Genomic DNA, 91,825 nt, shown 5'->3' on the forward strand with positions numbered 1-91,825 from the left:
ACCAACAAAGTTGAACAGTTGGCCTTTTTGCAATTCAAATAACTTCATAACTTTTTTTGTTTTTGTTTACTCTACAAATATAAAACTATAGTTTGATATTTCAAAATATTTATAAAATTATATTTAGATATTTTTAATAATTTGTAAAACTATAGTTTTATATCTACTTTTGTTTATATGGAATTAAGGATTAAAGAGGTCGCAAAACTTCAAGGAATGGATTTGCAGACACTATCTAAACGTCTTGGGATAACTTACCAGGCTCTTAATGCTAGAATGGTCGGAAACCCATCTATTAAGGTGTTACAGGAGATTGCGGACGTATTAGGAGTAAGTGTGTTTGAAATTATTGCCGCTGATGACAATACATATCACTCTTACGACGAAAACAAAAACTGGAAGGGCATAGTAAAAAAATAAAAAGCCTGATCACTTGGGAGGTGTCAGGCCTTAAACTAACCAATTATAAACCTAAATTATGAAAAGTGCTAAAAAAGTGCCCGTCTTTCCGGGCTGTCAATGTCAAATACAAAAATAATTAGATGCAATAACTAACTCCCAAATTTACCAATATAATTAGTATTTAAAAAGTTTTTAGCTATTTATCTTAGCTTGATTTTAAATCCTCATTCAACTTGGATATAACAGCATTTTGTACTTCATCTATTATGGACCAGTCCGGAGCAATATAGATATCCGTTGTACTTGTATCTCGATCGGTGTGATTTAAGGCTATAGACACGTCCTCCTTATGCTTTTTGCAATCATTCCTGGCTATGGTGGCGAAGCTATGACGCGCATAATAGGTACTGATACCTTCATCGATACCGATATTTTTAGCTATACTCTTTAGCCCTTTATTTATTGCCAAAATTAGGTTTTTTGAGTTTGACCAATTGTCTTTAATCGACAGATACCAATCAACATACGGCTTCGCTTCTTTGGGTATAGCCACGCTGATAAATCCTCTGTCCTTACGTCGGCTCTCGACTTTGGATCTATTATAGTTAAGTCTTCCATCGGACTGGTATAAATTATTCTTCAGATCAACAGCATTTATACCACACATCATAAATATTATCATAAACATGTTCTTACCTATCATTTCGGACCTGTTTAGTGGCTGATAATCCCTTATCTTTCGGATATCCTCTATTTTCAACGATCGCTTTGCCGTGGCTTCCATTTTAGGCACTGGGACTTTGGCAAAAGGATTTTGAGGTACCCGGATAATACCAAGGTCATCATCATTATACTTTTCCTTGAACATGTCAAATATCTTCTTGAATCGGAAGTAAACAGTATAGAGGGAATTACCAGATACAACATTTGAAGTCTTCTCTGTTCTGTTCGTTTTTTCGGGACCGGTGTACCTCACAATCTTATGGGGAGTCTTGACGTATTCTATGAAAGCTTTGATATACTTCGATGTAATCTCATTTGACATCAACGGCCGGCCACTCTGATAATCTTTAAGATGATTTATTGTACTTCTGTATGTACTTACGGTATTCGGCTTTTTCGTCTTTTGTATCTCCGCAAAGCATTCATCCAGGAACTGCATAAAATCGATTTCTTTACCGTCGGCTGTCAATATATCTTTTAGCTGCGATGCCGTGTACGTCTCCGCCTTAAGGCCCAATAGGCTGATTTTCCTTTGAAGGTCATTTATATCCTCTGAAAGGTAGGTTATGACGAATTTCTGCTTAATAGTCCTATCTTTGTTTAGCTGGGCTTCAGTGATAAGATGCGAGGTTTTTATATACACAGATTTGCGCTTATGCGTTAGTCTGAAAACAACAAGCCATCTTCCATCTTTCCGGCTATTGTTCTGTTGAATTATAGGTGTTATAGTTGCCATGATTAGAACGAAACATTAACAAAACATTTGATAACAAACTTACACATTTTACATTTAAGTTTGATAAAAATATTAGTAAAAAAGTTGATTATATGAGTTTAAATGCAATAACTAAAGATTTTAGCAGGTATGCGGCAATCTTTGACATGGACGGTGTAATAAGCCATACAAACCCCTTTCATGCAGAAGCTTTCAAAGCTTTTTTTAAAAACCATAACGTACAACAAGCTACAGAGGAAGAATTTGAGCAACACATGTACGGAAAACATAATAGCTATATCATGCAGCATTTTTTTAAACGGCCGATATCACCAGAGGAACTGCGGACACTTGAGTTTGAAAAAGAGCAGCTTTTTAGGGTTATTTACGAAGAACATGTTGCCCCTATTGCAGGTTTAATAGAGTTTCTGAAGGAATTAAAAGAACATAATTTTAAACTTGCAGTGGCGACTTCCGCTCCCAAAGAAAATATGGATCTTATCTTGGATGAATTAAATATCCGCCATCTTTTTTCTTCAACATTAAGCAGTGAAGATGTTAAATTGCATAAACCCCACCCTGAAGTATATCTCAAGTCAGCAGAAAATTTACAAACACCAATTGAACAATGCATTGTATTTGAGGATTCTTTCTCGGGAATTACTGCTGCAAAGAATGCATCAATGAAGGTCATTGCGGTACTTTCATCCCATAAAAAAGAAGAACTCCCCAAAAGTAATGCTTACATAAATAATTATACTGAAATTTCTGTAGCCAAGGTAAAATCCATCCTTCAGACACAGGATTCATAAAGTATATATTAAAGGCTCCTTTTTCAAGGAGCCTTTAATATATACTTTACATTTAATCTCGTTTTAAACCAAATTTTTCGATCTTACTGTACAGGTGGCTACGCTGTATATCAAGATCATCTGCGGTCTTGGAAACATTCCAATTGTTCTTTTCCAGTTTATACTTAATAAATTCTTTTTCTGCGTGATCTTTGTAATCTTGAAATGAATCGAAGGAGTCCATATCTAAGCCATAAGCGACTGTACCTCTTTCATGTGCAATCCCAGTCATAGGCTCACGGGAAGGATTGGCAAATGCAATCACATCTTTATCAGTAATTGACTTATCACTCAGAATGATTAACCGTTCAATCATATTGCGCAGTTCGCGAATATTACCTGTCCAAGGAAGGTGACTAAGTTCCTTCATTGCCGCATTGGTAATTTCTTTAACAGGAATACCATATTCCATACATATTTCCTCACAAAAATTTGTGGAAAGCAACGGAATATCATCCACTCGATCTATTAAAGCTGGAACATGGATCAAGATTACTGACAACCTATGATACAAATCCATCCTGAAATTTCCTTCTTCAATTTCTTTCAATAGATCTTTATTGGTTGCCGCAACAACACGTACATTGACATCAATCTCTTTGTCTCCACCTACACGTGTAATTTTATGTTCTTGCAACGCTCGTAGTACCTTTGCTTGGGCAGACAGGCTCATGTCACCGATTTCATCTAAAAATAATGTTCCACCATTGGCCTGTTCGAATTTACCAATACGTTGTTTAATTGCAGAAGTAAAGGAGCCTTTTTCATGCCCAAAAAGCTCTGACTCAATTAACTCAGATGGTATTGCAGCACAGTTTACCTCAATCAACGGTCCTTGGGCACGATTTGATTTTTCATGCAGCCAACGAGCAACAAGTTCTTTTCCTGAACCATTGGCTCCTGTAATCAATACTCGGGCCTCCGTTGGTGCAACACGGTCTATTGTTTCTTTGATACGTTTAATGGCTCCAGATTCTCCCAGAATATCCTTGGTTTTTGAACTACTAACCTTACGTTTTAAAACTTTAGTTTCAGTGACCAGAGAACTTCTGTCCAGAGCATTCCGAACCGTGATAAGCAATCTATTGAGATCTAATGGTTTTTCCAAGAAGTCAAAAGCACCTTTTTTGGCAGCTTCAACCGCTGTCTCTATTGTGCCATGTCCCGAAATCATAATAAAAGGGATATCAGGACTGTTCTGATGTGCTTCCGACAGAACTTCCATGCCATCCATATTATTCATCTTGATATCACAAAGAACAAGATCAACCTTTTCCTTTTTTAAAATATCCAGTCCATCCCGACCATTGTCAACATCTAAAATCGTATAATCTTCATATTCTAAGATATCACGCAAAGAGCTTCTGATGGCGCGTTCATCGTCAATGATTAAAATTGTACTCATAAATCTAGAGTTATGCTATTTTCAATTATGGGAATCAATATAAGGTTTTTTTAGCAATTAGCGAAAAAGAAGCAAACCTTGTAAGCCGGGTTCTGTAGACCACCGAAGTGGAATTTCTATCATTTATCTAGGCCTGCCATCACTGACAAACTCAATCAACCTACCCATTACGAATTCCAATAAATTGAAAGAAGACGAGCAGCCTTCAAATTTCGTAACCTATTTGGTCTTTCAACACACGAGGTTTACCGTAATATATGTCACCATACAAGACCGTAAGCTCTTACCTTACGTTTTCACCCTTACTCCGAAAAGCGGTATATTTTCTGTGGCACTTTCTGTCTGTTATTTTCATAACAGCCTTCCCGTTAGGAAGCGTGTTGCTCTATGTTGCCCGGACTTTCCTCTCCTCTCAAAAGAGCAGCGATAGAACCAGTTTGCTTCTGCGCAAAAATAGTCATTTTAATCGTATAAACACTACTTTCTTTATAATTTCAGTCACTCACAAACACGAGGCATAGCTTGATCAAAAATTGCGCTTTTCATCCGCATGAATCGCTTAAATTTTGCATGTAAAGATCAAAATATAAATATGGCAATCATGAATGCGTTATCTAACGGCAGACAATTATTTTCACTTAAGGGATACCAACAAAGGAACACGTTATAAAAAGGTTTCCATAATAATTTCAAAATTAAAGATCCTGTGCAATCACATATCCACTTGCCCAAGCCCATTGAAAATTATATCCACCAAGCCAACCCGTAACATCAACGGTCTCCCCACCAAAATAAAGGCCAGGTATTTTTTTTGATTCTAGTGTCTTGTTGTTAAGCTCCGCAGTCGAAACGCCACCGCGCATCACCTCAGCTTTGTCATAGCCTTTGTCACCTGCAGGTTTCACCTTAAAACAATGGACCATATCTACAATTAGCTTAGCGTCTGCTTTGCTTAATGATGCAATTTTAATATCTAAAGCTAGAAATTTACCAAGAGCATCAACCAATTTGCGGCTAAAATAATCATGTAGTAATTGTGAAACAAGTCTCTTACCACCAGATTGTCTTTCCTGCTTAATTAAATTATCCAAGTCAAATTTAGGCAGCAGGTCGATCGTTATTTCCTGCCCTGGTTTCCAATAACTTGATATTTGAAGAATAGCCGGACCACTCAGTCCCCAATGTGTGAATAATATGTTCTCTTCAAATGATATATCGGTTATGGATACTTTCGAGAATACGGAATTTCCAGCCAAAGACATATACCAGTCAGCATCTTTTCCAGTTATTGTCAATGGCACAAGCGCGGGTGCAGCCTTCACCACTTCTAACCCAAATTGTTTCGCAATACGCAATCCAAAGTCTGAAGCCCCTAACTTTTGAACAGGCAGCCCTCCTGAGGCGATAACTACTTTCTGAGTATGATACTCATATTCTCCTTTTAAGCTCTCTACTTTTATAATAAATCCATCCGCATCTTTTACAATTGATTTTACAAGTGTGCTCAATGCAATATCCTGGCCTGTTTCATAGAGAATCCTAGAAAATACAGCCACAATGTCCTTAGCCTTATTTGTTTCTGGAAAAAGCTGTCCTAGCGTCTTTTCTTTCCCCTTAATACCATATGATTCAAAAAAATCTATGGTATCCTCAACTGTCCATTGCTTAAATACACTATGTAAAAAATGAGGGTTTTCAGAAATAAAGTTTGAGACGCTAGTTCCAATATTTGTATAATTACATCTCCCACCCCCAGAAATCAGAATCTTTGCTCCAATCTTATCATTGCGTTCCAATAATAGCACTTTCTTCCCTAACAGCCCTGCGTGCGCGGCACACATTAATCCACATGCACCGCCCCCAATGATAATAGCATCGTAAGTACCCACCATCATATTTTAATAAGCAATCAATTGACCATCGACAGGTATAACTCTTCTTTCCAATTGACTTTGATACCCAAGCTCAATGATCTGAATCACATCTCTTGCCTGTTCGGGTGAAGCAATCAATGCTGCTTTTCCTAAAATCACATCTGCAACATTTTGATAAAAATCAGGATAGGCCCCTTTTTCCGAAGGAACAATTTCCTCTACATCCCTACCATTTTCTATTATATTGAGTTTACCATAAATACTTGGGTCCTCTTCCCCCCAATTCGAATCTTCATCGGGGAATTTTCCATCCCGCAACAATGCTTCCTGTGGATCGACCCCATTTTTTACAAAGTTTCCATTCATACCAAAGACGCGGTAACGTGGAGTCGGTTCTTTTGCCAGCATCGATCCTTTTAGTGAAACTCGGAGATTATCATAATACAGTAAACAGTCAAAATTGTCAATTGTCCGAGCATGGTCACGTTGAATTGACAGATCTGCAAATACAGCATTAGGTTTTCCAAACAATTGAAGTGCCTGATCAATGAGATGTGGGCCTAGATCGTAAAATATACCAGATCCTGGCAAGTTTTCCTCACGCCATGCATTTGGTCTCAAGTAATTACGGAAACGGTCAAATCTAGATTCCAAATTTACAATTCGTCCCAATCGCCCACTTTTGACGACCTTCTCCACAGTACGATAATCCGAATTGAACCTTAAATTATGGTAAGGCGCCAGGATCAGGTGCTTTTCCTTAGCCAATGCGATAAGCTCATCTGCTTGCGCAACAGTATTAGTAAATGGTTTTTCAACAACAACATGTTTCCCCGATTCCAGGGCACGCTTTGCAAAAGGATAGTGCATGTCATTAGAAGTAGCTACCACGACCAAATCTATTGTTTCATCCCTGAAAATTTCATCGGCAGACAATGCAATTTCAGCCTGGGGATAGCGTTCCTTGAGTAGTAGCTGCTGCTCAGCCTTACGGGCCGTTACTTTCACAAGTTCCAGCTGCCCAACAGAACGCATAACTGGAGCATGAAAGACCTGCCCTGAAATTCCCAAACCAATAAGCCCAACTCGAATCTTCTTTAGCATACTACATTCTTTCAGGTACACGTATTCCTAATAAACTCATTCCTTTTGCTATGATCTTAGCCGCTGCAGCCGAAAGATGAAGCCTAAAGTTCTTTACAATATTATCTTCGGCTTTCAATATACTCTCTTCGTGATAAAATTTATTATAGAGTTTGGCGACTTCATAGATATAATTTGCCAGTTGTGCCGGACTGAATTCCTGTGCGGAGGCTTCAAGAGATTCAGGAAATGCGCCAAGTTGCTGAATGAGATCTCGCTCATAAGATGAGATCGACTCAGGTATTGAAACTGCACGCTCAACATCAAACTCAGCCTTACTTAAGACAGATTTGATACGGGCATGTGTATATTGAATAAATGGTCCTGTATGTCCTTGAAAATCGACCGATTCATTTGGATCAAACAATAAACGTTTTTTAGGATCTACTTTCAATAAAAAGTATTTCAGGGCCCCCATTCCTATGGTATCATAAAGCTCTGCTTTTGCTTCTTCAGCCAATCCCCCTGTCTTACCAAGCTCCTCAGTACGTTCTTGTGCTGTTTTGAGCATTTCTGCCATCAAATCATCTGCGTCGACAACCGTTCCCTCACGCGATTTCATTTTACCGGAAGGAAGGTCAACCATACCATAGGATAAATGAAATAAACCCTTTGCCCACGATTTACCTAATTTTTGCAAAATCAAAAACAGCACTTTAAAATGATAATCCTGCTCATTGCCAACCACATAAATAGATTCATCCATATTGAACTCATCATATTTCAATTGTGCTGTACCCAAATCTTGCGTAATATATACCGATGTACCGTCACCCCGGAGAACCAATTTCTGATCCAATCCTTCCGCAGTCAGATCAATCCATACGGAGTTATCTTCTTTCCGAAAGAAAACACCTTTGTCCAGACCTTCTTGGATAATATCTTTCCCAAGCAAATAAGTGTTTGATTCGTAGTAATATTTATCAAAATCAACCCCTAATTGCTTATAGGTTTTCTCAAATCCCGAATACACCCAACTATTCATGGTCTTCCAAAGTGAGATGATCTCTTCATCACCTGCTTCCCATTTTTGCAACATAGATTGGGCTTCTTTCATCAAAGGCGCATTTTTCTTGGCCTCATCTTCGGATTGACCTTCAGCTCTTAATATATCGATCTCTTTTTTGTATTCCTTATCAAATACAACATAATATTTCCCAACCAGATGATCCCCCTTCATGCCAGTTGACTCAGGCGTCTCTCCAGCACCAAATTTCTGCCAAGCAAGCATTGACTTACAGATATGTATACCACGGTCATTAACCAAATTGGACTTGATAACCTCATATCCATAAGCTTTAAGAATTTCAGCTACAGAGTACCCTAATAAATTATTACGAATATGTCCCAGGTGTAAAGGCTTATTTGTATTTGGTGATGAATACTCAACCATCAATTTTTTTCCATTGGCAGGGAAAACGCCGAAATCGGGGGACACTATAGTCTGATTTAACAAAGAGATCCAATAAACATCAGAAAGTACTATATTCAAAAAGCCTTTAATTATATTGAAGCCTGAAATTTCAGCAATATTCAGCTGCAAATAATCACCAATTTCTTTACCAGTCTGTTCGGGAGATTTCTTCGAAAAACGTGTTATTGGAAAAGTTACGATCGTAACCTGTCCCTCAAACTCCTTGCGAGTGGCCTGTAAAGCAATTTGATTTTCTAAAATATCTGCATTGTATAGCTCTTTAACAGCCTTTACGGTGACTTCAATAAGTCGCCTTTGAATAGAATTTGCCATTTAATGATTTTGTAAATTTTACAACTTCCTGATAGTGAACTGGAAATAAATAACATTCCTTATTTAGGTATTCACCATTAAAGTATATCTTTGCAAAAATAATAAAAAATGCAGAGCTATCAGGAATTTCTTGACTTAAGTGTTGGTTTTCCGCAAGACGGATTCGAAATCATCGACGACGAATTGTATTTCCACGATTTGAACTTAATGGAAATGATAGAAACGTACGGCACCCCGTTACGTTTTACTTATTTACCTATCGTCAGCAAAAAAATTCAGCAAGCGAAAATCCTTTTTCAGACCGCTATTCTGAAACATAATTATCGTGGATCATATAAATATTGTTATTGTACCAAATCTTCTCATTTCAAACATATTGTAGAAGAAGCTTTAAAAAATGACATCCACTTAGAAACGTCATCTGCATTTGATATGCCGATGATCGATTCATTGGAAAGGCAAGGTACTGTCACTAAAGATATTACTGTAATCTGTAATGGGTTTAAAACCTATCAATACAAACAGTATATTATTGACATGATCCATGATGGTTATAAAAACATCATACCAGTACTTGACAATAAGGAAGAGTTCAACCTTTATGACGATGAAATCGAGCTGGATGAACCTTGTGCATTAGGTATCCGTGTAGCCTCTGAAGAGCAACCCGATTCCCAATTCTATACTTCACGATTAGGTATTCGCCAAGAAGACGTTATAGACTTCTATAACAACAAGATTGTTGACAACCCTAATTTCAAGGTAAAATTACTTCACTTTTTCATTAATTCTGGGATATCAGACACCCCATATTATTGGAATGAGCTGGAAAAATACGTCACGCTGTATTGCAAGTTCAAAAAAGTAAATCCCGATTTGGACACGTTGGATATTGGTGGCGGGATGCCTTTTAAGGATTCATTGGTACACGATTTTGACTATGAATACATGGTCAATGAAATCGTCAACAGGATCAAACAGATCTGTGCGCATCATGAAGTGATGGAACCAGATATCATTACGGAATTCGGTAAATATACTGTTGCAGAAGCTTCGGGTATTCTTTATAAAGTTTTAGGTCGCAAACAACAGAATGATCGCGAACGTTGGTTTATGATTGACGGCTCCTTTATCACTAATTTACCGGACGTGTGGGCATTAAATCAAAAATACATATTGCTGCCCATAAACAACTGGGATTCAGAATATGAACGGGTTAATTTGGGGGGTATTACCTGCGACGGTCAAGATTACTACAATCAGGAAGCCCATATGAACTCTGTATTTATGCCTAAAACCCGTAAGGTGCAATATTTAGGTTTTTTCCATACCGGAGCTTATCAAGACGTATTAAGTGGTTATGGTGGAATTCACCATTGTCTCTTACCGTCGCCCAAGCATGTTTTAGTACGCCGAAATAGGGATGAGACCTTCAACTATGAGGTATTCGGAGAAGAGCAAAACTCCAAACAAGTCATGAAATTATTAGGATATCAATAGCTAGCTATCCCATTCAAATAATATCTTACAAAAAATCCCTGTCGATGGATCGACAGGGATTTTTTATTTTGCCACCCAAGTATTGAAAAACTTCAAAACTTTCTCTTCATCATACCCTTTTCCTTTCTCCAAACTACCACTTTCCTGAACATGTAGGGTTTTTCCATTTCTATCAAGCACAATAAAGAAAGGGTACCCTAACTTATTTCCTTCTGGAGCATATTTTTGAAAAATAGCCTCATTCTTATTTTCTTTCGAATAATTCAGATGATAATAAAGAAAATGACGTTTCAGTAAATCATCAATACTAGCCGTTTCATGAATATATTCATTAAATCTCAAACACCAGACACACCAATTCCCCCCAGCCTGAATTATTATATTCTTATTTTCCTTCTTCGCTAGCTGCAATAACCCATCAATATCTTTTTGCGCATCCGCTTCCGGATTGTAAGGTTTCAATAGATCTTCCTGGGACTTTGAAATTTCTTGCCCATATGCATTCGTTTGTAAGAATTGAGTACCCAAGAATACAACCATCCCAAGGAATAATAACTTAATTTTTCTCATCATTCAACAAATTAAAATTGAGCTAAAAATACGAAATCATTTCCCCAAACCAAAAACATAAACCTATTATAATGGTTAAACATTATATCCCTATTATTTGAAATAGAACATGATCATATTTTTAAAAATAGGCCGAAAATCAATTCAGCCCCATTAACCATCAAATAGAAACGCAAAATAATCTGCTAAAAACACGGACAATTGCACTAAAAAAATAACAATTTCAAAACAAAACAAAACAAAAACAAACATCTTTTTAACGATTATTTTTTAACCAAAATTCTTTAAAATATCGTAAATATACTATAACTTAGTATCAATGGATCCGTAAAGCTTGAATAAAACAATGCCTCAAGATCAAAAAACGAAACAAAATGAAACACAAAGAATTCAAAAGATCAACATTAATAGAGAAAATAAAGGAAACAGACGCATGGGATGTGATTGTAATAGGTGGCGGAGCAAGTGGGCTGGGTGTTGCATTAGACGCATTGAGCAGAGGATTTAAAACCATCTTACTCGAACAGGTTGATTTCGCTAAAGGCACCTCCAGCAAAGCTACAAAATTAGTCCACGGTGGGGTACGTTATTTGGCTCAAGGCGATATTTCCTTAGTTAAGGAGGCTTTGCATGAGCGTGGATTGCTTCAACAAAATGCTCCGCACCTAGTCAAAAACCAATCCTTTATTATCCCAAACTACAATTGGTTTGACGGTCCATTTTATACCATTGGGATGAAAATATACGATTTCCTTGCAGGCAAGCTGAGCTTAGGAAAATCTACACATATCGACAAAGACGAAACACTTAAAAGAATCAGTACTATAAAATCAAAGGGGCTTCATGGTGGAGTGGTATACCAGGATGGGCAATTTGATGACTCCAGGCTCGCAATCAATGTTGCTCAAACTTGTATCCAAATGGGAGGCGTGGCACTGAATTATATCCGGGTAACCAGCCTTACCAAAGACAATAACGAACGAATAAATGGTGTCATTGCCCATGATATTGAAAGTGGTGAAGCTTTTACGATCCAAGGTAAGGCCATCATCAATGCAACAGGAATTTTTGTGGACGATATTCTCAAAATGGATACACCTGAAGCAAAGCAGCTGGTCCGGCCTAGCCAGGGAGTACACCTTGTCTTCGACAAGTCATTTCTTCCAGGAGATGATGCTATTATGATTCCAAAAACAGATGATGGCAGGGTGCTTTTCCTTGTTCCATGGCACAATCGTGTCATTGTAGGTACTACAGATACACCAATTGATGAACATAGTCTCGAGCCCGTAGCACTCGAGCAGGAAATAGAATTTATCTTAAAAACCGCAGGCCGGTATTTAACAAAACAACCAACGCGTCAAGATGCTCTTGCAGTATTTGCAGGCTTACGGCCTCTAGCTGCCCCAACTGGCAATTCAAATAAAACCAAAGAAATTTCAAGAAGCCATAAAGTCATTGTCAGCAGCTCCAATTTACTCACACTAACCGGTGGAAAATGGACAACATTCCGCCGAATGGGCCAAGATACAGTTGACAAAGCCATAAAAATTGGTTGTCTACCACAACGGGAGAGCAGCTCCTCAGCTAAAATGATATACAGCGCCATCCCTACCACAGACAGAAGCAATCATATGTATATTTATGGATCAGACCAAGAAGCAATATATGCACTCACCAAAGAAAACCCTTTATGGAATGAAAAATTGGTAGAACACCTGGAATTCCGAAAAGCTGAAGTTGTTTGGGCTGTCCGAAACGAAATGGCAAGAACGGTAGAAGATGTATTATCACGTCGTGTACGCCTTCTATTTCTTGATGCAAAGGCTGCAATTCATGCTGCCCCCGAAGTTGCGAAAATACTCGCTCAAGAATTAGGCAAAGATGAGAACTGGCAAAAATCTCAGGTAGAAAATTTCCAAAAAGTTGCAAAAAATTATATCTTAAACACAAAGTAACATCAATAACCCACAATAAATCAATTATGGAACAACAGTATATCTTGGCAATGGATCAAGGCACAACAAGCTCCAGGGCCATTATTTTTGATAAGAACAGAAATATTGTCTCAATTGCTCAGAAAGAGTTTACGCAAATATTCCCCAAACCTGGGTGGGTAGAACATGATCCACACGAAATATGGTCTACCCAAGCAGGTGTCACAGCTGAAGCAACCACCAAAGCAGGTCTAAATGGCAAAAATATCGCGGCCATCGGTATCACCAATCAACGTGAAACCATTGTCGTTTGGGAAAAGAAAAATGGCAAACCAGTCTATAATGCCATTGTTTGGCAGGATAAGCGTACAGCTGACTACTGTGACGAATTGCGTCAATCAGGAAAACATGAACTAATACAGCAAAAAACAGGGCTAATATTAGATCCTTATTTTTCAGCAACAAAAATAAAATGGATCCTTGACAACGTGGAGGGAGCGAGAGAAAAGGCTCAAAATGGCGAACTCATCTGTGGTACAATTGACACTTGGCTTGTATGGAATCTTACACGTGGAGATGTACACATTACAGATGTTACCAATGCATCACGTACCCTCCTGTTTAATATCCATACCATGGACTGGGACAAAGAATTACTTGATTTGTTTAACATCCCCGCCTCATTGCTTCCTCAGGTTAAAGAAAGCAGTGAAATATATGGCGAATCCAGGACCACTATTTTCGCGCACAAAGTCAAAATTGCCGGCATCGCTGGCGACCAACAAGCAGCCTTATTTGGTCAGCAGTGCATAGAAAAGGGAATGGTAAAAAACACCTATGGTACCGGCTGTTTTATGCTGATGAATATTGGGTCCAAACCGATCATGTCGAAAAACAATCTATTGACCACCGTGGCATGGAAGATCAATGGCAAAACTGAATATGCCTTGGAAGGAAGTATTTTTATTGGTGGTGCATTGGTACAATGGTTACGCGACAACCTTAACATCATTTATAAATCCGCTGACATAGAGCAACTCGCTCTCACTGAAAAAGATAATGGTGGGGTAACTTTTATTCCAACTTTCGCTGGGTTAGGAGCGCCATATTGGAACGCTAGAGCACAAGGGACGCTATTCGGCCTTACCCGTGCAACAACCAATGGGCACATTGCCCGAGCCTCACTGGAGGCCATTTCTCTGCAAACCCGTGACGTGCTTCAAGCCATGGAAGCGGATAGTGGCATTCCGATCAAGGAACTTCGTGTAGACGGTGGAGCTACAGCAAATAATCTGTTAATGCAAATCCAAGCAAATGTACTGAACAGCAACGTCGTTAGGCCCAAAATAACAGAAACAACAGCCTTAGGAGCAGCCTATCTGGCGGGGTTAGCCGTTGGTTTTTGGAAAAATGGAGATGAACTTGCAAAATTCTGGGCCCAGGACCGCCAATTTAAACCTGAACAAGAACAGGAAAAACAAACCGAGCTAATCATCAAACAATGGATGAAGGGCATTAAAGCATTACAATTCTGGACTGAAAATTAATCAATAACTAACCAATAAATATGAATCATTATTTAGCAGAGTTCATTGGCACTACACTCCTCCTACTTCTGGGTAACGGGGTTGTCGCAAATGTAATATTAAAGGGAACAAAAGGAGAAAATGGCGGATGGATCGTTGTCACCACTGCATGGGCATTAGCAGTATATGTTGGTGTTGTATTTGCCGGCCCCTATACCGGCGCCCACCTCAATCCTGCAGTGACCATTGCCATGGCACTGAATCATGCGTTACCTTGGACAGAAGTTCCCGGATATATTCTTGCTCAGATTGCAGGAGGATTCTGTGGGGCTTTATTAACCTATATTATACATAAAGATCATTTTGATGCCACAGCCGATCCCACAACTAAATTAGGTGTTTTTGCCACGATCCCGAACATCCGCAATACTTCTACAAATCTTGCAAGTGAAATCATCGGCACCTTCGTGCTAATTTTTGTTATTTTTTTTATTACCGGACAAGATATCACAATTGATGGAAAAACAGAACTCATTGGAATGGGATCTTTAGGCGCCATTCCTGTTGCATTTTTAGTATGGGCCATTGGATTGTCCCTTGGAGGGACAACCGGATATGCCATCAATCCCGCAAGGGATTTAGGTCCACGCCTATTTCATGCCTTATGGCCAATTAAAGATAAGGGTAGTTCCGATTGGTCATATGCGTGGATACCAATACTGGGACCAATTATTGGAGCAGTACTGGCATTTGTCATTTATATTCTCATAAAGTAAAGAGGGGATTCTATAGAATCCCCTCTTTACTTTACCCTCTTTTAGGTTTCCGGTGACCATATTCACGGTCCCTTTCAAAGGTATTCATATGTCTTTCCTTTTTGACAGGGTATACATCCTCAATGACGATCAGAATTCCCTTTTCTTCAACAGTCCCAAATTCGTCATTTCTTGCGGTTCCAAAAGATTTCATCGTTGGCGATAAATTCATATAGGTATTAATCAACGGGGGGATATTTTCACCCCAAGCCCGCACGCGACTATTTAAAACTTTGTACCCTTCTTTATAATCCAGACCATCAAAAACTCCTACAAACCGCTCATAGTCATTTTTAATTTCTAATTCCGGAAGCGGTACAACTAATTTATCCTGGTCAGGGAAATAATAATCCATAAAATACAGCAACATATCTCTGGCATCTTTATTATAATGCGGATACATTGTTACTTTACCAAAAAGATATTTTATTTCGGGGTTAAGCATGACCAGTGCACCCAGGCCATCCCACAAATTATCCAGTGAAAAAATACCTTTCCTATTATCAATTGCCGGTTGATACCTTGGCTGCACAAATGACCTACCCAACTCAATTGTATAGGGTAGATAATCCTTAGTAAACTGATCTGAAAATTGGAAATAATGAGCTGTTGACAGATTTGGAACACCATCGACTTCTCCTGCTTCCGCACATTTAATAACACGATACCCCGCTACGACCTCCTCGTCCTCCGGATTCCAGGCAATCAATTGATCATAACAATCTTCGCATGTATCATTTTCATCAATATCGATCGAGAGCCCTGTACCTCCTCCTGCACCACGGAAAGTCAACTCTCGTAATCGCCCTATTTCACGCATGACATTCGGCGAATTATGATAATTGATTAAATATATCTCGTTATTTCCATTGTTGGTATATCGTAAGAAAACCTCTTTATTCAATTCGGCTTTCAATAGTTTTCTATCAACTGGAGGTATAATTTCTTGCATAAATTTTATTTTTCTTGAGCCAATCCATAAACCCTTCTTTTCACTTCTTCAGCCCAAGTCTTTTCGTTTTTTGATTGATCAAATGCTGTATAAGGGATTTTCTGTCCTATTATAATATTGACGGTATGCCCGCGTTGGGCAAACATTTCATCAGGTAAATATAACATTTCAATGTTTACCTTGAGACCTATTTTTTGTCTCAGCCTTGCAAAATTATAAAAAAACTTAGAGTTTTTGCCGTCAATCAACACAGGAACGATATCTTTTTTATATTTTTTCGCTTTACTGATAAAGCTTTTTTTCCATTCCAAATCCTCTATACGACCATCGTTTTGTTTTCTGGAAACCAAACCTGCTGGAAATACAAGCAATGCATCATCAGCTCCATAAGCTTCTTCAATTGCAGAAATAGCTTGTTTACCCTGTCCTCCCAGTTTATTCACGCCAACAAATAAAGGCCTTAAATTACCAATGTTTAACAAGATATCATTTACCAAAAATTTCACATCCCGTCTATGCTTACCTATAGCATGCATAAATGCAATCCCGTCCAAGCCACCCAAAGGATGATTGGAAGCAAAAATTATTGGACCTGAAGTTGGAATATTTTCCGTACCAAACAAATTGACGGTTACATCCAAATCCTTGATTAAAGCATCCACAAAGTCTAACCCTTGAAGATCCGCAAAACGTGTCATGATATCATTTATCTCATCCTCATGAATAGTCTTTTTTAGGTAATTAAGCAAAAAAGACGGAATCCATTTTGCAAGCTTTGCATTTTTTTTGTGAATAACTTCCCGTATATCAATAAATTTTTTATTCTCACCTGTAATCATCAATCTTATTTTTCTGACTAAAATACTTACGATTCCCTACTAAGCTTTGTTAAGGCTTATCACGATTCGCTGACAAAAATACTAACAGAATAGTAATAAAAGTACAATTTTAAACATTAAAATTGCAGTTATTTGCAATAATGTAATTACTTAAATATTATTTTAGGTCAGTATTTTCCAAAACCATTAGATAACATGAGGAAATCTTCCGCAAAAATTTCTTTTTCGCATCATTTTTTTTATTAAGTTTGGGTATGTTAATAGGTCAATTCCTTTCAAATGCAGATTATAGTATCCAAAGAACAGATACTATACAGCAAGCACTAGAAAAGCTACAGGACATGCTTTGTAAAGAATTGGTGGTCTTAAATGGCGATGAATATATCGGATTTGTCAATGAGTCTATTTTATTGGATGCGGAAAATGAAGAAGCTGCGATTTCATCTATTAAAATCATCACCGCACCGATACAGCTCAAATTTAACCAACACCCTTATGATGCTTTGGTCATGGCAACAGTATATAACTGCTCCATAATCCCTGTTTTAGACCAAGAGAATAAATATATAGGTGCATCTACACAACTGGATATCCTAAAAGCTATCAGTTTGATACAGTCTCAAAATGAATCGGGAGCTATTATTGTACTGGCAACCGGACTGCATGACTTTTCATTGTCCCAAATTGCTCATTTAGTGGAAAGTGATAACTGTAGAATTCTCAATTGTGCCACAAAAGTGAATTTAGAAAACGATGCGATTGAGGTTACATTAAAGGTCGACAAATCCAATATTAATGCACTCTTAAATTCTTTTTTAAGACATAATTACGTGATTATGGAAACTCATAATACCATTGCTACATTTGATGATACGGCCGAACGTTATCAGCAACTGATGAATTACATCAATATTTAGATAAAATTACTTTTTTTCTCATCTTTGCCCAATAAATTCAGAACAATATGAGAATTGCGATATATGGACGGGAATTTCAGCCCTCTGTTATAACACATGTTAAACATTTATTTGAATATCTCGTCAACAAAAACGTTGAAATTTGGGTTTATGATCCTTTCTATAAATTCTTGACAACGCAATTCGAATGTGATTTCAGTCTTCCAACATATCATTCTTACGAAGAAATTAAAAATGATATTGACATTATGCTTAGTCTGGGCGGTGATGGAACAATGCTTTCAGCTGTGTCTCTTATCCGTGATTCAGGCATTCCAATCGCCGGAATCAATTTCGGACGTTTAGGCTTTTTAGCCTCTATCAATAAATATGACTTTGAGCATGCTGTCAATGATATATTGAACCATCGTTACGACATACAAAAACGTGTCCTCCTCTCTGTAGAGTCCCAGCAGATGAACCTATTCCAAGGAAATCATTATGCCTTAAATGATATTACGGTGTTTCGTTATGACAGCTCAGCCATGATCACCATCAATGCACGGATCAATGGTGAACTTCTCAACTCCTATTGGGCAGATGGGCTCATAATTGCGACCCCCACTGGATCTACAGCTTATTCACTGAGTTGTGGGGGGCCTATTATTATGCCCGAAAGTGGTAATTTTGTAATTACCCCGATATCACCGCACAACCTTAATGTAAGGCCAATAGTCATCTCTAATCAGTTTACGCTTGAACTGGAAATCGAAAGCAGAAGTAGCCAGTATATACTCAGCTGTGACTCCAAAAATGAATCGGTGAATACCTCCGTTCAATTAACAATTAAACAGGCTCCATTTACAATCAACCTCATTCGTCTTCCCCAAGAAAGCTTTTTCAGTACATTGCGGGAGAAGTTACTTTGGGGCATTGATGTCAGAAACTATTAATGAAAACTTTAGACGAACACAAATCATTATACTTTACTCTGATACATACCGCTCAACACGAGTTTATTTTAGTCTAATAGAGAGGAGTACTAAATATCTTTGTAATATTGTACTTCTGAATTTCCAATTAAAAATCGATATTTGGGAGAATATATAAAACAAAAGATCAAGTGACATGAATAAATGGGCAAGATTTTGCTTGATTTTGACGTTCTAGAACCAACACCAGGTTTGATACACCATTAGATAGCATATTGGCTACTGGTGTTAATTTTATTGAAAACATAATAATGAGCTTTTTAGATCAAATAGATACCATTAAATTACCACAGCATATTGCCATCATCATGGATGGAAATGGTCGCTGGGCAAAACAAAAAGGAAAACTCCGGGTATTCGGACATCAAAACGGAGTAAAAGCAGTGCGGGAGGCTTTAGAAGGATGCGTTCAGGCGAATATTAAATTTTTAACACTGTATGCTTTTTCTGCTGAAAATTGGAATCGCCCCAAATTAGAGGTTATTGCACTCATGGAATTATTGGTTTCTTCCTTAAAAAAAGAGATTAAGACTTTTCAAGAAAATGGAGTCCGATTAAATGCCATCGGAGATATTAGTAAGCTTCCGTTAAATGCACAAAAAAAACTACAAGAAACTATAGAAGCGACTAGGGCCAATACACATTGTACACTTACATTAGCCCTCAGCTACAGCTCACGTCATGAAATTGTAGAAGCTGCCCGAAATTTAGCCATAAAAGTAAAAGAGGGCACATTGGCTCCCCAAGATATCAATGATGATGTTTTCTCTTCTAACCTATATACCCAAAACTTACCAGATCCGGACCTATTGATCCGGACCAGCGGCGAGCTTAGAATAAGTAATTTCCTTCTCTGGCAGATTGCATATTCTGAATTATGTTTTTTGGATAAAATGTGGCCAGAGTTTACAAAAGAAGATTTATTTAAGTCAATTGTCGATTATCAACAACGCGAAAGAAGGTTTGGAAAAACAAGTGAACAGTTATAAATGATTTTATTAAATTTGTCAACTGATTTGAAAAAAACAAGCTGGTTAAATTTTCTTAATTAACAAAAATTAACAAACGATTGGTGTACTTTAGCGCCAATAATTATAGATAAATGAAGCGTATACTACCCGTAATACTATTTTTTGGTCTCTCATCAATGCAACTTGTCTATGGACAGGAGAATGGTGCGTTCAATTTAAATGACCCAGAAAAAATCAGTTATCTCAACCCTAAAAACTATGTGATTAGTGCTGTTGATGTAACTGGAACGCAATTTTTGGATAAAAATGTATTGATTACCATCTCGAAGTTGTCTGTAGGCCAATATTTGGAAGTACCCAGTGAGGCTACGGCAAAAGTAGTAAAAGATATGATGGCACAAGGTCTCTTCGATAATGTCGAATTATGGGCCGACAAAATTGAAGGTGAAAACATCTTTTTGACCATCCGTGTAGTAGAGCGTCCTCGTTTAACACGTATTGATATTAATGGGTTGAGTAAAAGTCAAACCGAAGAAGTTCGTAAACGCTTAAATAGCAATACGGGGAAAATTGTCAATGAAAATTTGATGAATACTACCCGCGCAACAATTCAGCGTTTTTTAAAAGAAAAAGCTTATCTATATCCTGAAATCAATCTAAAAACTGTTAAAGATTCTGCACAAGCAAATAATCAAATTTTGATTGCCGATGTAGATAAAAAACATAAAGTGAGAGTCAAAAAAATGACCTTCACCGGTAATGAGCATTTTTCGCAGAAAGATCTGCGAAAAATGGCAAAACCAATTAAACAAAAAATGTGGTATCGCATTTTTGGCCCAGGTAAATTCAAAGAAGAGAAATACAAGGAAGGAAAAGAAAACCTGATCAAAAAAATGGCCGCTAAAGGTTATCGTGATGCCGAAATCATCAAAGATACAGTCATTCGGGAGGGTGAGAAAAACGTATTGGTCAATTTTGATATTTACGAAGGTCCTAAATATTATGTCGGTAATATCGTTTGGACAGGAAATGCTAAATATTCGGACACTTTATTAAATAAGATTTTAGGGATTAAACGAGGGGATGTTTTTTCTGAGGAAAAATTAACGGCTAAGTTGATGGGCCCCACTAAAAATAGTGATGATATTTCTTCCATCTACATGAATGACGGTTATTTAACTTTTTCAGTTGACCCTGAGCAAACTCGTGTATATAATGATACCATTGATTTAAACTTACGCGTTTATGAAGGTGCACAATATACCATCAATAATGTAATCGTAAAAGGTAACGATGTTACCAATGACCGGGTGGTATTACGTTCTATTTATACCAAACCAGGGCAAAAGTTCTCAAAAGAACAAATCATGCGAAGTGTTCGTGAAATTGCCCAATTAGGAAATTTCGATGAACAAAAAACAAATCCTGTTCCAACCAACTTAAATTATGCCGAAGGAACAGTGGATATTGTTTATAATGTGACCGAAAAACCTTCCGATCAAGTTGAGCTCTCAGGGGGTTATGGTGCAGGACAAATTATCGGTACCCTCGGGTTGACATTCAACAACTTCTCTACCAGTAATTTCTTTGATAAAAGTTCTTGGAAGCCTTTACCTCGTGGAGATGGACAAAAATTAAGTGTACGTGGGCAGACGTCCGGTAAGCGCTATCAATCCTATAGTTTCTCTTTTTCTGAACCTTGGTTAGGTGGTAAAAAACCGATTTATTTCGGTCTGAGTGCCTATACTTCAAGTTCATCATATGGTGGTTTTAATTATTATACTGGTGAACAGATGGTAAAAGATTCTGAATTGAATCGTATTTGGATGACTGGTGTTACGGCAACATTAGGTAAACGCCTGCAATGGCCAGACAACTGGTTTCAGGCCAATACCTCATTATCCTTCCAACGCTACAAATTGCAGAATTATGGCAACTATTTCTTGTTTGATAACGGTACAGCCTATAATATCAACCTGACCCAAGAAATCAGCCGTAACTCAATTGATGCTCCTATTTATCCTACTTCAGGATCAAATATTAAATTCTCGGTACAATTGACACCTCCTTATTCATTGTTCAATAACATTGATTATCAGAATGGATCCCCACAAGAACGTTACCGCTGGACAGAATACCACAAGTGGAAATTTGATTCACAATGGTATGCAAAAATTGTTGGAAAGCTGGTTTTCAAAGCCCAAGCGCAGTTTGGTTTCTTAGGTAAATACTCCAATAAAACCGAAACATCAACCTTTGAACGATTTAAGGTAGGTGGTGACGGTATGCAAGGTTTCGATTATTTACAAGGTTCAGAAATTGTTGCTTTACGTGGTTATGCCAATGGTGTAATCATTCCGGAAGGAACTCAGAATGTTAATGTAGCAAGAAACTCAGGTAGCCCAATCTATACCAAATATCAAATGGAGTTACGCCATCCAGTTATGCTGAATGATCAGGCTACAGTCTATGTCCTGGCATTTGCAGAAGCTGCGAACACATGGAACAAATTCTCCGAGTATAATCCATTTAAAGTGCGCCGCTCCGCTGGTGTTGGTGCCCGCATCTTCTTACCTATCTTTGGTATGTTAGGTATCGATTATGGTCATGCATTTGATCCTATCCCGGGGCTTCCTAGCAGTACTTGGAAACAAAACTTTACATTTAGTATTATGCAAAATATGGGTGGATTTTAATTTACTTCCATTCCACCGACAAAAATGTCAACAGCGTTAAAAAAGCAGCTAAAATTCAGTTTTGGCTGCTTTTTTAATGCCCCTACTGAAGATTAACATGAAAGACGGGTTTCACAGAACAGCGAGCTATTCTTGAGCAGGTAACAATGAACAAGAAAGTTTTCATAAAAGGTTAACCACACTTTCACCCAATACATGACAAAAGGTATACTATCATAAAACTGATCATTTACAACTATCTATAAATGATAGAAACAAGGAATAGTCAAAGTTAAATAGTGTTAAACCCGAGAAATATCTAATAGATTGCTTCTTTTTTCTTATTTTTGAGCGTTAAATTTATGGGGAGATCATTTTTCCAAATTAAACTTTTGGATCGATCTGTTGTCATAAAGTAAATTAGTGTTAAATAATAAAATAGTATTCTATAAAACTTACAGGAAATATGAAAAAAATATTGTTAGTAATAGCTTTTGTAGTCGTAAGTGCTACAGCGACATTTGCACAACAGCTGGCATATGTTGATTCAGAATATATCCTAAAACATGTTCCCGAATACACTACTGCACAGAAGCAATTAGATGATCTGTCGAAGCAATGGCAAGAAGAAGTCGATCAGAAATATGCTGAAATAGAAAAATTATATCAAGCCTATCAGAAAGATCAAAGTTTACTGAACGAAGATATGCGTCGCCGCCGTGAGGATGAGATTGTCACCAGAGAAAAAGAGGTGAAAGATTATCAAAAACAAAAATTTGGGTTCGAAGGTGAACTCTTTAAAAGACGAATCCAATTGGTAAAACCTATTCAGGACCGGGTTTCAAAAGCAATCCAAGATGTTGCTTCTGCTCAAGGTCTTGACTTTATAATGGACAAAGGCAATGAATCCAACTTCTTATATGCAAATCCCAAACTAAACAAAAGTAATGAAGTCATTACGAAATTAGGCTATAAACCTAATCCTAGTCTTGCAAACTAAGTTGAAGTTTATTATCATTGTGAACAACAAATAGTATTATAAATAGTAATTAATTAGAACACTAAAAGATTGCCATTTGAGATGGCGTATTAGATTAAAATGGAAAGCATGAAAAACTTATTAAAAGGTGCGGTTGCTATAGTGGCAGTATTTTTCTCAACTCAATTTGCAAATGCCCAGCAAAAAATTGGTCATATCAATTTTGCGGAAATCATTCAGTCTACCCCAGAATTCAAAACTGCTGAAGGTCAATTGAAAACATTGAGTGATGGTAAAACAAAGGAAATTCAAGATATGGTTGCCATTTATCAAACAAAACAAAAAGATGCTAATGATAAATTGCGTAACAGAAGTGAAGCCAATAAAGAGACTGTTGACCCTGAAATCAATAAAATAGGTCAAGAATTACAAGATATCCAAACTCGTATTCAAACTGCACAACAAGCTGCGCAGGAAGAACTAAACAAAAAAGAAGAAGAGTTGATCGCTCCTGTTCACAGAAAAGTAGCTGAAGCAGTCAATGCAGTATCAAAAGAAAAAGGTATGGCATATGTATTTGATATCTCAAGCACAAATATTCCTTATTTTCAAGGTGGCGAAGACTTAACTGCAGCTGTTAAAACAAAATTAGGGATTTCTGCTACGGCAACTCCTGCTGCAACTCCAGCAAAAACAACTACACCTGCAAGAAAATAATAACATATTTTACTGCAATAAAAAAGGGATGGTTCACATAGACCATCCCTTTTTTATTGCAGTAACTCGTTTACAGTTTATCCTGTTAACCACGCTCTCCATACCTTGAATAGTGAAGTTTTAATGATTAGGTAGCTCTTTTTATACCATTTTGATATCAATCAGATAAATCATAAAATCAGCGATATGATTTTTTTTGTTTTTACCAGCTAAAATTTAGATATTGCTCCTGAAAACAAACATATCTACCTTACTGTAAAACTTCATGAACTCACGTTTGTTTACTTAACGAGCAGATTTGAACTATTCATGAATGCTTCGTTGCAAAATGATTTTATTCGCATGAAAAAGAAAATAACTGAGGATAACCAAAAAAAAGAACGTAAAGTAACCTCCGGTCCTATCCGGGATAAAGAACGTACTAAGGCCAGGATGATTGCCGCCGTCGGAAAGGTGATTCAGAAGAAAGGCTATCACGCACTAAATGGACCAAACATTGCATTGGAATGCGGTTTGAATAAAGCCCTTATTTGGAATTATTTCGGAGGTCTTGACAAACTGGTAGAAGCCTACCTAACACAAAAGGATTTTTGGCAAATTGGTGATAAAGGAGTTTTGGAACAAATGATATCAAACCCCAATGATATCAGTGTCGATCTAATAAATGAATTACTAAAATCTCAGCTTAATACATTTTTAAAGGATAAAACCAAACAAAAAATCATACACTGGGGCTTAGGAGAAAAAACAAAAGCGCTGAAGAATATTTCGGACAGAAGAGAAATGTTGGGCGAAGAATTATTCAAATATATAGATCCTAAATTTAAAGACTCTGATGATGATCCAAGGGCAGTATTAGCGCTCCTCGTCAGTGGAATCTATTATATGAGTTTACAGGCAAAAGCTACAGGTAGTACCTTCTGCGGCATAGATATCAATACCGAAGAAGGAAAAGCACGGATCGAGCGATCAATACAAAGGATTCTTGAACAGACCTTTAAGGAACAATTGAAATAATAAAAAATAAGCACCAACTTCCAAGAATAAACATACTTTCTTGGAAGTTCTCTGTTTCTCTTACTGCATAGCCTATTGACGACCTTATAACAAAAAATGCGCATTTAGCTGTTTTTTTATTTCTTTTTATTATGTTAGCATAACAAAAATATTATAGTATATTTGTTAATAACCAATATTCAGGCATATGATCGGTCAACTTATATTTGCATTGTGTTTTGCAGGGTCATTATTCTTTTTCAGCAAAAATGCAAAACAGATTTATAGAAATATTCGACTGGGCAGAGCGGTAGACCGCTTCGACAAACCTTCCGAACGCTGGAGAACGATGTTATTAATTGCTTTTGGACAAAAGAAAATGTTCAAACGGATTACTCCAGCTTTATTACATTTATTTGTTTATCTCGGTTTTGTGATCATCAATATTGAAATGCTGGAAATTGTTATTGATGGATTGTTCGGAACCCATCGGATATTTTCATTCTTGGGAGGTTTTTATGACTTTTTGATCGGATCATTTGAGTGGTTGGCCCTGGCTGTGCTCCTATCTTGTTTGGTTTTCCTCATCCGCAGAAACATCGTTAAAGTAAATCGTCTGCAGAGTAAAGAACTTGATCATTGGCCCAAGACAGATGCCAATCTCATTTTAGTCACAGAGATCTTACTCATGTCGGCATTTTTGATGATGAATGCCGCTGATCTTAAACTACAGCTTTATGGATTTGAACATTTTAAGTCCGTTGGATCGTTTCCGGTCAGTCAATATTTGCTGCCCTATCTTCCAACTTCGACCAGTACGTTATATATGATCGAAAGATCCTGTTGGTGGTTCCATATAATGGGGGTTTTAGCGTTTTTAAACTATCTCCCCTATTCAAAACATTTGCATATTATACTCGCTTTTCCAAACACATACTTTTCGAATTTGGATCCTAAGGGGAAATTATCCAACATGACTACTGTAACCAATGAAGTAAAAGCAATGCTCGACCCAAGCTTTACGCCCCCCCCGTCAGATGCAATCATCCGTTTTGGTGCCAAAGACGTTCAGGATTTAACATGGAAGAATCTTCTTGATGCCTATACCTGTACCGAATGCGGCCGGTGTACTGCTTCCTGCCCTGCTAATATCACAGGAAAACTGCTATCGCCCCGAAAAATAATGATGGATACTCGGGATAGAGCCACTGAAGTAGGTCATAACATTAAGAAAAATGGAGGCTTTGTCGAAGATAGCAAATCTCTTATCGATAATTATATCAGTAGAGAAGAACTCTGGGCCTGTACGAGTTGTAATGCTTGCGTCGAGCAGTGTCCTGTCAATATTAATCCATTGGACATTATCATCGAGCTTCGCCGCTTTGCGGTCATGGAAGAATCTCAGGCTCCCACTAGTATAAATAATATGTTTGGAAATATTGAGAATAATGGTGCTCCATGGAAATATGCACAAATGGATCGTGCCAATTGGACTCAACAACAATAGTTTAAAAGATGGAAAATGAAATAAAAGTTCCTACAGCCGCTGAGCTGTTGGCTAAGGGAGAAACTCCCGATATATTATTTTGGGTAGGATGTGCGGGCAGCTTTGATGAACGTGCACAAAGGATCACACGTGATATATGTCGGATACTTCAGCATGTTGGAATCAACTATGCTATTCTTGGTACAGAGGAAAGCTGTACAGGAGACCCCGCAAAAAGAAGTGGAAATGAATTTTTATTTCAAATGCAGGCAATGATGAATATTGAAACTTTAAATGGTTATGAGATAAAAAAAATTGTCACTGCCTGTCCCCACTGCTTTAATACACTTAAAAATGAGTATCCTGCTTTGGGGGGCAATTATGAGGTCATTCATCATACGCAATTGATCCAGGACCTGATAAATGAAGGTAAATTAAAACCGGCCGATGACCATGTTTTTAAGGGGAAGAAAATAACCTATCATGACCCATGTTACCTCGGAAGGGCAAATGAAGTCTATGAAGCACCTCGAAAAGTGCTCGAAAGCCTTGATGCTCAACTTGTAGAATTAAAACGCTGTAAAAGTAATGGGCTCTGTTGTGGCGCTGGTGGTGGCCAGATGTTCAAAGAACCAGAAAAGGGTAAAAAAGATATTAATATCGAACGCATTGAAGAGGTCATTGAAATAAAACCGCAGATTGTGGCTGCAGCCTGTCCTTTCTGTATGACAATGTTAAAAGACGGTGTTAAAATAAAGGAGAAAGAGACCGAGATTGAAGTATTGGACATTGCTGAAATTACAGTAAAAGCCAATAATTTATCCAAATAAAAAAGCGCCCCTTGCCGATTAAATTAGGGGCGCCTATGCGATTAGTTAATGTTACGGAATGAATCTGCCTATCACCCTCGTTAACATTCAAATTAATCTATTCAAAGATATAACCTTATTTCAATATAAAGTTGTCAATTTGATGCTATTTGTTGTTAAAACGATGACTTTCGTCATTAAATCTCATTTTTCTCAATCCATTTTGGCACTTGAGGTGCTTCATACTGTTCCATTTTTACAAGCATCTCTTCAATTGTATCTGCAACCAGTAACATTTCATAGTTTTCACGTTTCAATAATCCCTCGGTTACCATATGAGCCATAAAATAGATCAAATGATCATAAAAGCCATTCATATTTACTATTCCTACTGGTTTCCTATGTAGGCCGAGCTGTGCCCAGGTAATCATTTCAAAAAGTTCCTCAAGCGTACCGAACCCGCCAGGCAATGCAATTGCGCCGTCAGCATAATCATTCATGATTTTTTTTCGGTCATGCATCGAATCTACTGTGATCAACTGGCTTACCCCAGTATGTTCTCTTTCCTTCGAATTCAAAAAATGTGGAATGACACCAACTACTTTTCCGCCTTTGGCCAATGCTCCATTTGCAATAGTCCCCATGAGCCCAACCCTCCCACCGCCATACACCAAACGGATGCCATGCTCAGCGATAACATGGCCCACATGGGTTGCCTGTTCCTCATATAGTTGTGAATTCCCTAAACTGGATGCACAAAAAACAACAATACTTTTGACTTTTTTCATACACAAGTATAATTAAAAAATAAGCTATTTCAACGGATATCCTCATCCGTAAATTTTCAGCAGCGCCAAAATTTAGTCTTTCCTTCGTAATTCATAATGGTTGAATAACTTCACCTTTTTCTTGTCCTATGTAAAGCTTTAAAAAACAAAATTAGATTATAATTGTAAAAATAAAGTGACATCATTTTTAATTATTTTTTAAATCTAATAAACAACTATGCACCCCATTATGAACATGATAGCGATGGCCGGCTTAAGCGCAGTAGTCCTATCCTCCACTCCTACAGATCACAAGGCTGTAAACTATACTGAATACAGCAGTTCGATCACGACAGAATCACAGGCAGTGTTAACTGAACAGGTAAATACCGATTCGCTTTTACAATATTTTGATCAAACCACTACGGAGCTCGAAAAGCAGGTGAAGGGCTTGAGTGAGGCTCAATTACAATTTAAACCTGCAGCTGACAAATGGTCAATCAGCCAGTGCCTAGAACATATTATACTGTCTGAACGTATGATATTTGATATGGCAAAGGCAGCTTTGGCAAAAGCACCACAACCAGACAGAAAAGCTGAAGTAAAAATGACTGATGAAAATTTGAAGACCACACTTACAGACCGCAGCCATAAATTCCAGGCACCAAAAGAGCTGCAACCAAGCGGCATATACAAAAATGCGGAAACAGCCTTAACAGATTTCCGTGCCGCGCGTCAGCCAGTTCTGGATTACATCAAAAAAGCAGATGCAGAAGATCTTCGTAACCATATCAATGATTACCCAACAGGTGTTGTCGACGGTTATCAAGGATTGATGTTTATTGCTGCACATTGTGCAAGACACACCAAACAGATTGAAGAAGTAAAATCTAATCCTAACTTTCCAAAACAATAGAAAGATGAAAAAATTAACGTATCAGATTACCATCACCGCGCCTGTCGAACAAGTATTTAAAGCAATGCTCACGAAAGAATCGTACAAGCAATGGACAGCAGCTTTTAATCCTACCTCTGATTTTGAAGGAAGCTGGGGAAAGGGTGAAAAAATTTATTTTGTCGGTACAAACGAAAAGGGAGAAAAAGAAGGAATGGTATCCGAAATTGCAGATTATATTCCCAACAAATATGTATCCATTCGTCATTTTGGTATTTTGGATAAGGGTAAAGAGGTAACCGAGGGGCCAGCTGTAGAAGGTTGGGCCGGAGCGCTGGAAAATTACTCTTTTACTGATCTGAATGGTCAGACCCAGCTCAATGTAGAGGTGGATACCAATGAAGAATATATAGATTATTTTGATGATGCTTGGCCAAAGGCCTTGCAAAAACTGAAAGAAATCTGTGAAAGATCTTGATGGTATTCCTTACAGTTTAAATTTAGTTACAGCATACGCCATGGTGACATATCCTTATCATAGCACATGCTGTCAAATCGTACTTTGACGGCAATAACTAGCTAAAACTTAAAAAGGAGACGAGTACGTCTCCTTTTTATAACTGTTTTAAGTGCCGGTCAGCATACTTTTTTCACATGATTTAGAGCAAGATTTGAAGAATTTATTGCAGGCATTCAGTTGAAAATATTGATGAAATAGCGATTTAATCAACTTGATTCGTTTATATAATCCAAGTCTTTATCATACCAATATCAAGGTTATATTATTAGATTTTATTTAAGGGTAAATATTAACTTTTTTCACAAACTTTCCGTTACTTTCTATTCTATTAAACTTGAGATTTTGTTTTGCTTCTTGAAAATCTTTTATTGAGTTTTGGAAAGAAGCAAAAACAATACTTTGAGAGGATCCATTCCTACTCAACTCTTTCAAAAAAGTATGAAAGTCAATATTGAAGCTGATTGCTGTTGTGGCTCATCAAAAATTAAAAACCTAGGATGATCCCCCCTAGTGGCTGGGATGTTTCCAATAAAGCGATATAATATGCTCACATAAATCGGATGTGAGCACTGCCTGAACTGTCAAATCTTATATCTTTATATTACTAATCTCCTGACGAGTTTCACTCAATCTAATGTTACCCACACAACTATAAGTATCAATTTTTAAGCTATACAGTTTAGCGAAGCTCATCTGATACATAAGAAAAAACTTGCTTGATTTCCAAAGCTCCACAATTATCAGTCAGTAATGTTGTTATTTATGAGATAATTTCTTCATTTGTTCTCAGACTTTATTGTATAACTTTTAACAATATATTTATAAAAACTTTATGTTCGGGCTTCATAATCTTATCTGGCCAGACAAAGAAAAATAATTATTCAGCATTGTGATGGTTACCCATTTCTAAAATCGTACTTTAGCATAAAAAAGAAATGACGGATTTTCCAATTATAAATATGAACCATTTTCTGAACGAAAAATCGGCAAGTAAAAACGGTTTTTTATTTTCGGAATTGCATGGCCCACATGTTATTAACAAACCGCATCAGCACTTTTTTTCTTGTTGGTATTGTTTGAAAACGGAGGTGGTACACATTCTATCGATTTTAAAAGCTATCCTATTACCAATTTTCAAATGCACATTTTGTTTCCTAATCAGATACACAGTTGGAAAGTGAAAGCGAGGAGCAAAGCCTATCAATTGATGATTGACAAAGCGTATTTTGAGAAACTTTCATTACATTTCAGACATTCTTTTGCGTATTACTGGCAACATCCCGCCATTTTGCTTTCGCCCAAAATATTTGCCAATTTACTGTACGAATTTAAAGCCATTCAAGAAGAGTTGACCTCAGAAAACGGTCTTGTCGATTTGATACGAGCTCGTACTTTTGTCATTGCTTCTATCCTAAGTAAAGAAGTAGAGAAAAACATTTTGGACGATACCAAAAACCCGTATAGTTCGCGATTGATACAGTTTCAAGAGTTGATAGATGTTTATTTTCGGGAAGAAAAAAGCATCGAATTTTATGCCGAAAAACTGCATATTTCTGCCAGCCAGTTGTCTAAAATCTGTCGTAAATATTTACAGGCATCTCCCGCACAACTCATTCATCAACGTTGTGTTTTAGAAGCAAAACGTTTGTTGAAATCCACCGATTTATCTATCAAAGAAATTGCTTATCAATTAGGCTTTGCCGATGCACCCTATTTCACTAACTTTTTCAAGAAAAACACGGGAATGAACCCAAGTGGTTTTAAAACAGAATGACGGATTTTACAAGTCAATGCGTTAATGCTTCAATCTTCAAGCGCTTCTTTTACTCTAAATTTGCAACATAATTTAAGAATAGAAAATGAAGTCTAATTTAACAATCGACAATACAACAACAATACAACCATCTGTTGAAACATCCTCAAAACCAACGCTAACACGCGGTTTACTTTGGCTAATGACCATTACTACGGGTATCGTAGTGGGTAATAATTATTACAACCAACCGCTTTTGGGGTTAATGGCAAAAGATTTTCAGGTTTCCGAAGCGCAAATCTCTATGATTGCTATGCTAACGCAAATTGGTTTTGCTTTAGGATTGCTATTTATCGTGCCGTTGGGCGATATGATCCGTCGTAAAAAATTGATCCTTTGCGTTTTTGTCGCTATGATTATTTCCCTTTTCGGAATGGTTGCTGCACCCAATTTGCCTTTGCTTTATGTTGCCAGTTTTATGATTGGTTTTAGCTCGGTAGTGCCGCAAATGTTTGTGCCTTTAACCGCCGAATTAGCTACGGACGACAAACGAAGCGCTGCTATTGGAATGGTAATGAGTGGTTTGCTGTTGGGGATTTTGCTATCTCGTGTTATCGCAGGTTTCATTGGCGAAATATGGGGTTGGAAAATGGTATATTACTTGGCAATTGTTTCAATGTTTATTTTGATGTTATTAATGGGAATTAAATTACCTGATGTAAAACCCAATTTCAAAGGAAGTTACGGACAATTAATGAAATCTTTAGCGCATTTGGTACGCACACAACCTGTGTTAAGATTGGCAGCTTTTCGTGGAGCAATGGCGTTTGCAGGTTTCAGCGGATTGTGAATTGCCTTGGTTTTCCATTTAGAAAAAGAACCTTTCAATGCCGGTGCATCTGTTGCCGGAGCCTTTGGTGTAGTAGGTGCTGCGGGTGCTTTAGCCGCATCTATGGTAAGTAGAGTGCAGAAAAGAATTCCGCTTCAAAAAGTAATCTCATATTCTATTTATATGATGATTATCAGTTGGATTATTTTCCTTTTTGTTGGTTACACCTATATTGGGTTGATCGTTGGTGTGATCTTGTTAGACTTAGGTTTACAAGCTTCGCACATTAGTAACCAATCTACGTTTTTTGCCCTAAACATTGGCGCTACCAACCGATTGAACACCGTTTATATGTTCAGTTATTTTGTGGGTGGTTCTTTGGGAACTTTCTTGGCATCGCAAGCCTGGAAATATTTTCAATGGGAAGGCGTAGTAGGTTTAGGACTTATTTGTAGCTTTTTAGTACTTATTGCGCACCTTCGATACGCAAAAAAAGATTAAATTCAACCATTTATAGAAAAGAAACATATTCCATTTAAAAAGATAAAACAATGACAACTTCAAATAAAATATTTGTTCAGAACGAATTTGCTCCATTAAAGAAAGTGGTTTTGGCAGCGTCTGAATTTGGTTATCCAGTAGAAGTAAGACCCGAAGATCTTCGTTTTTTAGACGAAGCAGCAATTGAAGATTCTGCAATCAACAAAGGAAAAGATTATAGCGAAGCGCATCCCGAAATTCAGGCACAATGGGAATTAGAACGTGTCAATTTAAAAAAAATGCTCGAAAAACACGGTGTAGAAGTGGTAGAAGCCCGCAAACTAACCGATGCCGAAAAGCAATTTAATCCAAAAGATGGGTATGCCAATTTCTTTACCCGCGATCCGTTTTTTGTAGTAGGAAATTATGTGGTAGAAGCAGCAATGCGTTTTTTACACCGTCGCCACGAAGTTTGGCCTTTGCGAGATTTGTTATGGAAAGCCGTAGAAAAAGCAGATTGTACCTACGTATCGGCTCCTTTTCCGCAAGTAGCGCCAGCGGATGATTTAACTTTAGGCAACGGTTCGTTTATTGAAGGAGGCGATGTTTTGGTGTTGGATAAACACGTGTTGGTAGGTAACTCTGGTTTGGCGTCTAACGATCGTGGTTTTCAGTGGTTATCAAAACTGCTTTCGCCATTGGGCTATACGGTAGAACAAGTGCGTTTTCATCCTGATATTTTGCATTTAGATTGTGCTTTGGGCTTGATAAAACCAGGTTTGATGGTGGTTTGCAATGATGCTTTCTTAGACGGTATTCCAGCCGTTGTAAAAGATTGGACGCCAATTCATGTTACCTTAGAAGAAGCCAGCAATTTAGCAACCAACGGTTTGCCGCTTTCGCAAGAAGTGTATGTTACCGATCCTGTTTTTAAACACATTGGCGATCAAATCGAACAACATGGCGTAACGGTAGAATATGTAGATTTTAAAATCACGCGTAGCTTTGGCGGATCTTTCCGTTGCAGCACACAGCCGCTGTTGCGTTGTGAGTAGTTTTTAGAAATTACATCTTACCATTGCATATCTAAATAAATAGTTTTCGTAAATTCAAACCGTGAAAATAATTTATGTAAACCCATTCCTTACAACAACGTCTTTAAGTTTTGGGCAGACAGCGCTTTATAAATTTATAAAATTCCTATTGAATAAGATTTAGATTGTGAACCTGGTTTAATTTCTTCAATCTAAATTTTTCCTGATCAGCAATTATTCTTTGAAAAGAATATTGCTCCGACCTGATTATCATTTTCCAGATTATAATGGCAATTTTTCTAGCTGTTGCTGTAACAGCTAAGACACTATCCTCTTTTAACACTATTCTTTAAAGGATAACAGGTCGTGGTTTTTCTGATTACCAATAGTATTTGCAACATACCTTTAATGTGTAGCAATGGTATTCTTATCTTTTCTAACTCTACTGCTCGATAACAACCCCTAGCCATGATGCAAAGCTGTTTGCTGTCGGAAATTTATATATCAGGGCTAAAATCTTGTTTAGAAACAGGCCAAATTTCATCAGCATCCTTTTTTAACTCGACTGATGTCGGTTCCCAACCTTGTTCCTGCATCCAGTTCCCCTGTCATCGCTAATAAAATACGCTCCAAACATACAGTTTATATTTAACTACCGTTATCCCATTTCCATATAAATCTGCACAATGAAAATATTTACTTCCTGTGGTCGTTTCTATTGGCTAAAAGATAGTTACATGATTTAATCGAACATGTTCATACAGTCCATAACAATCATCCGTATAAATTACAAACACTGGCGGCCCTCCTATATGTTTACCAACCAGTGTTCGCGGCGCCTCTGTTTTCGCTTCAAAAAACCAAATTCCGTTATTATGATCTCCATTAAATTTGATATACAACAAACGGAGACTATATTAAAACTCCATTAATGTCCTCCCAATGCCGCTGCCGTCGGAGAAATAACGGAAAGATGCCGTGAAGAATAGAGCCCAAAAAACGCAATCACGATATAACAACATGTTGGCAACAAAAATGAGGACTGTACTCCTACGCTATCTGCGATATATCCCTGCAAGACCGGAATCAAAGCACCTCCCAGTATTGCCATCACCACCAATGAAGAACCTTGGCTTGTATATTTCCCTAAGCCTGAAATAGATAATGTATAAATATTTGAGAACATAATCGAATTAAAAATTCCTATTCCTAATATACTATACATCGCAATAGATCCCTTATTTAAAACCGCCGACAGTATTAAAAAAATATTTACCGATGCAAATATCATTAATGTACGTGCAGGCAATGACTGGCCAATAAAAAAGGTCGAAAAGTTTAACGCTACAAACAATAAGAAAAAACTTATCTGTGAAAAATTTAAGTCGACTACCGCATATATTACCCCAAATACCGCTATGGCCGTAATGAACATATATACAAATCGTCTATTCGTTGGAATTTTAGTATTGAGTGAGATCGATCCTAAAAACCGCCCCATCATCGCACCACCCCAATAAAGGGCTAGATAATTTTTGGCAACTGCTTCCGATAAGCCCACAATGGAAGGCAATTCCAAAAAGCTAATCATGAAGCTGCCTACTGCAACTTCGCCCCCCACATAACAAAACATTGTCAGCATGCCATAGCGTAAGTTAGGAAACTTTAACGCTGCAAGGCCACGAACGGGCTCAGCATCAGATCCGGTATGGAAAGAAGGGAGCTTAACCCTTGAAATAAATATAGCCACAAGAATCAGCACTACTCCAAAGGCCACATAGGGTATACGTGTGGATAATGCGCTAAAAGAACCATCCCCTGCTGAAAAAAGTTCGAAGATAAGATGTCCGCCTAGGATAGGTGCTATTGTAGTACCAAAAGCATTAAATGCCTGTGTCATATTCAGCCTGCTAGAAGCTGACTCCTGACTACCCAATAACGAGACATAGGCATTTGCCGTAATCTGTAAGACAGTGAACCCCAAACCAAGGGTAAATAGCGCTGATAAAAATAAAGGATAAGAAGATATGGTCGCAGCCGGATAGAATAAAAAACAGCCCAGTGCAGCAATCATAATGCCTGCAATAATTCCTTTTTTGTAGCCTATTAGATGAATAGGATCCCCCATTGTTGCTGAATAAATAAAATAAAGCAGAGAACCGATAAAATAGGCCCCGAAGAAACAAAACTGCACCAGCATAGCTTCGAAGAATTTCAGTTTAAAGAGCTGTTTCAAATAGGGAATTAAAATATCGTTCATGCAGGTTATAAACCCCCACATAAAAAATAGGACGGTAATAGTGATGAGGGAAAATGTATAATTGGGTTTAGGTTGATTTTTCATAAAATTGATATTGCTAATAGACTGGGTTAATAAGACTTCTTTTTTCATTTTAAAAAGAAGCCTTATTAACCCAGTTGATGGTCTCTATTTCTCGATTGGAATAATCGAAATGGCATATCCTCCAGCTGCCGCACAGAATTGCGCTAAGCTATCTTTGTGGGTTACCTTAATTTTTTTTACCGTATAGGCTTGTGGTTTTGTTTTAAAGTTTGCGTCCGGTGCATCCGCATAAATAGTAGCCAAATAGGTCTTCCCCGCATCAAGAAAATCAAATTTTATCTTCGATGTCCTGCTGTCATTTCCATTGACACTTCCCACAAACCATTTGTCTGTATTTTTTTCTTTGCGTGCCACTGTGATATATTGCCCCGGTTCCGCCTCCAAATATTTGCTGTCATCCCAATCGATCCCAACATCTTTAATAAATTGAAAAGCATCCGGAAAACGATCATAGTTCTCTGGAAAATCTGCCGCCATCTGCAATGGGCTATACATCGTTACATACAAAGCTAATTGATTTGCCAAGGTGCTGTTTACATGGGCACCATTCGGTAGATTCATTTCAAAAATACCTGGTGTATAATCCATCGGGCCACCGATTAACCTCGTGAAAGGCAGGATAGTGACATGGTTGAGCGCATTGCCGCCAAAGGCTTGATATTCTGTTCCACGAGCGGACTCGTTACCGATCATATTTGGCCAAGTACGGGCAATACCGGTGGGACGAACCGCCTCGTGTGCATTGACCATAATGTGGTACCCCGCAGCTTTTTCAATCACAAATTGGTAATGATTGTTTGTCCATTGACTATAATGATGCTCACCTAATGGTAATATCTGACCAACATACCCACTTTTAACCGCATTATAGCCATATTGTTTCATCAGTTTGAACGCCGTATCGATGTGACGCTCATAATTGCGCACCGACCCGGATGTTTCGTGATGCATGATAAGTTTTACCCCTTTTGAATGTGCATATTCATTCAAATCTTTCAGATTAAAATCCGGATAAGGCGTCACAAAGTCAAACACATATTCCTTACCGTGGCCAAACCAGTCCTCCCAACCCACGTTCCAGCCTTCGACCAGTACGCCGTCAAATCCATGTTTCGCGGCAAAATCGATATATTTTTTGACATTATTTGTTGTCGCACCATGTGTACCATTAGGCTTTGATTTTGTAAAATCAGTCTTTCCTAGCTGTACGGAAGGAAAATCATTGGTATATGACCAGCTTTTTTTACCTGTAATCATCTCCCACCAGACACCAACATATTTGGTGGGTCTGATCCAAGATGTATTTTCAATCTTGTTAGGTTCGTTCAGATTGTAAGTCATTTTTGAAGCCAATATATCACGTGCATCGTCACTAACGATAATTGTTCTCCAGGGCGACGTACAAGGTGCCTGCAAACGTCCTTTGCCACCGTGTGCATCTGGTGTTAACCACGATTCAAAAGTGAAATTTTTGGCATCCAAATTTAAATGCATGGTGGGATAATCTATACAGGCCGCTTCGTGAAGGTTGATATAGAGTCCTTCTTTGCTTTTTAACATCAACGAGGTCTGAACTCCTGTCGGCGAAAATAACGTTTGGGAAACGTTGCCCTCTTCGTATGCACTTTTCATCAAACCTTTTATCTCCGAAAGTTTTGATGTTGTATAATTATACTCCTGTGTATCGTAATCGCCTGGAATCCAAAAGGCCGTATGATCTCCTGTCATTGCAAATTGGGAATACTCCTCCTGAATGGTAAAATAAATCAGATTTTTCTGTTGTGGAAATTCGTAGCGAAAACCTAAACCATCATCAAAAAGGCGAAAGCGGATCTTCATGTTCCGATCTGTTGCTTTTTGAATTAATGTAATCTCCAACTCATTATAATGATTTCTGACCAATTTAGTTTCGCCCCATACAGGCTGCCAAGTCTCATCGAAAGTAGTTCTTGCCGTTCCTGCCACTTCAAAACCGCTGAATAAAGACTCATAGTGTTTTTTCTTTATTACGCTATCTGGTCCATTAAATGTGGTGGCCGTGTTCATGTCAGTTTTTAACGCAAGTCCCAATCGGCTGGGATTAATCACACTTTTACCTTTGTATCGCAGTTCATAGCTCGGTTCACCTTTTGGGGTCAACACAAAATCCATTATAAAATTACCATTTGGAGAACGTAGCTGCTGGGCATTTACTTGAAAACCCAAACAACCTAGAAAAACAAAGAATAGAAAATTTACTTTTTTCATTAGCTGTATGTTTGTACTATTTAAAATGCATCAATTGCTGAAACCAGTTGAATGATTGAAGCAAGATAAAATGGGATATCCATTCCAGCCGTTTGGCGCAGCATCTCCTACCACCAAAGTACGATGCATACGCCAAAGACTAGACTACTTGCATATCTTGTTATCACTGCTCGATATTCTCAACTAATTGGTCATTCTTGAACATTTCCAAATCTAGAGAAACATTCATATCAGGAAAAGACTACTAAGACAAAATATAAACAGGCAATACACATAAAACTCTATAAAACAAAAAGTTAAATCCAAATCCAACATTGAAAAATATAAATACATTTCATGGATTTGTTAGAAAAAATGAATCATTCAGAAGCTAATTGCTCCAGAAAATCTGCAACCCCGCTATGATAAAATCGGCCAATAGGCAATTGTTTATCACGGACATGTATAAGCTTGTTACCAAAACTTGTAATTTTATTTATAGCTACTAAGAATGAACGATGGATCCTAAGGAATGTGCCCTCAGGCAAACGTTCTTGCATGTCAGTAATAGACTGATAAATTTTATAAGAGCCATTTAATGTATAGATTATAACATAGTTACCCTGAGATTCTAGGTAGTCTATTTCATCTAAAAAAAATTTCATCATTTTCCGTTCACATTTTACAAAAATAAAAGCACGATCTTCCACATTCTTAACTGGAGCCGTTATGGTGGAGTTTATTTGCTTAGTCTTAATGTACTTATTCACTGCTTTTGTAAAGCGTTCTAAAGAAATCGGTTTTAAAATATAATCGATGGCATCCAGTTCAAATCCTTCAACGGCATAATTAGGGTAGGCCGTTGTGAAAATAATGGATATTTCTTTAGAAAGACTTTTGGCAAATTCAATCCCTGACTTCCCTGGTAGATTTATATCTAAAAAGAGAAGATCTATTTGCTCGGTAGCCAATAGCTGTTGTAATCCGACAATGTGCGTGTACTTACCTTTTAAATCCAAGAAATCGAACTTGGAAATATGAAGTTCAAGTAAATCCGAAGCTGGCAATTCGTCTTCAACAATGGCACACTTAATTTTTATCATCTTTGATTTTCAATTTTAGTGAGACAAAAAAACTCGAGTCATCCCGTTTAATCTGCAGCATGTGTCGATGCGGATAAAGTAATTCCAATCTACGCTTTACATTTGCCAAACCAATTCCTTCTGCATTCTTTATTTTAGAAGAAGTGTTGTCGGAAAGACTATTTTCAATCTTTACAACTAACCATTCTTCATTGACTGTAATTGCAATGGTGATCCAACCTTTATTGATCTCATTTAGGCAATGTTTATAACTATTCTCTATAAATGGTAAAATCAAAAACGGTTCGATAACAGCATCGCTATTTTCGCCATACACACTAAAGCTGATCTGCAAATCGTGACCAAAACGCAGTCGCTGTAACGCGATATAATTAGTAAGGTGGTCAATTTCGCTTGAAAGAGGAATATTTTTGCGATCTGCCTCGTACAAAGAAAAACGAAGCAGATCCGATATTTTTAGAACGATCTCAGCCGAATCATTAGATTGATTCAATATCTTACTATATAATCCATTTAATACATTAAATAAGAAATGCGGGTGAAATTGATTGCGAAGAGCAGACAATTCAGCTTGTAATTTCTCAGACATGATTGCCTGCACTTTATTTTTTTCTTCCGCTAAATAATAAAAAAGCCGACATGCTACGGGGATACTGACCACAAATTGTAATTTACTGATATTGTACAAATATACTGGAATTGAAAAGAGGGATTCGGCCTTCCAAAAAGTTAGATAATAACGTATGATGATATAATTATCGATAATCCGCTGCACAAAAGCAAAAAACAAAATCATTCCAACGTAAGCAAAAGCAAAGGTGACATATTTTTTTTTGAATAATAATCGAGGCATCATCAACTCCACAACAATCGTCACAAATATAATTTTAGGGAGAAGGCTATAGCACTCGTTGCGCAATACGGTAATAAAATCGCCAGTAGGTATACTCTGGATAACGCTAAATAGTAAAATATAGCCCAGCCAATATAAGCTGTACATTTTTATCAGTAGTAATTTATTTTGCTTATTGGAATTTCTTATGTGCATATCGTATTTCTAGGTTCATAAAAATAAAGCTATTCTTTCAAACGCAAGTTGTTGTTTATAATATAAATGATGTCGTCTGCATAAGTTGTTTTTAAAGCATTACTGGGAAGGGTATATTCGATCTTACGATCAATTAAACATCAATTCACATGAGAAAAACAATCTTATTGTATGTTGCTTTACTTTGCAGCATATGTATCGTCAATGCCCAAAATATTGACATTTACCCAACCAACTGGTGGGTCAACATGAAAACGAATAAAGTGCAACTTCTAATTCGAAGCACAGGGGAATCATTTTCATCCGATAGTATACAAATAAACTATACTGGTGTTACATTAATAAAAGCACACCGGTTTTCCAATAAAAGATATCTCGCTGCTGATATCTCAATTGCGTCAAATGCCCAGGCCGGTAATGTCATCATCGAGGTCTTTCAAAATGGAAAGAAAAGGCAAATCAACTGGCCGCTAAATCACCGTAGGTCAGGAAATGGCACCACCTACGCACAAGGAGTGAATGCTTCCGATTTTATCGATTTAATAATGGTCGACCGATTTAGTAACGGTGATCCCAATAACGACCGAGTCAAAGGAATGAAAGACCAGTCCCTGGACAGAAAGGATATGTATGCACGCCATGGCGGAGATTTCCAAGGTATTATCAATAACCTGGATTATTTGCAAGGACTGGGTATTACTGCCCTATGGTTTACGCCGGTAATGGAAAATGATATGCCCAACAGAACTGAACATGGTTACGCGATTACCAACCATTATAAAATTGATAAGAGATATGGTGGTGATGAGCTGTACAAAAAGTTAAGTGATGAACTCCACAAAAGAGGAATGAAACTGATATTTGATGCCGTGTATAACCATTTTGGTTTATTCCATTTTTTAGAACAGGATCCCCCAGAAAACGACTGGGTACATCGCTGGTCGGAATATACTCAGACCTCTTTTCGGGAACAGCCGCTATTTGATCCGTACGCTTCAAAATCGGACCGGAAGAAAATGAGTGACGGTTGGTTTGATAAAACAATGCCTGATATCAATCAGGATAATCCCTACATGGCTAATTTCATAATTCAGAACTGCATCTGGCATATCGAGACATTTGGTATTGACGGTGTCCGTTTGGATACATATACTTACAACGATTTAGACTTCGCCAATCGGTGCAACCAGGCTATTTTAAACGAGTTTCCCAAAATTACTGCATTTGGAGAAATTATGGTTCACGGCGTAGCCAATCAAACCTATTTCGAGCAGAACAACATCGCGACATCTTTTAAAAGTAACTTACCTTCGGTAGTCGATTTTCAAAGTTTATACTATGGCATCATTCCCGCATTGACGGAGCCTTTAAGCTGGACATCAGGCGTAAACAAACTCTATTATACCGCGAGTACAGATTTCTTAAGTAAAAACCCCATGCAAAAGGTCTTACTATTGGACAATCATGATGAACCTAGATTTTTCTCTCTGGTAGGTGAAGATGCCGAGAAGCAGAAGATTGGCTATCAGTGGCTCCTGACCTATCGAGGAATCCCGCAGCTATATTATGGTTCGGAAGTATTAATGAAAGGTCTTAAGGCTCCAGACGGACTTCTGCGGTCAGATTTTCCCGGTGGCTGGAAAACAGACAAAAAAAATGCTTTCACAGGAGAAGGACTCAGCGAAGATGAAAAGTCCACACAGGATCTTGTTCGTAAACTGGCAAATTTCAGAAAAACATCATCAGCGATTACGACAGGTAAAATGATGCATTATGTTCCTGTAGAGGGCTTATATATATACTTCAGATACGACGGCAATCAATCAATTATGTGCGTGATGAATACGAGTAATGCGCCAAAGGAAATTAACTTCAAAAAATATGACGAGCGTACATCGGGCTTTAAATTTGCACAGAATGTGCTTACTGAAGAAGTATTTTCGACAAAAGACAACGCAACAATTCCACCCATGAAAATGTGGGTACTAGAACTAAAAAAATAAGTTAAATCAATACTATATATCTTCGCTTAATAAATCAAAGGCCCGGCATAAACTGCCGGGCCTTTTAATTTTATACTTGAAGCGTGTTGAGCTACTTTTCGTTTTTTTGCACGCTGACCTTGATAGCAGTAGGATTTCCCTGTGCATCCGTTTTGGTTACGTTCAACTTCACTGTGTAATTCCCCGCTGCGACAGAAATATTTCCGCCGTTGAGGACAAAATCATTGATGCTACCACCAAAATTTATGCCCCAATCGTGTCCATATCTTATTTTAATATCTCCCGCAACAAGATCTTGTGTCAAAGTAAACGTACCGGTACCATCGTTGATAAATTTCAGATCCGTATCTCCATCCCAGCCTTTCGGAGTTGCACTACCGATTAAGGACCATATCTTGGCATCAGAAATCTCCCACTTCATTTTGTTCATATCAATCATGACTTTCTTTGCTCCTGGCGTGAGCACATTAAAATTGTCGCCACCCAATCGAAACGTGCCATTACCTGAATCTCCATAATTTATGGTCCAGTTCTTTTTGGGTGTAATTTTAAAATCTAGCTTACCTACAGGAAAATTGATAATGCCCTCATAAATGCCGTTACTTGTTGAAGAGAGGAGGCTATCGGCAGTTTCTGGAGACCAATTCTGATATGCTCCAGGCATGTAAATCCAACTTGAAGCTTTGAAGGGTGTACCTGTCAATAAAATTATGTTCGAATAGCTCACTGCATTGGCAGCAGGTTCGGATTTCAACCGTACTTCAAGCTGCCCGTGCTCGCCAATTTTCATTCCCAATTTCAACATAAGTTCATTCATTTGATTGACAGTAGGTGAAAAAGTATAGGTCTTTTGAACAAATTCCTGCGGATTCGCAAAATTGTTTCCCTTGATATCAAATTGGATTGTCGCAGTAACAGGAATTTCAGCTCCCGTTACCTCAACCTTCGAAAACGAAAGGGTTAACGCTGGCTTCTCCCCATCCGCTAAAGATAATTTCAGATCCGTCGTGGATGTATTCAATGTCCCGACGGGACCTATATGTGCAATCATTTGATTTTCTGATTTGTTGCAACTAGCGAGGCCAAGACTGAGTAGGCCGATCAGACTCCCCTTAATGATTAAATGTCTCATTGTTAAGCTTATTTATCGTGTTAGTAACCTTTATTTTGAACTAAGTTTGTATTTGAAATAATGTCTGCTGTCGGCAACGGAAATAATCTTCGGCTCCCGTCAACACCAGTACCGGACTTTACACCGCCTTTATATGGCCAGACATAAGTTGATTCTGTGAACTTATCGTACCGGATCAGGTCCGTACGTCTAAATCCCTCCCAATACAACTCCCTGACACGCTCATCAAGAAAAAAATCAAGGTTAATATTCGGAACATTTCCCGATGTATTACCATAGGCGCGTTTACGCAACTCATTTACATAGGCAATAGCTTGATTGACAGAACCACCGCTTCCACCGCGCAATACAGCTTCCCCATAAATCAGGTATTGTTCGGCCAACCGGAAGATGGCAAAGTCCAAAGAGCAAAAAGTACCGCTATTAATATCTAGCGAAGGCACACCTTGCGAGCTTACGTTACGAAATTTGATGGCTTTAAGGCCGTCGCCAAACTCGGACATGTTATCATTTTGTATCTTATTGCCAAAAAACATAGCTCTTTTGTCGGTAGCACCACTATAGTCTCCAAAAATTGCCGGAATGGTACTTCTTACCCTGTTACCGGACCATCCGCCATTGGGGATACCGAAAGAAGCTGGTTGCATCGTACCGGGATCCACAGAAGCATTGATGATATAGGTTGTTCCGCCATTATTCTGGGTCTTATTCGCGTCATAATTAATGGTCAATATCATTTCATCTTTACTCGTCACATTGTTGTCTGTTAAAAAAAGATTTTTATACTCGGCGGCCAATTTATAACCTGCGTTAATGACTTTTTGGGAATAAGTAATAGCATCTGTGTATCGCGCTGTACCTGTATAAACTTCCGCATTTAAATATAGTCTGGAAAGTAATGCCCAGGCTGCACCTTTATCGGCACGGCCATATTCGTTTGTCCGTGGTTCCATCAGGTCATCGTTAATAGCTATTAATTCGGCTTCCACATACTTGAATAATTCTGATCGCTGGATTTGTTTAGGTGCTTGTTTCCCAATAGCGTCCTGTTCGGTTACAAAAGGTGGATTGCCAAAAGCATCCAACAAGACCCAATATTGGTATGCACGTAAAAAGCGTGCTTCAGCGCGAAAGTGCTTAATCTCTTCGGCTGCTGAAATATTTCTAGCAGCTAATTTCTCGGGGGTACTTTCCCGCAAAAACTCATTACAAATCGTAATCTGATAGAGTGCACGAGAATATAAGCCCCTAAGAAATTGATTATCAGCTGTCCATTTCATCTGAACCAAATCCGGGACCCCAGTATCCCCCCATCCGCATATCGCTTCGTCTGTCGTTAATTCCTGAGACATCCAGAATAAACGCAAGAAATCGGCGAAACTGACGTTAAGCCCGCCTATATCACTCGATGCTGTAGCGCCGCTGGAATGAACGAGACCAAAGCTGGCGTACATTTTTACCAGTCCAGCTTTATAAGCCTCTAAAGAAGTATATACTGTTGCCCCAACCTTATCATTGGTGGGATAAAGGTTTAAGTCTGACTGTTTGCACGAAGAAAAACAAATCGCCGAAAGAATCAGAAAGGATAAAATTCTATATAGATTTTTCATTTGTTTAATTTTTTATTTTAAAAACCAACACTCAAGCCCAAATTATAAATACGTGGGCGTGGATAAAGATTAAAGTCTACGCCCGAGAAGACTTCCGGATCTAGTCCTTTATATTTTGTGATCACAAAAACATTCTGACAACCAGCAGATATCCTTAGATTACTGCTCTGCCCCTTAATTATCTTGCCAGCATCAAAGACAAGCGTCAGGTTATCCATTTTTAAGAATGATGCATTTTTCACATAATAGTCGCTTAAATATTGATTGCTTATAAACTGCGTATTAAAAATATCACGGCTGGCATTATTAACAAATCCCTGACTGCTCATAATGCTGTTCTGTACGGCAAAGTTGGAAGAAACATTGTCATAGACATAATTACCTATATTTGACCGCAGTACCGTTGATACAGTCCATCTTCTAAAGTTAAACGACGTGCTGAAACCTAAGGTAAAAGCAGGGTCAGGAGACTTATAGAAGTATTGATCATCCGTGTTAACTACGCCATCGTGGTTAATATCGGCATAGACGTTTTCCAGAGGTTTACCATTTTGGTCATAGATCTGTTTATAGACAAAAAATGATTGGGGTGTTTTGCCAATACCATTATATTTGATATTTACCCCCGTTCCTCCGGTAATGGTTCCTGCACTGATCTTAAATCTCGGGTCAGGATTTAACGACAGATTCGTTACTTCTCTTTTATTATAGGAGGCATTAAAACCAATGGTCCAATTCAGTTCTTTCCTTTGGAGCAGATCAAGATTGATACTGAATTCTGCCCCTTTAACTTTCATGTTTCCAACATTCGTCAACAGAATATTATTGAAATTCGTACCGGAAGGAATATCTATTGACGATAAAAGGTTTTTGGTCCTTTTGTTATAAACGTCTAACGAGCCGCTTATTCTTCCATCCAAAAATCCAAAATCCAAGCCAGCGTTATAGTTGGTTGTTGATTCCCAGGTCAGGTCAGGATCATAATCCGAAGGCGAATAGTAATCATAGAAACGATCTCCGATTTGGTACTGTCCTGCAGGAGCGTTAAGATAGTACTTTGCCAAATAATTATAATCGCCAATACCATCCTTATTCCCTGTTTGTCCATAGCTTAATCTAATCTTTAAATCGGACAGATAATCACTTTTTCTGAGGAAGTTCTCTTCCTTCAACCGCCAGGTAAAGCCCACCGAAGGAAAGTATCCCCATCGATTTTTCTCTGAAAACCGGGAAGAAGCATCAGCACGCATGGTGCTCGATAAAATATACTTATCAGCAAAAGTATACACTAAACGTCCATAATAGGACAATAACTTGTTTCGAGGGATATTAAACGGGAATGCTGGTGTAAATTGAACTGTAGTCCCATCTGCACTGTAATTCTTAAAATTATAGTTAGTCGTCTTATTGTCGTAATATCCATAACCAGCAGTAAGGTCAACTTTGCTTTTTATAGATTCCAAGTTCTTTGCATAATTTAAATAGAATTCAGCAACTTGATTATTCTGGGTAGAATGCGACTCATTTAGGAAACCTGCGGATGCAAAATTAAGCGCTGCATTTGCCGGAACAAAAATGTTGCCCCGTCCACTGGACACATCGTAGCCTAGATTTAAATTCGCATGTAGTTCAGGGAGAAAATGAAACGAATAATCGAGCTGCACATTACCGAAACTTCGTTTGGTTTTTCCATTGTTATCTTGCATCAAAATCATAGCTACAGGATTTCGGGCTGCGTTTCGGTTAAGCACCTCACCAGCTATCCATTCAAAATATCCGCCATATTGGTCATTATCTGTTCGGACAGCCTGCGTTGGATCGAATTGTATTGCATTGGCTATCGCACCTTGGTTAGCAAAATGTGCCTTTGTAAGTGTACCTTTCAGGTTTAAATCTATTTTAAGGTGGCCATCAAACAATTTTGGCTGTATAGCCAAACCTCCGGTAGTACGTTTGAATCGATCAGTAATCAACATACCTTTTTGATCCAGATATCCCCCCGACAGACGATAAGGGATTCCTTTAAATGCACCTGAAAAGGTCAAATTATTATCGGTTGAAAATGCATTTTCATAAATTTCATCCTGCCAATCCGTATGTGCATTTCCCAACAAATTTTTAAAAGGGGCATTGGCATAAGTAGCATTTGGGTGCGCATCGAAGTAAGCACGAATTTCATCGGCAGAAAGCACATCTACTTTTTTGGCAATTGTCGAATAGGAATTGTTGGTATTGAATTCGATCATTGGTTTCCCCAAAGCCCCCCTTTTTGTTGTAATTAAAATAACACCGTTGGATGCCCTAGAACCATAGATTGCTGTCGCATTGGCATCTTTCAACACCGTAAAGCTTGCAATATCTGCTGGATTGATTAATGCTAATGGATTAGGCGCATTATTAATACCATTACCGCTAAGAGGCACCCCATCAATGACAATCAAGGGGTCGTTACTGGCGTTCAATGATGCTCCACCTCGAATACGGATCATACTGCCACTCCCCGGCTGTCCTCCATTGGATACGATATTGACCCCGGCAACTTTTCCCTGAATAAGCTGCTCCGGTGTCGTGATCGTTCCTTTTTGAAAGTCCTTTGTCGTAACTGTAGTTATGGACCCCGTAAGATCTTGCTTCTTCTGCGTTCCATATCCAATAACAACAACTTCATTTAAAACCTCTTCTGTACGTTGTAATTTGAAATTCACCTCTGTAACTTCCTGACTCAGGTTGACGATGTTCTTCTGTGGGGCATAACCTACAAAACTAACGAGAAGTGTAATCTGACCTTTCTTGATCCCGTTGAGAGCGTACTTTCCATCGGAGCCTGTCCGACTAGCCTGTTTTGTTCCCGCTACCCGAATGACTGCTCCAGCTATCGGATGATTAATTTCGTCTACTACGAGACCATTGATGCTACTTAACTGTGCATAAGCCGAAAATATTCCTACAAAGCAAAGCATGAGCAGCATGCTACTTCTTAAATAAAGGATTTTCATTGTATTTATTTTGGTTAATGAATAAGTAAATTCAACGCATACAGCTGACCATGGGCGGTATTTAAATAAAGGACATGGTCCTTTATAATGGGCTGTCCAATAATGGGGTCCAATTGGTGAATAAGCTTTAAGATATCAACGGTTGTTGCATATAATGATGGATCTCTTTTGTCGAGCAAATGTTGAAATTCAAGAATACCGTCGGAATTGAGCAATCGCTTTTTATTTTTTTTTCTGCCGTCCGTTTCAAAAAATGTCATGCAATTGCCAGTAATACCGCTCAGGACATGCAGTTTACCTGTAAAATCACCGATGTATAATCTATCTTGATCAATTAAAACAGACGAAAAATTGTATCCCTTGGTTTGATACCTCAATTTTTCTATCCCTGTGGCAGCATCCAGCCCCACGAGTAAACGAGAATCTGAGCTTGTTAGAAATATGTTCCCATTTCTATCAACCGATGTGGTTGTAATCCAAGATGGCCAGGTACTATATTGCCAGGCTAAGTTTCCTTTTTTGGCATCTAAGGCATAGAGGTAGCCATCCCGAGATCCTATAAATACCAATCCGTTTGCAGCAGATATCGATGCTTGTATCCCCTCTAATAAATGATTTTCCTCATCGGATTTGGTCTTAAATTTCCAATTCAGATTTCCTGATTGGGCATCAATTGCGTAAACGTATTGATCCCAGCTGCCAATATAAATATTGCCTTCATACAGCAAAGGTGTGGTTCTTACAGCTCCTCCAGTAGTATACTTCCACCTCAAGTTTCCATTCGCTGCGTCCAATGCATAGAGATTACCATCACTACTACCAAAATAGATGGTTTTCAACACGCCATCATCTAGCACGATTGGAGAAGAGATGAAGAAATCAAAAGGATCTTCCATATAAAACATGTAAGGCTGCATACCCCATAATCCATTTCTTCCGATTTTATGTTCGCCCCCGGTTTTGAATTTCCAAACAAGCTTACCTGTGCGAGCATCAAGCGCATAATAATAACCGTCCATACTACCAAAACAGATGCGCTGATCAAATACAATAGGCGAAGAATTTACGGCGCCAGCCGTTTTAAATTTCCATGCTATCTTCCCAGTTTCGAGATAAAGAGCGTAAAGAAAATGATCCTCGCTTCCAATGTATATTTTGTCCTGAAATATTACTGGTGAAGAGTAGCTTTCCGCTTTACCGTCAAACTTCCATTTTAGGCCATCAATCCGTAGACTATCCACTTCTCTTGCCGAAGCAGATCTCATGATTATTAAATAGCACAGAAGGAGAATCATTCTAATGACGCTGCTCAAAAATTGTATCCTGAAAATTTCGCGCAGGCATTCGAAATAATATACATAAGGTGACATCATATTTTGGTTTTTAAGTAGAAAATCTAATTGGCTTATCGTTTTCAAATGTAAAGCACAAACCAATTAAAACTTCCTACCCAAAACTAAAATGTAAACTCAAGAACAATATAAAAACCTAAAAAACAACATTTTACAACCACAACAAGTAAACAAAATTGTAGAAGCGAATAGCAAATTAGACGAAAAATATCAGCCAAACAGATTAAATATGTAGGTGCTTATGGTGCTTAAGATTTTACAAGCACAAGAATAAAGAAAAAGATATTGTTGAATTTGTCACGCGAACAAAAAGAATAATCAGCATTGATATAGAAGCTTATCAATATGTATTGGCGAAAGTCCCTATTTCAAGTACAAATTGATCGAACTCGCCTCTGGGAACGGCGGCTTTATTTCTGATCTTGGTTCGATAATTATATACGGTGCTCATTGAACAGCGCAAAAAATTTGCAATTTTACCCGTGTCGTATATACCTAATCGTATCAATGCGAAAATTCGCAGCTCAGTATTTAATTCCCCTGGCTTTATTAAAAATTGCTCTCCATCAAGCAATAATTTATTAAACTCTTCAACAAAATCCGGATATAAATGCAGAAAGATACTGTCAAAATTTTTATAAAGTTGTTTTAGCTCTTCATCAACCAGGCGGCCAGAACGTAACATCTTCAATAATTCTTCCATTTTTCCTGAAGAAGCCGTTTTATGGAGTGTCTTTCTATAGTCCTCCAATTTATTAATATAATCGGAACAGAGGTCCAAGAAATTACCGATATATTCTTCTTTGATCCGATTCGCTTCAACCAGCTTATTATTGACTCCGATGACCTTTTCGTTGACAACCTTTAAATCAAAATTGAGTTTTTCTAAAAGTTCATTTGTTTTGCTGATCTCTATTCGCCCCTGTTGTAATTTTTTCATCTGTCTAAGTACATATATTACTGCAGTTGCCAAACAAATAGATAGAACACTTATGACAATAAGATAGAACCATAATTGTTCACGCTGCTTATTTATTCTCGCTTGATGAGCGGCATCAATGATCGGAAACATTTTGGAAATAACTAAGGTACGCAAAGGAGCATTACAAAAAATAGCATCGTCCATTGAATATTTGATGTATTTATAGGCGTGGTCTAAATCTCCGCTCTGATAAAGTGCTATGGCTAAAGCCTGAAGAGATGTATTTTCCTTAACCGCATTCTCAATATCTGAAATCGCAGAAAGCGCAAAATATACGCATTCCTTTTCAGTATCCCCTTCGTACCGATATACGTTTCCTATCGCGGACGTTACCATAGCATGTTCATGGCTTCTAGGATCGACATTCTCTAACTGTTTTAACAATATCTGACGAGCTTCCGAAAACCGCCCGACTAATGCTAGTTTTTCAGCATAAATAGCTTGGTACCGCTTCGATTGTCTGTCGAGTATATTTAATAAAGAATCTCTATATAATCCACTCATATGCTCATATTTGCCTGCCAATGATGTGTTGTAGGTAGATATATTATTATAAAGATCTTTTCCCAGTTGATAGTAATCTGTTTTTAAACGATAATTTAGTGCTTTACTAGGGATAGAGTTGAGCAACTTTTCCGCTTCAAGATACATTCCGGAAATTGCATATAGAGAGACCCGTTGTAATTTTGTCTCGGTAATCATCGCTGTATTTCCTATTGAATCTGCTATCCTCATATTGTGTTCGACATAACGGACAGCGGAATCTGTCTTATATGAACGATATTCATCACATAATGCTTTATTAACTGCATATACATCTGACATAGACCGGTCCCGGCGTATCAATCGAGCCTTCAGCTGATCAATTTTCCGTTCTTTCCGATCCATATACAATTTATTATTTTGTATGGTTTGATCAAGTTCCTTCAATAAGGACTTCAGATCTGACTGAGCAAAAGCATAAGAAGACAGACTCGAGAATAATATAAGAAAGAGAGATTTAATCATTTTTTTGACAATTTAAACAGCAGCGCCGATCATCTCCGTTATCATCGTTTCAAAAATGTAACAATATGCCCAAACAATTTGGTATCATAATTTGAAAACGAACAAATTTCCCAATTGGTTAATTTACCTGAACAAGCTACTTAATAACTGTATTCTAGTGGCCTACTTAAGTCAAAGATATCATGGATTATAATTAAATAAAAACTTGTATAGAAAAAAGGAGTTAAAAACACCCATATATATTTGGCTACAAATATCTTACATAAACAAAAAATAGTAAAATTGTAGTTATAAGGTTGACATTTATGTTTGCAAATCGAGGGGAACCCGAATAAGAAAACAAAATTAAATTTCTCATACCTTATGATTTAGATAAACAAAAAACAGGCAAATAGAACTACAAAGGGAATCCCACATAATTCTATCTGCCTACTCCTTAGCTATACCGCGATATCGCCGGAACGAATTCCTTATCAAGAGCATAGTTTTGTCCATTTTTTTCTAATGCCATACAGAAACAACAGCACCAGAACCAACAATGCACTCCATTGATAAGGGAGTTTATAGGTGGTATTTTCCAACTGCGCCACACAATCTTTGTTCTCCTTGGAAAGTTCCGAATCCATGGACGTTTTCTGCTGCAGCACACTGTTGCTCGCTCTTGACTCTTTCAGCAGCAACCGTCCGCCCTGACTGCTAAGTCCACTATCCGGGTGAAAGCGGAGACCACTATCTGTCCAGAAGTACCAGGACCGTGTAAGACTATCCCGACTCTGCGTATACAGCCACTGGGCCAAGGTATTCTTTTGCTGCTCGCTCGTAGAAGACTGCTGCTCGCTTTTGCTCTTGTGCTGAAAGAGCCTACAGGCCGTCAATACCATGAGGAGCAACAGAACCCATGCTCTCTTTTCCATCACATCCCTCCTTTCAGCCCAGCCAGTTCGCAAAAGCATGTATGGTCGCGAGGGAGCGCCGCTTTGAAAGTACCCGGTCGTCGACGTTCCCCTCGATGGTCAGCAGCCAGGGGCCCTGCCGATCGCGGACGAGGCCCACGTGGTCGATGCGGCGCAGCCTGTTATTGTAGATGCCGAACAGATCGGCAGGCCGTACGAGCGCCCGGCTGATCTGCTCAGCGGTATAGCGCCGGGCCATGGGGAATAAAGCCGGGCTCCAGGGACTGCGTGGCGCGTAGAGCCCCGCCTGCCCGTAACACCAGGAGACGAAGGCCGCACACCAGGCATAGCCCTTGCCCAGCCCAGTATACGCCAGATACTCCTCGATGTAGGGACCGTCATTGTTGCCTGTCGCTTCGCTGACACCGAGCTGGCCGGCGGCAATGTCCATGATCCTGTCGCGCAGACCGGGGGCGAGCCAACATTTCTGGGAGTTGTGGGCCAGCACAGCTTCGGAGGCTGCCACGATACGTTGCTGCGGGTGGGCCGCAGCGGCTACCCTATAGCTGTCAGCCAGGTGCCGCTGTGTTACAGCAGGATGGCCAGTGTGGCCAATACCGTGCAGAGCGACAAGAAGAAGACCGAAAAATAAATAATGCATTGTTGCCATGATGTCAATTGATTAAAGTGATAACTAAAATCCTCGCGGAAGAATTTAAAGGGTTTCCATAGGATCTCCTGCAGCCAGTAGCAACAGTAGGTGGCCAGCAGTGCAGCCAGCACGGCAAAGAGCAGTACCGACAGCACACCAATATCCAGTATACCAGCCGTCGGATCCAAAGCTTGCAGCAGGATCCCAGCCGCGATAAAAAAGACCAGCAGACAGGCGACGACGATGCCGAGCAGCTGCTTTGTGCTTAAAGGCCAAGCCATATCCTCGATAGGCCTGACGGTGTGTTTTATTGATTTATATCTATTTTGTAACCGAAAATTGAAAGCTATTTTTAGTAATTGACCATGATGCTTTTGTGGCTGTACTTAATAATAAGGATGACCGGATTTTAATACAAAGCCGTCCAATAATGAGCGGCTTTGTATCTTTAACCAATTTCTTGCAATTCAATTTCAACGTTAGTTATAACTTGACTAGAGCGCTCCAATACATATTGAATTCTTTCATCAGAAAATGAGATAGCCTGGTAAGAATGGTCAATTGTATTATATACAAATACCCGCACCTTGGAGATACTACTTGCTTTCATTTTCCTCGCTATCCAATACTGTTCGATAGGCAACCGCAAAGTACTGCCGAAGTCAAACTCCCTATCTGTCAAAACAACTCCGACAGGATTTCCATCTAAATCTTTAAATATTGCACAACTATGCCCTCCGATCACATGTCCATCTTTCAATCTTAAACTGATTTCAGAAAAGTTGAGAACGCAAGTAAGCCCTTCTTGCATTAAAAACAAATAAAAATTATGCAATATAATCTGACAAGATTCTCGCCTCTTGCGATTTGCTTTATTGTCTTTAAACGCATCTCGCAATCTTATCTCAAGAAGCCGTTTGGCATCATTATAATCAACAACACCTTTTGCAAGTGAATAACATACTTCGTGTGTTACCTTATTAAAACCACCTTTAATAAAGCTATTCTGTTTTAACATCTGCGCCATCCCTTTCGGATTCTGCTGCGCAAAATCTAGCTGTCTACATGACAATTTCATTACATCCTCCTTTTTTATCACATCCCACCATCAAACTTGCTGCAATTGAGGCATGCAGACTCCTCCCATTTCCTCCAAAACCTTGTTTTGAAAGATCCGTTATATTCTTACGAATCATTTTAAGAATAATATGAGTTAAGAGGTCACTAAACTCATTAAATTACGGGAGCCAAACCAATTGTCATTTTTTCAGATAAATTATTACGAGTTAACGTAAATATTTACATTTGAAAACCAAATATGAAGACGGGCGTGGACCTGTCCCAAAGATTTTAAGCCACATTCGCAGTGTGGCTTTTATCTTTCTACAACAAATATCAGTGATTTTCTTGCGAAGCGGTAGTTTGACTTTTACACATTTTGGGCAAAAGTTTGTCATAGGATGCGTTTGCTGATAGTTAATCCTGTTAAGTGGTTGATATACTGTTTTTTACAAAAATAGATAACTTTAAGTTATAAAATATCATCTTATTTTTGTGAACAAACCATTCAGTCATAAAACAATCATTTTTAATCATTTGCACTTAAAAAAAGCACTATTTGTTCCTACTTTTGTCCCCCTTTGGCGGATTAATATTTTATACTTACCATAAGAACTTTAACTTCTGCTTTCTGCACCTAGTTTTAATCACCAATTAAGTAACCTAACTGAATTCCGTATTTTATTTACACATTTAGTGGGACAGTCCCTAATATCTTCGGAATAGACAACCCGAACATTTTTCATGTTTTGTCCCTGTCGACCATGCCCCGCAAAAGAAAAGCACTTGGTCTTTTCAGTGCCAAATAGAATATTCTTATACTTAATCATATTTTTGTTATATCCATTATTAAAGGGATCTGTGGACCGATAGTCGTGGCAATTCGTGTGCCACAACAAGAAGACAATATCACAGTTAAAAGGCCTAAAAGAGTTGTGAAATTATTCTTCATATATCTTTTTGCGGCTGTCTCAAAAAAAAAAGTAAATATCATAAGATTTATGAATTTATTATTTAGACCATATTCTCATTAACGCCTCATCTTTTCCGTCCATATAGTTCTCGATCGTATAGTTTATCTTAATATCAGGTTTCAAAGGCCTTTTTTTCCCTTTCCATACCTCCCAGTATTTCGTCGAGAAAGCAATCACGATATCAGATTTGGGCAAATTAAAACCCCTTACTTCTCCATAATGGTTGATGGAACCACTGGTTTCTTCACCGATAAAAGTTGCATTCGAATTTTTCTTCAGTTCAGATTTCAGTACAACATCATCGCTGGGAAATGACAGTTTATTATGAAACATTTGAAAAATATTCATTTGTACATTGGTTCTTTGGTAGAATGTCCAAAGCCCAATTAGGTCAGTTCATATACAAACATTGCAACCACCATTTAAAGCAGCTTGGATATGCTTTCGTATAGGAACGCACAACATCGACAATTTTTAACTCACAAAGGTCAACCTTTTAAGAATGTTCATAGTATAATAGAAGATAAGAAAGGAGATATTTGGCTCGGTGGCAGTGATCCCCTACTGCTCCGGCCGAAATCCTCAGGTCTGTAGTCCTATTAATCACTTCTGGTATTACATCTTCTTTTCGAAAAGAGATAGTATAGTTGTTGCAATTGGTGATTTTTTTTGCTTTTGATGATTGCTGATGGTAATACTGGAATAAGTTACATCTTACTTCACGCAACGGCTTTAAATAATCTCAAAAACAAGTTGTTCCCAGTCAGAAATGCACTGGGAACAACTTTTCGACTAGACTATTCAGTGTAACTTAACTCCGTTTCCGGTGCCTTCGTCAAGCATAAAAAAGTATGCCATCTTGCGTCCATTACTTCAAAAACTATTGCCTCTTTCAACATTTCGCATGCGACATAGCGATTATGAAGACTGGCTCATTATGGTTAACTCACTTCGGGCTTTTAGACGATATTTGGCGTAACTCGTCCTTGCGATGCAGGAGTAAAAAGGTTAACCAAATTGCCTTCAGGATCACGAAATAAGAGAGATCTATTGCCCCAGGGCATTGTCGTAGGCTTCTGAACAATGTAAGGTTCAAGATAATCAGCTAATCTTTCATAAACACTATCCACGTCATCCACCATAAACTCTATAATAGCACTGCGATTTTGTGAAGCCTGCGCAACACTTTCACCTCCGAAAAATTGTAGTGTCCTTGTGCTTCCTATTGCCAAGGTAGCTGTATTTGTTTTTAATTCAGCAAAATCGGGTGTGTACTGTGTCATAGAGGTTCCTATAACCTTCTCATAAAATTTTATCATGCCGTCAATCTCAGCGGCAATGATACGAACGGAAACTAAATTCATTTCTTATAAATATTTAAAATTACTCGGCAAATGTAAAGTCCCATACTGACAACAGTATGGCAGTCTGCTTTTGAATTTACTTGGAATTTAAAGCATATTCTACGACACGGTTTTCCGTGTCTTGTTGATAAAGCATTATACTTGGCAAAGAAATTATCAAATCATAACAATTCAGCCAATGTTTTTTGCAAAGCCGGTCCGCGTAAATCTTTAGCAACAATTTTTCTATTTGGATCGATCAAAAAATTCTGTGGAATTGCATTGACTCCATAGGCTTTTGCCACCTCAGTATTCCAACCCTTTAAGTCGGAAACCTGCGTCCAGGGAAGGTCACCGTCCTTAACCGCTTTCAACCATTTCTCCCGTGCGTCGGCTTTATCCAGAGATACACCGATGATAGTAAAATTTTGAGCTTTAAACTGGTTATAAGCATTTACTACATTCGGGTTTTCCGCTCGGCATGGCCCACACCAACTGGCCCAAAAATCAACCAGGACAAACTTACCTTTGAAAGATGACAGGGAAACAGGATTGCCTTTCCCCAAGTAACACGGACACACAAATTATGGCCTAGTATTGCAGCGCATAGCCATCATAATTAAATAGGCCATTGTTACTTCCCAGCCATAACATTCCCAAACTATCTTGCGCAAATGAATGTACGGTATTTGCGTTCGTACCCAAAGAAATATTTCGGAAAGACGGATAATCCAGCGATTGTCCAACAACCGAAGTACTGATTAAGGAACAAAAAAATAAACAACAGAAATAAAAAGATTGCATTACTTAAAAGCGCTATGCTACAAACTTAGTTAATTCTTATGGAATACATCATATGCCTACAACTTAACACCAACTTATCCCTAACAGCAATTTTTATTCAATTTTTAGACAGTAATTTGTCATTGCTTATTCAGTGCACACTGAGTAATTACTGAACGAGCACTGAACGAGCACTGAACAAGCAGTGTGAAATAGGTCAATTTGGTTACCAATTGTTTCTCATTTGCTGCTGCTAAGAAATAAGAGATAAAAAAAAGTTAGGAATCATTTAAACAAGAAAAAGGCTAGGTCAATCACGAACCTAGCCTCTACAAAAAACAATCCTTTAACCTGCGTTTATTTAACTAATTAATACATTTCCGATCAAATAACAGTGTCCATGGCAAATCGTTTAAATTATTTTTATTTTTTTTGATAGTGTCCCATCAAACACTATACAACACGCAACCTTCAACGTTTAGCTCATACGTGTTCAGCCAGCTACATCGCTCATACCAATCGTGCATTACAGCTAACAAATTACAATAGCCAAACCTATACATAATTTTTTTTTCAAACGAAGCCAATGAAGTGTTGTTCTTTTTAAAAAAGTATATATGGCACATTTAGAAGTAAAACCTAAAAATGGAGCACCTTGGTGGCTATGGCTCCTGCTATCACTCCTTGCATTGGGATTGGTCCTCTATTTTGTAAACCGCTACAACAGCGGCGCACAATTAAATGAGGCTACTCCGGACACAAGTGTAAACACCACAGCGCCACTAAGAGATACTCTTTAGACCCTCGTGAAATAATTGAATAACTCAAAAACTAAAAACATGGCAATAGAAGACAAAAATTATAATCATTTGATTGAACTCGGCGGAAGCGATTATGAAATAGTCGATGGAGAACCTGATATCCGCGGATGGAAAGTGAAAAATGAGGCTGGTCAATTGATCGGACAGGTGACAGATCTGCTGTTTGATCCGCAGAGCCAACAGGTTCGCTATCTTATCATCGACCTGAATGATGCTGAATTTGTTGTGGAGGAAGATAAGAAAATACTTGTACCCATCGGTCTTGCCTCGCTTTATGACGGCACGAAGATTCAGGCGAGTAATGATACCGCTTACCCAACTCCCCCCGTTGAGCCGATTAATCATAGCGTGATCTTTACTGTCGACGAGATTCCGACAGAAGAGCCCGCAACGGATTATTTATACAATCCTGCTGATGATGGAGAGGTGGTGGTTCTATCCATTACTGAAGATCAGGTCATTCGACTGCCTGCTTACCAGGAGCACCATGTCGATCCGAAAACGGAATTATCTATCCGGCACATCTTTGAAGGCACCGGAAATGTTGGATTTGTCGTAAGTGACAATAGTTATGATCCATCCACATTTTATACGCATTACCACTTTAGCGAAGATACTTTTTATAGCGAAGGAAAACAGATGGATACACTTCCTTCTGATCAAGCTCAACGGACTAGAAGAGTGGCTGCTCGATACGAACATGGGACAGCGTATGAACCTGGTACACGCAACAACAACGAACGATAAACAAACGCTATTACATATACTCATTCTGGCTTCGATACGCTATTAGCGAAGCCGGAATGAGTGTATAGATAAAACACTCCCTTTGATGTAAACTCAAGCGCAGCGTTTAAATACGCCTTAACAGTGTATTTTATAACCTAAACCACCACATCAACTACCTAAATTCCCTAACAAATCGCCAAAATTGCACCATAATTGCATGCTGTTACAAGACATCAATATAAATCGGTTATGAAAACAAATTATAAAATTGTCAGCGAGAAAAACAGGAAAACGATCAGTAGATATTACGAAAAATATAGCTGGTATAAGTTGGACCGCGAGGAACTGTCGCAAGAATTACTTATCCGGGGAGGCTTTTTAATCATCCTGACGTATATGCTGTGGTAAAAAAATGACATTATAGCGATATCTATCTATAAATTCCAAACCATTTGTATGGTTATGTTGTCTTATGTGTAAACTTAAATCAGACAACACATTGAACAGATTTACCCGAATTGTTTTAAAAACATTATTGTGGATTATTGGCGGAATCATTGGACTCTTCATTCTAATTATTTTTTTGCTGCGTCTTCCCACGATACAGAATTATATTGCCGGAAAAGTAACCCATTATGTCGAAGGCAAGATTGGCACCCCCGTTAGAATTGGCTATATCAATATTGATTTTCCAAAAAAACTGGTCTTGGAAAACATCTATCTCGAAGATCAGAGTAAGGACACTTTAGTTGCTGGAAAGAGCATTACCTGACAAAGCCTTTTATGGTGGATGAGCTTCACCTTGTTATACACAATCTCATCAAAAACCGCATGAAGGTTAAAGGAAAGTTTTCGGGCGCGCAGCAGCAGGAAGGTAAGGTAAAAACCATCACCTTTAAGTCTAGCGATGAGCAGCTGATGGAACGTATTGTCAAAACAGTGAACCAATACCTGGAGAATTCGGAGTTCAATGTGCAGTTTCTAGCCGATGAAGTAGGGTTGAGCCGTGTACAGCTGCACCGTAAGGTTAAATCGCTGACGGGTATTTCGACCGGTGAATTTATTCGTAATATCCGGTTACAGCAAGCTGAAAAGTTGCTGTTGGAGAAAAAAATGAATATCTCTCAGGTAGCTTATTCGCTCGGATTTACCAATCAGACGCATTTCACTACACTATTCAAAAAGATGTATGGATTGAGCCCCACTGAATATATTCAGCGGCATAGCTTTAAGGAAAATTAAGCGATGTAATAATCTAAACTATTTTAAAGATCAAAAATACCACTATCAGCATAAGAACTTTTAAGAAATTTTCAAAAACTTAGATTCAAGCAGAAGAGTATCTAGCTATTCTTTGCATCATCCAGAGAGAATGACGGTAATAAAGCAATCTGGATGGAGCCATTGGAATGAAACAGGAGAAACAAAAAAGTTCGCTTTAAACAGGTCAGCATGAAAAATCGAGCGGGACCTTATATTGCAATTAATGACAAATTTATCTAAGTTTGTCGTCACCTATTACGACTGACATGAATCTTAAAAATGAGATCGAATCTAAATATATCCTTCAGCGCCTACAGCAGGGTGACAGGCAGGTGTTCGACCTTATTTTTAAATCCTATTGGGATCCCCTACTTATCTACCTGTCCAAACTGGTGAAAGACCAGACCGATGCAGAAGATCTCTTGCAGAATATTTTCGTCAATCTCTGGAACAAAACTCAATCGTCCGAAATACAGGATATTCACGGCTGGTTATATGGGGCTGCCCGTAAAAGCGCACTTTTCTATCACCGCACTCAAGGCAATCAAAAAAAATTGATTGCATCAATTTTGGAATATATTGACGTTACCGGATTTTCATTGAGCGACCAGCAGCATGGTAAAGAGCTGCAGCAGATCATTGACGGTGAAATTGAACGGCTCCCAGCAAAAATGAAAGAGGTATTTCTATTGAGCCGACAGGAACAACTTAGTTATAAAGAAATTGCAGAACGTCTGGACATCTCTGACCAAACGGTCAAAAAACAGATCAGCAACGCACTGAACATTCTGAGAAATAACCTCAAGAAACAGGGGCTCTATTCGCTTCTGCTCCTCCTTCTCATCGACTTAAAATAAAATTCATTATTTTTTAATATTCATCTACCACCAAATACGGTTTGATGCAACTATACTATAAACACTGGCGCTCATGGAACAGAAAAACATTGCGGAAATCTTATTGAAGTACGAACTCGGTATCAGTTCAGCGGAGGAAAACCAGCTGATAGAATCGTGGTACGAAGCGCAGCAAGCTGTAGAATGGGAACTGGATAGCGCCGAGCAGGAAGATCGTAAAAATACCATACTCCTTCAAATCCAGCAACAACTTGATGCAAAGCCTTCCTCGCGTAATCCATGGTACCGAAGAGCCGCTTGGATCAGCGCTGCTGCTGCCGTCCTGCTGATCGCTTTTGCGTTACTTTTTATCCCGCGTGGACAGTCGCATCGCGATACCCTAGCCGCAATAGATCAATTCAAACCCGGACAAGAAAAGGCCATACTGAAATTGGAAGACGGGTCAAGCATCGCACTCAAGGGAGGCAAATCGGGTGTTAAGATCGTCAACGGAACAGCCGTCTATTTAGATGGATCGCCTATCAGCGCTATGGAATTGCAATCGCGCAAATTGACCGTTGAAGTTCCCAGGGGTGGTCAATATCAGGTTAACCTGCCCGATGGCAGTAAAGTATGGCTGAATGCTGCATCGACAATCAGCTATCCAATGCAATTTGCTGCCGACAAACGGGAAGTCTTGTTAACAGGAGAAGCCTATTTTGAAGTAAACAAAAATCCACATAAACCCTTTATCGTGAAATCCAGAAACCAGGAAGTCAAGGTATTGGGCACCACATTTAACATCAACAGTTATGACAACCGCGAGTTTGTTGAAACTACACTGCTTGAAGGTTCGGTCGATGTAAATCAACGCCTGCTTGTACCCGGACAGCGATCGCTCATCTCCAAGACATCGATCCAGATTCTACCGGCCAATATCGAAGCAGCGACGGCCTGGAAGAAAGGATATTTCCTATTTGACAACGAACGGCTCGATGCGATTTTGGCTACACTTTCAAGATGGTACAATGTAGACTTTGAATACGAAGACTCAGCTACCAAACAGCTTGTCTTTTGGGGATCTATCGACAAAAATCAATCATTGACCAAAACGCTTACCTTTTTGGAAAGCACCGGTCAATTAAACTTTAACTATCGTGACGGCAAAATAGTTGTCCAAAAAAATAAATAACGAAGCCTTTTTAATACAGAAATCTAAACATATTAACCTAAATCACAGACCCGATGAATCGTCTAAAAAACTTGCTCTTGGTCACGTCGCTTCTTGCTGGTAGCACAGTCGTTGGTCAACAGCTCAATTATCAGGGCAAACCAACACTCAAAGAACTTTTTTCAACCATCCGACAACAGACAGGCTATAACATCATTGCCTCTGGCAATCAGATAAACCTTAATACCGTCGTTAAAGTTCAGGCAAAGGATAAGGCTTTGCGTGATGTTCTTGAAGAAGCCTTTAAGGATTTACCGTTCACTTTTAAAATCGTTGGAAAAGAGATCACCATTCTTCCACGGGAGAAAAGCGGCCAACAGCATCAAAAACAACAGCAACCTGCCAAACAGCTTTTTGTGGACGGCACCGTAAGGGACAAATCCGGCCCCGTAGAATTGGTAACCGTTTACAACAAAAGCAACGACAAAGTCACTTTCACCAATGATAAAGGCGCTTTTAAAATCGAGCGGACCAGCCATACGGATACCTTAGTATTCAGTTCCGTTGGTTACGAAGAAAGGCAGCTTGCTGTGTCAACTAGCCAAAACACCGTTGCCATGCAACTGTTGCAGACGCAGAACCTGCTTGATGAAGTCAGCGTACTGTCGTATGGGCAAGAGGTATCCAAACGGCTCAATACAGGCTCTACTTCTAGCGTCACTGCAGCCACCATTGAGAAAACACCAACAGCAGACCCGCTCATTGCACTCCAAAACCGGGTTCCCGGTATGATGATCAATACCTTAAACGGCCTTCCCGGCATACAGACTCAGGTGCAAATACGGGGTATTAATACCGTCAACCAGGATGGTGAAGCGCGACAACCCTTGTACATTGTTGATGGTATTCCTTTTAATAGCAGTTCACTCGCCTATATCGGTGCGAATGGCCTCACCTCCTCCTATTTAGGTGAAAGCCCTTTTAAAAGTATCGACCCCAGCACGATTGCCAGCATTGAAGTACTTAAAGATGCTGATGCTACTGCGATCTATGGTGCCCGGGGTGCCAATGGTGTGATCCTGATCACCACCAAACGCGGTAAGGCAGGTCGTCCCACCATTAGTGCTGATTATTACCATAGTTTTGGTTCTATCGCTAACTATGTAAAAATGCTCAATACCGCCCAATATCTGGAGATGCGTCGTGAAGCTGCAAATAACGATGGTATTGAGCTTACGCCCAATGATTACCCTGACCTGCTGAAATGGAGCCAAACGGAAGATCACGACTGGCAAAAAGAATATTTTGGCAATGTCGCCCATACGTCCAATGCTGAATTATCCTTATCGGGTGGATCATCGGGATTCAACTACCTCCTTGGCGGTGGCTTTAGGCGTGAAAACACTGTATATCAAAAGAAAAACGGTCTTACCGTCGGCAACTTCCGAAGCAACCTCGACTACCACAGTAAAGACGGCAAATTTAAAGCTTCCCTTTCGGCGAGCTATGCAACGGATAAAAACGAAGTCATCCCACTATCGTTTACCAACTTTCAGACCCTGCCTCCAAATTTCTCCCTTTACGATGCTGATGGAGATTTAAATTGGACGATAGATAACCCTATTGCTGCGCTGGAGCGTACAGTTGAAAATAGAACTAAAAATTTAATCAGCAATATCGCGCTGAGCTATGAGTTGTTACCTAATCTTGTGGCCAAAATCAATACCGGTTATACGCGCATGAAAATGGACCAGCTCGCCATCAATCCACGGAGATCATTCAGGCCGTCCGAAAACATCTTAGGCAACAACACTTTTACCAAGGCCAGCGCAGCTACCTTTAATTTTGAGCCTCAGCTGAATTATGATCTGATCGTGGGGCGCAGTTCATTTCGTGCCCTTCTCGGGGGTACTTATATCCATCGCGGTAACTCAGCAATTACCACAAGTGGAAACGGCTATACAGACGATAGTCAGATTAGGGACATCCATGCCGCACCAATCATCAATATTGAACCTAAGGACACTCAGTACCGTTTCCTTTCGGGATTTGCCCGCGTGGGATGGACGTTTGACCAAAAATATGTCATCAATGCAACTGTCAGACGTGACGGCTCTTCCCGTTTTGGTCCAGGGAAAAAATATGGTAACTTTTGGTCTGTCGGTACAGCGTGGATCCTCAGCGAAGAGAACTGGTTAAAGGATAATCAGTTTGGCTTGAGTTTTGCCAAATTGCGCGGCAGCTACGGTCTGACGGGTAATGATAATATTGGCGACTACTCCTATTTCGTGAATTACGAACGTATATTCGACAATTACCAAGGGCAGGGCTATCTTCCCAAGAACCCATTCAATGCAAATTATCAGTGGGAAGTCAACAAAAAGCTTGACCTTGCTGCTGAAATGGGCTTCTTGAAAGACCGCATCATCTTTGAAGCAAACTATTACCGCAATCGGTCGGGCAATCAATTAGTTGGCTACGGATTACCTACACAGGTGGGTTTTAGTTCGGTCAACCAAAACCTGGATGCCAATGTACAGAATAGCGGCTGGGAATTTAGCCTGCAGACCACACCGATCAACACCTTGGCCTTCACCTGGAAGACCAACTTTACCATGAGCATCAACCGCAACAAACTCCTGTCTTATCCCAATCTTGCAAGCTCCTCCAACAGCCTCACCTATCAGATCGGTAAACCATTAAATCTGATCTGGGGGTATGAATATCTAGGAATCAACGCTGCAGATGGGCAACCGCAATTCCGCGATGTGAATGGCGACGGTTTTATCAGTTTTCCAGATGACTATGTCCCCTTGGCAAACAATATTCCGACCTTCTTTGGTGGTCTCGGCAACTCGTTCAATTATAAAAACTTTGATCTCGACGTATTTTTTAGTTTCAAAAAGAACAAGCATATCTACAATTATCCATTTACGAGTGCCGGAAGTGTCATCAATGCCCCCGCAATTGTCTTGGACAGATGGCAACATCCGGGTGAGGAAGCTAAATTTCCGGCCTACACCACCAATTCTAGTACCATGTCGGACTACAATTCATCGAGTGCCAATTTTGTGGACGGGTCGTACATCCGCTTAAGCAATATTACCCTAAGCTACTCGGTACCGGGTAAAATGCTTGAGAAGCTAAAACTTAAAAACCTACGCGCCTATGCCACTGGAGCCAATCTACTGACCATCACCAGTTATAAGGGTACCGATCCAGAGACCGGCGTGGATATGCCCATGCTTAGGACATTTACACTGGGGATACGGACTTCATTTTAAACCATTTAGACTACGGACATGAAAACCAACTATATCAAATTATTGAGCTTCCTTTTACCTGTTGCCTTAGGTATGAGCAGTTGCAACAAACTGCTGGAGGTGACGCCAAAATACATCTACACAACGGATCAAATTTATGCGAATGACACCATGGCCGACAGTGTTGTCGTCGGGATGTATGGCCGATTTGCTGCTTATCAAAATGATCTTTCACTGAACACGGGATTATCTTCCGACGAGCTGATACCCGGTATCAATAGCTTTAACCCCGAGTATAGCTTTATGTACAGCTACAACCTCAATCCCTTTTCGGGGCAGACGAATGACTTTTGGGGAAATCTATATTCCATCATTGGGATTAGCAATGCAATCATTGAAGGGGTTGGGCAATCCAAGGGCATGACGCAAGCTGGCAAGGATGAAGCCATCGGCCAAGCTAAATTTATGCGGGCCCTCAATTACTATTTTTTGGTCAATCTCTATGGCGATGTTCCTTTGGTGCTGACGACTAATTATCCGGAAGAACGGCTCAAACCGCGCGCAGCGGTAGCAGCAGTGTATACGCAGATCATTCAGGATCTGGAAGATGCCAGCCAGCTTTTAGGTTCGGATTACCCGGGCGAGCGCGTGAAGGCCAATAAGTGGGCTGCATTAGCCCTGTTGTCGCGCGTATACCTATTTACCAAAGACTGGACTAAAGCTGAGCAGGCCGCCAGTCAGGTGATCGCACAGTCGCAGTTGTTTCAACTGGGCCATTTTGATCGTGCAGACGGGGGCGAGCCAATGGATATCTTTACCAAAAACAATCCCGAGCAGATATTGCAGCTATGGAACAGTGTGGGCGCCTCCATTGGCATCGGCATAAAAGGAGAGTTTGCCAGCTTTGGCGTAACGGAAGATGCAACGGGTCTATTGCCAGCCTTTGAGGAGAACGATAAACGAAAAGAAAACTTCGTCCGTTTTGAAGAAACAGTAAACGGCTATCAGATCAACAAATACCGTTCCAACGGCGAAGCCGGATCTGCAAACAATGAGTATACCTCGGTGTTGCGCCTGGGCGAACAATACCTCAACCGTGCCGAGGCACGCCTGCAACTTGGTCTCTCAACGGCTATTGATGATATCAATATCCTACGCAGGCGTGCGGGACTTACGGATTTATCCAGTGGATTATCCCAATCACAGGCGAGAGCAGCCATCGTGCAGGAGCGTCGCGTTGAACTCTGTTTCGAATGGGGCGACCGTTGGTTTACTCTCAAACGCATGGGGCTAGCCGATAACGTGATGAAAAAAGCAAAACCGACCACTTGGAAGACGTTTGCCCAGCTCTACCCTTTACCCACCGTTGAGCTCCAAAATAACAGGCAATTAACGCAAAATCCGGGATATAACAACTAAACACGATATACAATGAGAGTTACGCTATTAGCTTTTGCCTTTCTTTATTCCATATGCTTCGTCAAGGCGCAGGAAAAAGCAACCTACCAGCTTCAGGGAACACTTTTTGGGGTTCCCAAAAATCAAAAAGGAAAACTTTTCCTTCAACGTTTTGGTGGCGATCTCCCGCTTGATTCTGCCCGGCTGGAACAAGGCCATTTTCGCTTTAAAGGTACTTCCGAAGGACCTGAAATCGCGAATCTATTTTACATGGATTCTACGGGGGAACGATCAGAAACACTCGATTTCTATCTGCACCCTGGCAAGATAACGATTCGGGCCAAACTCAGTCAGCTTAACCACGCGGATATTGCCGGCTCAACATTGAATACTGAAGCCAGAAGTTTTGACAAAACGCATCAGACGATATTGGACAGCATCAGTACACTAATGGCTGCCTATTTCGAGGCAGAGAATGCTTTTTCTCAGGATAGTTTTCGCATGGATTCGCCGGCACGGGCTACCATCAACACGATTGACGCGAGCCTCAACAAGTGGTCTGCGGCACTACAGAAAGCACAGGTCAACTATGTGCAGCAGCATACGGATCATGTACTCAGCCTTTTTAAACTACAGGCGCTGCTGAAAGATTCCAGCAATCAGCAACTGGTATCGGAGCTGTTTGGCAAGCTAACGCCTGCCCTTCAAGATTCGCCGTTGGGCCAGGAGGTCCAAGAGCAGCTTGCCAATCTTAAAAATCTAAAGATCGGTGATATCGCACCAGAATTTTTATTGGCGGATACTGCCGGACGTCAGCTGAAGCTGACCGACTTTCGGGGCAAATATGTACTCGTTGATTTCTGGGCCAGTTGGTGTGTACCCTGCCGCGTGGAAAATGAACATGTAGCAAAAGCCTACGATGCTTTTAAAGCTAATGGGTTTGAAGTATTGGGTGTCTCCACAGATTTTGCGCTCAGCAGCTGGAAAAAAGCTGTGTCGGACGATGGCATGACCTGGACCAATGTGGTTGATCCGGATGGTCAGGTGAGCGCAGCATATCATATCAAAAGTATTCCCTCCAATTACCTCTTGGATCCCACAGGGAAAATCATCGGCATCAACCTACGCGGCGACGCCCTTTATGAAACACTAAAAAACATATTCTAATTCGCAATTTTATCACAATTATATGCATTTAAAAAAACTGCTCTACCTTTCGCTGTTAGGTTTTAGTCCGATGCTTGCCCATAGCAGCAGCACCCCGGGAGCGACGGAAATCGTATGGTCAAAACACGAAGACGATACCACCGCTTTACCTTTTGACAAAAGTGTCCGTTATGGTAAACTGCCCAATGGACTCACCTATTATATCCGAAAGAATACCGAACCTCAAGAACGTGTTTATATGTATCTGGTCAACAAGGTCGGATCTATCCTGGAGAACGAAAAGCAGCGTGGGCTAGCGCATTTTCTAGAGCATATGGCCTTCAATGGCACGACGCACTATCCCGACAACAGCCTGGTTGACTACCTGCAAAAAAATGGGATCAGCTTTGGAGCCGATATCAACGCGTATACCAGCTTCAATGAAACTGTTTACCAACTGCAGCTACCATCCAATGATGGCAAACTCGTCAGCAATGGATTTCAGATCCTTCAAGATTGGGCCCAGGGTATCAGTCTGACCCATCGTGAAATCGACAAAGAGCGTGGCGTGATATTGGAAGAAAAACGTGCCGGCAAGAGCCTGGGTGAGCGCATCCAGGACAAGACTTTACCTGTTGCGCTCAATCATTCTCTGTACGCACAGCGCATTCCAATTGGTACCGAAGAAGTCATTCAACATTTCCCTTATGAGGAAATTGAGCATTTTTATAAAAGCTGGTACCGCCCCAACCTCCAAGCCGTTATTGTCGTCGGTGATATCGATGTCGACCAGACCGAGCGAACGCTGAAAAAACAGTTTTCGTTGCTCAAAAATCCTTTGCAGCCAACAGCTCGAAAAACATACCACATTCCACTGCAGGGCAAAAATCAATTTATGGTGGTGACGGATCCTGAAATTACCGCAACATCCATCAATATCAGCATCAAACACCCTGAACGTAAATTACAGAACCTCGCCGACTATAAGCACAACCTGATCAAGACCTTGTTTAATACCATGATGGCAGGGCGATATAGTCCATTATTTCGCATAGCGAATCCGCCTTTTTTGAGCGGTGGCGCATCATTGGGTGGCTTTATGGGTGGACTAGATGTATTTCAGATCGAACTCACGGTCAAACCAGGTCGTCTGAAAGAAGGTTTTGACGCTGTATGGCGTGAACTTTTGCGGGCGAAACAATATGGCTTTACGGCCGCAGAACTGCAACGCGCCAAGGATACCTATATGAACCAAATGGAAAATATGCTCGAAGAAAAGGATAAGATTGCCTCCGAACAATATGTACAGGAATATATTCAGCATTTTCTGAACGGGGTAGCCTCTCCGGGTATCGATCATGAGATGAAACTGACGCGCGAAATGCTTCCGGCGGTCAGCCTTTCGGACATCCAGCAGCTCTTGCAACAGTATCTAACCAATAGCAACCGCGATATTATTGTGACTGCATCTGAATCGGATAAAGCAAATCTGCCGAAAGAGGCGGATATCAACAGTTGGATCGCTACCTTGTCCAAAGAAAAACAGACGGCCTTCACCGAAGAAACAAGCGATTTGCCGCTGCTCAAACGGGAAGCTCAATCTGGTACAATTGTTAAAGAAGAAAAAGACAGCAGTTTAGGAACCACGACCTTGACGTTGAGCAACGACGTCCGGGTACTCTTAAAACCGACCAACTACCAAAACAATCAGATCACCTTTCAAGGATATTCCTATGGCGGAACATCACTTTACGATGATCGAGATTTTCAGAGCGCGACCAATGCCGTTGGCCTCATTGCTGCCAGCGGGCTGGGCAACTATACAGCCGAACAATTTGAAAAATCATTAGCCGGACGAACGGCCTCGGCATCCCCCTTTATCAGTGAGACTGCCCAGGGCGTGAGCGGCTATGCCAACAATAAAGACCTGGAACTTGCCCTGCAGATGATGTACGGCTACTTTACAGAGCCTCGCCTAGATACCGCTATTGTTGCGGGTATCTTGGCCAATGCCAAAGATGGACTTAAAGACCGCGATAAGAATGGCGACGCTGTATTCCAAGACTCGGTCATGGCTATCCTGTCGGGCAATAATGTTCGTCGCACGGGGTTAACCATGGAGAAGATCAATCAGATCAATCCTCAGCGTGCTTTGGACATCTACAAAGAACGTTTTGCCAATGCTTCGGGCTACAATTTTGCTTTTGTGGGCAGCTTTGACATTGAAAAAATAAAACCATTGCTTGCCAAGTATATTGGCGGATTACCCAGCATCTCGTCGAAGGCACCTGCTTACCGTGATTTAAACATTCATATTCCTGCGGGGAAGATCGAGAAAAAGCTGGCGCTGAGCAAAGAAGATAAAGCGATGGTCTATCTTGTTCTTTCGGGCCCATATGACTATAGTGAAGCCAATAATATGGCTTTGCAGGCCTTTCGGGAAGTTTTGGATATCCGTTTGTTGGAACGACTACGTGAAGAAGAAGGCGGTGTGTATTCGCCATCGATCCAGATGGATTATAGCAAGCTGCCTGATGCCCGTTATACCCTTACGGTAGCCTTCAGCTGTTCGGTGGCCAATGCGGACAAACTAGCGAAGTATTCGCTTGAGGAAATTGAGAAATTAAAGACTGCAGGACCTTCTGTTGCCAATCTCGACAAATTCAAAGCGAATGACAAGCTAAACTACGAATCCGCACTAAAAACAAATGATTTCTGGTCGAATTACCTGTACAGCAACCTGTATAATGGCGATGATATGCACCGCATTTTTGAACGTGCATCGTTGCGCGATCAGCTGACCCCAGCGCTAGTTAAAGCGGCTGCCAAACGCTATATCAGTGACCAAAACGTTATTAAGATCGTTCAGCTTCCAGAAGTAAAAAAATAAATACAGAAGGGCTATTGACATCGCATTATTTTCATAAGCACTGAACACAAGAAAGCCGCAAAGATGTATATTCTTTGCGGCTTTCTTGTTTACTGACCAAACCTCCTGATTGACCGAAAAAGGAAATTCTCTATCCCCGGAATTTATGTTTTCCCATCGATGATTGCAAGCAACATCATGTTTAAAAAAAGCTTCGAAACTTCCAAGCCAGTGCAAATGCCACTAACAGCAATCCGATGAGCCAAAGATTGGGGACTACCCATTTTGGATATTAGGAAAAACCGGTTTGGAGTAGAATTTACGCTTTATGATGTACGGAAAAATGAAAGTCGTTGAAATATTTAAAACCAATGTCTCAACCGAAAAAGAGGCTCGGGATACAACACGCTCACTTTTAAGACTGTATCCAATTTATAAAATAAACTTTGACCTTGAAGATGAGGAAAATATCCTTAGAGTTGAGGCTCATAAACTTAAGGTTGAAACCGCTGAAATAATTAAGTATATGATTGAACTGGGGTATAACTGCGAGCGAATAGAATAATTTGGTCATTAGCTAAACTGATGTGCTTAACTAGCCATAGCTTCAAATTTTAATATTGACATGTTAAATTAACATCGTATATCAAAAATTAAAGCTGTCTAAGAGTTTTAGACAGCTTTAATTTTATGTACCTGGTTTAGGAGGTTTGATCATCGACTTCCGCCGAAGGTGCATTTTTCTTAACCGACTCAATCCCGTTTTCCATACCACTACTGCTCTCGTACATCTCACTCGTTCCGATGATCTGTCCGTTGGACGCCTTTAGATTGAAGTACCACTTCCCATTTGATGAGGTTTTCTTTTCGAACCTACCGTCATCCTGTGCATTCTTCCTAACCGATTCAATACCGTTAAGGCAACTTGCCTTACTGGAATAGCCTTCGCTTCCAAGGATCGTCTGGCCGTTGCCTGCCTTGAGATTAAACTGATATTCACCGTTCTTTCTGGTTGTTACTACAAATTTTCCCATGTTCTCTCTTTAGATTTATAAATGTATACTTTCGAATTTAATCACTTTCGAGCTCTTCGTCAAGAAAAGAAATAGCAATGTTCTTCTGGTAAACCTCCATCGCGCTGAGCGGGAAAAAAGAGCGTGTTGAAGAGATCCTGTATTTCTAACTTGCTGTTTCGAGTACCTAGCCATCTTATATGGTCCACATCCCCGGGAACCTCCCATTTAACATCGTTTGCAAAGAGATTTATAAGCTCATTCAATTGTCTGTGCTGCAAATAATGTAGAAAGTCGTTTGTAATTGTTCTTGTCGTGCTCATGGTTGATTCTTTTTTAATGTGATAATTTGCAAATAGGCCATCATTCTTACCCAAGCTGCAACAAAAAGAATGATCACTGTACCAAGCATACTGATGGAATAAAATGACAATAAAACAGTTACCAAACTTGCAAATACCCACGTGATGTCCAACGCTATGATTAGTTTAATCCATGCCTTTATGACAGGCTTTTTAATGGCCGCAAAAAGAACAAATGCAGAAAATAAGATCAAGAACGTCCCTACTTCCATAAATGGAGCTACACCTGTTGGCTTAAATATACTTATCCACATATTAGGTGTTGCAACGAGTAAACCTCCTGTAATACCAGAACTAATGGCATTTAACAGTAATACATTTTTTAGTGTCATAAGCTTTGAATTTTGTTTCTGTAAAGATATTTCTGATCCTCCAACCACACGTTATCTTTACGCGCCAACGTATTGGTTTTAGACGACAAAAAAACAGTATTTACTGTGACAAATGTGTATTTTCACATAATGAATTACAGACAAACATTTTTACAGGCATTGTTTATCTTTTGCGAAGAGAGAGGATTAGATACCGGAAAAATTGCTGCTCACTCAAACATTTCAATAGACGAATTGAACACAAACCCATCCTTTCCGATATCCAATGAGCAGATGGACATGATTTGGAAAAACATTATTCAGATTTCAAAAAATGAGTTGGTAGGCTTACATTTTGGAGCAGCGATGCAAATTGCTGCTCTTGGGGTAGTCGGCCAAGTGATTCAAACGAGCAACAATGTAAAAGAAGCTTTACAGCATGCCTGTATGATGGTAGGCTTACTTACTGATTTTTATACAATGTCAGTTCATGAAAAATCTGAAACTTTTGTTATTACCTATGAGAAAAATGCTGGCTTTGACAAATTTTCAACTGCTCAAAATCAAATGGGTGATTTTTTAATCGCCTTTACACTATATGAGTTAAAAGGATTATTGATTAAAAACCTAGCCTCACTACGTGCGAGTTTTCCTACTTACCAAAAAGATTATGACAGAGAATATAAGCATATTATCAAATGCCCTTTACAGAAAAGCCGTATTTATATTCTGGAATTTAACAAGGAATTTCTAAATACGAAGATCATAACCGCCAATTATAGCGTTCAAAACTCACTTATTAGTCAGGTCTATAAGCTCCAAAATCCGGAATCATTAAGCGGTGATTTTGCAAAGAAGATTTTTAATTACTTGATCACAAACTCTTATCTATTTACCCTTTCAATAGAATCTGTAGCCTGTAATTTTAATGTCAGTGTACGAACACTCCAAAGAAAACTCCGCGAGGAACGTATTTCGTATATACAAATCGTAGAAGAAGTTCGAAAAACGTTAGCCATTCATTACATCACGACGAGTCCATCTTCTGTAAAGGAAATTTCGGCGAATCTGGGCTTTGCTGAACCAAGTAGTTTTGTTAGGGCATTTAAAAAATGGCTGGGAAAAACTCCGTTGGAATACAAAAATAACATTCTTGTGAATCAAGACCGTCCTTGATGATGAGTGATAGTTTCTAATTACCTTTTAACAGCTATACACTCAATCTCAATATTGGCATTCCTCGGTAAAGAAGCCACCTCAATAGTGGTCCTTGCTGGAAAATGCCCGTGAAAATATTTAGCATAAATCTCATTGACCTTTTCAAAATATTTCATGTCTGCCAAAAATATCGTTGTCTTGGTAATGTGCTCAATATCGGATTGATTATCCGCTAAGATGGTCTTTAGATTTTCCATAATCTGAACCGTTTGTTGTTCAACACCATCTTTTAGCATATTTGTTTTTTGGTCTATGCCAATCTGGCCTGATACAAAAATAACATTACCATAACTTGTGGAATGACTATAGGGACCTATTGGTTTTGGCACCCCGCTATGTGTTACCCTTATGGTCTCCATTTTTGAACTGCAGGAAAAACATGCCAGCATTAGGATAAGTATAAAAATTCTGTTCATTTCAATTGATTTAAATTAAAAGATGAGGTCAGCTTTTTAGACCAACCTCATGCCGTCATTGCTTTATTTCTTGATGAAGTTTAATAACTCACTATTAAATTTATCCAGCTCTTCAATGAAGAGCGCGTGACCACTTTTTTCGAAGGGAACTAAAGTTGAGTTTTTAAGTAAGGTATTCATTTGTTCTGCCAGGTCGTACGAACATATTTTATCCAACTTACCGTGTAAGATCAATGTTGGGATTGTTATCTTACTTAAATCACCACGTAAATCGCTATCCCGCAATGTTCTTAGCCCCTCCGCCATAGCATAAGGCGATGCCTGAGCCTGGATACCTCCCAACCAAGCGCCATGCCCAGCGGAAACGCTTGTCTCATTGGCTGGAAATATCTTGCCGAAAGTGCTAAATAATTCTGGACGGTTCGTATTGTTCAACGTGATCAGTCCATCGACATCTTCCTTGGTCCACAAACCATAATTAAAGTCTTGTCGTTTTGTCCAGGTCGGTGCCGCCGCTCCAAATAAAGCCATCTTGGAAACGTGAGCTGCATTGTATTTAGCCACATAGTGAATCACTGTAGCTCCTCCCATGGAAAATCCGCCTATTGTCGCATTTTTAATATCCAATTTATCTAATACAACCTTGATATCATCTGCAAATACATCATAGTTGTATTTTCCTGCCGGTTTGTCAGATAACCCGAATCCTCTTAGTGTGATGCCGATCACCCGATACCCTTTTTGAATAAAATCGGCATATTGATATTCGTACATGGCGTCGCTCAAGGGCCATCCGTGAATCAAAACAATAGGCTCTCCCTCACCGAGGTCAGTTACATGAAGTTTCACGTTCTTTTCTACTTCGATATATTCGGCTCTTCCAAAAGATGCCGGAGTTCTCTTGATTTGTGCAAAAACGCTGTTTGTAATAAAGGTGGTAATTAATACGATGGCTAAAGTTAAGTTTTTCATGACTTTAATAATTATTAGTGTTGTTATATTCTTTTGTTATTGCAAGTTGAAGTAATTTCACAGGCACATCAATGAACATCTTGCGCTTTGAATTGCACTTTTTGCCCAGATGAATCTTTATTCTTTTATAAAGGATAGTATATCTTCATTAATGACATCGGCATTAATAGTAGGCATACCGTGAGAGAAGCCCGGGTAAATGATCAGTTTACTGTTTCTCAATAGTTGGGCCGCTTTAACGGCCGTGGTTGCATAAGGGACAATTTGGTCATCATCACCGTGAAGCACCAAAACAGGAATTTGCACACTTTTGAGATCTTCGGTGAAATCGGTCTCCGAAAATACTTTGATACAGTCATATTGTGCCTTGATACCACCCATCATCCCTTGTCTCCACCAGTTGTCCTGTATACCTTTTTTAATGACCGCATCTTCCCTGTTGTAACCGTAGAAAGGCACGGTAAGATCTTGGTAGAACTGCTGTCTGTTATGAAGTGTATTATAGCGGATATTGTCAAACACGGCGAGTGGCACCCCGTCCGGATTATTGGCGTCAGCAATCATATAAGGTGTAACCGCACTGATCAAAATGACTTTGGATACCCGGTCTTTCCCATATTGTGCGGCATATCTGATCGCTTCGCCACCACCGGTTGAATGGCCTACATGGATCGTATTCTTCAGATCGAGGAACTCTACCAATTCTGCGACGTCAGCAGCATAAGTATCCATATCATTTCCCTTATACGTTTGCGTAGATCTTCCATGGCCTCTTCTGTCATGCGCGATTACTCTAAAACCTCTTTCCAGAAAGAACATGATCTGGGCATCCCAGTCATCGGATGATAGTGGCCATCCATGATGGAAAAATATCGGTTGTCCTTCACCTAAATCTTTGAAATAAATTTCTGTTCCGTCTTTTACTGTAAACTTGTTCATGTCTTTACTATTTAATTGTTGTTGTTATTGTTTTCTTTTGTTATTACAAAGTTGGGGTAATTTCGAAGGCGCATCAATGGATGCTTTTCGCTTTGAATTGCACTTTTTGCCCAAAAAAGTTTATTAACCTTGTGCACGGCATATTTTGAGCAACGAAAACGTGTAAACATGAAAAAAAGCACATCCTGATAGGCTGTGCTTTTCTTAAAATATGTGAGAGATATATTTTAAAACTGTTTTCTAAAACTTGTCGGTGACATTCCGGTATGTTTTGTAAAAAAACGGACGAAATAGGCATCGTCTTCGTAATTCAGGGTGTAGGCGATCTCTTTAACATTCATCGCCGTATGTGCTAAAAGACGTTTACTTTCCAGTATGATCCGGTTTTTTATAATATCGTTTGGCGTCTCTTTACTGACCAGGCTAATCTTTTTACTGAGATTTTTAGGCGTAATACAGAGCATATCTGCATAGTCGGCCACGGTATGCAGTGTTTTGAAATGCTGTTCGACCAGCTTACTGAATTTCCGTAAAAATTGAACATCAGTCTGGCGCATATCGTCAGCCAATTGATGCTGCTGCTTCCAGATACGTGTAGATTTCAGGATGATCAGTTTCAACAATGTCCGCAGCATTTCTTCGGAACCGGAGTCTTCATTTTTCAATTCTAACTTAATATCGTGGATGATCCTTTGGATCTCAGCAGACTGTTCTTCATTCAGGCTTATAAATGGAATTTCAAACACATTATTATATAGGATACCATCGCAGGCGACTTCATGATCGTGAATTTCTACACAATAAAAGTCTCTGTTAAAATGCATCAATTGTCCTCCTATAGTTTCACATGGTTTTAAAATTACATGGGGATTTATGAACAGTAACGTATCCGTTTTCATTTCAATCTCCTGAAAATCCACTTGGATAATGGCGTTCCTGGGAATGAACAATACTTTAATATGATCATGTATTGTCGTGAGAGAATCGTTTTGTTCGACGGATTTGTTAAATTCTAAGTTGCCAAATTTTTTGAATGAAAATTCCTTTATCATATATGATGTGAAAGATGACTGTGTTAATACTTTAACTAAAAATTCTGATGTAAAAATAGGAAATAAAACACCAGACATACTATTACAACATCTCATTTTCCAATATTACACCATTTTCCAATTTGCTTTGAGATGGTTAATAAATCTAATCACTTAATTTTCTGCAACAATGCTTATTTACACACATATAATAAAACAAAGAAAGATTAATTATTCCTCGGTTAACCTCAGCACACAATTTCCGAAAAGGACTCGGCATCTATACTTTTATTGCAGATCTACAATATCAAGATTTTATCCCATCTTTAAATTGGATAAATAGTATTGACAATGAGCGAAAGTTTTATCCGAGAATACGTTATAAGGACCTTATATTGACAAGAGCCACTTGGAAGTTGCCAGCATTCCCCAACAATAGTCATGAACATTCAAACGAAAATTGGAGAATCTGAAGAAAACATTCGGCTTACCTCAGAAAGTAGTTATTATAGAGGCGATAATGAATTGTTAATCGATTTTTCAAATAAAATAGGTATTGATTATCACGTATTCGTTTTCAGACACTAAATAAAGAGGTTTGTTCCGTATAGGTAAAAAATCAAACTCTTCTATGTTTTCTTTGTTTTCCTCGATATCATTCTGATGGTTATATAATTCCAGAAAGTCTTGACTCACTTTATCTTTTCCATTTATCGTAATTGCATCACCATTGCAAAGCATTAATAGAGGAAATATTTTAGTAGCGTAGTCTTGAAAACTACTAATTTGCTTAGACGCGAGATATAGCTGAAATAAATTATTATTGTATGATCGAATGAATTCCATACAGTGTTTTACCTTTATCAATTGATAAATTGCTTGCTCAAGATTAAAATAACTAAAATCATAACTACTTATTAATGAGGTAGTAGATAACCAAGTAGCGGTTAATATTCCGGAATATCCCTTCTTTTTGTAAAATAGAATTCATGACTGCAATCATCTTCAGTGTAAGCGTTTTCCCATAAGGTTTTAAAATAGCCTTTGGCTCCCTGGCATCGTAATCGAAAACTTTTGAAAATACAACTATAAGAGACATTCTGAGTTTCGAGTGAGCTGACATACAAAGCTTTAAAGGTTAATAATTAATCATTTAATAATAAAAATACGACTATTTTACCATTTTTTTTAGTAAATTCACATTAGATATTAAACCCAATTAATATGAATGTCGCCAATTTATATATCCGAGTCAGCACAGATGAACAAGCAGAGAAAGGGTACTCTCAAAGAGATCAAGAAGAACGCTTAAAAAAATTCTGTGAAATAAATAAGATCACAATCCGTCAAGTAATATTCGAAGATCATTCTGCAAAAACCTTTGATCGTCCAGAATGGAAGAAAATGCTTCTTGACTTAAAAAAAATAAAAGAAAGTCCAACATTCTATTATTCACAAAATGGGATAGGTTTAGTCGAAATGCAGGAGATGCATACCAGATGATCAGCCTATTAAGGTCTCTAGGAGTAGAACCTCAAGCTATCGAGCAACCGCTTGATTTATCAGTTCCGGAAAACAAAATGATGTTGGCGTTCTATTTAGCAGCTCCTGAAGTAGAAAATGATCGTAGAGCGTTAAATACGACTAATGGTATGAGAAGAGCGCGAAAAGAAGGAAGATGGATGGGCCCTGCACCAGCTGGTTATAAAAACTGGTTAAATGAACATGGGAAAAAGTCTATTGAGCTTAAAGAACCCGATGCATCACTTATGAAATGGGCATTTGAAGAACTGGCTAAAGGTGTATACAACACACAACAGATTCATCTTAAAGTGAGAGAAAAAGGCCTTGATATCTGTAAAGCTTATTTTTGGAAGTGTATTAAAAATCCTGTATACTGTGGCCGAATTGTAGTCCCTGAATATGAAGGAGAAGAAGAATATACTGTAAAGGGGCAGCATGAAGCCATTATTTCTGAATCTACATTTAACAAAGTTCAGGATATTTTAGACAAAAGAAAAAGAAAGAAGTACCGAACAAAGATTGTCACAAGAGAAGAATACCCACTAAGAGGATTTCTACTATGTCCTATATGTTCAAAACCATTGACCGCAAGCAAATCTAAAGGTTACAGTCAACATTATGCCTATTATCATTGCAAACTCCAATGTAGGCAAAGATTTAATACGGAAATAGTCCATCAAAAGTTTGAACAAGAGCTTGAAAAGTATGAACCTAGAGCTGATATTATTGGGTTATACACGACAATTTTACAAGAGCTATATACACAAAGAACAAAAGGAAATTTTACAGAAAAAGCTGAAATTGAACGAAGAATTAGAACCCATGAGGATAACACATCTAAAGCAAGAGATCTGTTAATTAGAGGAGACATAGACCCGCAAGATTTTAAAGAATTAAAACTAAAATACACTAGTGAGATTAGTGAGCTTGAAGACAGACAACAAGCTTTAAAAAATGCACGGGGGTCAATGGACAATTTTCGAACGGAAAGTATCAGTAAGTTCAAAAATATGGCCTCTATTTACAGGAAATGCAATATCGAGCAAAAACGTAAACTAATCAGTTCGATTTTCCCCGAAAATTTGACGTTTTCAGGAACAAGTTTTCGAACTGCTAGGGTTAACCATTTCTTGCACTATATCTATCTGATTAATAACGAATTAAGTCCAAAAAAAAAGCAGACAAAACTCGATTTTAAAGAGTTGTCTGCTAAAGTGCCCAGGAGCAGATTCGAACTGCCACGCCCATACGAGCGCCACCCCCTCAAGATGGTGCGTCTACCAATTTCGCCACCTGGGCTCATATTCTCCTTTGGTCTCACAAAAATAAAGATTTTTCCTTCTTTTGCAAGGCCTAAAACGTATTTTAATGCTTTATTTCACTAAATTCCTGTTGATCAAGGTTCTAATTACACCATCTACCAGCCCGACCCGCGGTACAATAATTTGTTTGAGCTTACCGTACTTCATAATGGTCAGGAAGATTTCACTTGCAGGAATAATTACATCCGCTCTATCCTCATTGAGACCGAGCAGGATAATACGTTCTTTTAAAGAAAAAGAGGACAAATGTTCATATACTGCCTTCAATTTAGCATAAGATAAGGGTTTATCTACCTTTTCATTCGACAAACGGGCAAGTTTATTGATATTCCCACCGGTTCCTATGCCAACTACCTGTTTATACATATGGGTGTTACTCCGCACCCATTCTTTAAGCTCATCCCAAGTTTCGGCCTTGTCCTGATTATCCAGGATACGGATTGTTCCCAAATTGAAAGACCTGGAATTAACCAAAACCCCGTTGGCAAATAAAGACAATTCTGTACTCCCCCCGCCTACATCAATATACAGATATACTTTATCCTTTTCCATCTTATTATCCCAATGGCTATTGTAGATGATTTCCGCTTCCTTGGCCCCTTCAATAATATCAATATGGATTCCGTTTTTTTTGATCTCAGCAACAATATCAGCACCATTTTTTGCATCCCGCATTGCCGAAGTCGCACAGGCCATATAATCTTCTACATGATACACATCCATCAGTTCACGAAATGCTTTCATGGTTTTTATTAGACTCTCGGCTTTCCTTGGCGAGATTTCCTGGTGGATAAATGCATCATCTCCCAACCGTAATGGAACCCGTAGAAGCGTATTCTTTTTAAAATTGTATTGATCTTTGTGGCCTATGATATCAGCAATCAAAAGACGGACAGCATTGGAACCTATATCTATTGCGGCGTATCTCACTTTATATTGTTTCTTAATATTATCTCATTAAATCATGCTAAAATAAACACAGTTATTAACAACTATATTATATAAATATTAAGTTATTATTAATTTAACAACTCAACAAATAGGATGTAAAAAAAGGAACACAAACCGAAGTGAGTGTTCCTTTTTCTTTATGTACATCATTATTTAGTGATGACCATGTTCTTCAACTTTTCCACCAGCCAACTGATAGATTTCTTCTACTTTCTTCAAAGATTCTTCTGAAAGATGAATAACCTTCTTGTTGGTATTAAGTTCTTCACGGGTCAATCGACTATTGATCTCCCCTTGTTTTTCCACAACTAAAGCTAAAAATGCTTTATCATTGAATACAGCCGCACTATCAGCACCTATTACTGAAGCAGGAGCTTGAAATGCAGGTATGCCACGTGCTGCATCGCCAACATGCAATTCTTTAGCCAAGCCATCCAGTTCAGGCAAAACACTTGCATACGCCTCTTTAATCTTCGCTGCTACATTCTTTACGTCCGCTGAAGCAGATTGTTTAGCAGCCAAATCCGCAAGATTTATTAAATAGCTTCCATTTTCGCCTACGAATTTAATCATCGCAAAAGCATCACCATCTGCTAAAGATGCATTGGCATATTGACGCTGTCTATCTGCAGCTGTCTGACCACAAGATGCAAATAATGTACTCGCACACGCCGCAACAATAAATAACTTATTAATCTTCATATCAATTTTGTTAACTATACAAAAGTAGATAAAATATACATTCTTCGAAACCTTATGATCGAAAAGAAGCAAAATTACGCAACATTTCTTCCTGCATTGACTACCCCGAATATGGTACGCGCAATCAATTTGGCATAATCCGCACGTTGGGCCTCATCCAAGTGGTCAGCATTTAATGCCCGGATAGCATAGTGCTGTATCACTAACAGTGGCAATACAATACCTTCCCGCGCTAAAATAGACTCCCGATCCACTGGATAGTTCTCCATCAATTTTGAAGTACCACTAAGTTTCAGTAAATATTCTTTGGTGATCTGATATTCAGCGTGTAGGTTTTTCCAAAATTCACCATACACCGCATCATCTTTCATATAGGCAGTGATATCAAAATTGGATTTGGTCATTGACATCATGCAATTATCGATCAATGTCTGGAAAAATCCGGAGGAAACATACAATTGCTGTACATCCTTCCAAAGATTGTTCTTCTCTGCCCATTGTAAGGCTGTTCCCACGCCGTAGAATCCTGGAATATTTTGCTTTAACTGACTCCATGATGTCACGAAACTAATTGCCCGAAGATCTTCTAAGCGTAATTCACGACCCGAATTCCGTTTTACCGGCCGGCTTGAAATATTGATCGATGAAAGGGCTTTCAATGGGGACAGGGTCTCCAGATACGGTAAGAATAGCTTGTTCTTCCGCAGGTCCATAAATTTATGGTGGCTCAATTCAGCCAATTTATCAATAATCTCCTGTTGATGCTTGGTCAACGTATCTCCGGATCGCTGTTTCAAATCTGAAATAATGCCAGCATGCAAGAGCTGTTCAAGGTTAAATCGTGCCGTATCCAAGGAACCATATTGGCTACTGATCGTCTGCCCCTGAATGGTCAACTGAATATGATCGTTAGCTATTTCTTTACCCATTGACGCATAAAAACGCTGTGTTTTACCTCCACCACGTGCTGGTGGGCCACCGCGGCCATCAAAAAAGACAAGATCAACATCATACTCACGTGAAATAGCCGTTAATTCAATTTTCGCCCGGTAGATAGACCAATTAGCCATCAAATAACCACCATCCTTTGTACTGTCCGAATAGCCCAACATAATGGTCTGTTTATTGCCACGACGTTTCAGATGAGCCTTATATTCTTTATTGCTGTATAATGTTTTCATGACATCTGCTGCTCTTGTCAAATCGTCTACTGTTTCAAACAAAGGCACAAAGTCAATCGTCAACGCATCTTTCTTCCAGCCAGACCATAGGAACAACTGTCGCAATCCCAAGATGTCACTTGCCTGCTGACAATTACTGATGATAAAACGCTGTGCAGCTCTTTCCGAACCCGCGTGTTGGATTTCCTTCAGTAATTTGATCACACCTGAAGTATCCTTGGTCAATGGGTCAGCATCCTCGTCCACACTTAGATCAAGCTCTTTAAATTTCAGTGCCTTTTGCTTCTCCACTTCACTCAGTTCTAGATAATTCGAGGGCATTCCCGTTTCTACCTGATACTGCTGAATGAGATGATCTGTTGCTTCACGTAGAATACGACTATCTTGCCTGATGTCCAATGTCGTAAAGAAACAGCCAAATGTCATCACCTTACGGAGCAGATCGTCTACAATCTCTACAAAGAGACCATTATGATATTCTTCCAGCACATTTTTGATCGCTTTCAGATTTGTGATGATATTATCAGTTTCATCCTCAGGATGCTCAACCGGATTAAAGCTATTCTCATAAAACAGGGTCTGTAAATTTTCCATATACTCTTCCACTCCCCTGAAAGTAATACGACGTCTGACGATGCGGAAGTCCCTATAATAACATCTAAATAGAATCGTACGCAATAGAGCTGCCACTTTCTTTGTGCTTTCCACACTCACATTCGGATTACCATCCCGGTCACCTCCAGGCCAGAAACCTAACTCAATCAGTTGCTTCACTTCCTCTGTATCCACATCCAGCTCATCATCGATAAAGGATTGGATCTCTGAGGCAACCTTATAAAATACATTCTCCAAGAACCAGGCTAAACTAGCAGCTTCGTCAACTGGAGTTGGTTTATTTTTATTTATAAAAGGTGTTTTACCCAACTGTTGCAACAATAAGTGTATGCTATGGATATCATTGGTTTTAATGGCATCGATTAAATCATTGATGATGCCCAATACCGGCCCAGGATAGAATTGTGTCGGGTGCGCCGTAAGGACCAACCGAACAGAAAAATCCTTTAATTTGGAAACAATCTTACGCCGCATATCCCTATTACCCTCAGCATTTTTGATCAATGCTCCCAAAACATTCTCATCATCGCCCCTTCCCACCATCTGAAATGAAGAATCTTCTATCGCATCAAATAAAACCACTTGGCGCTCGATATACTGCACAAAACGGAATAATAAATCAATACGCTGTTCTTCTGACGCAAACTCTTCATGCTGATCAAAAAAGCTCTTGATTATTTCATCTGGAGTCAAATGTTGGTCGACACCCTTTTCGCATTGCTTTGCAAAAAATGGCAATAAAGTACCGGTATCTTTAACACGTTGAAATGGCAATGTTAAAAACAAACTTTTAAAAAGTTCAAAGCGTGTCAATACCTCGTCCTGAAAGACGGCCTCATTTTTACTTTGCTTCATATTTAAATCTTTGAAAATGGTCAAGAGAGTTTAGGTGACTCTTGAATCTCTGTAATATTTCTGAAATTACCCTACGAGCCAAATATAGCAATATTATACTTAAATAAATAAAACAATATAAATTAATCAAGAAAAACATCAAAATATTATAAACATATTAATAAAATTTAGTAATTTCTATTTTTTGCTATTTCTTTACAACAAAAGTGGAAACCACGGGCTTATATTGCCTTATCTTGTATATTTGTGCTATTATACATTATGAAACAGACACAAGAAATAAAAAGTTTTTTCTATAGTCAATATTTTGCTGATGGACTCCGAATTACAATCGGGTGCATTGTGCCTGTCCTCATTTTTGCTACCTTCGGTCAGTTTACAAATGGCACGATTGTATCTTTAGGAGCACTTTTAGTTGGTCTTTCGGATACTCCTGGAGCACCCAGTCACCGACGTAAAGGGATGTTTGCTGCCACTATACTGACCACATTAACATTTATTCTCACCAATATTGTCAATCAGAATGTATATCTCCTGGCTGTTTTTATTGGTGTGGCCTGCTTTATCTTTGCCATGTTTGCGGTATTCAATGGTCGGGCAGCCAATGTAGGTTTGATGTGCATTTTGATGATGCTCATCCATGTGCAGATACATTATCCATTTGAGCAGGCTATCAGCTACCTCGGCTTCTTTACCCTTGGAGGACTTTGGTACATTACCATAAGCCTCTCGATCACACAAGCACGCCCGTATAGGCTGGCCGAACAAGAACTCGCCGAAACAATCCGATATGTCGCTGAATACATACGATTGAAGGCCAATTTCTATGACGCCAAAATCGACAATGATAAAAATTACCTCAGGTTGATTGATAAACAGATTGAAGTTAATCAACACCAAGAGAATGTAAGGGAACTCCTATTTCAGAGTAAGCGCTCGATCAAAGACACCACAAAAGTGGGGCGTTACCTGACATTAATCTTTAACGACATCGTAGACCTGTTTGAACAGAGCATGGCCGCACACTACGACTATAACACAATCAGTGAAAGATTTGGCCCTACAGGTATATTAGATGATTTTAGAAATATTATCCTAAAATATACAAATGAGCTCGACAATTTAGCCTATCAGCTCAATACCAATGTGCAGCCAAAGCCACTTTACGACTTTGATGCAGACCTGAGTCACTTGCACGCAAAAATCGATCAGCTCGACAAGGAACAGCAATACAGCACCTTTGCTTTGCGCAAAGTATTGATCAATTTACGGGATCTTGTCCACCGGATGAAAAATATCTATGGCTATTCCCATTTACAACCGGATGATGTCAAAAAGAAAGAAATCGATGATGCGAAACGTTTTGTTCAAAGTTCGGCTATTGATTTTAAAAAGTTCCGTGAAAACCTTACTTTAAAATCTACCATCTTTCGCCATGCCTGCCGTATGGCAATTGTCATGTCCTTATCCTATTATATATTCGAGGTCACCAACATTACCAACAATGTGTACTGGATCCTGCTCACGATAATGGTTATCTTAAAACCAGGATTTGGCCTGACAAAAGAACGGAACATACAGCGCCTCATCGGTACGACGATTGGCGGTCTGATTGGTGCCGCAATCTTATTGACGATAAAAGACCCAACCATACTCTTTGTCCTATTGATTTTCTTTTTCTTGACTGCCTACAGCTTATTCAGGGTCAATTATGTCGTTGCAGTATTGTTTATGACGCCCTATGTCCTGATTATGCTTAGCTTTGTTAGCTCCAATACCTTAGAAGTAACCAAGGAACGTATCTTAGACACCTTTATCGGTGGGATGATTGCTTTTCTTTCGAGCTATATCATTTTTCCAAACTGGGAAAGTATGCAGGTCAGGGAATCCATGCGGAAATTATTGATTGCCAATTACAACTATATTTTCCAGGCGTTGAAAGAAATTGCTGGCCAGGCTCCCACGATCACCGACTACAAACTTGCTCGGAAGGCCGTTTATGTGGAAACAGCCAATATGGGATCCACCTTCCAGCGTATGTTGACGGAGCCCAAAAAAAGGCAGAAATACAGTAAAGAGGTCAATAAATTTGTCATATTTAACCATATCCTTGCTTCGTTTTCAGTCACTCTGATGAATCATCTGGATGCCATGGACAACAATTATCTCAACAAAGACCATGTCAGAACCATACGAAAAATACTAGGCTCATTAGCCCAGTCAATTCAATTGCTCCATTCATCAGATTCCAGCACCAGCTTTGACCCGCTGGATATTGAAATCCCCAATGACCGCTTTGAAAACACAGATATCAATTCAGTCGACGGCAAACTTTTGGATGAGCAATTGGATTTTTTATATAAAATTGCCCAGGATTTACACAAAATCGTGCAAGATCTTCACAACAAAAGCATTGCGGAACAGGAAGCAGAATTAACTAAAGTATTAAGTTGATTTATTCTCAAAATTCCCGAAATTTACACTTATGAGCGAAAATACATCAGCATTTTACGATATTATCATTGTTGGAGGCGGACCAATAGGCTTAGCATGTGCTTTAGAAGCCAAACAGGCAAACTTAAAATACCTTATCCTAGAAAAAGGTTGCCTCGTAAATTCCCTCTACAACTACCCTCAAAATATGACATTCTTCTCCTCTTCCGAAAGGCTCGAAATTGGGGATATTCCCTTTGTCACCACAAATCCAAAACCCAAAAGAATGGAAGCCTTAGAATATTACAGGCGGATACAGCAGAAATTTGAATTGGACACACATCTTTTTGAGGAAGTTCTCGACATCAAAAAAAACGACAATAACTTTCTGGTCGAAAGTAATAAAAGGTCTTATACGGCTAAAAAAGTCATTATTGCAACTGGTTTTTATGATATCCCCATGCTACTTGACATACCTGGTGAGGGGCTCAATAAAGTTAGACATTATTACAACGATCCACACTACTACAGCGGCCAAAAAGTAATTGTGGTCGGCGCAAGCAATTCATCAATAGATGCAGCATTAGAAACCTTTCGTAAAGGAGCAAAGGTTACTTTAGTGATCCGGGGAAATGAAATCAGCCCAAGGGTAAAATATTGGGTAAAGCCCGATATCGAAAATAGAATTGCAGCCGGAGAAATTGATGTGCTTTACAACAGTGCATTAACATCGATTACCGAAACGAACGCCACTATTCAAACGCCGACAGGCATCATTGAGATTGAAAATGATTTTGTACTTGCGCTTACAGGATACCGGCCAAATTTTGCCTTTCTAAGGAAGATAGGAATTGATATACCAAACCAAGCCCCCTGCATCCCGCATCACAACGAACAGACTATGGAAACCAATATTGAAGGTCTATATTTAGCAGGTGTAGTCTGCGGAGGATTAAATACCCACCTGTGGTTTATAGAAAATTCACGGATCCACGCCCAACAGATAATTGGACATATACAATCTACCTGGGATTGATGATCAATGGCGCTGATACCGCAGGCCATTCAGAAAGATTCGCATCATTTTCTTCTGTAAACTGAGAATATGATCGAATTCTTCTTTGGTTGGAAATAACATATTTTTCATATCCTTCAATATCCCCATTCGCATGCCAAATAATGAATATAAAAGAATACGCGCCGTTTCGTTCAGATCATCGACTTGAATCTCACCAGCTCCTATACCAATCTGTAGAATTTTTTCAATAATTTCAACCTCCCGAAGATACGACTCCTTGAATACCCGCTCCAGTTCATCCGGAAGTTCTTTTACCATCTTCATGGTGTATTCAAACAGATTGTAGTATTGGTTGATAATCTTCACCCGCATATCAATAGAATACATCATGACTTCCTCAAAGTTCCCTCCCTGATCAATCACTTCCTCAATATCTTCGATCATCCTGTCGATCACATATTCAAAAACAGCAGAATACAAACTGTTCTTATCCGGGAAATAATAATAAAGCAGTGCTTTTGAAAAATTAAGATCTTTTGCTATCTCGGACATCGTCGTCTTAGCCATTCCAAAATGTGCAAAGCGCCTTGTTGCAGCCTCCAGAATCTTGATTCTTTTTACATCAGCATTCTTCATTAAACTTATATTTTTTATCGTTAAATAAACGGTTTATACTATCTTTACCGATTATCAAGCTAAAGATAGCTGATTTATTTGAATTTCTGAAAATTAAAGTCAACATGGAGTTAAACATTCAATCGAATATATCTTTAAAACCTTTCAACACGTTTGGAATAGAAGAAAAGACAAGTTTTCTCATCGAAGTGAATGACAATGAAACATTGACCCAAATTTTTAAAAAAGGAATTTTTCAAGAGAATTTTTTCGTTCTTGGCGCTGGGAGCAATGTTCTGTTTACCAAACCTTTTGAAGGCTATATCATTCGCATGAACAGCAAAGGTATACAGTCAAAAATTGAATCAGATCACGTATATGTGACCGCCAAGGCCGGGGAGATCTGGAATGACTTTGTGTGGCATTGCATAAAAAATAATTATGCCGGTATAGAAAATATGGCGCTCATACCAGGTACTGTCGGTGCCTCACCTGTGCAGAATATTGGAGCCTATGGCACTGAATTGATGTATGTATTCTACGAATGTGAAGCTTTCGACACCCAAACTGGGGAATTCACAACCTTCAAAAAACAAGACTGTGATTTCTCCTATCGGGACAGTATTTTCAAATCCAAATACAAAGGCCGTTTTATTATTACCCAGGTCACTTACAAGCTCAGCCGTATACCACATATCAATAGTTCTTACGGTGCAATTGAGGCCGAACTTACCAAAGAAAATATCAGTCAGCCTACTATCGCCGACATCGCAAATGTAGTATCACGTATCCGTGTAGAAAAACTCCCCGACCCCAGTACTGTTGGCAATGCAGGGAGCTTCTTCAAAAATCCCATAGTTTCCGAAAAGACCTTTAAAAGGTTACAAGCACAATATCCTACAATACCACATTATCCCATGCCAAAAAATCAAACAAAATTAGCTGCTGGATGGTTAATAGAACAATGTGGTTGGAAAGGAAAAGAATATGGGCAAGCAGGTGTATGGAAAAATCAGGCACTTGTACTAATAAATAGACAAAACGCTACAGGACAGGAGATTTACCGCCTTTCCGAACAGATCATCTGCGATGTAAAACAGAAATTTGATATCATACTGGAACGCGAAGTTAATTTATTATAAAAATATAAACATAGTACCTTTGGCTTTTTTTAGGTTTAATGAAGAACAAATTAGCTTCTATTTCCGCTCTAACATCACTTTAGGCTAATCTTATTTACTCAGGGTTAAGCTGCGCACTCGATTGCTCTTCTTAAAATAATCTTAAAATTACATTAAGAAATCTAAACCTTTCGATTTTGGCGCATTATTTGCCTCATACTTAATGAACCGTATTTTATAAACTTACTGTTTCTCAAAAAGAACAGTTATAATTCATTAAGCTATGACAAAGAATGAATTTGATAACATGGTTATTGAGCAATCGGACTCATTAAAACTCTACGCCAGAAATTTTACCAACGATTATGAAGATGCGAACGACCTCGTTCAAGACACCATTCTCAAAGCTGTAACCTATTTCAAAAACTTCAAAGAAGGCACCAATTTAAAAGGATGGCTCTACACCATTATGAAAAATACATTTATAAATAATTATAGACGTATTGTAAAAACAAACTCTTTTATTACAAAAGATGAGGATATTTCTAGTTCCAATCTTCTTATTTCAGCCTCCAGCAATCAAGGTGAAAGCAAATTTGTCATGGAAGATATCCATGAAGCACTTGATAATCTTTCTGAAGAATACTACATTCCCTTTTCTTTATATTTCGAAGGTTTTAAATACCATGAGATCTCTGAACATCTCAATATCCCGATCGGAACGGTAAAAACAAGAATACATGTTGCTAGAAAGCTCATGAAACGATCGTTATCTGCTTATAAAGTAGCCTAGTTTTTCCCTATATTCGCCTTCTTGCAATATAAATGATGAAGGAAGAATTACCGGAATATAGTAAAAGCCAACTGGCATTACGAAATGGTCAAGATAAACCACAGATTTGGATCGCCTACAAGGGCTACATCTACGATGTTGGAGAAAGCAGGCTTTGGAAAAATGGCATGCATTATGAACACTGGGCTGGACAGGATCTAACTGAGGAGCTATATGATGCTCCTCATTCAGATGCTGTATTTTCAAGATTCCAGGTTGTCGGCATATTGAGGAGTCTATAGAAATTCATGTTATAGATTAAACTGGGATAAGGCTACAAATGCATTCAATCGTTTTTGTATATCTTCATCAGTGAGATTGATCAAACGTTCAGTGCCAAATTTTTCCACACAGAACGATGCAAGCGCAGATCCAAAAATCAGTGCATTTTTCATATTGTTAAAGTTGATACTTTTCACTTTGGCCAAATAACCAATAAAACCGCCAGCAAAAGAATCGCCGGCTCCTGTTGGGTCAAATACATCCGCCAAAGGCAGAGCAGGGGCAGAAAATATCTGATTCTCTCCGAAAAGGAGTGCACCATGTTCTCCTTTCTTAATGATCAAATATCTTGGTCCCATTTCCAGGATAATCTGAGCAGCCTTAACCAATGAATATTCACCCGAAAGCTGTCTAGCCTCAGCGTCATTGATCGTCAGGACATCAACTTTTTGGAGCACTTGCTTCAGGTCATCAAGAGCAACATCCATCCAGTAGTTCATTGTGTCCAATACCACTAATTTAGGTTTTTGTTTCAAACGAGACAATGTCGTCAACTGTATTTGTGGGGTCAGATTCCCCAAAAGAAGGTATTCACAATCTTGATAGCTTGCAGGAATAATAGGATCAAAATTAGCCAGTACATTTAAATCTGTAGCAAGGGTATCCCGGCTATTCATATCATTATGATATCTTCCCGACCAGAAAAATGTTTGCCCTCCCGGAATGATCTGCACACCGGATACATCGATTCCCTTATTTTTGATGATTTCCAGGTTATCGTTTCCAAAATCCTCCCCTACGACACTCACTAATTTAATTTGATCACATAAATAGGATGCCGCTAAACCGGCAAAAGTACCGGCACCACCTAGAATTTTGTCAGTTTTACCGAACGGTGTTTCTATTGCATCAAATGCCACCGTACCAATAATTACTAAACTCATAGTTTTTTAATAAGTATGGTAAACAAAAAAACCGGCATAAAGCCGGTTTCAATATTGCTCCTGAAGCTGGGCTCGAACCAGCGACCCTCTGATTAACAGTCAGATGCTCTAACCTGCTGAGCTATTCAGGAATTTTATTTTCTGCGAGAAACTCTTTTCCCGTCGAGTGTACAAAAATAGTACATTTAAATATCATTTGCAAATAATATAACTATTTGCTGTATTGCTCCTGAAGCTGGGCTCGAACCAGCGACCCTCTGATTAACAGTCAGATGCTCTAACCGGCTGAGCTATTCAGGAATAATAAAAAATTGAATATTTTAAAAACTCCGGTTATGTAAGTTATTAAATTGCTCCTGAAGCTGGGCTCGAACCAGCGACCCTCTGATTAACAGTCAGATGCTCTAACCGGCTGAGCTATTCAGG

General features: G+C 39.0%; 81 protein-coding genes, 4 tRNA genes, 1 other RNA gene and 1 pseudogene (1 of these 87 running past the window's edge). 44 read left to right on the top strand and 43 right to left on the bottom strand.

Going from position 1 to position 91,825, the window contains the following annotated elements:
- Window positions 1-48, bottom strand: partial view of a hypothetical protein gene (locus tag HX021_RS08440; RefSeq protein WP_286589720.1) — the beginning only. The gene continues 279 nt to the left of window position 1, outside the view; the window shows 48 of its 327 coding nt (coding positions 1-48); the start codon lies at window positions 46-48; its stop codon lies beyond the left edge, outside the window.
- Window positions 49-177: 129 nt separating this feature from the next.
- On the opposite strand from HX021_RS08440, the gene HX021_RS08445 reads away from it, so the two are divergent.
- Window positions 178-420, top strand: coding sequence for a helix-turn-helix domain-containing protein (locus HX021_RS08445; RefSeq protein ID WP_286589721.1), 243 nt, complete (start codon window positions 178-180; stop codon window positions 418-420).
- A 187-nt stretch (window positions 421-607) separates the two neighbouring features.
- Here the strand turns inward: HX021_RS08445 and HX021_RS08450 are convergent, their stop codons facing one another.
- Window positions 608-1,861: a tyrosine-type recombinase/integrase gene (locus HX021_RS08450; RefSeq protein ID WP_286589723.1), complete on the bottom strand. Its 1,254-nt coding sequence runs from the start codon at window positions 1,859-1,861 to the stop codon at window positions 608-610.
- 92 nt (window positions 1,862-1,953) lie between these two features.
- Here HX021_RS08450 and HX021_RS08455 point away from each other — a divergent pair, with 92 nt between their 5' ends.
- Entirely contained in the window at window positions 1,954-2,652 is a 699-nt protein-coding gene (locus HX021_RS08455) for an HAD family hydrolase (protein ID WP_286589725.1), read from the top strand.
- A gap of 52 nt (window positions 2,653-2,704) precedes the next feature.
- Here the strand turns inward: HX021_RS08455 and HX021_RS08460 are convergent, their stop codons facing one another.
- From HX021_RS08460 to argS, 5 genes are all read right to left on the bottom strand, one after another.
- Window positions 2,705-4,096, bottom strand: a complete 1,392-nt coding sequence (locus HX021_RS08460; RefSeq protein ID WP_286589727.1) for a sigma-54-dependent transcriptional regulator — start codon at window positions 4,094-4,096, stop codon at window positions 2,705-2,707.
- Between the two features lie 65 nt (window positions 4,097-4,161).
- Window positions 4,162-4,539, bottom strand: an RNA gene (rnpB, locus tag HX021_RS08465) — RNase P RNA component class A.
- Between the two features lie 252 nt (window positions 4,540-4,791).
- Window positions 4,792-5,991, bottom strand: coding sequence for a BaiN/RdsA family NAD(P)/FAD-dependent oxidoreductase (locus tag HX021_RS08470; RefSeq protein WP_502958998.1), 1,200 nt, complete (start codon window positions 5,989-5,991; stop codon window positions 4,792-4,794).
- A 3-nt stretch (window positions 5,992-5,994) separates the two neighbouring features.
- Window positions 5,995-7,074: a Gfo/Idh/MocA family oxidoreductase gene (locus HX021_RS08475; RefSeq protein ID WP_286589729.1), complete on the bottom strand. Its 1,080-nt coding sequence runs from the start codon at window positions 7,072-7,074 to the stop codon at window positions 5,995-5,997.
- Window position 7,075: 1 nt separating this feature from the next.
- Window positions 7,076-8,860: an arginine--tRNA ligase gene (argS, locus tag HX021_RS08480; RefSeq protein ID WP_286589731.1), complete on the bottom strand. Its 1,785-nt coding sequence runs from the start codon at window positions 8,858-8,860 to the stop codon at window positions 7,076-7,078.
- A 108-nt stretch (window positions 8,861-8,968) separates the two neighbouring features.
- Here argS and HX021_RS08485 point away from each other — a divergent pair, with 108 nt between their 5' ends.
- The gene (locus HX021_RS08485) at window positions 8,969-10,360 is read left to right on the top strand and encodes a type III PLP-dependent enzyme domain-containing protein (protein WP_286589732.1); all 1,392 of its coding nucleotides are present in this window, start codon (window positions 8,969-8,971) and stop codon (window positions 10,358-10,360) included.
- A gap of 63 nt (window positions 10,361-10,423) precedes the next feature.
- On the opposite strand, the gene HX021_RS08490 is transcribed toward HX021_RS08485, so the two are convergent.
- Entirely contained in the window at window positions 10,424-10,933 is a 510-nt protein-coding gene (locus HX021_RS08490; protein WP_286589734.1) for a thioredoxin family protein, read from the bottom strand.
- A 371-nt stretch (window positions 10,934-11,304) separates the two neighbouring features.
- Between HX021_RS08490 and HX021_RS08495 the strand changes: the two genes are divergently transcribed.
- From HX021_RS08495 to HX021_RS08505, 3 genes are read left to right on the top strand one after another with little or no spacing between them, the layout of a single operon-like run.
- The gene (locus HX021_RS08495; RefSeq protein WP_286589736.1) at window positions 11,305-12,888 is read left to right on the top strand and encodes a glycerol-3-phosphate dehydrogenase/oxidase; all 1,584 of its coding nucleotides are present in this window, start codon (window positions 11,305-11,307) and stop codon (window positions 12,886-12,888) included.
- 26 nt (window positions 12,889-12,914) lie between these two features.
- On the top strand, window positions 12,915-14,414 hold the full coding sequence (glpK, locus tag HX021_RS08500; RefSeq protein ID WP_286589737.1) for a glycerol kinase GlpK: 1,500 nt from the start codon (window positions 12,915-12,917) through the stop codon (window positions 14,412-14,414).
- 20 nt (window positions 14,415-14,434) lie between these two features.
- Window positions 14,435-15,169: an MIP/aquaporin family protein gene (locus HX021_RS08505; protein ID WP_286589738.1), complete on the top strand. Its 735-nt coding sequence runs from the start codon at window positions 14,435-14,437 to the stop codon at window positions 15,167-15,169.
- Between the two features lie 31 nt (window positions 15,170-15,200).
- Here HX021_RS08505 and glsB read toward each other — a convergent pair whose 3' ends face one another.
- The gene (gene glsB, locus HX021_RS08510; protein WP_286589740.1) at window positions 15,201-16,160 is read right to left on the bottom strand and encodes a glycine N(alpha)-acyltransferase GlsB; all 960 of its coding nucleotides are present in this window, start codon (window positions 16,158-16,160) and stop codon (window positions 15,201-15,203) included.
- A 5-nt stretch (window positions 16,161-16,165) separates the two neighbouring features.
- Window positions 16,166-16,999: a lyso-glycine lipid O-acyltransferase GlsA gene (gene glsA / locus HX021_RS08515; RefSeq protein ID WP_286589741.1), complete on the bottom strand. Its 834-nt coding sequence runs from the start codon at window positions 16,997-16,999 to the stop codon at window positions 16,166-16,168.
- Window positions 17,000-17,253: 254 nt separating this feature from the next.
- Between glsA and HX021_RS08520 the strand changes: the two genes are divergently transcribed.
- From HX021_RS08520 to HX021_RS08560, 9 genes are all read left to right on the top strand, one after another.
- On the top strand, window positions 17,254-17,916 hold the full coding sequence (locus tag HX021_RS08520) for a CBS domain-containing protein (protein WP_286589743.1): 663 nt from the start codon (window positions 17,254-17,256) through the stop codon (window positions 17,914-17,916).
- Window positions 17,917-17,963: 47 nt separating this feature from the next.
- Window positions 17,964-18,848: an NAD kinase gene (locus HX021_RS08525; RefSeq protein ID WP_286589744.1), complete on the top strand. Its 885-nt coding sequence runs from the start codon at window positions 17,964-17,966 to the stop codon at window positions 18,846-18,848.
- 290 nt (window positions 18,849-19,138) lie between these two features.
- Window positions 19,139-19,876 (top strand): undecaprenyl pyrophosphate synthase, encoded by a 738-nt coding sequence (gene uppS, locus HX021_RS08530; RefSeq protein ID WP_286589746.1) that lies wholly within the window; start codon window positions 19,139-19,141, stop codon window positions 19,874-19,876.
- A gap of 113 nt (window positions 19,877-19,989) precedes the next feature.
- Window positions 19,990-22,554, top strand: a complete 2,565-nt coding sequence (bamA, locus tag HX021_RS08535; RefSeq protein ID WP_286589747.1) for an outer membrane protein assembly factor BamA — start codon at window positions 19,990-19,992, stop codon at window positions 22,552-22,554.
- 445 nt (window positions 22,555-22,999) lie between these two features.
- Window positions 23,000-23,533, top strand: a complete 534-nt coding sequence (locus HX021_RS08540) for an OmpH/Skp family outer membrane protein (protein WP_286589748.1) — start codon at window positions 23,000-23,002, stop codon at window positions 23,531-23,533.
- 108 nt (window positions 23,534-23,641) lie between these two features.
- A complete protein-coding gene (locus HX021_RS08545) occupies window positions 23,642-24,229 on the top strand; it encodes an OmpH/Skp family outer membrane protein (protein ID WP_286589749.1) in 588 nt (195 codons plus the stop codon).
- A 342-nt stretch (window positions 24,230-24,571) separates the two neighbouring features.
- Complete coding sequence (locus tag HX021_RS08550; RefSeq protein WP_286589750.1) at window positions 24,572-25,246, top strand: TetR/AcrR family transcriptional regulator; 675 nt, start codon at window positions 24,572-24,574, stop codon at window positions 25,244-25,246.
- A gap of 187 nt (window positions 25,247-25,433) precedes the next feature.
- A complete protein-coding gene (locus HX021_RS08555) occupies window positions 25,434-26,732 on the top strand; it encodes a 4Fe-4S dicluster domain-containing protein (protein WP_286589751.1) in 1,299 nt (432 codons plus the stop codon).
- Between the two features lie 8 nt (window positions 26,733-26,740).
- The gene (locus HX021_RS08560; RefSeq protein WP_286589752.1) at window positions 26,741-27,541 is read left to right on the top strand and encodes a (Fe-S)-binding protein; all 801 of its coding nucleotides are present in this window, start codon (window positions 26,741-26,743) and stop codon (window positions 27,539-27,541) included.
- Between the two features lie 176 nt (window positions 27,542-27,717).
- On the opposite strand, the gene HX021_RS08565 is transcribed toward HX021_RS08560, so the two are convergent.
- Window positions 27,718-28,308 carry an LOG family protein gene (locus HX021_RS08565; protein WP_286589753.1) on the bottom strand — a complete coding sequence of 197 codons (591 nt, stop codon included), beginning with the start codon at window positions 28,306-28,308 and terminating at the stop codon, window positions 27,718-27,720.
- A 229-nt stretch (window positions 28,309-28,537) separates the two neighbouring features.
- On the opposite strand from HX021_RS08565, the gene HX021_RS08570 reads away from it, so the two are divergent.
- The 6 genes from HX021_RS08570 (at window position 28,538) to HX021_RS08595 (ending at window position 33,819) form a co-directional block, all read left to right on the top strand.
- Window positions 28,538-29,203 (top strand): DinB family protein, encoded by a 666-nt coding sequence (locus HX021_RS08570; RefSeq protein ID WP_286589754.1) that lies wholly within the window; start codon window positions 28,538-28,540, stop codon window positions 29,201-29,203.
- A 4-nt stretch (window positions 29,204-29,207) separates the two neighbouring features.
- Window positions 29,208-29,660 (top strand): SRPBCC family protein, encoded by a 453-nt coding sequence (locus HX021_RS08575; RefSeq protein WP_286589755.1) that lies wholly within the window; start codon window positions 29,208-29,210, stop codon window positions 29,658-29,660.
- A gap of 1,249 nt (window positions 29,661-30,909) precedes the next feature.
- On the top strand, window positions 30,910-31,476 hold the full coding sequence (locus tag HX021_RS08580; protein WP_286589855.1) for a helix-turn-helix domain-containing protein: 567 nt from the start codon (window positions 30,910-30,912) through the stop codon (window positions 31,474-31,476).
- 85 nt (window positions 31,477-31,561) lie between these two features.
- Complete coding sequence (locus HX021_RS08585) at window positions 31,562-32,305, top strand: MFS transporter (RefSeq protein ID WP_286589757.1); 744 nt, start codon at window positions 31,562-31,564, stop codon at window positions 32,303-32,305.
- Between the two features lie 6 nt (window positions 32,306-32,311).
- Window positions 32,312-32,785, top strand: a complete 474-nt coding sequence (locus tag HX021_RS08590; RefSeq protein WP_286589758.1) for an MFS transporter — start codon at window positions 32,312-32,314, stop codon at window positions 32,783-32,785.
- Window positions 32,786-32,835: 50 nt separating this feature from the next.
- Window positions 32,836-33,819 (top strand): dimethylarginine dimethylaminohydrolase family protein, encoded by a 984-nt coding sequence (locus HX021_RS08595; protein ID WP_286589759.1) that lies wholly within the window; start codon window positions 32,836-32,838, stop codon window positions 33,817-33,819.
- A 907-nt stretch (window positions 33,820-34,726) separates the two neighbouring features.
- Here HX021_RS08595 and HX021_RS08600 read toward each other — a convergent pair.
- The 4 genes from HX021_RS08600 to HX021_RS08615 all read right to left on the bottom strand — a co-directional run bounded on the left by HX021_RS08600 (window position 34,727) and on the right by HX021_RS08615 (window position 40,471).
- A complete protein-coding gene (locus HX021_RS08600; RefSeq protein WP_502958999.1) occupies window positions 34,727-36,190 on the bottom strand; it encodes a sugar MFS transporter in 1,464 nt (487 codons plus the stop codon).
- 36 nt (window positions 36,191-36,226) lie between these two features.
- A complete protein-coding gene (locus tag HX021_RS08605) occupies window positions 36,227-38,389 on the bottom strand; it encodes a glycoside hydrolase family 97 protein (protein ID WP_286589761.1) in 2,163 nt (720 codons plus the stop codon).
- Between the two features lie 359 nt (window positions 38,390-38,748).
- Complete coding sequence (locus HX021_RS08610) at window positions 38,749-39,471, bottom strand: LytR/AlgR family response regulator transcription factor (protein ID WP_286589762.1); 723 nt, start codon at window positions 39,469-39,471, stop codon at window positions 38,749-38,751.
- Window positions 39,458-40,471 (bottom strand): sensor histidine kinase, encoded by a 1,014-nt coding sequence (locus tag HX021_RS08615; protein ID WP_286589763.1) that lies wholly within the window; start codon window positions 40,469-40,471, stop codon window positions 39,458-39,460. Before HX021_RS08615 ends, HX021_RS08610 begins: the two co-directional genes overlap by 14 nt.
- 197 nt (window positions 40,472-40,668) lie before the next feature.
- On the opposite strand from HX021_RS08615, the gene HX021_RS08620 reads away from it, so the two are divergent.
- Window positions 40,669-42,522, top strand: a complete 1,854-nt coding sequence (locus tag HX021_RS08620) for an alpha-amylase family glycosyl hydrolase (RefSeq protein ID WP_286589764.1) — start codon at window positions 40,669-40,671, stop codon at window positions 42,520-42,522.
- Between the two features lie 91 nt (window positions 42,523-42,613).
- On the opposite strand, the gene HX021_RS08625 is transcribed toward HX021_RS08620, so the two are convergent.
- The 10 genes from HX021_RS08625 to HX021_RS08670 form a co-directional block, all read right to left on the bottom strand.
- The gene (locus HX021_RS08625; RefSeq protein WP_286589765.1) at window positions 42,614-43,654 is read right to left on the bottom strand and encodes a SusE domain-containing protein; all 1,041 of its coding nucleotides are present in this window, start codon (window positions 43,652-43,654) and stop codon (window positions 42,614-42,616) included.
- 20 nt (window positions 43,655-43,674) lie between these two features.
- Entirely contained in the window at window positions 43,675-45,264 is a 1,590-nt protein-coding gene (locus HX021_RS08630) for a RagB/SusD family nutrient uptake outer membrane protein (protein WP_286589766.1), read from the bottom strand.
- Between the two features lie 17 nt (window positions 45,265-45,281).
- Window positions 45,282-48,260: a SusC/RagA family TonB-linked outer membrane protein gene (locus HX021_RS08635; RefSeq protein WP_286589767.1), complete on the bottom strand. Its 2,979-nt coding sequence runs from the start codon at window positions 48,258-48,260 to the stop codon at window positions 45,282-45,284.
- 14 nt (window positions 48,261-48,274) lie between these two features.
- Window positions 48,275-49,525, bottom strand: coding sequence for an outer membrane protein assembly factor BamB family protein (locus tag HX021_RS08640; RefSeq protein ID WP_286589768.1), 1,251 nt, complete (start codon window positions 49,523-49,525; stop codon window positions 48,275-48,277).
- A 427-nt stretch (window positions 49,526-49,952) separates the two neighbouring features.
- The gene (susR, locus tag HX021_RS08645; RefSeq protein WP_286589769.1) at window positions 49,953-51,602 is read right to left on the bottom strand and encodes a SusR family glycan utilization regulator; all 1,650 of its coding nucleotides are present in this window, start codon (window positions 51,600-51,602) and stop codon (window positions 49,953-49,955) included.
- A gap of 473 nt (window positions 51,603-52,075) precedes the next feature.
- On the bottom strand, window positions 52,076-52,516 hold the full coding sequence (locus HX021_RS08650; protein ID WP_286589770.1) for a hypothetical protein: 441 nt from the start codon (window positions 52,514-52,516) through the stop codon (window positions 52,076-52,078).
- Between the two features lie 13 nt (window positions 52,517-52,529).
- The gene (locus tag HX021_RS08655) at window positions 52,530-53,165 is read right to left on the bottom strand and encodes an NlpC/P60 family protein (protein ID WP_286589771.1); all 636 of its coding nucleotides are present in this window, start codon (window positions 53,163-53,165) and stop codon (window positions 52,530-52,532) included.
- On the bottom strand, window positions 53,084-53,428 hold the full coding sequence (locus tag HX021_RS08660; RefSeq protein ID WP_286589772.1) for a hypothetical protein: 345 nt from the start codon (window positions 53,426-53,428) through the stop codon (window positions 53,084-53,086). Before HX021_RS08660 ends, HX021_RS08655 begins: the two co-directional genes overlap by 82 nt.
- A 167-nt stretch (window positions 53,429-53,595) precedes the next feature.
- Window positions 53,596-54,174: a hypothetical protein gene (locus tag HX021_RS08665; RefSeq protein WP_286589773.1), complete on the bottom strand. Its 579-nt coding sequence runs from the start codon at window positions 54,172-54,174 to the stop codon at window positions 53,596-53,598.
- Window positions 54,175-55,216: 1,042 nt separating this feature from the next.
- The gene (locus HX021_RS08670) at window positions 55,217-55,513 is read right to left on the bottom strand and encodes a S41 family peptidase (RefSeq protein WP_138096617.1); all 297 of its coding nucleotides are present in this window, start codon (window positions 55,511-55,513) and stop codon (window positions 55,217-55,219) included.
- 105 nt (window positions 55,514-55,618) lie between these two features.
- Between HX021_RS08670 and HX021_RS21685 the strand changes: the two genes are divergently transcribed.
- Window positions 55,619-55,774: a two-component regulator propeller domain-containing protein gene (locus HX021_RS21685; protein ID WP_197734427.1), complete on the top strand. Its 156-nt coding sequence runs from the start codon at window positions 55,619-55,621 to the stop codon at window positions 55,772-55,774.
- Between the two features lie 365 nt (window positions 55,775-56,139).
- Here the strand turns inward: HX021_RS21685 and HX021_RS08675 are convergent, their stop codons facing one another.
- A complete protein-coding gene (locus HX021_RS08675; protein ID WP_286589774.1) occupies window positions 56,140-56,544 on the bottom strand; it encodes a VOC family protein in 405 nt (134 codons plus the stop codon).
- 161 nt (window positions 56,545-56,705) lie between these two features.
- Window positions 56,706-57,104, bottom strand: a complete 399-nt coding sequence (locus tag HX021_RS08680; protein WP_353621027.1) for a peroxiredoxin family protein — start codon at window positions 57,102-57,104, stop codon at window positions 56,706-56,708.
- Window positions 57,105-57,923: 819 nt separating this feature from the next.
- Here HX021_RS08680 and HX021_RS08685 point away from each other — a divergent pair.
- The 12 genes from HX021_RS08685 to HX021_RS08740 all read left to right on the top strand — a co-directional run bounded on the left by HX021_RS08685 (window position 57,924) and on the right by HX021_RS08740 (window position 71,367).
- On the top strand, window positions 57,924-58,106 hold the full coding sequence (locus HX021_RS08685; RefSeq protein WP_028071410.1) for a hypothetical protein: 183 nt from the start codon (window positions 57,924-57,926) through the stop codon (window positions 58,104-58,106).
- Between the two features lie 39 nt (window positions 58,107-58,145).
- Window positions 58,146-58,874: a PRC-barrel domain-containing protein gene (locus HX021_RS08690; RefSeq protein WP_286589780.1), complete on the top strand. Its 729-nt coding sequence runs from the start codon at window positions 58,146-58,148 to the stop codon at window positions 58,872-58,874.
- 231 nt (window positions 58,875-59,105) lie between these two features.
- Window positions 59,106-59,264 carry a hypothetical protein gene (locus HX021_RS08695; protein WP_160169533.1) on the top strand — a complete coding sequence of 53 codons (159 nt, stop codon included), beginning with the start codon at window positions 59,106-59,108 and terminating at the stop codon, window positions 59,262-59,264.
- A 91-nt stretch (window positions 59,265-59,355) separates the two neighbouring features.
- Complete coding sequence (locus tag HX021_RS08700) at window positions 59,356-59,628, top strand: hypothetical protein (RefSeq protein WP_232048602.1); 273 nt, start codon at window positions 59,356-59,358, stop codon at window positions 59,626-59,628.
- A gap of 59 nt (window positions 59,629-59,687) precedes the next feature.
- Window positions 59,688-60,098, top strand: coding sequence for a helix-turn-helix domain-containing protein (locus tag HX021_RS08705; RefSeq protein WP_197734428.1), 411 nt, complete (start codon window positions 59,688-59,690; stop codon window positions 60,096-60,098).
- A 287-nt stretch (window positions 60,099-60,385) separates the two neighbouring features.
- Window positions 60,386-60,976, top strand: a complete 591-nt coding sequence (locus HX021_RS08710) for an RNA polymerase sigma factor (protein ID WP_286589787.1) — start codon at window positions 60,386-60,388, stop codon at window positions 60,974-60,976.
- Window positions 60,977-61,049: 73 nt separating this feature from the next.
- A complete protein-coding gene (locus HX021_RS08715; protein WP_286589789.1) occupies window positions 61,050-62,147 on the top strand; it encodes a FecR family protein in 1,098 nt (365 codons plus the stop codon).
- A gap of 53 nt (window positions 62,148-62,200) precedes the next feature.
- Entirely contained in the window at window positions 62,201-65,410 is a 3,210-nt protein-coding gene (locus tag HX021_RS08720) for a SusC/RagA family TonB-linked outer membrane protein (RefSeq protein WP_286589791.1), read from the top strand.
- Between the two features lie 18 nt (window positions 65,411-65,428).
- The gene (locus HX021_RS08725) at window positions 65,429-66,808 is read left to right on the top strand and encodes a RagB/SusD family nutrient uptake outer membrane protein (protein ID WP_028071414.1); all 1,380 of its coding nucleotides are present in this window, start codon (window positions 65,429-65,431) and stop codon (window positions 66,806-66,808) included.
- Between the two features lie 12 nt (window positions 66,809-66,820).
- Window positions 66,821-67,954 (top strand): TlpA disulfide reductase family protein, encoded by a 1,134-nt coding sequence (locus tag HX021_RS08730; protein WP_286589794.1) that lies wholly within the window; start codon window positions 66,821-66,823, stop codon window positions 67,952-67,954.
- Between the two features lie 22 nt (window positions 67,955-67,976).
- Window positions 67,977-70,823, top strand: a complete 2,847-nt coding sequence (locus HX021_RS08735; protein ID WP_286589795.1) for a M16 family metallopeptidase — start codon at window positions 67,977-67,979, stop codon at window positions 70,821-70,823.
- A gap of 307 nt (window positions 70,824-71,130) precedes the next feature.
- Window positions 71,131-71,367 (top strand): methyltransferase type 11, encoded by a 237-nt coding sequence (locus HX021_RS08740; protein ID WP_265715476.1) that lies wholly within the window; start codon window positions 71,131-71,133, stop codon window positions 71,365-71,367.
- A gap of 136 nt (window positions 71,368-71,503) precedes the next feature.
- On the opposite strand, the gene HX021_RS08745 is transcribed toward HX021_RS08740, so the two are convergent.
- Genes HX021_RS08745 through HX021_RS08755 form a run of 3 tightly spaced genes read right to left on the bottom strand, consistent with a single transcriptional unit; the run spans window position 71,504 to window position 72,509 of the window.
- On the bottom strand, window positions 71,504-71,836 hold the full coding sequence (locus HX021_RS08745; RefSeq protein ID WP_028071459.1) for a YegP family protein: 333 nt from the start codon (window positions 71,834-71,836) through the stop codon (window positions 71,504-71,506).
- Window positions 71,837-71,895: 59 nt separating this feature from the next.
- Window positions 71,896-72,138, bottom strand: a complete 243-nt coding sequence (locus HX021_RS08750) for a hypothetical protein (protein WP_286589799.1) — start codon at window positions 72,136-72,138, stop codon at window positions 71,896-71,898.
- Complete coding sequence (locus tag HX021_RS08755; RefSeq protein ID WP_286589801.1) at window positions 72,135-72,509, bottom strand: hypothetical protein; 375 nt, start codon at window positions 72,507-72,509, stop codon at window positions 72,135-72,137. The genes HX021_RS08750 and HX021_RS08755 overlap by 4 nt, the downstream gene beginning before the upstream one ends.
- Window positions 72,510-72,614: 105 nt before the next feature.
- Between HX021_RS08755 and HX021_RS08760 the strand changes: the two genes are divergently transcribed.
- Window positions 72,615-73,664 (top strand): AraC family transcriptional regulator, encoded by a 1,050-nt coding sequence (locus HX021_RS08760; RefSeq protein WP_286589802.1) that lies wholly within the window; start codon window positions 72,615-72,617, stop codon window positions 73,662-73,664.
- A gap of 20 nt (window positions 73,665-73,684) precedes the next feature.
- On the opposite strand, the gene HX021_RS08765 is transcribed toward HX021_RS08760, so the two are convergent.
- The 4 genes from HX021_RS08765 to HX021_RS08780 all read right to left on the bottom strand — a co-directional run bounded on the left by HX021_RS08765 (window position 73,685) and on the right by HX021_RS08780 (window position 77,085).
- Window positions 73,685-74,122 (bottom strand): RidA family protein, encoded by a 438-nt coding sequence (locus HX021_RS08765; RefSeq protein WP_286589803.1) that lies wholly within the window; start codon window positions 74,120-74,122, stop codon window positions 73,685-73,687.
- A gap of 63 nt (window positions 74,123-74,185) precedes the next feature.
- Window positions 74,186-75,094 (bottom strand): alpha/beta fold hydrolase, encoded by a 909-nt coding sequence (locus HX021_RS08770; RefSeq protein ID WP_286589804.1) that lies wholly within the window; start codon window positions 75,092-75,094, stop codon window positions 74,186-74,188.
- Window positions 75,095-75,211: 117 nt separating this feature from the next.
- On the bottom strand, window positions 75,212-76,033 hold the full coding sequence (locus tag HX021_RS08775; protein WP_265715470.1) for an alpha/beta fold hydrolase: 822 nt from the start codon (window positions 76,031-76,033) through the stop codon (window positions 75,212-75,214).
- A gap of 227 nt (window positions 76,034-76,260) precedes the next feature.
- Complete coding sequence (locus HX021_RS08780) at window positions 76,261-77,085, bottom strand: helix-turn-helix domain-containing protein (RefSeq protein WP_286589805.1); 825 nt, start codon at window positions 77,083-77,085, stop codon at window positions 76,261-76,263.
- 212 nt (window positions 77,086-77,297) lie between these two features.
- Between HX021_RS08780 and HX021_RS21690 the strand changes: the two genes are divergently transcribed.
- The 3 genes and pseudogenes from HX021_RS21690 to HX021_RS08790 all read left to right on the top strand — a co-directional run.
- A complete protein-coding gene (locus tag HX021_RS21690) occupies window positions 77,298-77,537 on the top strand; it encodes a lantibiotic dehydratase (protein ID WP_353621028.1) in 240 nt (79 codons plus the stop codon).
- Window positions 77,538-78,288: 751 nt separating this feature from the next.
- Window positions 78,289-78,567, top strand: coding sequence for a recombinase family protein (locus HX021_RS08785; protein WP_286589806.1), 279 nt, complete (start codon window positions 78,289-78,291; stop codon window positions 78,565-78,567).
- A pseudogene (locus tag HX021_RS08790) lies at window positions 78,507-79,022 on the top strand (recombinase family protein); the annotation flags it as partial. The gene HX021_RS08785 and the pseudogene HX021_RS08790, both read left to right, overlap by 61 nt.
- Before the next feature lie 781 nt (window positions 79,023-79,803).
- Here the strand turns inward: HX021_RS08790 and HX021_RS08795 are convergent.
- The 4 genes from HX021_RS08795 to HX021_RS08810 form a co-directional block, all read right to left on the bottom strand.
- Window positions 79,804-79,887: transfer RNA gene (locus tag HX021_RS08795), tRNA-Leu, on the bottom strand.
- Window positions 79,888-79,961: 74 nt separating this feature from the next.
- Complete coding sequence (locus HX021_RS08800; protein WP_286589807.1) at window positions 79,962-80,840, bottom strand: Ppx/GppA phosphatase family protein; 879 nt, start codon at window positions 80,838-80,840, stop codon at window positions 79,962-79,964.
- 174 nt (window positions 80,841-81,014) lie between these two features.
- A complete protein-coding gene (locus HX021_RS08805; RefSeq protein WP_286589808.1) occupies window positions 81,015-81,563 on the bottom strand; it encodes a hypothetical protein in 549 nt (182 codons plus the stop codon).
- Window positions 81,564-81,637: 74 nt separating this feature from the next.
- Entirely contained in the window at window positions 81,638-84,214 is a 2,577-nt protein-coding gene (locus HX021_RS08810; RefSeq protein WP_286589809.1) for a phosphoenolpyruvate carboxylase, read from the bottom strand.
- A 261-nt stretch (window positions 84,215-84,475) separates the two neighbouring features.
- Between HX021_RS08810 and HX021_RS08815 the strand changes: the two genes are divergently transcribed.
- On the top strand, window positions 84,476-86,668 hold the full coding sequence (locus HX021_RS08815) for an FUSC family protein (RefSeq protein ID WP_286589810.1): 2,193 nt from the start codon (window positions 84,476-84,478) through the stop codon (window positions 86,666-86,668).
- A 31-nt stretch (window positions 86,669-86,699) separates the two neighbouring features.
- On the top strand, window positions 86,700-87,683 hold the full coding sequence (locus HX021_RS08820) for a YpdA family putative bacillithiol disulfide reductase (RefSeq protein WP_286589811.1): 984 nt from the start codon (window positions 86,700-86,702) through the stop codon (window positions 87,681-87,683).
- 3 nt (window positions 87,684-87,686) lie between these two features.
- Here the strand turns inward: HX021_RS08820 and HX021_RS08825 are convergent, their stop codons facing one another.
- Window positions 87,687-88,301: a TetR/AcrR family transcriptional regulator gene (locus HX021_RS08825; protein ID WP_286589812.1), complete on the bottom strand. Its 615-nt coding sequence runs from the start codon at window positions 88,299-88,301 to the stop codon at window positions 87,687-87,689.
- Window positions 88,302-88,405: 104 nt separating this feature from the next.
- Between HX021_RS08825 and murB the strand changes: the two genes are divergently transcribed.
- The 3 genes from murB to HX021_RS08840 all read left to right on the top strand — a co-directional run bounded on the left by murB (window position 88,406) and on the right by HX021_RS08840 (window position 90,475).
- Window positions 88,406-89,422: a UDP-N-acetylmuramate dehydrogenase gene (murB, locus tag HX021_RS08830; protein ID WP_286589813.1), complete on the top strand. Its 1,017-nt coding sequence runs from the start codon at window positions 88,406-88,408 to the stop codon at window positions 89,420-89,422.
- Window positions 89,423-89,684: 262 nt separating this feature from the next.
- Window positions 89,685-90,194, top strand: coding sequence for an RNA polymerase sigma factor (locus HX021_RS08835; RefSeq protein WP_286589814.1), 510 nt, complete (start codon window positions 89,685-89,687; stop codon window positions 90,192-90,194).
- A gap of 35 nt (window positions 90,195-90,229) precedes the next feature.
- The gene (locus HX021_RS08840) at window positions 90,230-90,475 is read left to right on the top strand and encodes a cytochrome b5 domain-containing protein (RefSeq protein WP_502959002.1); all 246 of its coding nucleotides are present in this window, start codon (window positions 90,230-90,232) and stop codon (window positions 90,473-90,475) included.
- A 9-nt stretch (window positions 90,476-90,484) separates the two neighbouring features.
- Here HX021_RS08840 and HX021_RS08845 read toward each other — a convergent pair whose 3' ends face one another.
- From HX021_RS08845 to HX021_RS08860, 4 genes are all read right to left on the bottom strand, one after another.
- Entirely contained in the window at window positions 90,485-91,399 is a 915-nt protein-coding gene (locus HX021_RS08845) for a PfkB family carbohydrate kinase (RefSeq protein WP_286589817.1), read from the bottom strand.
- Window positions 91,400-91,456: 57 nt separating this feature from the next.
- Window positions 91,457-91,530 (bottom strand) — tRNA-Asn (locus HX021_RS08850).
- 95 nt (window positions 91,531-91,625) lie between these two features.
- Window positions 91,626-91,699, bottom strand: a tRNA-Asn gene (locus HX021_RS08855).
- Between the two features lie 53 nt (window positions 91,700-91,752).
- A tRNA-Asn gene (locus tag HX021_RS08860) sits at window positions 91,753-91,825 on the bottom strand.

This window comes from Sphingobacterium sp. N143 (assembly GCF_030325625.1).
In the GTDB taxonomy this organism is placed as follows: Bacteria; Bacteroidota; Bacteroidia; order Sphingobacteriales; family Sphingobacteriaceae; genus Sphingobacterium.

Coding starts and splice junctions, on each gene's coding strand:
- HX021_RS08820 (WP_286589811.1), top strand. CDS start 86,700: ATGAGCGAAAATACATCAGCATTTTACGATATTATCATTGTTGGAGGC.
- HX021_RS08715 (WP_286589789.1), top strand. CDS start 61,050: ATGGAACAGAAAAACATTGCGGAAATCTTATTGAAGTACGAACTCGGT.
- HX021_RS08640 (WP_286589768.1), bottom strand. CDS start 49,525: ATGAGATCTGCTTCGGCAAGAGAAGTGGATAGTCTACGGATTGATGGC.
- HX021_RS08705 (WP_197734428.1), top strand. CDS start 59,688: ATGAAGGTTAAAGGAAAGTTTTCGGGCGCGCAGCAGCAGGAAGGTAAG.
- HX021_RS08445 (WP_286589721.1), top strand. CDS start 178: ATGGAATTAAGGATTAAAGAGGTCGCAAAACTTCAAGGAATGGATTTG.
- HX021_RS08740 (WP_265715476.1), top strand. CDS start 71,131: ATGATGTACGGAAAAATGAAAGTCGTTGAAATATTTAAAACCAATGTC.
- HX021_RS08650 (WP_286589770.1), bottom strand. CDS start 52,516: ATGGAAAAGAGAGCATGGGTTCTGTTGCTCCTCATGGTATTGACGGCC.
- argS (WP_286589731.1), bottom strand. CDS start 8,860: ATGGCAAATTCTATTCAAAGGCGACTTATTGAAGTCACCGTAAAGGCT.
- HX021_RS08775 (WP_265715470.1), bottom strand. CDS start 76,033: ATGAACAAGTTTACAGTAAAAGACGGAACAGAAATTTATTTCAAAGAT.
- HX021_RS08665 (WP_286589773.1), bottom strand. CDS start 54,174: ATGGCGCAGATGTTAAAACAGAATAGCTTTATTAAAGGTGGTTTTAAT.
- HX021_RS08695 (WP_160169533.1), top strand. CDS start 59,106: ATGAAAACAAATTATAAAATTGTCAGCGAGAAAAACAGGAAAACGATC.
- HX021_RS08455 (WP_286589725.1), top strand. CDS start 1,954: ATGAGTTTAAATGCAATAACTAAAGATTTTAGCAGGTATGCGGCAATC.
- HX021_RS08655 (WP_286589771.1), bottom strand. CDS start 53,165: ATGGCAACAATGCATTATTTATTTTTCGGTCTTCTTCTTGTCGCTCTG.
- HX021_RS08485 (WP_286589732.1), top strand. CDS start 8,969: ATGCAGAGCTATCAGGAATTTCTTGACTTAAGTGTTGGTTTTCCGCAA.
- bamA (WP_286589747.1), top strand. CDS start 19,990: ATGAAGCGTATACTACCCGTAATACTATTTTTTGGTCTCTCATCAATG.
- HX021_RS08600 (WP_502958999.1), bottom strand. CDS start 36,190: ATGAAAAAAGAAGTCTTATTAACCCAGTCTATTAGCAATATCAATTTT.
- HX021_RS08710 (WP_286589787.1), top strand. CDS start 60,386: ATGAATCTTAAAAATGAGATCGAATCTAAATATATCCTTCAGCGCCTA.
- HX021_RS08620 (WP_286589764.1), top strand. CDS start 40,669: ATGAGAAAAACAATCTTATTGTATGTTGCTTTACTTTGCAGCATATGT.
- HX021_RS08490 (WP_286589734.1), bottom strand. CDS start 10,933: ATGATGAGAAAAATTAAGTTATTATTCCTTGGGATGGTTGTATTCTTG.
- HX021_RS08585 (WP_286589757.1), top strand. CDS start 31,562: ATGAAGTCTAATTTAACAATCGACAATACAACAACAATACAACCATCT.
- HX021_RS08725 (WP_028071414.1), top strand. CDS start 65,429: ATGAAAACCAACTATATCAAATTATTGAGCTTCCTTTTACCTGTTGCC.
- HX021_RS08555 (WP_286589751.1), top strand. CDS start 25,434: ATGATCGGTCAACTTATATTTGCATTGTGTTTTGCAGGGTCATTATTC.
- HX021_RS08755 (WP_286589801.1), bottom strand. CDS start 72,509: ATGACACTAAAAAATGTATTACTGTTAAATGCCATTAGTTCTGGTATT.
- HX021_RS08835 (WP_286589814.1), top strand. CDS start 89,685: ATGACAAAGAATGAATTTGATAACATGGTTATTGAGCAATCGGACTCA.
- HX021_RS08690 (WP_286589780.1), top strand. CDS start 58,146: ATGGCAATAGAAGACAAAAATTATAATCATTTGATTGAACTCGGCGGA.
- HX021_RS08475 (WP_286589729.1), bottom strand. CDS start 7,074: ATGCTAAAGAAGATTCGAGTTGGGCTTATTGGTTTGGGAATTTCAGGG.
- HX021_RS08545 (WP_286589749.1), top strand. CDS start 23,642: ATGAAAAACTTATTAAAAGGTGCGGTTGCTATAGTGGCAGTATTTTTC.
- HX021_RS08685 (WP_028071410.1), top strand. CDS start 57,924: ATGGCACATTTAGAAGTAAAACCTAAAAATGGAGCACCTTGGTGGCTA.
- HX021_RS08750 (WP_286589799.1), bottom strand. CDS start 72,138: ATGAGCACGACAAGAACAATTACAAACGACTTTCTACATTATTTGCAG.
- HX021_RS08675 (WP_286589774.1), bottom strand. CDS start 56,544: ATGAATTTAGTTTCCGTTCGTATCATTGCCGCTGAGATTGACGGCATG.
- HX021_RS08825 (WP_286589812.1), bottom strand. CDS start 88,301: ATGAAGAATGCTGATGTAAAAAGAATCAAGATTCTGGAGGCTGCAACA.
- HX021_RS08495 (WP_286589736.1), top strand. CDS start 11,305: ATGAAACACAAAGAATTCAAAAGATCAACATTAATAGAGAAAATAAAG.
- HX021_RS08450 (WP_286589723.1), bottom strand. CDS start 1,861: ATGGCAACTATAACACCTATAATTCAACAGAACAATAGCCGGAAAGAT.
- HX021_RS08570 (WP_286589754.1), top strand. CDS start 28,538: ATGAACATGATAGCGATGGCCGGCTTAAGCGCAGTAGTCCTATCCTCC.
- HX021_RS08785 (WP_286589806.1), top strand. CDS start 78,289: ATGAATGTCGCCAATTTATATATCCGAGTCAGCACAGATGAACAAGCA.
- uppS (WP_286589746.1), top strand. CDS start 19,139: ATGAGCTTTTTAGATCAAATAGATACCATTAAATTACCACAGCATATT.
- murB (WP_286589813.1), top strand. CDS start 88,406: ATGGAGTTAAACATTCAATCGAATATATCTTTAAAACCTTTCAACACG.
- susR (WP_286589769.1), bottom strand. CDS start 51,602: ATGATTAAATCTCTCTTTCTTATATTATTCTCGAGTCTGTCTTCTTAT.
- HX021_RS08610 (WP_286589762.1), bottom strand. CDS start 39,471: ATGATAAAAATTAAGTGTGCCATTGTTGAAGACGAATTGCCAGCTTCG.
- HX021_RS08735 (WP_286589795.1), top strand. CDS start 67,977: ATGCATTTAAAAAAACTGCTCTACCTTTCGCTGTTAGGTTTTAGTCCG.
- HX021_RS08630 (WP_286589766.1), bottom strand. CDS start 45,264: ATGAAAAATCTATATAGAATTTTATCCTTTCTGATTCTTTCGGCGATT.
- HX021_RS08470 (WP_502958998.1), bottom strand. CDS start 5,991: ATGATGGTGGGTACTTACGATGCTATTATCATTGGGGGCGGTGCATGT.
- HX021_RS08815 (WP_286589810.1), top strand. CDS start 84,476: ATGAAACAGACACAAGAAATAAAAAGTTTTTTCTATAGTCAATATTTT.
- HX021_RS08810 (WP_286589809.1), bottom strand. CDS start 84,214: ATGAAGCAAAGTAAAAATGAGGCCGTCTTTCAGGACGAGGTATTGACA.
- HX021_RS08580 (WP_286589855.1), top strand. CDS start 30,910: ATGATTGACAAAGCGTATTTTGAGAAACTTTCATTACATTTCAGACAT.
- HX021_RS08670 (WP_138096617.1), bottom strand. CDS start 55,513: ATGTTTCATAATAAACTGTCATTTCCCAGCGATGATGTTGTACTGAAA.
- glsA (WP_286589741.1), bottom strand. CDS start 16,999: ATGATTACAGGTGAGAATAAAAAATTTATTGATATACGGGAAGTTATT.
- HX021_RS08565 (WP_286589753.1), bottom strand. CDS start 28,308: ATGAAAAAAGTCAAAAGTATTGTTGTTTTTTGTGCATCCAGTTTAGGG.
- HX021_RS08805 (WP_286589808.1), bottom strand. CDS start 81,563: ATGAAGATTAATAAGTTATTTATTGTTGCGGCGTGTGCGAGTACATTA.
- HX021_RS08730 (WP_286589794.1), top strand. CDS start 66,821: ATGAGAGTTACGCTATTAGCTTTTGCCTTTCTTTATTCCATATGCTTC.
- HX021_RS08840 (WP_502959002.1), top strand. CDS start 90,230: ATGAAGGAAGAATTACCGGAATATAGTAAAAGCCAACTGGCATTACGA.
- HX021_RS08520 (WP_286589743.1), top strand. CDS start 17,254: ATGTTAATAGGTCAATTCCTTTCAAATGCAGATTATAGTATCCAAAGA.
- HX021_RS08765 (WP_286589803.1), bottom strand. CDS start 74,122: ATGAACAGAATTTTTATACTTATCCTAATGCTGGCATGTTTTTCCTGC.
- HX021_RS08845 (WP_286589817.1), bottom strand. CDS start 91,399: ATGAGTTTAGTAATTATTGGTACGGTGGCATTTGATGCAATAGAAACA.
- HX021_RS08560 (WP_286589752.1), top strand. CDS start 26,741: ATGGAAAATGAAATAAAAGTTCCTACAGCCGCTGAGCTGTTGGCTAAG.
- HX021_RS21685 (WP_197734427.1), top strand. CDS start 55,619: ATGCTTTCGTATAGGAACGCACAACATCGACAATTTTTAACTCACAAA.
- HX021_RS08595 (WP_286589759.1), top strand. CDS start 32,836: ATGACAACTTCAAATAAAATATTTGTTCAGAACGAATTTGCTCCATTA.
- HX021_RS08525 (WP_286589744.1), top strand. CDS start 17,964: ATGAGAATTGCGATATATGGACGGGAATTTCAGCCCTCTGTTATAACA.
- HX021_RS08745 (WP_028071459.1), bottom strand. CDS start 71,836: ATGGGAAAATTTGTAGTAACAACCAGAAAGAACGGTGAATATCAGTTT.
- HX021_RS08460 (WP_286589727.1), bottom strand. CDS start 4,096: ATGAGTACAATTTTAATCATTGACGATGAACGCGCCATCAGAAGCTCT.
- HX021_RS08605 (WP_286589761.1), bottom strand. CDS start 38,389: ATGAAAAAAGTAAATTTTCTATTCTTTGTTTTTCTAGGTTGTTTGGGT.
- glpK (WP_286589737.1), top strand. CDS start 12,915: ATGGAACAACAGTATATCTTGGCAATGGATCAAGGCACAACAAGCTCC.
- HX021_RS08625 (WP_286589765.1), bottom strand. CDS start 43,654: ATGAGACATTTAATCATTAAGGGGAGTCTGATCGGCCTACTCAGTCTT.
- HX021_RS08615 (WP_286589763.1), bottom strand. CDS start 40,471: ATGTACAGCTTATATTGGCTGGGCTATATTTTACTATTTAGCGTTATC.
- glsB (WP_286589740.1), bottom strand. CDS start 16,160: ATGCAAGAAATTATACCTCCAGTTGATAGAAAACTATTGAAAGCCGAA.
- HX021_RS08540 (WP_286589748.1), top strand. CDS start 23,000: ATGAAAAAAATATTGTTAGTAATAGCTTTTGTAGTCGTAAGTGCTACA.
- HX021_RS08550 (WP_286589750.1), top strand. CDS start 24,572: ATGAAAAAGAAAATAACTGAGGATAACCAAAAAAAAGAACGTAAAGTA.
- HX021_RS08575 (WP_286589755.1), top strand. CDS start 29,208: ATGAAAAAATTAACGTATCAGATTACCATCACCGCGCCTGTCGAACAA.
- HX021_RS08660 (WP_286589772.1), bottom strand. CDS start 53,428: ATGGCTTGGCCTTTAAGCACAAAGCAGCTGCTCGGCATCGTCGTCGCC.
- HX021_RS08505 (WP_286589738.1), top strand. CDS start 14,435: ATGAATCATTATTTAGCAGAGTTCATTGGCACTACACTCCTCCTACTT.
- HX021_RS08635 (WP_286589767.1), bottom strand. CDS start 48,260: ATGAAAATCCTTTATTTAAGAAGTAGCATGCTGCTCATGCTTTGCTTT.
- HX021_RS08720 (WP_286589791.1), top strand. CDS start 62,201: ATGAATCGTCTAAAAAACTTGCTCTTGGTCACGTCGCTTCTTGCTGGT.
- HX021_RS08780 (WP_286589805.1), bottom strand. CDS start 77,085: ATGATAAAGGAATTTTCATTCAAAAAATTTGGCAACTTAGAATTTAAC.
- HX021_RS08770 (WP_286589804.1), bottom strand. CDS start 75,094: ATGAAAAACTTAACTTTAGCCATCGTATTAATTACCACCTTTATTACA.